General features: G+C 37.0%; 78 protein-coding genes. 42 read left to right on the forward strand and 36 right to left on the reverse strand.

The annotated features are described in order from the left end of the window. Positions 1 to 187 precede the first annotated feature (187 nt). The 8 genes from BGO84_RS09800 to BGO84_RS09835 all read right to left on the reverse strand — a co-directional run bounded on the left by BGO84_RS09800 (position 188) and on the right by BGO84_RS09835 (position 4,966). The gene (locus BGO84_RS09800) at positions 188 to 649 is read right to left on the reverse strand and encodes a DUF4252 domain-containing protein (protein ID WP_291028977.1); all 462 of its coding nucleotides are present in this window, start codon (positions 647 to 649) and stop codon (positions 188 to 190) included. Continuing rightward, complete coding sequence (locus BGO84_RS09805) at positions 646 to 1,206, reverse strand: hypothetical protein (protein ID WP_291028978.1); 561 nt, start codon at positions 1,204 to 1,206, stop codon at positions 646 to 648. Before BGO84_RS09805 ends, BGO84_RS09800 begins: the two co-directional genes overlap by 4 nt. Then, the gene (locus tag BGO84_RS09810) at positions 1,203 to 1,700 is read right to left on the reverse strand and encodes an RNA polymerase sigma factor (RefSeq protein ID WP_291028979.1); all 498 of its coding nucleotides are present in this window, start codon (positions 1,698 to 1,700) and stop codon (positions 1,203 to 1,205) included. The genes BGO84_RS09805 and BGO84_RS09810 overlap by 4 nt, the downstream gene beginning before the upstream one ends. Position 1,701: 1 nt before the next feature. Further along, the gene (locus BGO84_RS09815) at positions 1,702 to 2,205 is read right to left on the reverse strand and encodes a DUF4252 domain-containing protein (protein ID WP_291028980.1); all 504 of its coding nucleotides are present in this window, start codon (positions 2,203 to 2,205) and stop codon (positions 1,702 to 1,704) included. Positions 2,206 to 2,284: 79 nt separating this feature from the next. Continuing rightward, positions 2,285 to 2,725, reverse strand: coding sequence for a DUF4252 domain-containing protein (locus tag BGO84_RS09820; protein WP_291028981.1), 441 nt, complete (start codon positions 2,723 to 2,725; stop codon positions 2,285 to 2,287). Between the two features lie 181 nt (positions 2,726 to 2,906). Beyond that, positions 2,907 to 3,728, reverse strand: a complete 822-nt coding sequence (locus tag BGO84_RS09825) for an META domain-containing protein (RefSeq protein ID WP_291028982.1) — start codon at positions 3,726 to 3,728, stop codon at positions 2,907 to 2,909. 417 nt (positions 3,729 to 4,145) lie between these two features. Beyond that, positions 4,146 to 4,685, reverse strand: a complete 540-nt coding sequence (locus tag BGO84_RS09830; RefSeq protein ID WP_006842186.1) for a 1-acyl-sn-glycerol-3-phosphate acyltransferase — start codon at positions 4,683 to 4,685, stop codon at positions 4,146 to 4,148. Further along, entirely contained in the window at positions 4,685 to 4,966 is a 282-nt protein-coding gene (locus tag BGO84_RS09835) for a hypothetical protein (protein WP_252638233.1), read from the reverse strand. The genes BGO84_RS09830 and BGO84_RS09835 overlap by 1 nt, the downstream gene beginning before the upstream one ends. Positions 4,967 to 5,118: 152 nt before the next feature. Here BGO84_RS09835 and BGO84_RS09840 point away from each other — a divergent pair, with 152 nt between their 5' ends. Together BGO84_RS09840 and glgP are read left to right on the forward strand one after the other, a co-directional pair. Further along, positions 5,119 to 6,771 (forward strand): glycogen/starch synthase, encoded by a 1,653-nt coding sequence (locus BGO84_RS09840; RefSeq protein ID WP_291028983.1) that lies wholly within the window; start codon positions 5,119 to 5,121, stop codon positions 6,769 to 6,771. Positions 6,772 to 6,915: 144 nt separating this feature from the next. Beyond that, complete coding sequence (glgP, locus tag BGO84_RS09845; protein ID WP_291028984.1) at positions 6,916 to 9,501, forward strand: alpha-glucan family phosphorylase; 2,586 nt, start codon at positions 6,916 to 6,918, stop codon at positions 9,499 to 9,501. An 83-nt stretch (positions 9,502 to 9,584) separates the two neighbouring features. On the opposite strand, the gene BGO84_RS09850 is transcribed toward glgP, so the two are convergent. From BGO84_RS09850 to BGO84_RS09865, 4 genes are all read right to left on the reverse strand, one after another. Further along, on the reverse strand, positions 9,585 to 10,079 hold the full coding sequence (locus BGO84_RS09850; protein ID WP_291028985.1) for a hypothetical protein: 495 nt from the start codon (positions 10,077 to 10,079) through the stop codon (positions 9,585 to 9,587). 134 nt (positions 10,080 to 10,213) lie between these two features. Next, positions 10,214 to 11,218, reverse strand: a complete 1,005-nt coding sequence (gap, locus tag BGO84_RS09855; RefSeq protein WP_006842178.1) for a type I glyceraldehyde-3-phosphate dehydrogenase — start codon at positions 11,216 to 11,218, stop codon at positions 10,214 to 10,216. 266 nt (positions 11,219 to 11,484) lie between these two features. Then, positions 11,485 to 12,357 (reverse strand): 23S rRNA pseudouridine(2604) synthase RluF, encoded by an 873-nt coding sequence (rluF, locus tag BGO84_RS09860; RefSeq protein WP_283686864.1) that lies wholly within the window; start codon positions 12,355 to 12,357, stop codon positions 11,485 to 11,487. A 222-nt stretch (positions 12,358 to 12,579) separates the two neighbouring features. After that, a complete protein-coding gene (locus BGO84_RS09865) occupies positions 12,580 to 13,590 on the reverse strand; it encodes an NAD(P)-dependent oxidoreductase (protein ID WP_291028986.1) in 1,011 nt (336 codons plus the stop codon). A 183-nt stretch (positions 13,591 to 13,773) separates the two neighbouring features. Here BGO84_RS09865 and rpmB point away from each other — a divergent pair, with 183 nt between their 5' ends. The 7 genes from rpmB (at position 13,774) to BGO84_RS09900 (ending at position 18,432) form a co-directional block, all read left to right on the forward strand. Continuing rightward, positions 13,774 to 14,013, forward strand: coding sequence for a 50S ribosomal protein L28 (gene rpmB / locus BGO84_RS09870; RefSeq protein ID WP_006842175.1), 240 nt, complete (start codon positions 13,774 to 13,776; stop codon positions 14,011 to 14,013). Between the two features lie 17 nt (positions 14,014 to 14,030). Next, entirely contained in the window at positions 14,031 to 14,219 is a 189-nt protein-coding gene (rpmG, locus tag BGO84_RS09875) for a 50S ribosomal protein L33 (protein ID WP_006842174.1), read from the forward strand. Between the two features lie 14 nt (positions 14,220 to 14,233). Further along, positions 14,234 to 14,395: a DUF4295 domain-containing protein gene (locus BGO84_RS09880; protein ID WP_135103598.1), complete on the forward strand. Its 162-nt coding sequence runs from the start codon at positions 14,234 to 14,236 to the stop codon at positions 14,393 to 14,395. A 146-nt stretch (positions 14,396 to 14,541) separates the two neighbouring features. Next, positions 14,542 to 15,495: a signal recognition particle-docking protein FtsY gene (gene ftsY / locus BGO84_RS09885; RefSeq protein WP_291028987.1), complete on the forward strand. Its 954-nt coding sequence runs from the start codon at positions 14,542 to 14,544 to the stop codon at positions 15,493 to 15,495. 3 nt (positions 15,496 to 15,498) lie between these two features. After that, positions 15,499 to 16,794, forward strand: coding sequence for a 30S ribosomal protein S12 methylthiotransferase RimO (gene rimO / locus BGO84_RS09890; protein ID WP_291028988.1), 1,296 nt, complete (start codon positions 15,499 to 15,501; stop codon positions 16,792 to 16,794). A 17-nt stretch (positions 16,795 to 16,811) separates the two neighbouring features. After that, entirely contained in the window at positions 16,812 to 17,102 is a 291-nt protein-coding gene (locus tag BGO84_RS09895; protein ID WP_006842170.1) for an HU family DNA-binding protein, read from the forward strand. After that, positions 17,095 to 18,432 (forward strand): HU family DNA-binding protein, encoded by a 1,338-nt coding sequence (locus BGO84_RS09900; protein ID WP_291028989.1) that lies wholly within the window; start codon positions 17,095 to 17,097, stop codon positions 18,430 to 18,432. The genes BGO84_RS09895 and BGO84_RS09900 overlap by 8 nt, the downstream gene beginning before the upstream one ends. Here BGO84_RS09900 and BGO84_RS09905 read toward each other — a convergent pair. The 7 genes from BGO84_RS09905 to BGO84_RS09935 form a co-directional block, all read right to left on the reverse strand. Then, positions 18,427 to 19,233, reverse strand: a complete 807-nt coding sequence (locus tag BGO84_RS09905; RefSeq protein WP_291028990.1) for a LicD family protein — start codon at positions 19,231 to 19,233, stop codon at positions 18,427 to 18,429. The genes BGO84_RS09900 and BGO84_RS09905 overlap by 6 nt on opposite strands. Next, complete coding sequence (locus BGO84_RS09910; RefSeq protein WP_291028991.1) at positions 19,233 to 20,234, reverse strand: glycosyltransferase family 2 protein; 1,002 nt, start codon at positions 20,232 to 20,234, stop codon at positions 19,233 to 19,235. The genes BGO84_RS09905 and BGO84_RS09910 overlap by 1 nt, the downstream gene beginning before the upstream one ends. Positions 20,235 to 20,418: 184 nt before the next feature. Beyond that, entirely contained in the window at positions 20,419 to 21,294 is an 876-nt protein-coding gene (locus tag BGO84_RS09915; RefSeq protein WP_291028992.1) for an alpha-1,2-fucosyltransferase, read from the reverse strand. A gap of 323 nt (positions 21,295 to 21,617) precedes the next feature. Then, the gene (fucP, locus tag BGO84_RS09920) at positions 21,618 to 22,958 is read right to left on the reverse strand and encodes an L-fucose:H+ symporter permease (RefSeq protein WP_291028993.1); all 1,341 of its coding nucleotides are present in this window, start codon (positions 22,956 to 22,958) and stop codon (positions 21,618 to 21,620) included. 22 nt (positions 22,959 to 22,980) lie between these two features. Then, complete coding sequence (locus BGO84_RS09925) at positions 22,981 to 24,441, reverse strand: rhamnulokinase family protein (protein WP_291028994.1); 1,461 nt, start codon at positions 24,439 to 24,441, stop codon at positions 22,981 to 22,983. A gap of 4 nt (positions 24,442 to 24,445) precedes the next feature. After that, the gene (locus BGO84_RS09930; protein ID WP_291028995.1) at positions 24,446 to 25,090 is read right to left on the reverse strand and encodes a class II aldolase/adducin family protein; all 645 of its coding nucleotides are present in this window, start codon (positions 25,088 to 25,090) and stop codon (positions 24,446 to 24,448) included. Between the two features lie 29 nt (positions 25,091 to 25,119). Next, entirely contained in the window at positions 25,120 to 26,907 is a 1,788-nt protein-coding gene (locus BGO84_RS09935; RefSeq protein ID WP_291028996.1) for an L-fucose isomerase, read from the reverse strand. Positions 26,908 to 27,552: 645 nt separating this feature from the next. Here BGO84_RS09935 and BGO84_RS09940 point away from each other — a divergent pair. From BGO84_RS09940 to BGO84_RS09995, 12 genes are all read left to right on the forward strand, one after another. After that, positions 27,553 to 27,924, forward strand: a complete 372-nt coding sequence (locus BGO84_RS09940; protein WP_135103586.1) for a polymer-forming cytoskeletal protein — start codon at positions 27,553 to 27,555, stop codon at positions 27,922 to 27,924. A gap of 52 nt (positions 27,925 to 27,976) precedes the next feature. Beyond that, positions 27,977 to 28,999 (forward strand): ParM/StbA family protein, encoded by a 1,023-nt coding sequence (locus BGO84_RS09945; RefSeq protein ID WP_135103585.1) that lies wholly within the window; start codon positions 27,977 to 27,979, stop codon positions 28,997 to 28,999. Positions 29,000 to 29,035: 36 nt separating this feature from the next. Beyond that, on the forward strand, positions 29,036 to 29,602 hold the full coding sequence (locus BGO84_RS09950) for a polymer-forming cytoskeletal protein (RefSeq protein WP_291028997.1): 567 nt from the start codon (positions 29,036 to 29,038) through the stop codon (positions 29,600 to 29,602). A gap of 370 nt (positions 29,603 to 29,972) precedes the next feature. After that, entirely contained in the window at positions 29,973 to 30,608 is a 636-nt protein-coding gene (catB, locus tag BGO84_RS09955; protein WP_291029009.1) for a type B chloramphenicol O-acetyltransferase, read from the forward strand. A 779-nt stretch (positions 30,609 to 31,387) separates the two neighbouring features. Continuing rightward, a complete protein-coding gene (locus tag BGO84_RS09960) occupies positions 31,388 to 33,055 on the forward strand; it encodes a DUF6377 domain-containing protein (RefSeq protein ID WP_006842151.1) in 1,668 nt (555 codons plus the stop codon). 227 nt (positions 33,056 to 33,282) lie between these two features. Next, positions 33,283 to 36,288, forward strand: coding sequence for a TonB-dependent receptor (locus BGO84_RS09965; RefSeq protein WP_026177021.1), 3,006 nt, complete (start codon positions 33,283 to 33,285; stop codon positions 36,286 to 36,288). A 21-nt stretch (positions 36,289 to 36,309) separates the two neighbouring features. After that, the gene (locus BGO84_RS09970) at positions 36,310 to 37,797 is read left to right on the forward strand and encodes a RagB/SusD family nutrient uptake outer membrane protein (RefSeq protein ID WP_006842149.1); all 1,488 of its coding nucleotides are present in this window, start codon (positions 36,310 to 36,312) and stop codon (positions 37,795 to 37,797) included. Positions 37,798 to 37,816: 19 nt separating this feature from the next. Further along, positions 37,817 to 39,265 carry a SusF/SusE family outer membrane protein gene (locus tag BGO84_RS09975; protein ID WP_291028998.1) on the forward strand — a complete coding sequence of 483 codons (1,449 nt, stop codon included), beginning with the start codon at positions 37,817 to 37,819 and terminating at the stop codon, positions 39,263 to 39,265. Positions 39,266 to 39,318: 53 nt separating this feature from the next. After that, positions 39,319 to 41,073: a glycoside hydrolase family 66 protein gene (locus BGO84_RS09980; protein WP_018074749.1), complete on the forward strand. Its 1,755-nt coding sequence runs from the start codon at positions 39,319 to 39,321 to the stop codon at positions 41,071 to 41,073. 20 nt (positions 41,074 to 41,093) lie between these two features. Next, a complete protein-coding gene (locus BGO84_RS09985) occupies positions 41,094 to 43,577 on the forward strand; it encodes a TIM-barrel domain-containing protein (RefSeq protein WP_006842146.1) in 2,484 nt (827 codons plus the stop codon). 10 nt (positions 43,578 to 43,587) lie between these two features. Then, positions 43,588 to 45,732: a glycoside hydrolase family 97 protein gene (locus BGO84_RS09990; RefSeq protein WP_006842145.1), complete on the forward strand. Its 2,145-nt coding sequence runs from the start codon at positions 43,588 to 43,590 to the stop codon at positions 45,730 to 45,732. A gap of 181 nt (positions 45,733 to 45,913) precedes the next feature. Beyond that, on the forward strand, positions 45,914 to 47,878 hold the full coding sequence (locus BGO84_RS09995; RefSeq protein ID WP_291029010.1) for a glycoside hydrolase family 65 protein: 1,965 nt from the start codon (positions 45,914 to 45,916) through the stop codon (positions 47,876 to 47,878). A 614-nt stretch (positions 47,879 to 48,492) separates the two neighbouring features. Here the strand turns inward: BGO84_RS09995 and BGO84_RS10000 are convergent. From BGO84_RS10000 to BGO84_RS10015, 4 genes are read right to left on the reverse strand one after another with little or no spacing between them, the layout of a single operon-like run. Continuing rightward, the gene (locus BGO84_RS10000; protein WP_006842143.1) at positions 48,493 to 50,790 is read right to left on the reverse strand and encodes a DUF262 domain-containing HNH endonuclease family protein; all 2,298 of its coding nucleotides are present in this window, start codon (positions 50,788 to 50,790) and stop codon (positions 48,493 to 48,495) included. 14 nt (positions 50,791 to 50,804) lie between these two features. Beyond that, the gene (locus BGO84_RS10005) at positions 50,805 to 51,908 is read right to left on the reverse strand and encodes a phosphoadenosine phosphosulfate reductase family protein (protein ID WP_291028999.1); all 1,104 of its coding nucleotides are present in this window, start codon (positions 51,906 to 51,908) and stop codon (positions 50,805 to 50,807) included. After that, positions 51,901 to 55,110 carry a DNA/RNA helicase domain-containing protein gene (locus BGO84_RS10010; RefSeq protein ID WP_006842141.1) on the reverse strand — a complete coding sequence of 1,070 codons (3,210 nt, stop codon included), beginning with the start codon at positions 55,108 to 55,110 and terminating at the stop codon, positions 51,901 to 51,903. Before BGO84_RS10010 ends, BGO84_RS10005 begins: the two co-directional genes overlap by 8 nt. Continuing rightward, a complete protein-coding gene (locus BGO84_RS10015) occupies positions 55,111 to 55,968 on the reverse strand; it encodes a DUF4007 family protein (protein ID WP_006842140.1) in 858 nt (285 codons plus the stop codon). A gap of 280 nt (positions 55,969 to 56,248) precedes the next feature. Between BGO84_RS10015 and BGO84_RS10020 the strand changes: the two genes are divergently transcribed. The 9 genes from BGO84_RS10020 to BGO84_RS10060 all read left to right on the forward strand — a co-directional run bounded on the left by BGO84_RS10020 (position 56,249) and on the right by BGO84_RS10060 (position 73,795). Continuing rightward, positions 56,249 to 56,590 carry a helix-turn-helix domain-containing protein gene (locus tag BGO84_RS10020; protein ID WP_006842138.1) on the forward strand — a complete coding sequence of 114 codons (342 nt, stop codon included), beginning with the start codon at positions 56,249 to 56,251 and terminating at the stop codon, positions 56,588 to 56,590. Then, entirely contained in the window at positions 56,580 to 56,891 is a 312-nt protein-coding gene (locus BGO84_RS10025; RefSeq protein ID WP_006842137.1) for a helix-turn-helix domain-containing protein, read from the forward strand. Before BGO84_RS10020 ends, BGO84_RS10025 begins: the two co-directional genes overlap by 11 nt. Before the next feature lie 22 nt (positions 56,892 to 56,913). Beyond that, on the forward strand, positions 56,914 to 58,320 hold the full coding sequence (locus BGO84_RS10030) for a DUF4099 domain-containing protein (protein WP_006842136.1): 1,407 nt from the start codon (positions 56,914 to 56,916) through the stop codon (positions 58,318 to 58,320). Between the two features lie 131 nt (positions 58,321 to 58,451). Then, positions 58,452 to 60,587 carry a DNA topoisomerase III gene (gene topB / locus BGO84_RS10035; protein WP_291029000.1) on the forward strand — a complete coding sequence of 712 codons (2,136 nt, stop codon included), beginning with the start codon at positions 58,452 to 58,454 and terminating at the stop codon, positions 60,585 to 60,587. Between the two features lie 218 nt (positions 60,588 to 60,805). After that, positions 60,806 to 61,225, forward strand: a complete 420-nt coding sequence (locus tag BGO84_RS10040) for a DUF1896 family protein (RefSeq protein ID WP_006842134.1) — start codon at positions 60,806 to 60,808, stop codon at positions 61,223 to 61,225. Then, positions 61,215 to 66,812 carry a helicase-related protein gene (locus tag BGO84_RS10045; protein WP_291029001.1) on the forward strand — a complete coding sequence of 1,866 codons (5,598 nt, stop codon included), beginning with the start codon at positions 61,215 to 61,217 and terminating at the stop codon, positions 66,810 to 66,812. The genes BGO84_RS10040 and BGO84_RS10045 overlap by 11 nt, the downstream gene beginning before the upstream one ends. 107 nt (positions 66,813 to 66,919) lie before the next feature. Then, positions 66,920 to 68,809, forward strand: a complete 1,890-nt coding sequence (locus BGO84_RS10050) for a hypothetical protein (RefSeq protein WP_291029002.1) — start codon at positions 66,920 to 66,922, stop codon at positions 68,807 to 68,809. A gap of 158 nt (positions 68,810 to 68,967) precedes the next feature. Further along, positions 68,968 to 71,199, forward strand: a complete 2,232-nt coding sequence (gene bglX / locus BGO84_RS10055) for a beta-glucosidase BglX (RefSeq protein ID WP_006842131.1) — start codon at positions 68,968 to 68,970, stop codon at positions 71,197 to 71,199. Positions 71,200 to 71,209: 10 nt separating this feature from the next. After that, on the forward strand, positions 71,210 to 73,795 hold the full coding sequence (locus tag BGO84_RS10060) for a glycoside hydrolase family 2 protein (RefSeq protein ID WP_291029003.1): 2,586 nt from the start codon (positions 71,210 to 71,212) through the stop codon (positions 73,793 to 73,795). A 160-nt stretch (positions 73,796 to 73,955) separates the two neighbouring features. Here BGO84_RS10060 and BGO84_RS10065 read toward each other — a convergent pair whose 3' ends face one another. The 9 genes from BGO84_RS10065 to BGO84_RS10105 form a co-directional block, all read right to left on the reverse strand. Next, the gene (locus BGO84_RS10065) at positions 73,956 to 74,759 is read right to left on the reverse strand and encodes an alpha/beta hydrolase fold domain-containing protein (protein ID WP_006842129.1); all 804 of its coding nucleotides are present in this window, start codon (positions 74,757 to 74,759) and stop codon (positions 73,956 to 73,958) included. A gap of 91 nt (positions 74,760 to 74,850) precedes the next feature. Then, on the reverse strand, positions 74,851 to 76,035 hold the full coding sequence (locus tag BGO84_RS10070) for a glycosyl hydrolase (RefSeq protein ID WP_006842128.1): 1,185 nt from the start codon (positions 76,033 to 76,035) through the stop codon (positions 74,851 to 74,853). A gap of 11 nt (positions 76,036 to 76,046) precedes the next feature. Next, entirely contained in the window at positions 76,047 to 77,531 is a 1,485-nt protein-coding gene (locus BGO84_RS10075; RefSeq protein WP_006842127.1) for a hypothetical protein, read from the reverse strand. A gap of 12 nt (positions 77,532 to 77,543) precedes the next feature. Beyond that, on the reverse strand, positions 77,544 to 79,007 hold the full coding sequence (locus tag BGO84_RS10080; protein ID WP_006842126.1) for a hypothetical protein: 1,464 nt from the start codon (positions 79,005 to 79,007) through the stop codon (positions 77,544 to 77,546). A gap of 50 nt (positions 79,008 to 79,057) precedes the next feature. After that, entirely contained in the window at positions 79,058 to 80,020 is a 963-nt protein-coding gene (locus BGO84_RS10085; RefSeq protein ID WP_006842125.1) for a hypothetical protein, read from the reverse strand. 15 nt (positions 80,021 to 80,035) lie between these two features. After that, on the reverse strand, positions 80,036 to 81,574 hold the full coding sequence (locus BGO84_RS10090) for a RagB/SusD family nutrient uptake outer membrane protein (protein WP_026177019.1): 1,539 nt from the start codon (positions 81,572 to 81,574) through the stop codon (positions 80,036 to 80,038). An 11-nt stretch (positions 81,575 to 81,585) separates the two neighbouring features. Beyond that, the gene (locus tag BGO84_RS10095; RefSeq protein ID WP_006842123.1) at positions 81,586 to 84,726 is read right to left on the reverse strand and encodes a TonB-dependent receptor; all 3,141 of its coding nucleotides are present in this window, start codon (positions 84,724 to 84,726) and stop codon (positions 81,586 to 81,588) included. 93 nt (positions 84,727 to 84,819) lie between these two features. Beyond that, a complete protein-coding gene (locus BGO84_RS10100) occupies positions 84,820 to 85,836 on the reverse strand; it encodes a glycosidase (protein ID WP_006842122.1) in 1,017 nt (338 codons plus the stop codon). A gap of 38 nt (positions 85,837 to 85,874) precedes the next feature. Further along, positions 85,875 to 87,452: a sodium/solute symporter gene (locus tag BGO84_RS10105; protein ID WP_006842121.1), complete on the reverse strand. Its 1,578-nt coding sequence runs from the start codon at positions 87,450 to 87,452 to the stop codon at positions 85,875 to 85,877. 156 nt (positions 87,453 to 87,608) lie between these two features. Between BGO84_RS10105 and BGO84_RS10110 the strand changes: the two genes are divergently transcribed. From BGO84_RS10110 to BGO84_RS10135, 6 genes are all read left to right on the forward strand, one after another. Beyond that, a complete protein-coding gene (locus tag BGO84_RS10110) occupies positions 87,609 to 88,475 on the forward strand; it encodes an AraC family transcriptional regulator (RefSeq protein WP_006842120.1) in 867 nt (288 codons plus the stop codon). A 99-nt stretch (positions 88,476 to 88,574) separates the two neighbouring features. Then, on the forward strand, positions 88,575 to 90,053 hold the full coding sequence (locus tag BGO84_RS10115; RefSeq protein ID WP_006842119.1) for a glycoside hydrolase family 30 beta sandwich domain-containing protein: 1,479 nt from the start codon (positions 88,575 to 88,577) through the stop codon (positions 90,051 to 90,053). Positions 90,054 to 90,069: 16 nt separating this feature from the next. After that, positions 90,070 to 91,728: a carboxylesterase family protein gene (locus tag BGO84_RS10120; RefSeq protein ID WP_006842118.1), complete on the forward strand. Its 1,659-nt coding sequence runs from the start codon at positions 90,070 to 90,072 to the stop codon at positions 91,726 to 91,728. Between the two features lie 3 nt (positions 91,729 to 91,731). Further along, on the forward strand, positions 91,732 to 94,578 hold the full coding sequence (locus tag BGO84_RS10125) for a glycoside hydrolase family 2 TIM barrel-domain containing protein (protein WP_291029004.1): 2,847 nt from the start codon (positions 91,732 to 91,734) through the stop codon (positions 94,576 to 94,578). A 12-nt stretch (positions 94,579 to 94,590) separates the two neighbouring features. After that, positions 94,591 to 95,751 (forward strand): esterase, encoded by a 1,161-nt coding sequence (locus tag BGO84_RS10130; protein ID WP_006842116.1) that lies wholly within the window; start codon positions 94,591 to 94,593, stop codon positions 95,749 to 95,751. Between the two features lie 210 nt (positions 95,752 to 95,961). Then, positions 95,962 to 96,468 (forward strand): RteC domain-containing protein, encoded by a 507-nt coding sequence (locus BGO84_RS10135; protein WP_018074743.1) that lies wholly within the window; start codon positions 95,962 to 95,964, stop codon positions 96,466 to 96,468. Between the two features lie 166 nt (positions 96,469 to 96,634). On the opposite strand, the gene mobC is transcribed toward BGO84_RS10135, so the two are convergent. The 4 genes from mobC to mobA form a co-directional block, all read right to left on the reverse strand. After that, a complete protein-coding gene (gene mobC, locus BGO84_RS10140; RefSeq protein WP_291029005.1) occupies positions 96,635 to 98,638 on the reverse strand; it encodes a conjugal transfer protein MobC in 2,004 nt (667 codons plus the stop codon). A 157-nt stretch (positions 98,639 to 98,795) separates the two neighbouring features. Further along, positions 98,796 to 99,113 (reverse strand): DUF493 domain-containing protein, encoded by a 318-nt coding sequence (locus BGO84_RS10145; RefSeq protein WP_291029006.1) that lies wholly within the window; start codon positions 99,111 to 99,113, stop codon positions 98,796 to 98,798. Between the two features lie 58 nt (positions 99,114 to 99,171). Further along, positions 99,172 to 100,389, reverse strand: coding sequence for a conjugal transfer protein MobB (mobB, locus tag BGO84_RS10150; RefSeq protein WP_006842112.1), 1,218 nt, complete (start codon positions 100,387 to 100,389; stop codon positions 99,172 to 99,174). Next, positions 100,373 to 100,807: a conjugal transfer protein MobA gene (gene mobA / locus BGO84_RS10155; RefSeq protein ID WP_026177018.1), complete on the reverse strand. Its 435-nt coding sequence runs from the start codon at positions 100,805 to 100,807 to the stop codon at positions 100,373 to 100,375. The genes mobB and mobA overlap by 17 nt, the downstream gene beginning before the upstream one ends. 857 nt (positions 100,808 to 101,664) lie before the next feature. Here mobA and BGO84_RS10160 point away from each other — a divergent pair. From BGO84_RS10160 to BGO84_RS10185, 6 genes are all read left to right on the forward strand, one after another. Beyond that, complete coding sequence (locus BGO84_RS10160) at positions 101,665 to 102,426, forward strand: ParA family protein (RefSeq protein WP_006842109.1); 762 nt, start codon at positions 101,665 to 101,667, stop codon at positions 102,424 to 102,426. Positions 102,427 to 102,430: 4 nt separating this feature from the next. Next, a complete protein-coding gene (locus BGO84_RS10165) occupies positions 102,431 to 102,838 on the forward strand; it encodes a DUF3408 domain-containing protein (RefSeq protein ID WP_006842108.1) in 408 nt (135 codons plus the stop codon). 10 nt (positions 102,839 to 102,848) lie between these two features. After that, positions 102,849 to 103,529, forward strand: coding sequence for a hypothetical protein (locus BGO84_RS10170; RefSeq protein ID WP_291029007.1), 681 nt, complete (start codon positions 102,849 to 102,851; stop codon positions 103,527 to 103,529). Between the two features lie 131 nt (positions 103,530 to 103,660). Further along, positions 103,661 to 103,960, forward strand: a complete 300-nt coding sequence (locus BGO84_RS10175; protein WP_026177017.1) for a DUF4134 domain-containing protein — start codon at positions 103,661 to 103,663, stop codon at positions 103,958 to 103,960. Then, the gene (locus tag BGO84_RS10180; protein ID WP_006842105.1) at positions 103,960 to 104,295 is read left to right on the forward strand and encodes a DUF4133 domain-containing protein; all 336 of its coding nucleotides are present in this window, start codon (positions 103,960 to 103,962) and stop codon (positions 104,293 to 104,295) included. Before BGO84_RS10175 ends, BGO84_RS10180 begins: the two co-directional genes overlap by 1 nt. Next, the coding region (locus tag BGO84_RS10185) for a TraG family conjugative transposon ATPase (protein WP_291029008.1) at positions 104,292 to 106,220 on the forward strand (1,929 nt) is incomplete at its 3' end. The genes BGO84_RS10180 and BGO84_RS10185, both read left to right, overlap by 4 nt.

Here is a 106,220-nt window from a genome sequence, read left to right on the forward strand (position 1 = left end):
TTATCCTATTCCAAGAAATTATGTCTTAGAAAACCCAAATATACAGCCTTGAAAAATTTGCCCGACTGTCAGATCTAGTCTAAACTTTTACAAATAATCTCCATAAAAGGATTTAACTATCTGATATACTATCAAAAAAGACGCATTTCATAAAATGCGTCTTTTTTGATAGTATATCTTTATATTTTTATTTATCCATTACTTTTTTGATATCTTCCATCGTAAAACTACCTACGATACGAATAATAGTACATTCGGTATTTTGACTTATAACCATTACCAAGTCTTTGAATTTGTTGTTACCGTCTTTCTGTGCATAAAAATTGATTATCTGATCGCTCTCTCTCACAGACATCAGAGATTCGAATGCCTTATTCTTCTTCAAAGACTCAGCTTCAAGCATCATCTGTTTGACAGAGTTTTTGTTTTCGCTGGTGTATATTTCGAGTTGTTCCAGCTTATTTGCCAAACCTTTTACATTCATACCTCCGGTATCCATATTAGGAACCATAGACAGAAGGGCTTTAGAAATGTATACAGTTGTAATATCCTTGTTGTTAGAGAATCTTTCAAACATTTTATCTTGTGCCTGAACAGCTATAAGACTGAGCATAAACACAAATGCTGTTAGTAATCCTTTTAATTTCATGATTCTTTATCTTTTTTTCTGTTGAAAGTTTTATTTAATATTTCGTTTGTTTTATCCAGATTTGTTGATACTAAAGCCAGTTGATCCATCCCTTTATTGAACTTCGACGATAACAAGACTAGTGCTTCTTGAGCTTCCTTTATCTTTTGCTCATCTGCCTTATCGATAGTCTTATCAATGGTCTGAGCTATAGGTGTCGTTGTTGCCTTCTCCTGTTTGTTGAAATATATGCCTGCTGTAATTAATATCGCTATACCCGCGGCGATGCTTCCTGCCCACCTCAGTATATATTTCTTCTTTGATGCAGGTTTTAGTTCTACCTTTACTGTTTCTTTTCTTGCTAGTTCATCTATCAGAGTGTCTAGCTTCGCTTCTAAATGAAGAGGAACGTCAATAGGCTCAGATTTGTATAAGTCGAGAAATAAATCCCTTTCTTTTAGCAATTCTTCCGCAACATCTTCACCCTGAAAACAACTTAGCAATAGCTTTTCTTCTTCTATTGTAGTCTCTCCATTGTAAAAAGCTTCGACTAATTTTTTTATTTCGCTTGTCTTCATCTTTGTTCTATTTTAGAGTATTGCTCTCTTATCGTTTTCCTTGCTCTGGATAGTATAACCCGTATATTTCCGGGGCTTATTCCGGTAATGTTTTCTATTTCTTCATCGGTATATCCATCCCAGTGCTTCATCATTATCACCTGCCGTTGCTGATCGGGTAGCTTATTTATCAGATCTTTTACATATGCAGCGTCATCCTGTATTTCGAATTGCTTAGACAGAGATGAGCTCTCGGGTATTTCGGTATCATATGATGTATGATAGTCATTCTTTGCTTTTCTCAGATAATCGAGACAAGTGTTGCGAACGATGATAATGGCAAAGCCTTCTGTATTTTCGATCTGCTCCAATTCGTCTTTCTTGTTCCAGAGCTTGATGAACGTTTCTTGCACTATGTCTTCTGCATTGGCTGTATCCTGTACTATTCGGTATGCTATTCGGTATAACTTCTGATGATATGGTAGAAACACTTTTTTAAAAGTTTCTGCATCCATCTCATTTGTTTTTATTTTGTTCTTTAAGTATTTCCGTCAGATCCGATTCGGTAAGGTTGCCGGACATCTTTACAATCACAGCATCTTCATTATCTAATACCAGAATGTATACACCGGTAAATAAGTCACCTTCTTTGTGCGAGATAATTTTCACATTGTCGTCGGCTTCATTCACAGATAGTAGGGTTGCATATCCATTTCCATCTTTGAAACTTTGAATACCTTCCAGAAATTTAGTTTTTACCTCAGGACTATATTTTTCAATAGCAAGAACTTCTATAGAGTCTATCTTTTGCATGAATGACGGCATTTTGGAAACCATTTGCCCGGTTGAATCAGCAGACATGGCTGCCTTCATAGACATATCGAGCATAGAGCGATCTACTAATTGTCGTTGTACACCTTCTTGTTTCGAAAACTCAGACATAAAACTATTCAAATCTTGAGCATAAGTGAATTGTACTGCAACAAAGGTTAATACTAAAGAAAAAATATACTTTTTCATAATGTTCTGTTTTTTTATTTATAATTGTGTTTACGTAATTTTAATAGATGCTATTTGTCGTATTTCTGAACTAATTGGGTCAGATCCTCTTCTTTTTTTTACCCGAAAACTTCACTATAGTCGGGTCGTTTGCACTCATACAAAGTATAACCATGTCGCTTATTGTATTGTTTTTCTTTTTCATCATAATGCGTACATTATCATCTTTGTCTTTAGCCATGAGCAGCGTTTCGTAACCGTCCCCATCTTTTAATTTTTCCATTTGGTCGGTTAGATTTTGCTTTACAGCAGAGTTGCAGCTTGATAGGTCATATACTTCCATCGAATGTATTCCTCTGGCAACCGGCATATCACCCACTCCTCCAAATGCTTTTCCTAAAGTCATCATAAAAGGTCCGATTTTAACGGTTTCAATGTTTTCTACTTTAGATAAGTTATCCATCAACTTGTTTAAACTTTGGCCGTATGCTATCTGGCCCAACGCAATAGTTAATACCAGACAAATTAAATACTTTTTCATAAATGTTTTTATATTTGAGTCGTTATAAATTTGTTAGATGTGCGCTTTCATCCTCTTTCTATTACTAAGACGAAACAACCCAAAAATTTGTTACAGCGAAAATGCAAAAAAAGTATTGAATTAAAAAAAGAGCTGTATTCTAGTTAAATACAGCTCCATATTATCTTGTTTTTATCGTTATTTATTTATCGCCTGTGTCTTTTGTAAATTCCAGTACAACTTTGCCTTCGCTCAAAAAGGTGAGTTTATCTCCTGTTAAAGCTGCTTGTAGAGGTGTAGACAATTTAGAAAGAAATAGAGATTCACCTTTTAAGCTCGGACATGCCATTTTGGTAGACATGGCAGGACCGAATTTAATCGTATTTTCTTCTAAAGTGAAAGTACTGCGATAGGTATTACATCCTGCATTTCCAAAAACTTTACCGTCTGTTGTTATTTCCATCGAGGCTGGTTTGTCGGGGAATAATACTGCCATGTCTTCCCCTTCGATAGAACTCAAAGTCCATTTTCCTGATATATTATCAACATTAACAATGTTTGTTACTTCCGAAGTGGCTGTTTTTTGAGACTTTTCGAACTCTAATAATACATTTTTTCCTTCCGAAAATGTGAGTTGCCCTTCTTTTGATAGAGAAACCACAAGATTAGGAGTTGATAAAGCTGCTAAAAACTCAGATTCCTTATTCGCATGCATACATGCCATCATGGTAGATGCTAATTGAGGCGCAGAAAATATATTTTTTTCACTCAATGTAAAACCTCCTGTATAACGATTACAACCTCCACTACCAGATAGCAGGTTTTTCGAAAAATCAAAATTTATATTCGGAAGTTCTCCCGAGAATGCTGTTTGTGCAGGCTCTCCCTTGAGTGTTTTCAAAACCCAAGGACCACCTTCTAGTTGAGCTTTTTCGATAGGTTTTACAGAATTACAACTTTGAATAACGAAAGCTAAAGTAAGAATTGTAACAAAAAAGGTTGCTGATTTTAAAAAGTGTTTCATAATGTTTCTCTTTTAATTTTGTCAATATTTATGTAGTTTTTTCTTTACTATTAATATTCTATATTGAATTATCCTCCGGAATTATACATATAAATAAAGCAATGTATATACGTATATTCATTTCTATTGTAAATTATCTTTTAGACGGAAATAGAGTCGGTTCGTTGCATGCGCACCTGTTTTATAAATCACCAAGACTCCGTTTTTACAATATAAGTTTAAGGTCATGTATATAAATAAACAGATATTTAAGGTGTTATGTTCAACCGTTTATTGGGTCGTGATTTTTGATTATATTTCATTCAAGCCTAAATTAAAAATGAGATTAAGAAACAAGAACAAACAAAAAACTCTGACTTAAATGTTTAAGTCAGAGTTTTAAAAATAATAAATATTTTTGTTTTGTTATCCTTTTTCTTATATCGAGAAGTGTTCGGGACGACGAGCTACTACATCTTTGTAAAGAGCTTTTATTTTGGCAATATCTCCTTCTACATCACCTGTAGGCATTATTATCTGCTTGAAGTTTGCCTCCTTCTTACCATAGTCAAGAGCTGCAATTACAATAGGCACATCGGCTTCCATCGCTATAAAATAAAAGCCTTTTTTCCATTCGGAGTTGGCTTTTCTGGTGGCTTCAGGTGTTATGGCTAGTTGAAAATTTTCTCTTTTAGAATATATTTCTGCCATCTGCTCTGTTAGTGATGACTTTCTGGAACGGTCGACAGGAATTCCCCCCAACAATTTGAATAATAGATTCATGGGAAAGAAAAACCATTCTTTTTTAATCAGGAAGGATGCTTTTCGTCCCATCGCTTTATAAACAATCAGTCCTAATGGTAGATCCCAGTTACTGGTATGTGGGGCAACACATATAACACATTTGTCTGGTAAATTATTCAGACCTGTAATCTTCCAACCTATAAGGCGGAGGATAAAATTACATATACTTTTCATTAACCTAAAGATTCTATTTCTTTGGCAATAGAGTTGATCTGCTCTTTGAAATCAGCTTTAACCTTTTTGTAATAAGTTTTTACTCTGCCTTTAACTTCTTTTCCCTCGTTTACATTCACTCTCTTCAGAAATTCTTCCTGAGTTTCTACTATTCGAGTTATTACTTTATCTGCAGCTGCCTGGTCAGCATCTATTACAAATACTTTGTAAAATACACAGTCAGTATATAATAAATCTATTGATTCGTTTATACTTTTTTTAAGCTTTCTTCTACTACTCACAGTCAAAATATATTTATATGTTTATTATCTTTGTTACCTTTGCGGTTTCTAAAAGCGAGGGCAAAGTTACTAAAAAAAGAGAACGATAGCCCTTATTTGCTTTTATTTAATTCTATTTATTCATAAACGTAAGACACGAATTAGCATCATTTATGGCAAAGCGACTCAATAATCCTGATTATATTTTTGAAACAAGCTGGGAGGTATGTAACAAGGTTGGAGGTATTTATACCGTGTTGTCGACCAAAGCAAAAACAATGCAGGAAAAGTATAAAGACAGAACAATCTTCATCGGTCCTGATATTTGGAAAGAGACTACAAGCCCTTGGTTTCAAGAAGACAATAAGTTGTTTGCCGAATGGGTAAAGACAATTTCGATATACGATAGGTTGAAGGTAAGAGTCGGGAGATGGCTCGTTCCGGGTGAACCTATTGTGATACTTGTTGACTTTGAAAGCCTCTTTGCTCATAAAGATGATATATATAGCTACATGTGGCACAAATTTGGGGTAGACTCTCTGCATGCGTACGGCGATTACGACGAAGCGTGTATGTTTGCCTATGCTACAGGTGCGATAATCGAAAGTTTCTACAGATATTATAATCTTGACAAAAAGAAAGTCATAGCACACTTCAACGAGTGGATGCTCGGGATAGGTGCACTCTATGTAAAAGATCGTTTGCCAAAAGTTGGCACATTGTTTACTACCCATGCTACATCCATCGGTCGCTCTATAGCAGGTAATGGCAAACCATTATACAACTATTTGTTTGCATACGATAGCGATCAGATGGCTCGTGAATTAAATATGCAAGCGAAGCATTCTGTGGAGAAAACGGCAGCTCAGGAAGTAGATTGTTTTACTACGGTGAGCGATATAACCGCTAAAGAATGTAAGCAATTACTTCACCGTGAACCTTTGGTAACACCAAATGGTTTCGAGAAAGACTTTATACCTGTTGGCGAAGAACACGAAGCCAAGCGTCTTGCAGCAAGAAAAAAACTAATCAATGTTACCGAAAAGTTATTAGGGTATGATATACAAGAAGATGCCCTTCTGGTGGTAACAAGCGGACGTTATGAATACAGAAACAAGGGGCTTGATGTATTTATCGACGCTATGAATAGGTTGGAACACATTAAGCAACTCGAAAAAGATGTGATTGCATTCATTATGGTTCCGGCGTGGATAGACACTCCCCGTACAGACCTGCAAGAAAGATTGAGCAAAAAGGAAACCCCTGATACATCATTGACCTTTCCTCATATTACTCACTGGCTGAAAAACATGAATAATGACTCTATCCTCAATCAAATTTCGTATTTGCGACTACAGAACAGAAAGGAAGATAAAGTGAAAATTATCTTTGTTCCTTCATATCTGAATGGGAATGATGGTATTTTTAATATTCCTTACTATGACTTGTTGATAGGAATGGATGTATCTGTTTTCCCTTCATATTATGAGCCGTGGGGATATACGCCACACGAAAGTATCGCTTTTTCAGTTCCTACTATTACTACGTCTTTAGCCGGATTTGGCTTATGGATGCGTAAAGAAGGAGACGAAAAAGGAATGGATGACGGAGCAGAGGTCGTAACGAGAGACGATTATAATTTTATAGAAGTTTCGGAAGATATTTGTAACAGGGTGTTTGAAATGACGACCAAAAGTGCAGAACAAGAACGTATCCTGCGTAAGGCTGCGCTCGATAGAGCTGCATTGGCAGATTGGGCTCATTTTTTCAAATATTATGAAGAAGCCTATGATATAGCATTAGCTAAAGCTTCTGAAAGAAAGTAAATTAAACTTTGCAAACGTTTGCAGCTTTTATAAAAGTTATAATTAGGTAATATAACGATAAAGGTTGCTAAATATGTTATATTTGTATTTTTACAATTATACATAACAACATCAGATAATCACAAGTTTAAATATATAACATCTATGAGAATTAAAGCAAGTTATTCGAATAATCCTACATGGAGAAGTGCGCATACACAAGTGAACTTACCAAAAGAATTATTACCGCTTGAAAAAATTTCACGTAATTTATGGTGGGTATGGAACAATGAAGCTACTGATCTTTTCGCCGAATTTGATCCGGAACTTTGGAAAGATTCAGACAATAATCCGGTTCTATTGCTTCATAAATTATCTAATGAAAGAATAGAAGAGATTCTTAAAGACGCTACCTTAATGAATAAAGTAGATAACGTTATTAAGAAGTTCGATAAATATATGTCTCAAAAATTTGATACATCAAAACCGTCTGTTGCATATTTTAGTATGGAATATGGTTTTACTCATGTATTAAAGATATATTCGGGAGGCTTAGGTGTTTTGGCTGGAGACTATCTGAAAGAAGCAAGTGACAGTCATGTAGATCTTACAGGAGTGGGCTTCCTCTATCGTTACGGATATTTCTCCCAGTCTATTTCTCCTGACGGTCAGCAGGTAGCAAACTATGAGCCTCAAAATTTTGGAGACCTTCCTCTCGAGCCCGTGCTGAATGAGGATGGCAATCAGATGATTTTGGCTGTTCCGTATCCGGATAGAGATATATACGCAAATATATGGAAAGTGAATGTAGGACGTATAAGCCTATACTTACTGGATACGGATATCGACTTGAATAGCGAGTATGACAAACCTATTACTCACCAATTATATGGTGGAGATTGGGAAAATCGTCTGAAACAAGAATATTTACTTGGTATCGGAGGTATCTTATTGCTTAACAAATTAGGTATCAAAAAGGAAATCTACCATTGCAACGAAGGTCATGCTGCCCTTATTAATGTACAGCGTTTGCTCGATCTTATCGAAGGAGAAGGTCTTACATTTAATCAAGCGTTAGAGGTTGTACGTACTTCAGGTTTGTATACTGTGCATACTCCTGTTCCTGCAGGACACGACTATTTTGACGAAGGTCTTCTTGGTAAATATTTAGGGAACTATCCTGCACGGTTAGGTATCTCTTGGCAAGACTTTGTAGACATGGGACGTGAACATCCGGGAAGTGGTGAAAAATTCAGCATGAGTGTATTTGCACTGAATACTTGTCTTGAGGCTAATGGAGTTAGTTACCTACATGGTATTGTTTCCCGTCAGATGTTCCAGCCTGTTTGGCCGGCTTATTTCCCTGAAGAGTTACACGTAGGGCATGTAACAAACGGTGTTCATATGCCTACTTGGACAGCAAAAGAAATGAAGTTGTTGTATGAAAAAACATTTGACAAGAGTTTCTATGATGATCAGTCCAATCACGAAATCTGGGATAATATATATAGTGTAAAAGATGAAGAGCTATGGAATGTTCGTTCTATCTTGAAAAAACGTCTTATCAGCTATGTACAGGAACAAATGAAAGAAGGCTGGATAAAGAGCCAGAAGGCTCCTTCAGCGATTTTCAATATTGTAGATAAAATCAACCCCGACGCATTACTCGTTGGATTTGGTCGTCGTTTTGCTACTTACAAGCGTGCCCATTTGCTATTTACAGACCTTGACCGTTTGGCAAAGCTGGTAAATAATGAAAAATATCCAATCCAGTTTTTATACACAGGTAAGGCTCACCCTGCAGATGGAGCAGGACAAGGCTTGATCAAACAGATTGTAGAAATATCACGCCGTCCTGAATTCCTTGGTAAGATAATCTTCCTTGAAAATTATGATATGCGTTTAGCGAAACGTTTGATTTCAGGAGTAGATATCTGGTTGAATACACCGACTCGTCCGCTTGAGGCTTCAGGTACATCAGGCGAAAAGGCGGAAATGAACGGAGTTCTTAACTTCTCTGTACTTGACGGCTGGTGGTACGAGGGGTACAAAAAAGAAGCCGGCTGGTGTCTTACTGATAAACGTACTTATTCTAATCAGGCTTATCAGGATGAATTAGATGCAGCTGAGATCTATTCTACTTTCGAGAATGAGATATTACCTCTTTATTATGCACGTAACTCTAAAGGATATTCGCCTGAGTGGATACAGTTTATAAAGAACTCGATCGCTAATATTGCGCCAGAATATACAACGAAGCGAATGATTGATGATTACATCAAGAACTTTTATAAGCCTGAAAGAGAACGCATCAAATTGGTTACAGCGAATAACTATGCTAAGGCAAAAGAATTGGCAGCATGGAAAGAAGATACTGCTGCTAATTGGGACAAGCTTGTAGTAGAGAAGATTACTTTCAATGGTCAGAATATAAAAGACGGAACTCCGCTTGCATCAAACAATTTTACTGAAGGTGAAAAGATTAAAGTGGAAGTTGTTATTGACAAGAGAGATATGAAAGGCGATTTGGGCATAGACTGCGTGCTTACCGAATATGATGCGGATAAGAAAACAGACAAGTTTATCTCTTCTCAAGACTTTAAGCTTGTTAAGACAGAGGGTTCGAAATTATATTTTGAATTGGATTCAATAGCCAAGATTCCGGGACTATGCAACTTTGCTTACCGTGTATATCCGAAGCATGCGGATATGGCACATCGTCAGGATTTTGCTTTTGTTCGTTGGATCTAATATAAACAATATGAATATAAAGCCCACTCCAAATGGAGTGGGCTTTGTTCATCTATAAAGAATTCTTCAAAATCATTTACACATCATTGTTCTTTTATTGTATATTCCCACAATAAAGTTTTAAATGTAGCTACTTGCCAAAAATCAGAAAAACTTTCATAACCCGGCTGGGTAGCTATCGCATCCCCTCCAATAATAGAAACACACAGATTTCCAAGTGAATCATAGACATTGCTATTAAAATCAAACATAGAATCTTTTAACTTGGAAGAACTTCCTGTAATAAATTCTCCATATCTGATTTCATAGTAATCTTCTCCTTTGTAAGCAAGCTGTTCAATAAAGCCTCCAAGATTTTTAGCTGACCCACCATTACTGGCATAGCGCACATCAACTTCTTTTTTAACAGTTTCTTTCTTTTCTTTTAGCCAACTAAGCGTATTAACAGGATTATTCTCGCTTGGATTAGTATATTCAACCAAGGCCATTTCAGCATCATTATTATTATCACTACATCCGGTTACAGGCAAAAAAAGTATTATTGTAGCAAAAAACAGGAATAAGGTTATGTTTTTCATATTAAAGATATATTTAGTTTATATACTATTAGATGCAAAAACAAACAAAAAAGTTGCATTAAAGAATTGAAAGCAAACAAAAAGCCTCTCACTAATTAAAGTAAGAGGCTCTTTCTATATATAGATAACTTGTATTATCCGTTTACTTTAGCCATAGCTGCGATAAGATCAAGACATTTGTTAGAATATCCCCACTCATTGTCATACCAGCTAACTACTTTAACGAAAGTTGGGCTCAATTGGATACCAGCTTTTGCATCGAAGATTGAAGTACGAGCATCGCCAAGGAAGTCTGAAGAAACTACTTCTTCGTCTGTATATCCAAGAACACCTTTCAATTCGCCTTCTGATGCATCTTTCATAGCTTTGCAGATATCATCGTAAGATACTTCTTTAGAAAGACGAGCAGTAAGGTCAACTACAGAAACATCCAATGTAGGAACACGGAATGCCATACCTGTAAGTTTTCCGTTTAGTTCAGGAATAACTTTACCTACAGCTTTAGCAGCACCGGTAGAAGAAGGAATGATGTTACCGGCAGCAGCACGTCCACCTCTCCAGTCTTTAGCTGAAGGTCCGTCTACTGTTTTTTGAGTTGCAGTAGTAGCGTGTACTGTAGTCATCAAAGCTTCAACGATACCAAATTTGTCGTGCAATACTTTAGCGATAGGAGCAAGACAGTTTGTAGTACAAGAAGCGTTAGAAACGAATTGAGTTCCTTTTACATATTTATCTGTGTTGACTCCACAAACGAACATAGGGGTATCGTCTTTTGAAGGAGCTGACATTACTACATATTTTGCACCAGCGTCGATGTGACCTTGAGCTTTTGACTTTTCAAGGAAAAGACCAGTAGATTCAACAACATATTCAGCACCTACTTCGTTCCATTTCAAGTCTGCAGGATTCTTTTCAGCAGTTACACGGATAGCGTTTCCGTTAACAACCAATTTACCGTCTTTAACTTCAACTGTTCCGTCAAATCTACCGTGCATAGTATCGTAACGCAACATATAAGACATATATTCTACGTCGATAAGGTCGTTGATACCTACAATCTGAATGTCATTTCTTTTTTGTGCAGCACGGAAAACAAGACGTCCAATACGTCCAAAACCGTTAATACCTACTTTAATCATTTTGTTTTAATTTTTATAGTTAAAAAATCGAGTATATCCAACTTAAAAGCTTTTGAGAAGATGTGAAATTATGTTATAAAACATGCTTTCTAAAAAGCTGTACAAAGTTAATATTTTTTTCCTTATCAAATAATTTTGTTTATTATTTTTAAGGGCTATAAAGCTGTTTGTTGTGGTGACAATCACCTTTTTAGCCTTTTTGTAAAGTCGAGTTATCTTTTTTACACATTTCTTTTGACTAAAAAAAGACCCTCTGCCACCTCTTTTTATTTTCGGGTTTTCTTCCTTACACTTGATTTTCCATTTCTCATACCACTACCACCTTCTCTGTATCCTGCCTGCATCTTTTTCTCTTTGTATGATGAATTAGCAGACTTGCCTTTAGTTTGAGGAGTCTTTGTTTCTTGTGGTTTTGTTTTCTTTTTCGGCGCACTCTCAGTTTTTACAGAAGATACTGTTTTCTTACGCAGTATTTCCAATTCTTCTTTTGTAATATTACGCCATTGACCAACTTTTATGTTACCCAACTTTATATGCATTATTCGTATGCGCTCGAGCCTCACTACATTATATCCAAGATATTCGCACATGCGCCGTATTTGACGGTTCAGTCCCTGTCGCAATATAATATTAAACGAATGAGTCCCCGTTTTAACCACTTCACATTTACGAGTAACAACTCCTAGAATTGGCACTCCGCCTTGCATCTTTTTAACGAAATCCTCATTTATAAGCTTATCCACAGTTACATGGTATTCCTTTTCATGATTATTGTCGACGCGCAGCATCTTATTCACCATATCTCCTTCATTAGTCAGGATTATAAGACCTTGCGAATCTTTATCAAGCCTCCCTATCGGAAATATCCGTTCGTCATGTCCCACGGCATCAATAATATTATTGGGCTCATCCAAATCTGTCGTACTTACAATTCCGATCGGCTTATTGTAAGCAATAAAGACAGGCTCGGTATTACAGGTAACTGTCTCTCCATAGACTTTCACTTCTTGCCCGGCCAGCACCTGACTTCCGATAGAAGCTCTTTTCCCATTAATTGTAACACTCCCCTGTTCTATCAGTTTATCAGCCTCTCGTCGCGAACAATAACCGCTATCGCTGATATATTTATTTATACGCATTTACTTTATTTAAGATGTTTTTGTTAGAAACAATTTGAGATATTTCTTCGAAGTTATAAGACCGACGATAGAAGAATCAAAAAAATTAGTAGCACATATTTTACAGATATAGATAAACTAAGATGTGCCGGATGAAAAGTAGGCAACCCCACTTTACGCATTAAATATTTTCAGCACGAACCTCTATGTAAAGCTACACATTTTTAGCAATAAAAGCTAATTCTACAACCATCCATTTTCTTTATACCAACTTACAGATTCTTCAAGCCCATCCTTCAAGTTGTATTTAGCAGTAAAACCCAGATCGTTTACAAGAGGGGTTATATCACACTCCCAATTGCGCTGTTTCATTATTATATACTTATCCCTATTCAAGGTCGAAGGCTTCTTTGTTATCCTGGAAATACTTTCAGCCACAATAGAAACAGTCTTCAATATCCACAAAGGAACTTTAAGACTCAATACATGTTTCTTTTCTATAACTTGCTTTACCAACTGCGTATACTCCTTATCTGTATATACATCTCCGTCGGCTACAAAATAAGCTTTATTCTTGAGTTCACTCTTCAGCGCAAGAAATACGGCATCTACCAAATCCTTCACATATATGAAAGTCAGGTGTTGTGGCTTAAAACCTGCACCCACATCAAGTCCGGATTTGACAGTCTTTATCATCAGAAAGTAATCCTTTTCTCGAGGTCCATATACACCTGTAGGACGTAATATTATATAAGGGACGTCCATCGAGCGCAGATAACATTCTGCTTTCAGCTTACTCTTCCCGTATGCCGTATTAGGATTCGGCGTATCAGTTATCTTAATAGGAGTATAATTTTGTTCATCTCCTACACCAAAAGCACTGAGACTGCTCATCAATACAAATTTATCGGGAACAGCTTCTACTTCTCGCAATGCATCGATAAGGTTGGCTGTATATCGAAAATTTATTTTATCAAAATCTTCGGCATCTAAACATTTAGTGACCCCGGCATTGTGTACGACATAATCAAACTTGCCATATTTCTTTTTAAAGTCCGATAGCTGTTCTTTCAATTTATTTTTATCCCCAAAGTTCAGGTCCAAAAATTGAATACGATCATCCTTCAGATACTCACGACTGCTGCTTTTACGCACGCCTGCCCAAGTTTCACACCCTTCCTCCAAAGCCTTCTCGACAAGAAAACTCCCTATAAAGCCACTGGCTCCTGTAATCAAAATACGTTTGGTACTCATATCGAGAACAAATTTACAACAATCTGCGTATTCCTTACATTTTCAAAATCAATTAATTTATTTATTGCGTTTAGTGTAACTTTAACCTTTTAAATATTTGTAGGTTTGAAAAATATAACTAAATTTGCAACCCGATTTTGCACGATAAAACTAAAAAATAAACATATAATAAATACAATAGCAATGTCCAAGATTTGTCAAATTACAGGAAAGAAAGCTATGGTTGGCAATAATGTTTCTCACTCAAACAGAAAGACTAAGAGAAAATTTAATGTCAATCTTTTCAGAAAAAAATTCTACTGGGTAGAAGAAGATTGTTGGATCAGCCTGAATGTTTCTGCTGCCGGTCTTCGTACAATCAATAAAATTGGATTGGATGCTGCGCTTAAAAGAGCGGCTGAAGATGGTTTTTTGAACGCATAAAATAGGAGGATCAAGAAATGGCTAAGAAAGCAAAAGGAAATAGAATTCAAGTGATACTTGAGTGCACAGAGCACAAAGCAAGTGGTATGCCAGGCACATCACGTTACATCACTACAAAGAATAGAAAAAACACTACTGAAAGATTAGAATTGAAGAAATACAATCCTGTTCTTAAGAAAGTTACTGTACATAAAGAAATAAAGTAAAAACAATATAAACCATGGCAAAGAAAGCAGTAGCAGGTTACCGCGACGCTTCAACGAAAGACGGTCGTAACTATGCAAAAGTAATCAAAATGGTAAAATCTCCTAAAACAGGAGCTTACACATTTAAAGAAGAAATGGTTCCGAATGAATCAGTAAAAGACTATTTCACGAAATAATCTTGTTAAAAATATCTAAAAAACCTCCTTCATTTTCATGTGGGGAGGTTTTTTATTATCCATTTCGTAGCTTTGTATAGCAGGAAATAAGCCTGTTTTAACATTAAACAAGTATGCGATAATTACTTGATAATAAAGAGTAAACTATGGGACTATTCGATTTCTTTTCGAAGCAAAAAAAAGAAACTCTAGATAAAGGTTTAGAGAAAACCAAAGAATCTATGTTTTCTAAACTGTCACGTGTTGTAGCCGGCAAATCGAAGGTAGACGATGACGTATTAGATGATTTGGAAGAAGTACTCATTACTTCGGATGTAGGAGTGAATACTACATTAAAAATCATAGAAAGAATAGAGAAAAGAGTTGCAAAGGATAAATATATCAACACAGATGAACTAAATTCAATTCTTCGGGAGGAAATTGCTCATCTGCTGACAGAAAACAACACCACAGACACAGAAGGCTTCTCTACACCCGAAAAATACAAGCCTTATGTGATAATGGTTGTCGGAGTAAATGGTGTTGGGAAAACAACGACAATCGGGAAATTAGCAAATCAGTTTAAGAAAGCAGGCAAATCAGTTTATTTAGGAGCTGCGGATACATTCCGTGCTGCTGCTGTAGAACAATTGGTTATTTGGGGAGAAAGAGTTGGAGTACCTGTAATAAAACAGGCAATGGGCTCCGATCCAGCATCAGTTGCTTTCGACACGCTGAGCTCTGCTAAAGCAAACAATGCAGATGTTGTAATTATAGATACTGCCGGACGCTTGCACAACAAGGTTGGCCTGATGAACGAACTTACCAAAATCAAAAAGGTAATGGAAAAGATTGTTCCCGAGGCTCCCCATGAAGTTCTGCTTGTGCTTGACGGCTCAACAGGACAAAATGCTTTTGAACAAGCCACTCAATTTACAGCCGCTACCGATGTTACGGCTTTAGCTATCACAAAACTGGATGGCACGGCAAAAGGAGGTGTTGTTATAGGTATTTCCGATCAATTTAAAATTCCGGTAAAATATATTGGATTAGGAGAAGGAATCGACGACTTGCAAGTTTTCACTCGTAAGGAATTTGTCGACAGTCTTTTTGGAGCATAAAGAATGAAAAAAAATAGAATCGATGTTATAACACTGGGTTGTTCTAAAAACCTGGTGGATTCAGAGTTGTTGATGAAACAGCTTTTAGCAAATGGATATACAGTAAAGCACGACCCCGACAAACCGGAAGGAGAGATTGCTGTAATCAATACTTGCGGATTTATAGGGGATGCAAAAGAAGAATCCATAAATATGATTCTCGAATTTGCAGAAGCAAAGAAAGCAAGAAAGCTTAGTAAACTTTTTGTGATGGGATGCCTCACCGAAAGGTACATGGATGAACTGAAAGCCGAAATCCCGGAGGTAGATAATTTTTATGGTAAGTTTAACTGGAAAATGCTCATCTCTGATTTGGGTAAATCATTCAAACAAGATATAGCTTTGGAACGTAGCATAACAACTCCCAAGCATTATGCTTATTTGAAAATATCGGAAGGATGTAACAGAACTTGCTCTTACTGCTCAATTCCTATCATGACGGGCAAACATCAATCTCGTCCGATAGAAGAAATAGAAGAAGAAGTTAGGAATCTGGTAGTTACGGGTGTAAAAGAGTTTCAGGTGATAGCGCAAGACCTGTCATTCTATGGATACGACAATTATAAGCAAGCCAAACTCCCCGAATTGATCGAACGTATTGCAAAAATAGAAGGGGTGGAATGGATACGCCTCCACTATGCATATCCGGCAAACTTCCCTTACGATCTGCTAAGAGTGATGCGAGAAAACGATAATGTGTGCAAATATCTGGATATAGCTCTACAACATGTTAGCGATAATATGCTTACTAAAATGCGACGCAACATATCCAAGCAAGCAACATACGATCTGATGAAGCGTATCCGAGAAGAAGTACCGGGTATACATCTGCGTACAACATTAATGGTAGGTCATCCGGGCGAAACAAAGAAAGACTTTGAAGAACTATTGCAGTTTGTAAACGATATGCGCTTCGAGCGAATGGGAGCTTTCCCTTATTCGCATGAAGATGGCACATACGCATACGACAATTACAAGGACAGCATATCAGACGCTACAAAGCAAGAACGAATGGACTTGTTGATGTCGGCTCAAGAAAAAATAGCTTTCGAGACGAATGAGGAGAAAATAGGCAAAACACTGAAAGTGGTTGTAGATAAAGAGGAGAGTGACTATTACGTAGGTCGTACCGAGTACGATTCACCGGAAGTTGATCCCGAGGTCTTGATAAAGAAAAATAAAATGCTTAATATTGGGGAATTTTATAATGTTAAGATAACTGACGCCCAATCGTTTGATCTGTACGGAGAAGTTATTTAACCTTAATAGGAATATCTATGACGAACCAGGAATTAATAGCCGCACTGGCAAAACGTTTGAGCTGGACACAGCGTCAGACATCAGAAGTGTTGGAAGCCACAGTTTCTATCATCAATTCAAACCTAGAAGAAAACAACTCTGTTAATATTCAGGGATTTGGATTATTTGAAACAAAGAAGAAGGCTGAGCGTATTTCTGTTAATCCTGTTTCGAAACAGCGTTTTCTGGTTCCTCCTAAAATAACTTTATCTTTCCGCCCCGGACAAACTATAAAAGAGAACCTCAAAAAACTTGAAATAAATGAATGAACGTCTTAGTCTACAGGATTTGATTGATCTTCTGGCTAAGAAACAGGAGATTACAAAAAAAGAAGCCGAAGTATTTCTGCGTGAGTTAATAGCCGTTATATCAGAAACGATAGAAAGCAACGAGTCTGTAAAGATAAAAGACTTTGGGACTTTTAAACTGGTAAAAGTAAATGCACGTAAAAGCGTAGATGTAAATACCGGTGAAGCTATCGAAATAGCGGCTCATTACAAATTGAGCTTCACTCCTGACAAGTTACTAAAGGAAGCTATAAACCGTCCTTTCGCCCACTTCGAGAGCGTCGTTTTAGAAGAAGGTGTTTCTTTTGATAATATAGAAAAAGACGAAACAATAAATATAGAAGAGGCTGATGAGGAAGAAGATGTTTCTGTAGATGAAGAAACAAATGAGGTCTCACCTACCCCAACAGCAGATCCACAGCAAGTAGAGAATGAAGACTTCACGCCTGAATTAGTGAGTGAAGACACCACTATAATAGAGACAGAAAACACTGCCCCTAATACAGAGGAAGAGCAACTAGAGGAAATAAATAACCGGGAAGAAGAAGCACGACAATCTGATAATGAAGCAATAGCTCCAAGTGAAACTGAAAATATATCTGAACCACTAACCGATGAGGTCTCTGAAGAAAGAATAATAGAGTATAAGCAGAGGATTGAAGAGGCTAAATTAGCTGCTAAAGAAAAAGACCTGGAATACGAAAGGCTCGTGAAAGAGACGAGACAGGCTGCTAAGAGAAGAAAGAAATTCGTTTCCTTAGGATTCTTCATATTCCTTATTATTGCAGCATTCCTGATCGGGGGATTGTATTTCCAAGAAATTGCCAGATTCCTGACCGAAGGCCCCACAGGAAACGGTAATACAGCCATAGTTGCTGACAGCCACAATATTGACGAACAAAAAACAGATACTCTTGCCGTATCCTCCGACTCTATAGCTGAAGCGAAAGAACAAGATTCAATTGCCATTACAACGGAGAAAATCTTGCCGAGCGAAAACTCGATAAAGCCCCAAACTCAAAAGAAAGAGCAACCAACAGCCACGAAAGGAAATACACCTCTGGCAATCATAACGATAGAACCAGGTAATACCTTACGTAATATTTCACTAAAGTATTATGGACACAAATCGTTCTGCGTATATATCTACGAGGAAAATAAAGATAAGATAAAGAATATCAATAGTATACCTATAGGAACTAAACTAACCATCCCTCCTCCATCAAAGTATGGAATAAATCTTCAGGATCAAGCATCTCTAGACAAGGCAAAAGCGAAAGAGAGAGAGCTCTTCAAGACGATGGGACTATAAATATTCAACTTTAAGAAAGTGAGTTGCCCGCTTCTCTTTGGGAGGAATGGTAATGTAATCGCCATATTGCTTTTTCAGATATGTTTCAGGTACCTTAGGTGCTGAAAACTCTTTCCCTTCGAACATAACTTTTCCTACCGGAAACATATACCCTGCATTGTGATTCGTAGAGTTTCCTATTCCATAGCTATGTAGTATATTATCAGGTTTTGTAATAGAACAAATTCCTCTGGCTGTATATTTCAACAATACTCCTATAGGGTATAACAACAAAGATATTGTGTATTCATAAAAATATGCCAGTGAGAAGAATGGCCTCCCTCGCTTTAGACGTCTAAAAGCTCTTCCATAGAAAAAGTCAACAATATTCTTCATCCACCGATAGCTTCTTTCCTCAGGAAAGATATCGATAAATATACCTTTCTCCTTATAGCTTGCCATATCCTCCTCTTCGGAATAAACAATAGAATGTTTGTCTCTCACCTTAGAGAACAACAACCTATAACTTTTCTCTTTGGGAGTTTGCAGATACAGATTGTCCGGCAACTCATTAGGCAGTATTTTCAATAACTTCTGATAGTCGGGAAAAAGCAATTCGATATCAATATCATCATCCCAGGGAATAAACCCTCCATGCCGGATAGCGCCAAGCAAAGTACCGCCACTTATCCAATATGGGATATTATGCTTGTCACATATATTGGTTACAATAGATAATATATCCAACATCTTCAGTTGCAGCGTTCTTAATTCAGAACCATCAGGATTATATATTTCTCTAAGTTCCTCTGTATCTGTCATTATTTTTTTCTTAAGAAAAAGATCAATTTTATTAGTCGGCTCAATATAGCGGGATTATATTTGGCAAAAGGAGGGAATAAAACTTTACCATACTTCTTTTGCGAAATGCACAGCACTGCCCAGCGACACCAAAGAAAAGCAACCAGTGCCGGCTGTAAATAAATATGCTTTATTTCATTTTGTCGAATCAGCTTCGTAAACCAATTGGCTATATCGTCAAATCGGTCAACAGGAACATCCAACTTATTCCCCAAAGCATACAACTGGAAAGTTACTTTATGACAGTATAGCTCCAATTCGGTAGGGATTAAGTCGAGTCGGCTCAACTCTCTTTTGATAAGCACATCTTTCAGTTCGCGCTGTACTTCACTATTTAAAACCGAAACATTGCTGTCGTGCCATCTGTACTGGAGCAGTTCATCATCAATATTTGCAACCTTGCCGAGCTTGGCTATTCTGCACCACAAATCATAGTCTTCCACATGCTTATACGCCTCATCGTACTTATTATGTTTCAGCACTTCGGTGCGAATCATCATACTCGGATGAATAAAAGAAGGGGAAAACATCAGGTTGATCTGAAGATAATCATCACTAGTCAGATTATGAATATTTCCGGTCTTCTTTCCACTATTATCAATCACCGCAGCGGCGGTACCACACATCAGTACTTGAGGATGTGAATCGAGGAACTCAACTTGACGCTTCAATCTATCGGGGTGACAAATATCATCGGCATCCATGCGAGCTATATATTGTCCTCCGCAATAATCAATACCCTTATTCAGCGTTTTTATCAATTTCAGATTGACAGGATTCTTTATATAAAAGATCCGTTCGTCATCATAGTCCATAATAATAGACTCGCTGCGATCGGTAGACCCGTCATTTATAAGTATCAGCTCCCAATCTTCGAAGCTCTGCGATACAATACTGTCTAATGCCTGAGACAAATATTGCTCGGCATTATAAACTGGCATTAATATCGATACTTTTGGCATAATTGGCTATTTTAATAAAAACTGTCACTTTTTGTAAAACACTCATTCTAAACGGCATAATCTTACAATTATGTTAAAAGGTGACAAAAGTGACACTTTATTGTATGTTTTTATACTGTTACCTTTTTCCCTCCTGAAAGGCTAAACCGTATATAATAAGATAATCTTGACACTAAAATATATATCAAATCTTCATCCACCCTTGAGGATAAAAACAATCTAGCAATTCATTTTTTTGCTCATCCACAAACCATCGCTTGGGAGCAATTATATTTTTCTCTTCATTGTTGTTAAGCCACGCACTCCACCAACTAAAGCTGCTATTTGCTATAATATTATGTTTGCACAAGCTCATCAGCTGCATGTCTATATAGCTGTCTTTTCCTTTATTCCAATCTATAAAAGTAACAGGAAATTCTTTAAAGTTAAGATTATCCTTTATCCAATCAAAATCCTCTGAGAAAACATAAAATTCAGGATTCTTTACATGCGCAGATATATAGTTGATGGCATTCTCGTAATAGTCTTTTTCAAGGATAGCAAAATTCGATTGTGAATTCTTATTCAGATAATCCCCTCTGCGTATATGAACGGCAATAGACTGATTTTCTGAAACCTGCCCTGCGATATCTTTATTTTTTCCGGTTAATGGATATTTGAAGGAAAAATCCTTCCATAAAAGCTCAGATATATTATTGAAGTATGATTCATTCTGAAAATAGCCGGACATTATCACGTCGCCCGTCAAAGCTTCAAAAGCCGGTTGATATAAGATTGCATACGTATCGGTAAACACTCCAAATGTCTGAAAAAAAGATCTGTGCTTTTGAATAAAGGGTCTCGCTTTAGTTACAGCTTTTGCTTTCAAAGACGAGGTTTCTACTACATCTTCTATATTAAATATACCCAGTTCGTAGGGACGTACCGTAGCTTGTGTTTTTTTTAAAAATGTATATAGATCAACAGACAGAGTCGTATTTAAACGAATAGCCAACGACTTGGCAGCCGCATACTGAAACATCTGATTCCCCAATCCACCCGATAATAATACTGTAACCATTGAGTTTCCATTCGTTTTACAAGTATCTGCAAAGGTATTAAAATGCTACGACAATATGCCTGCATTCTTATTATTGTTAAATTATTTCGTGCTCTTTTCCGATAATTCTTTTTGCTTTACATATTCGCTCAGTAATATAGGGTGAGGCTGAAACTTGCTTTTTATAATATGATGGATAAAAATATATAGAGCAATAAAGTAAAAGATTGATTAAATCATCAAAAAAAACATATTAAACGAATGAGAAAGGGACTACTCCATAGAAGATAGTCCCTTATTTAATTAAAGTAATATATAAAAACGAAAAGAGTGTTTTATTCTATTTAAGCTTTTATCCGGCTACCTACATATCCAAAAAACGATATATATAAGAAGCAGATCAGCGGTATAATAAATCCGACATTCATACTTTCGACACCCAATATCCCCATCAACGATGGAGCGATGGCTCCACCCACAACTGTTAGAACCAAAATGGATGATGCTGTTTTTGTCTTATCACCCAAATCTCTTAAACCCAGCGCAAAAATAGAGGGGAACATGATAGACATAAATAAGTAACAGCTAATCAGAGCGATTATTCCAAACCGATTGTGATTCATGATAACAAAAAACATCAGTAATGTATTTATAGCAGCACACAAGCCAAGCAGAGATCCCGGCTTCATCTTCTGCATAATCATACTTCCCGAAAATCTTCCGACTGCAAATAACGACATTCCGCCTAAGCCAAGTAACAAACCGGCCTGTATTTCGGTCAGTTGCAACTCTTTTACTTCTATTGCGTAATTTATAAAAAAGCTACCAATACCCGTCTGCGCTGCTACATACAAAAATTGAGCAACGACCGCCAACACAAAATGTCTTTGTTTTATCAATGGCAGATCTCGCGTTACGGTATTATTATTTAGGATTGACGTATCTTTATGGTTATCCGATTTTATTTCAGGTAGTTTTGCAAACAAGAAAAACACCAACACCAGAACTACCACACAACCCAATCCTACGTATGGAAACATCAAAACAGAATTGCTCGTATGATCTCCAACCGATTCTACAATATTTGCAACCGCGTCATTAGCACCAAGAAAAACTTTTTTAATAGCATCAACAAATAATTCGATTGTCGACCGATCCGACTCATTTTTAAATATAAGAACAGAGCCTACAAGGGGTCCTAAAATCCAACCGATAGCATTAAAAGTTTGAGCCAGATTGATACGGCTTGCTGAAGTTTCGGGCGAACCTAAAACAATAGTATACGGATTGGCGACTGTCTCAAGGCAAGTAAGTCCGCAAAACAAGATTAAGAGTCCTAAAAGAAAAGCCCAAAAAGTATTTATCTCTACGGCAGGAACAAACCAGAAAGCCCCCAATGCAAAAAGAGCTAATCCGACAACGACTCCGCTTTTATAACCAAATTTACGAGCAATTAATCCCGCAGGAATAGCCATCAGAAAATATGCCCCATAAGCCGAAGCCTGAACAGCTCCCGACTGCGCCTTTGATAAATGTAGCGAGTCTTGAAAGTGCTTGTTTAACACATCCAGCAGACTATGGGCAAAGCCCCACAAAAAGAACAAAGAGGTTATCAGAATAAAAGGGAACAAATAGTTTTGTCCATCTTTTCCGATAAATAAAAGCTTTTCTGATTTGGTCTTCATATTGGTCTTAAATTTGTTGTTTTTACGTTATCAAATGCTCCATTCTAGTAGCAAACAACTCCCACTCTCTCGAATTCTGAGGATAATAGGTTTTAAAGTTAAAGCTGTTTTTTACAATCTGATGTCCCTCCCTTATATTTTTTATTTTTTTATCTGTTACTGCTTGCTGAATAATATTTCCGATTGCTGTAGCCTCTGTTAACCCGGTTACAACCTCTACATTCAGAGCATCTGCAATAAATTGATTTAACTGTTCATTGCGGCTTCCCCCTCCTACTACCGAAAGATATTTAATCTTTCTGCCGGAGCACTGTTCCAATTTCTTCATCACAAAATGATATTTCACTGCCAGTGATTCGAGAACACAGCGAACCAACTCGCCTTGGGTGTGAGGTATATATTGATCCGTCCGCTTGCAATACGATTGTATAGCATCTTTCATAGATGAGGGAATGGTAAAATCAGGATCGTCGCTATTGATAAGGCTTCCGAAAGGTTTACACTTTTCACATTCCGACAATAGGTATTGGTAAGAACATTCTTCATCACTCTTCTCCCATTCGGCTATTAATTGTTGAAGTATCCACAATCCCGAAATATTACGCATAAACAGAATCTTTCCAACCCCACCTTCGTTCGTAAATTCGTTATCCATAGCCTCTTGCGTCAAAATCGGGTTGTCCGTTTGTATCCCCAGCAGAGACCATGTTCCCGAACTAAGAAAAGCCCATTCTTCTCCATCGAACGGAATAGCAGCAATCGCACTCGCCGTATCATGCGCCCCTACGGCAAATACTTTAGTATTTGGGGCATTCGTTTCTTGTGCAACATCATCGGTAAGGTTTCCGACTAGAGAACAAGGCTCAATAATATTTTTGAAAAGATATAAAGGAAGATTCAACTTATCGAATAATGACTTTTCCCACGTTCTTGTTTTAGCATTTACCAGCTGCGAAGTGGAGGCTATTGTATATTCATTATACATATTACCTGTAAGATAAAAATTTATCAGATCAGGAATAAACAATAAACCGTCGCCAATAGCAAGTGTCTGAGCATTATGCTCTTTCATGCTCAGCAACTGGAAAACGGTATTGATCTCCATTTGCTGAATACCTGTGATAGCATACATGTCTCTTTTAGAAATGATAGCCTCCGCTTTTTGAGAAACACCTTGCGTACGGCTATCCCTATAACATACGGGATTGGACAATAATCTTCCCGCTCTGTCTATTAACCCAAAATCAACACCCCATGTATCAACAGCAAGACCTTGTAAATCATAACCCTTCTTTACGGCCAAATAAATGCTCTGTTTTACATTTTGGAATAACGACAAGAAGTCCCAGCACAATGTACTTCCCAATTTTACAGGAACATTTCCAAAGCGGTAGATCTCATCTAGGCAAATACGTCCGTCCACTATTGTTCCTACAATAGCCCGTCCACTTCCTGACCCTAAATCCAGAGCCAAATATGCCATGTTGTTATTTTTGTGTTTTTCCTAAAATATAAACTTCCAAATCGCGAATTTCATCATCGCTCAAGATATCATAATTTCCTTCACCTGCACGCACAATAATGCTGCATGCCAGCTCGAGGAAAACCGCTTTTTGAAAAGCATCATCAAAGTCTTTTCCACACACAGCCTGCCCATGTTTACTCATCAACACGCAATCATGATCAGTCAGGGCATGTGTTACAGCATCGGCCAGCTCCTTCGATCCGGGACGATAATATGGTATAACTGCAATTTCTTTGCCACAGTAGCAAGGAACTTCGGCAACTACATTAAAGCTTTTCGGCTTATTTTTCATACAGGATACAATTGTCGCAAACTCTGACTGAAAATGCAACACCACATTCATATCTTTACGCTGACGTAAAACCCCGAGGTGAAAAACACTTTCCATCGATGGCTTAGGACCATCGACACGCATACCGGTAGAGATATTACAAATAGCGACATTTTCTTTGGTAATGCGTGGCAACCACGAACCTGTACCCGAAACCAGAGCTAAATCTTTATTTACTCTCCACGACAAATTACCACTGCTACAAAGCTGTAGACGTTCTTGTCCTACACGATGAGCAGCTTCTATAAACCGTTCTATATATTCCGCGTTTATCATACTGTTTTTATTATCGAAGGTACAAAAAACTATTTATAAAGAGGACCATAAACCTGACAAGCTCGATAATCGGCTCCTTCTTTATCCATCCCGAAAGCAGACCATGCTGCAGGGCGATAAATATCATCCGAAGATACATTATGCATACAAACAGGGATACGAAGCATAGAAGCCAACGTTATCAAATCGGCTCCGATATGTCCACTGCTGATAGAACCATGATTGGCTCCCCAGTTGTTCATCACAGAATATACATCTTTAAAATTAGGATCATCGGTCAGGCGAGGAACAAACCATGTGGTAGGCCATCCTTTATCTGTACGTTCATCCAAAATTTTGTGTACATCCGGATCAAGGTCTACAGTCCACCCTTCGGCTATTTGCAACACCGGGCCCAATCCTTTTATGAGGTTTAGGCGAACCATCGTACATGGCATTCCACCACGAGTAAGAAATTTAGAAGAAAAACCTCCTCCACGGAAATACTCACGGTTAGCAGGCATCCATGTAGTAGCATCTAAACACAACTTGGCTTCGGCTTGTGAAATATCCCAAAAAGGTTTCATTACAGGTTTCCCTGCCTCATCGCTTTGGCGACCACTCCCATCCAGAGACGCAGCACCGGAATTGATTAGATGAATCATACCACCCGAAGCTAAACCTTCTAACTTTTTCCCTGTCACTCGTTCTACAGCCTCAGGACTCCAATAAGTACGCACATCCGCAAAGATCTGAGCGGTATTTGTCAAAAGATAACCAAACAACATTGCCGTACCATTCAGCGAATCATTTTCTGTAGCTAATATATATGGTGCGCGAATACCTGTCCAATCGAAAGAGGAATTGAGGATAGCCTCTGTAAAATCGCCGTTAGGATAGAAATCTGTCCATTGGCGTTGCCCCTGAAAGCCTGCGGCAAGAGCATTATGCCCTAAGGCCTCTTCTCCAAATCCCATTTCTTTCAGTTTAGGATTGCCTATCATCAGATCACGAACAATCAATGTCATTTTTACAATGAATTCCCAATCCTTATCATTTGCAGCACGATCTTTTTTCAAATCGTCCCGATTTATCGTATCTTGCCCTTCTTTACAGTGGGTCTTCGCCCAAGCTAAGGCTTTTTCATATTCTTCTTTATCGTATATCCCTTCTGTCATGCGGCGAATAATTTCTACCTCGTCTACACTCTCGCAACGCATACCTAAATAATCTTCAAAAAAATCGGTGTTAACTACCGAACCGGCAATACCCATACACACCGAACCGATGGAAAGATAAGATTTACCTCGCATAGTTGCTACAGCCAATGCAGCCTTAGCAAAACGCAACAACTTCTGTCTTACATCGCCAGGTATTTCGGTAGTACCTCCATCCTGAACATCATGTCCATAGATACCAAAGGCAGGTAATCCTTTCTGTGCATGTCCGGCAAGAACTGCAGCCAAATAGACTGCTCCAGGACGTTCCGTACCATTAAATCCCCAAACAGCTTTGATTGTATGCGGCTCCATATCCATCGTTTCGCTACCGTAACACCAGCACGGAGTAACAGAAATAGTTACCCCCACTCCCTCTCTACGAAACTTCTCGGCACAGGCTGCACTCTCTGCTACACGACCAATTGTGGAATCTGCAATAACACACTGAACAGGCGACCCGTCGGGATAGCGTAAAGTAGAGGTTAACAAGTCTACCACACTTTTTGCCATATTCATTGTTTGGTTCTCAAGAGACTCTCGCACCCCTCCCATGCGTCCATCGATAGTAGGACGAATTCCGATTTTAGGCCATTCACCTTGAAATCTTTTCCCAGCCATATATTTTAGATATTAATGGTTAATTACTATATTTTTGTTTTATATTCAATAAATAAACAGGAGATTGTGTTTTCTTTGATTGAATTAGATTTTTAATTGTTACAAGCTTACCACCGGTTTCCATATCCTTACTATTATAAATAGGGGTGGTGATAGTATAATTATATCTTAAGAAATTAAATTCAAAGACATTGAATCTAACATTAAAGAAATATCAGATAAAAAGTTAATTAGAATGAGCTTTTTTCTATTCGGTCAGCATCGACTCTATTACAACGACTTACAACTCCAAATATATATTTTAGATACTCAACAAGCTTTCATTTTTCCGATGAATGAATAGTACTATTTCGACATCAGGCAGTTTTTATTTCGTTTTTTAGACTCTATTTCCAGCCCTTATTATATTAATTGGCACAAATCAACAAGCATATACAGTTAATTATCAGATCATTTACCACAACAAAATCATATCCTTTATACATTTCAAAGAGAATTAATTGCATATGAAAATAAATTTTATATACAATTCTTAATGATTAATATTACTTTTCATATATATTTGTAAACAACAATTCGTTTTTAAGGAATTGCCCGGATTTCTGTACAAATGTGACTATATAAATATTGTTAACGTAATTGACTATGGCTAAAAAGGAGGATTTTAGGCAAGACTCGTTTGATCTTTCCTCTCAAACGCCTACAATAATCTGTAAAAGTTTTGTGCTCTATGGATCTGTAGAAGAAACGCATCACATACGCGTGGAAGGGACTATAGTAGGAGATATAAAACAGGCTCATACTGTTGTAATTGGCACAACAGGTATAGTTCGAGGAAATATTCATGCAAAAAATCTAGTTGTATTCGGTCGTATCGAAGGTAATATATGCGTAACCGAGTCTATCTCCATAAAAAGTACGGGTAGAATAGTGGGCAAACTTAATGCGCAAATATTCACATTAGAGCATGGCGCAACATACGAAGGACTCATCGCTATGAAACCTCTTCTTTCATAAAATAAAGTTTATTTATCCCCATAATTATTAACGAATCTAATATTTTATCGCTATGGTTTATGAAATCCAATCTTTTCCCAGCTTAGTTGAAAATAATAATACAAATCTGTCACAAACAGCGAAGGATTTGCTTCACGGCTTGAAAATTCAACATAATAATAAATGGTATATCTGTGGAGACCTTGCCCTGAATGAAGGTCAATCTCCTCATAAGTTAATAAACTCATCACCGGATGATATAGACTATCAGATATTAGCTAAAGCAGCTATGTTGTTAGTAGAAAATCAAGTGGAGCAACCGATAACAATCACCACAGGTTTTCCTTATTCTACTTATTATATTTATAAAGACAAAGCCATAGAATTTTTCCAACGCACTCATATGCTCGATTATGACATTTCAACACACAATGCGGGGAATAAGAAAAGAGTAATATTAGAAGTACAGAAGGTTGAAGTGATTCCTGAAATTGTAGGATGTACAATCGGAATACGTAAAGGAGAACCTCAGGTTTCGGGAAATTTCTTTGTATTCAGTTGTGGGTTTGGAACATTTGAATCTATCCTCAGTACAGATTCAGGTATTATTGAGCAAACAATGATCAGTACGCATGGAATTCGTTATGCTGTAAATCTGATGATAAATGAACTGAAGAGCAAATATTATTTGGAGCTTAGAAATACACATCAAATTGATGAAGCATTCAAACGTGGATATATTTTCTTGAATCGTCAAAATATTGATTTAAGAGAAATACGTAAAAGTGTTATTCAAACATATTATCAAGAAGTGATATCTCCAAACTTACGCAGTGTCATTAATGACTCCAACCTGGTTAAAGCCAACCGTATATATATGTGTGGAGGCGCTATGTATTATGAAGAGCTTATCGATTGCTTTAAGGAGGAATTCGGCAAATTCACAGAAATAACAGTTTTAGATAATCCGGAAACATTAGCAAGTAAAGGTTATGCAATTAACTCGTTACGCGTAGGACATGGCAAATTTAAATCATCTGTAGGTATAGATATAGGAAATGCCACTACTGTAGTAGCTAACTTTTCGGGAGAATAAATAATAGTATAGAATATTACATTATAAAGATCAGGAATGTTTCTCTTTAAGCGAAAAATTGATGAGATCGAACCTCAACCTGCCAGAATCGTAGAATTGGGACGAGACGTAATTGTATTAGGCTCACTATACCTAACCGAAGGACAAGAGAAAAATTTCTATGTAGAAGACACTCTGACTGTTGACATTAATGCTCACATTACCGGTAGTGTAACGGCCACAGGTTGCATCATTGACGGCAAAGTAACAGGTAATATCATTTGTGCAGAGAGTTTAGAACTTGGCCCGACAGCGGTTATAGAAGGTACAATCACAGCCAAGGCAGCTGTCATAAATGCGGGTTGCGTTGTGAATGGTGAAGTTGTATTAGATCCTCTACTGGAAGTTCCTATATTAAATATAAAGATTGCAGAAGCAAAAAACTATCTTGAAAAAGAAGGAACAACGATCTCTGTAGATTCTTTCTCCAAAATAGAAGAAGAAATTCCCCAAAAGGATTCAAGAGCTTTCAACAACCCACCAAATAAAGAGCAAAAAAGCCCGATAATCCAAGACAGAAAAATTGAAACAAAGCCCCTGGATGAAAGTGATAATTGGTGGTAACGCATATACTCATAAAAACAAAAGCTTGTAAAGAATTCTTTACAAGCTTTATTTTGTAATAAAATGTGCCCCCACCGCTCAGACTCTTTCTTGGAAGATTTGAGACAATTAAATCAATAAAAAAGCAGTCCGTATAAATCTGATAAATTCGTGGAAAAGGTTTATCAATCTAAACAGTCTAATAACTCAAAAAAGATAGAGAGGGCGTTCAATAAGTTATAAATACATCAAAACTTGGTATATCCAGGTACTTTTCATTATATTTGTCCAATGAAGAAATCTGATTAGCATACAGCAAATAAATGTTTCGTACATGGCACTCAGTGAATGCCATAGAATTTTATTTGTTAAATTTTTAAGATCTGCTAAAATGATTAATTTTTTTGAAAGTCCTTTTAAAGGCAAAATAATCAAAGACCACATTACCAACCCCAATATTATTGCGGGCAAATACTCCTACTATTCAGGTTACTATCATGGACACTCTTTTGATGACTGCGCTCGCTATTTAATGCCAGATAGAAATGATATCGATAAATTGATTATAGGTTCATTTTGTTCCATTGGAAGTGGCGTTAGTTTTATTATGGCGGGAAATCAAGGGCATCGACACAGTTGGATATCGAGTTTCCCATTTTTTTATATGCCGGAGGTGGAAATCTTCAATAAAGCAATTGATGGATTTGAAAACGCAGGAGATACCGTTGTCGGAAATGATGTTTGGATTGGAACCGAGGCAATAATCATGTCAGGAGTAAAAATCGGTGATGGTGCCGTAATTGGCAGTCGGTCGGTGGTCACTAAAGACGTTGCCCCTTATACGATTATTGGCGGAAATCCATCGAAAACTATCAAATCACGATTTTCTGAACAGCAGATCAAAATGCTCTTAGAAATCAAATGGTGGGATTGGGATGAAGAAAAATTGTCTGAAGCTATTCCTATAATTTGTTCTGATAATATAGAATTGCTATATGAATTTTATCACAAACATATAGTCCAATAAATCTTTAGGCTCTTCACATGAAGAGCCTAAAGATTTATTGTTATTTATAAAAACAGACATGAGAATCTATCTCCAAGTGGTCTATTTACTTTCTCGCTATCACATTTTACCCTCTTCCAAAATGACCAATAAAATTTCTCATGACTTCGACATCTGTCTTGTGGAAAACTCATTGTAAAAGATAATATTTGTATGTAGATAGTGGTAGTATGCCTATCAAAAACTTTTAAGAACAGTATCACTCTTGGTTCAACTTTGGATACGAAACCCCATCTTAAACTAGACAAAATTGTAATAAAAAACCACCTACGCTATGCATAAGTGGCCTATTATCAGTGACCCCGGAGGGGTCGTCTGTTTCTTATTCTAAATAGTATATAGTCAATTAATTATATGATAATATCCAATCTTTAGTAACGATTTAGGAACAATATCATTTGTCTCTCAAAATACCACTTTTGGCTTAGGGTTGACCGTATTCTTACATATAAATTACTGAGAATAAAGGTACGAAAATGAATTGAAAATCAAAGACCAACTTTATTTTTTAGGATCATTTATAGATATAAAAAGGTGTGTTTTCTCCTATTGCTTTGATAAAAGAGGTAATATCATTTTATTCTTCATAGAACTTATATATTAGAATTTTCAGTTAACTCTACTAATTGAAGCTTCTCCTTCTTTATTAAAATTTCTTTCTCTTTTAATTATTTAGAGTTTATAATAAGATAGTGTTATATTTCATTTTTATTAACTTTGTTTATATGTAATCGTAATGTATGAAAAAGTTATTCCTTCTCATTATTATATTATTTCCGACTTGCAATGTTTTCCCAAAAACATCACAAGATACTATATTCAACTCTCTATATGAATTGATTAAACATAAAGACCTCTATGTAACAGAGAAGGAGGAGAGAATATCCGAAATAAAAAAACTGCTTAAAACGCCTAATATTACTGACGATCAGCGTTATGATATAAATCTCAAACTATATAACGAATACAAAGTTTATTTGTCTGATTCTGCAATTTATTATGCCAGAGAGAATACAGCTATTGCAAAAAAGCAAAATCATAATACATGGATAAATGAATCTAAACTAGATTTAGTATCCTTATATATTGTATCTGGTATGTTTATTGAAGCTGTTGATATATTAGGATCAATAAAAACTAAAGACCTTCCCGATTGGCTACAGATTAAATACTATGATTGCTACAAACAGCTATACAACTACTATTCAAGTAATAATCCATATACTCAGATCTATTTAGAAAAAAGTAATCTATACAGAGATTCTTTACTGAATGTATTGGATAAAGAATCCAGCCATTATAAGATTGTATATGCAGAGAAACTATATGACGAATCTCGTCTAAATGATGCGAAACAAATATTGCAAAAGCTTTTAGACCAAACGAAATCAGACACTCACGAAAAAGCAGTTCTCGCTTATGCACTAGCCAATATTTACAAAAAAGAAGGAAATATAAACTTACAGAAACATTATTATGCCATATCTGCGATTTGCGATATAAAGAATGCTATCAAGGAAAATGCATCTATGCAGGCATTGGCCTCAATCCTATATGAAACAGGTGAAGTAGAAAAGGCCTACGATTGCATAAAATCGTCTATGGAAGATGCCATGTTTTGTAATGCGCGCTTAAGAACATACGAAGTTTCACAAATATTTCCAATTATAGACTCTGCGTATCAGGAAAATGTGAATAAACAAAAATCAGAATTACAGTTGTTTCTTATTCTTGTCAGTATATTATCTGTATTCCTTATTATAGCAGTAATATATGTGTATAGGCAGATGAAAAGAGTTTCTCGGATACGTAAAGAACTTTATCATACTAATGTAAAATTAAACGATCTTAATAAGGATTTACAATCTAGTATCAACCAACTTAACGATGTAAACAAAGAACTTTCGTATGTAAACAATCAATTATCGGATGCAAACCAAATAAAAGAAGCATATATTGGGCATTTCCTTGATCTATGTTCTACATATATAAATAAACTGGAAAATTTTCAAAACTCTCTCAATAAGAAAGCTGTCGAAAGGAAACTTGATGAATTATATAAAATGTTGAAATCAAGTAAAATGATCGATGACGAATTGAAAGAACTCTACGAGAACTTTGACAATATTTTCCTGCATCTGTATCCGAATTTTGTTGAGGAATTCAACTCTCTTTTAATAAAAGAAGAACAGTTCGTATTAAAACCTAATGAATTGCTTAATGTGGAACTTCGTATATTTGCATTGATTCGATTAGGTATAACAGATAGTTCCAAAATTGCTAACTTCTTGCACTATTCAGCAAATACAATTTATAGCTATCGTACCAGAGTACGAAATAAAGCTGCTGTCCCCCGCGAAGAATTTGAATCAATGGTTATGAAAATAGGTGTTATTAAGAAAAACTAACACATACGGCGTCTATATTTTTGGCTATATCAAAATCGGTTAATCAGCTATATATTAATAATATATAATATATTTGGCTCTATATTTTATCAATGTGAATTTTCTTTAAATACTTCCTCCTCATATTTTTGCATATGAGAGGTTATACTCTTTTTAGCTTCACAAATACAATAAGCTGAATAATGTTAACCATAAAAATGAATAAGAAAATTCTAATCACGCAGACCATGAAAAAAAATCAAAAAAAGAAATGGGCTTATTTAGGCAGAATATGTCTGCTTATGTTGTCTTTGACTTTCACGTTTACATTATCTGCTCAAAACCGGAAAACAATTTCGGGAGTAGTTTTGGATGAAAAAGGAGAAAGTATTATAGGTGCATCAGTTTCGGTAAAAGGGACTACTAATGGTACAATCACCGACATCGAAGGGGCATTTACCTTGGATGTTGAAGAAAATGCTACTTTAACAATCTCTTATCTTGGATTCTTGACTCAAGAAATCTCGGTAGCCGGAAGAACCGATTTTCGTATTATCTTAAAAGAAAAAGCAAAGATGCTCGATGAAGTCGTTGTAGTAGGCTATGGAGTGGTACGTAAAAGGGATCTCACAGGCTCGTTATCGTCTGTAGAAGCCAAAGTAATGCAGGATAAGCCAGTTTCCAATATCGGCGAAGCACTCCAAGGTCGTGCAGCTGGGGTACAAATTATTAACTCTGGCGTACCAGGTAGTAATGTAAGTATTCGGATTCGCGGATTAGGTTCTATCAATAATTCTGATCCTCTATTAGTTATTGATGGCGTACCAACTGATATGCCTTTAAATGCTCTCAATCAGAATGATGTTGAAACAATAGACATACTAAAAGATGCTTCGGCTACAGCCATCTATGGTTCACGCGGTGCGAATGGTGTGGTGTTAATAACGACTAAAAAAGGTAAATCTGGAGACGGCCTTATATCAGTAAGTGCCAACTGGGGAATACAAGATGCAACCAGTGTGCCTGAGATGTTGAATGCATCGCAGTTTGCATCATTACACAACGAGATGATGGCTAATAATGGCAGAGGACAGCGTCCTGACTTTGCAGACCCATTATCATGGGGAAAAGGGACAGACTGGATAGATGCGTTATTACGTACGGCTATGATGCAAAATTACTCAGCTTCATACTCCGGGGGTAATGATAAGAGTAATTACTATGTATCGGGAGGAGTCTTGGATCAGGAAGGCATTGTTATTAACACATCCTATCGCCGTTATACGTTCCAATTCAATGGTGAATCAAAAGTCCGTTCTTGGCTGAAATTCGGGAATAACGTTACACTAAGTCATGATGTAAAAAAGAATGGTTCTTATAGCGTACTTAACACAATGTCTTCTTTACCAACTCAGCCCATATTTAACGAAGACGGAACCTATTCGGGGCCGGGTACGGAAGCTGAATTCTACGGAGATGCTCGTAATCCGATAGGGACAGCACGTTTAGAGAAAAGTACAACGAAAGGTTATAACATATTAGGTAATATTTATGGAGAAGTTTCTCTTTTTGACAAAGTAACTTATAAAATGTTGGGAGGAATAGATTTCAAATTCTGGGATAATGTGAATTTTTCTCCAAAATATGATTGGAAGCCAATTCCTGTACCGAATTCTTACCGCGGTGAAAGTTCAAATAAAAGCCTTACTTACCTGTGGGATAATACAATTACATACATGGACACTTTCAATGAAAAACATAACCTGAATGTTATGTTGGGGTCAAGTGCACAAAACAATGTATACAATTATATGAATGCAAGCATTAAAGAATTTTTATCTGATGATTACAATCAATTGAATAACGGGTTATTAGACCCGACAGTGGGTGGTAGTAAAAACGAGTGGGCTTTGCTTTCTTTCTTTGGACGTGTAAATTATTCTTTCGATAATAAATATTTATTGACAGCTACCGTTCGCCACGATGGGACATCTCGCATAACGAAGTCCAACCGATGGGGTACTTTTCCTTCTTTCTCTGCTGCATGGCGTTTATCGGAAGAATCTTTCTATAAAAAGAATGATCTATTGAGTGATATAAAATTACGCTTGGGATACGGAGTAACAGGCAACCAGGCAGTGTTAGATAATTATGCTGCCGTTACCCGTCTGAAAACAGCACAATATGTATTCAACGGTACACCAGTTTCTACACTATATCCATTAGTAATGCCCAACCCTAATATTAAGTGGGAAACAGTAAAACAAGCAAATATTGGTTTCGATGCAACATTGCTGAAACAACGCATCAACCTCACATTCGATACTTATATAAAAACAACAACTGATATGTTGGTTGGTATGGTTGTTCCTATTACTACCGGATATTCGGATGAATATACACCAATGATTAATGCAGGAGAAGTAAAAAATACGGGATGGGAACTGACTGTCTCCTCGCAAAATATGAAAGGAGCATTCGAATGGAATACAGACTTCAATGTGTCATACAATAAAAATAAGGTGGTGAAGCTAAATAATAATACGCCGATCTATTTCGGCTACCAATCTCATATTGAAGGACGTCCTGTTGGTTCGTTTTATGGATGGGTAACAAACGGATTATTCCAGAATTGGGATGAGGTTAACAACTATGCATACCAGTATCAAGGAGCAGATGCGGCTAATGGAACAGCACCTGGTGATATTAAGTTTTTGGATATAGACAACAATGGTGTGGTAAACGATTATGACCGTACATACATTGGTAATCCTACTCCTACATGGAATTTCTCGATGAATAATAATTTTGCTTATCGCAATTTTGATTTACAGATATTCTTACAGGGAGTTGCCGGAAATAAAATTTATAATGCGAACAGGGTATCTCTTGAAGGAATGTACACCATTAGAAATCAGACTACAAAAGTTCTCGATCGCTGGACTGGTGAAGGTACAAGCAACTCTATACCTCGTGCTATTTATAGTGACCCTAATAAAAATACACGAAATTCAGATCGATTTATTGAAGATGGAAAATATTTGCGTTTGAAGAACCTAACATTAGGTTATAAATTGCCTACTCCTCTGGCAAAGAAAGCATATCTCAGTAGCTTAAGGATATACATGTCGGCTCAAAACTTATTAACCCTAACCAAATATTCGGGGTTCGATCCTGAAGTACAAGGAGGTGTTGATAATAGTAGCTATCCACTTACACGCACAATCAGTTTTGGTGTTGATATTAAATTCTAAATCTAAAAAGATAATACAATCATGAAAAAAATAATATATACTGGATTTTTTCTATTAGCTTGCATAATGAGCTCTTGTTCAGACTTTCTCGAAAAAGAGCCTTATGAAGATCCAAGTGCAGAAACAATCAAAGATGAAGCATCTGCAATAGCTATGACTAATGCGGCTTATCAGCCGATGCAACGCCCAAAATTGTATAATATGAGAATATGGGCACTCGATATTGTTGCAGGAAATAGTGAAGTTGGAGCCGGAGGGGGTGACGACGGAATAGAAACAATACAATTGGCAAACTTTGTTGCCGGGCCCGATAATTTTGCAGCTATCGACTTATGGCGTGGGCCTAACCCGGGTATACTCTACTGCAATACAGTATTGAAGAATGTACCAGAAATGAATATAAAAGAAGAGATTAAGAACCGATGTATGGGTGAAGCTAAATTTCTTCGGGCAAGTTATTACTTCACTCTTGTACAATTATTTGGGGATGTGCCTTTAAGTCTCACACCATCTAAGCCGGGAGACGATCTTTTCCCCGTTCGAGTAAGCAAGGATAAGATTTACAATGAAGTTATTATTCCGGATTTACTTGAAGCAATAGAGTTACTTCCTCGCCGTGAAAATTATAGCAGCAAAGACCTCGGACGTGCAAGTAAAGGTGCAGCCGCAGGTATATTAGCTAAAGTTTATCTCACATTAGGGCAATATCAGAAATGTATAGAAATGTGCAATATGGTTGAGAGTTTTGGTTATGTACTTAATCCCGACTATAGCGATTGTTTTGGTGGAGAAGATAAACATAAAAATACACCAGAATCATTATTTGAAATTCAATATTATGGATTGACAAAAGCTGGTTTTTGGAGTGATGAGAATCAGGCTTGTTGGTTAAGCACCTATATGGGACCTCGCAATTCTGGTTGGGTAGGCGGAGGATATGGATGGAACCAGCCAACTCAGGAATTCGTAGACCAATATGAACCGGGAGATTTGCGCAAAGACAAAACAATTCTTTATGAGGGAGGGCCATTATTTGATGGTAAGCCGTATAAGAGTTCAATGTCAACTACTGGATACAATGTGCGTAAATTTTTAGTACCGCTTTCTATTTCACCTGACTACAATACTAATTCGGCAAGTATTATTGTATTACGCTATGCTGATATACTACTTATGAAAGCTGAAGCTCTGAACGAATTAGGCAACACAACTGATGCCGAAGAGCCATTGTATAATGTACGTAAGCGCGCAGGATTAACAAACAGAAATGATGTGGAAAATTTGACGCAAGAACAAATGAGAGAGAAGATCCGTCATGAACGTCGCATAGAACTGGCATTCGAAGGCCATAGCTGGTTTGATCTGATACGATGGGATAATGGACAATATGCTCTTGATTTTCTTCATTCTATTGGAAAAGTAAATGCTCAGAAAAAACATTTATTATTGCCTATTCCGCAAAAGGAAATAGATTCGAATCCTAATCTTAAGCAAAATCCGGGTTATTAATTTGAAAATAGATATTAAAATGAAAAAACTATATAATATTTTATTACTAATATCACTGGTGCTACCGCTTATGCTTTCATCTTGCTCGGATGATTATGCGGAAACCAATTTAGAGTATCAGCCACTTATACTGACTGCCAGTGACGAAGTTATTGTTTTGGACATAACAGCACCCCAAAGTAACGCTGTGACTTTCGAATGGACTCCAGGGTCAAATTTCAATACAAATGCCGCCATAACTTATATATTTGAATTGGGTCTGAGTGGTTTTACAAAAAGTGTACAAGTTGAATTAAATCAGGGGAAAAATTCAGTTTCCTATAGAACTGAAGAATTAAACAAAATACTTCTTGAGAACTTTGATGTAAATCCCGGCGATGAAGTGGATTTGGAAGCTCGTGTAACAGCTACAGTGCATAGTGAAAATATCCAACCTCAAATTTCTGAAATAGTCAAGCTAAAAATTACAGGATACAAACCTGTTTCTTCGACTCTTTATCTGATAGGCGGTGCTGCGCCTAATGGTTGGAGTGCAGACGATGCAACTAAAATGAATACTGTGTCGGGGGCTGCCGGAGGTTTCGTATGGCAAGGGAAATTAAATGCCGGAGAATTGAAGTTTATAACCACATTAGGAGAGTTTCTCCCTTCATATGGCAAGGGTAGTGATGAAACTAAGTTGCTGTTAAGAGAATCGGATGATGATCCGGATGATAAATTTAATATTCCTGCGACAGGCATTTATAAGATTTCGGTAAATATTATTAATCTGACAATTCATATTGAGACACTCGATGCACCTGAATATAGTGAATTATGGTTTGTCGGTAATCCTACAGGTTGGAGTTTCAAACCAATGACGTCAGATATGTCAGATCCATTCATTTTCTATTTCAATGCTGATCTTTCTGCCGGAGGAGAATTTAAAATTGGAACAAAAGCAGATTTCGATGATAGTGTTGTCTTTCTTCGTCCCAAATCGGATGGACAAGGTGCAGGAACAGATTTGAATGTGGTTAAATGGTCTAAAAATGAAAATGCTGATGATTATAAATGGAATATAACAGGAGGAGTTTATAAGATAAAACTTGATACCCGTGATATGAAAATAGATATAATTCCATTTACTCCTTATGCAATGATTTATATGGTAGGTGATGCTACTCCAAGCGGATGGAGTATAGATAATGCTACTCCATTAACGGCTACAGCCGATCCTAATAAGTTTACATGGACAGGAACACTGAATGCCGGAGAATTGAAATTTACTTGTGATAAACAAAGCGATTGGAATGGCGATTGGTTTCTGGCTAATCAAAATGGTATAGAACCTTCGGGTGATATAGAGCAAATGCTATTTAGTGCGAAAGGTGCTAATCCCGATAATAAATGGAAAATAACCACTGCCGGAACATATACCATAGAACTGGATCAATTGCAACAAACTGTGAAAATCAAAAAACAATAATAAAACAACAGGTGGTGATGTTGGAAAGCATTGCCACCTTAGAAAGAAATATCATGAAAAAAATATATTTATCCATAGTATTGTGCCTGGCATTATTCAGTAGTTGTGAAGATTACTACGATACAGACAGCGATCCGGTTATATACGGTGAGACATATTTCAATGCTGATCTTAGTACGGATAAGGCATGTTATAAGCCGGGAGAAACAGTTCAATTCACACTGAAAGAAAAGCCTTCCAGTAACGTAAAAATTCGTTATTCCCATTTAAGTATGGTTATTTCAGAAGAAAGTTTATCATCTACTTCATGGAACTGGACAGCTCCATCAGAAGATTATAAAGGATATATGGTAGATATCTATGAAGTTGTAGACGGAAAAGAAAAAATACATCAAAGTATTGCAGTCGATGTATCTTCTGACTGGAAGAAATTTCCGCGTTACGGATTTCTTTCATCCTATGGTAAAATGTCGGAGGCAATTATAGATAATAACATAAATAACCTAAGTAGGTATCACATAAATGGAGTCCAGTTTTACGACTGGATGTATGACCACCATCGCCCGTTAGCAGGAACAGTAGCTGATCCGGCTACTACATGGCCCGATCTGATGGGAAGGACGAATTACCTATCCACTGTAAAAGGTTATATAAATGCGATACACAACAAAGGGATGAAAGCTATGTTTTATAATCTGGCCTTTGGAGCGTTAAGCAATGCTGCATCTGACGGAGTAAAAGAAGAATGGTATATTTTCAAAGATAAAAATCATTCAGAGAAAGATAATCATCATCTTGATCCACCTTTTCGCAGCAGCATTTATCTGACTAATCCCGCTAATATTGAATGGCAGAATTACATCGCTGGAAGGCATAAAGATGTTTATAATGTTTTTGATTTTGACGGATTTCATATCGACCAGCTAGGTAACAGAGGAGATGTATACGATTACAACGGAGATAAAGTAAATCTGGAAAACAGTTATTCTTCCTTTATTGCAGCCATGAAACAAGCTTCTCCCGAAAAAAGGTTGGTAATGAATGCTGTTTCTCAATACGGACAGCAAACTAGCATTGCAAAATCCGATGTGGACTTTCTATATACGGAAGTATGGGACGAAAGTAAAACATTCGAGGCCTTAGCAAAAGTAATTACCGACAACTATTCTTTCAGCAATAGTACCAAAAGTACAGTTCTTGCAGCCTATATGAATTATGCAAAGTCAAACAACAGAGGCTATATGAATATACCTGGAGTTTTGCTGACTAATGCTGTGATTTTCTCTTTTGGCGGAGCTCATCTCGAATTGGGAGAACACTATTTAGCGAATGAATATTTCCCGAATTCGAATTTGCAGATGAAGACAGAACTGAAAAAGTCGATGACGCATTACTATGATTTTCTTGTAGCATATCAGAATTTATTGCGTGATGGAGGAACCTTTTCTTCGGTAAATGTTCAATCTGTTGATGGAGGTTTGACTTTTGAAACATGGCCAGCATCGCAAGGGAGTGTAGCCGTACTTGGAAAAAAGTTTAATGACAGGGAAATCATTCATCTGATAAATTTCTCTCAGGCTAACTCTATGGAATGGCGCGATACGAATGGTACACAAGCAGAACCAACGTTAGTTGCAAACCCTGCAATAAAAATAACGGCAAGTAAGGCTGTCTCAAAAGTGTGGATAGCTTCACCGGATATAAATGGTGGAGTCGCTCAGAATATCGAGTTTTCTCAGTCGGGCAATGAGGTTACATTGACTTTACCATCTCTTAAATATTGGGATATGGTAGTATTCGAATATTAAAGGTTTAAGAATAGACTATTATGATAAAGAAAGTTTGGTTATTTATCATGGGATTGATATTTTCTTCGGCAACATTGATTGCCGGAGAATGTATCTCCTATACGAAGAATGGCAATCAGGTCATATTTAACTGTAAAGACGGTTCGAAATTATCATTGACAATCAATAGCAGTTCGGTAGTCAAAGTATGGTTCGATCAATCTGGAAAATTTATAAGAAGTAATGAATCATTTGCCATTGTTAATGAAAATCTGGAAGATATTGGAGAGGTGAATGTTAATGACGAGCCCTCCTGCTACGAGATATTCACATCTAAGCTACGCATCCGGATTAATAAGAATCCGATGCAGTTGCAAATATTCGATAAATGGCAGAAGTTGCTTTTTAGCGATTTTAAAGAGAAAGGACATATAGCCGATTCAAAAGCAGTAAAAGCTTATAAAATTTTGCGCAATGATGAGCAGTTTTTTGGCCTTGGAGAAAAGACAGGACCATTGAACCGTCGCGGACGTTCTTATAAAATGTGGAATAGCGACCGACCTTGTTACAGCGTAATGGAAGATCCGTTGGCTAAAAGTATTCCATTTTTTATGAGTAGTTACCGTTATGGAATATTTCTGGATAATACATATAAAACCGAATTTAAGTTCGGAACGGAATCTGATGAGTACTACTCATTTGAAGCACCGGATGGGGCTTTTATTTACTATTTCATATTTGGAAAAGATTATAAAGACATACAAGAGCAATACATCGACCTGACTGGTAAACCTATCATGCCTCCTAAATGGGCATTAGGTTTTGCACAGAGCCGTGGCTTATACACCAAAGAGGCTCAGGCATTGGAAGTAGCAGCCGAGTTTCGTAAGCGTCAGATTCCTTGCGATATAATCTATCAGGATATAGGATGGACTCAATATTTACAGGATTTCGAGTGGCGTAAGGGAAACTATACCGACCCGAAAGGAATGTTGAAAACATTGAAAGAGCAGGGCTTTAAGATGATTGTGTCGCAAGATCCTGTAGTGTCACAGGCGAATGATAAACAATGGAAAGAAGCCGATAAATCAGGTTATTTTGTAAAAGATATCCGTAACGGAAAATCCTACGATATGCCTTGGCCCTGGGGAGGAAACTGTGGTGTGGTAGATTTTACAATCCCTGAAGTAGCTGACTGGTGGGGTACCTACCAGCAAAAACCTATCGACGATGGGATAAGCGGTTTCTGGACAGATATGGGCGAACCAGCTTGGAGCAACGAAGAAGATATTGACCGCCTGAATATGAAACACCACATAGGTATGCATGATGAGATACATAATGTGTATGGCCTTACTTGGGATAAAGTAGTAAAAGAACAGTTTGAAAAACGAAATCCTAACAAGCGAATCTTTCAGATGACACGCTCTGCTTATGCAGGATTACAGCGTTATACTTTCGGATGGACGAACGACAGTGGTAACGGCAATGATGTATTGGAAGGTTGGGGGCAACTTGAAAATCAGGTAGCAGTAGGAGTTTCTGCCGGATTAGGCGGTATTCCTTTCTGGACAACAGATATCTCGGGATATTGTGGTGATATTACCGATTATAATGCTATGGGAGAGCTATATACCCGATGGATGCAATTCGGAGTATTTTGCCCGTTGAGCCGTGCACATCATGAGGGAGACAATGCTGTAGAACCTTGGATGTTCGGTGATGTAGTGGAAAAGAATACAAAAGCGGCTATAGAGTTGAAATATCAACTATTCCCCTATTTGTATACTTATTCACGCATAGCACACGATACTGGGTTGCCTATAACAAGAGGTTTGTTTATGGAGTATCCGAATGACGAGGAAGCAATAAAAATTGATAACCAATTTATTTTCGGACAGGAATTATTAGTCGCTCCTGTGCTGAAAAAGGGTGAACGTGTAAAACGTATATACCTTCCTGATGGAGAATGGATAGATTTTAATGATAAAAAAACAGCCTATCTGGGTGGGCAAACCATTACCTATCGTGCACCGTTGAATACAATTCCTATTTTCGTAAAAAAAGGTTCTATTATTCCCATGATGCCTGTTATGCAATATATACACGAGAAAAAAGATTACCCGTTATTTGTTCATATCTTCCCGAATTATGAAGATGAAAGTACTTCTTTCGAACTTTATGAAGACGAAGGTGAAAATCTGGATTACTTAAAAGATATATCTTCTAAAACACAATTTACCTCTACAACATTAACCAATAGCTATGAAACTGTAATTACTCCAAATGACAATGGATTTGTGCAATCGAACAAGCGGAATATCATTCTCACATACCATTTGGAATGTAAACCTAACAATGTAGTCATAGATGGTAAAACTGCTACGATAATAGAAGAAAATCAACTCACAAATAAGCTAGAGAAAGACTTTTCATCAATAGAGTGGTCGTGGAACGAAGATTCTAAAGAATGTTGGGTAAAAGTTCCGGATAAACGTAACAAAATTAAAATATCAATAAATTAATAAGTAAAGGATGAAAAAAATACTTTCACTATTAAGTTTTTACTTAATAGCTGTAACAGCTATAGCTCAGACATTCAAATCTCCTTCAGGAAATTTTGAGATGAAATTTTCTATCACAGAAAAAGGTGAGCCAACATATGAACTGAACTATAAAGGGAAAAAAGTAATAAACCCTAGTAAGTTAGGATTAGAATCTTTTGGGGATAAACCCTCTTTCTACGATAATTTTAGTGTTGTAAATGTGAATAACGCTTCATTTGACGAAACATGGCAACCGGTGTGGGGTGAATCAAAAGACATCCGTAACCATTATAACGAAATGATTGTTAGCCTGACACAAAAAGATACAGAGCGAATAATGATTCTTCGTTTCCGTTTATTTGATGATGGATTAGGATTCCGTTATGAATTTCCAGAACAAAAAAAGCTTACTTATTTTGCGGTGAAAGAGGAATTGACTCAATTTGCTATGACTGATGATCATACAGCATGGTGGATTCCGGGCGATTATGATACCCAAGAATATGATTATACAAAATCCCAGTTATCAGAAATTCGTCATCTTCAGGAATCTGCAAGAACGGATAATCTTTCACAAACAGGATTTTCCAATACAGGAGTGCAGACTTCTTTACAATTGAAAACATCTGATGGCATTTATATTAATTTACATGAAGCGGCATTGATCAATTATGCGTGTATGCACCTGAATCTGGATGATAAAAACTTCGTCTTCCAATCTTGGTTAACACCTGATGCAAATGGAACAAAAGGGCATTTACAAGCTCCTTGTTCTACACCTTGGCGTACAATTATTGTTAGTGACGATGCTCGCGATATTCTGGCTTCTAATATCACATTGAATCTGAATGAACCATGTAAAATAAAAGATACATCATGGATCAAACCCATGAAATACGTTGGGGTATGGTGGGAAATGATTACTGGTAAGAGCGATTGGTCGTATACCAACGATTTTCCTAGTATACAGATTGGCAAAACAGATTATAGCAAAGCTAAACCACACGGACGTCATGGAGCAACTACGAGCAACGTGAAGAAATATATTGATTTTGCTGCACAACATGGATTTGACGGGGTCTTGGTCGAAGGATGGAATATCGGATGGGAAGATTGGTTCGGACATTCCAAAGATTTTGTGTTTGACTTTCAAACTCCATATCCGGATTTTGATATTGAAGATATACACCGTTATGCGAAGAATAAAGGTGTCAAAATGATTATGCATCATGAAACATCTGCATCTATCCGCAACTATGAACGTTTTATGGATGATGCATATAAATTGATGAACAAATATGATTATCCTGCCGTAAAAAGTGGTTATGTAGGAGATATCATCCCTCGAGGAGAGAATCACTATAGTCAATGGATCAACAATCACTATCAGTATGCCATTGAGAAAGCTGCTGAATACAAGATCATGGTAAATGCGCATGAGGCTGTACGTCCAACAGGAGTTTGCCGTACATGGCCAAACTTAATAGGAAACGAATCGGCTCGTGGAACGGAATACCAAGCCTTTGGCGGAAGTAAACCAAACCATACAACTGTACTTCCTTTTACTCGTTTAATAGGTGGCCCGATGGATTATACTCCGGGGGCTTTTGAAAATGATATTAGTAAATATAACCCGAATAACAAATCATGGGTAAACACAACATTGGTAAACCAGCTGTCTTTATATGTAACTATGTCTAGTCCGCTTCAAATGGCTTGTGATTTCCCTGAAACCTATGAAAAGTATATGGATGCGTTTCAATTCATAAAAGATGTGGCTCTAGACTGGGATAAGTCGAAATACCTTGAAGCAGAACCGGGAGACTATGTGACCGTTGCCCGTAAAGCTAAAGGTACAGACAAATGGTTTGTAGGAAATACGAATGGCGAAACGGGAAGAAATAGTATTGTCAACTTTGATTTTCTGGAAAATGGCAAAACATATATTGCCACTATTTACGCTGATGACAAAGACGCGCATTACAAGACAAATCCACAAGCATATCATATCCGCAAAGTTGTAGTAAACAGTAATTCTAAATTATCACAATATTGTGCTCCGGGAGGAGGTATGGCGATAAGCATCTATCCTGTAACTGACAGGGCCCAGATAAAAGGATTAAAGAAACTTTAATGAATTAAGAAAGATTTAAGTATCTAAATTTTTATTGAAGATCGTTACTATTTGCTTAAATAGCAACGATCTTTTTCATAAATATATAAAACTAAGTAAAATGAAAATACATATATTTTATTTCGTCCTCTCTCTTTTGATGTTATCTATCAGTAATAATTTGTATAGCTAGAATCCATGGATACTTTCGGCAGATCAGCCCGATCCGAGCAATTATTATGGAGAAACTGTCGCTAATGGCGTTATCGGGATAATATCATCGCCCGAGCCATTGAGGGTAAAGGAGGTTGTATTAGCGGGTGTGTACGATGTATATAAACGCGGGAGGGTCAGCAATTTTATCCCAAATTACAATATGTTAAATATGAGACTTGCTTTCAATGGTGAGTCTGTAGCTTCTTATAACATCAACAATTTCAGGCAAGAGTTGAATATGCGCAATGGAGCATTTAGCGGATCATTTCAATATAAAGATTTTGTATTTGTAACCTATTCATACTATGCGTTGCGCCATCTTCCTCATTATGTAATGATGGTTGTAGAAATCGAGACACAGAAAGATGTGAACATCAATGTAGAAAATCTATTAGAAACACCGGCCTCACTCAATAATCAACAGCATTATTTCCAAAGTATAACAAACTCGCATGTTAATATACCTTTGTTGACATCGGTAGCCTATACTCCTACAAAAAAATCAAAGATCGCTGTTTCAAATACATTTCTTTTCGAAGAAGGCAAAAACGATCAGCCTCAACTCATGCACCGAATGAACGATACGGATATGCATGCCATGTCTTTCGAGAAAAACCTAAAAGCAGGCCAGAAATATTCTTTTGCATTAATTGGCAGCTTGATATCATCAGATCAGACAAAAGACCCTTACAACGAAGCGGAACGAATGACTATCTACGCTGCATTGGAAGGAAAGTCAAGGCTTTTAGACAGACATCTAAAAGAATGGGAGAAATTGTGGGAAAGTGATATTCAGATAGAAGGAGATGCTCAGGCACAACAAGATGTGAGAAGCATGCTTTATCATCTTTATTCATTTACTCGCAAAAATACTGCTTTATCTCCATCACCTATGGGATTGAGTGGATTGGGATATAACGGTCATGTATTCTGGGATACAGAAATATGGATGTATCCTCCGATGTTGCTCCTTCATCCCGAAATAGCAAAAAGCATGATTGAATACCGTTTTCAAAGGTTGGATGCCGCATGTAAAAAGGCGGCTTTGTATGGATACGATGGTGCAATGTATCCTTGGGAAAGTGCCGATTCGGGATTTGAAGAAACCCCTGTTAATGCCCTGACAGGAGCATTCGAACATCATATCACAGGAGATGTCGCTATTGCTGCGTGGCAATATTATCTTGTTACAGGAGACAAAGAATGGTTAAAAGAGAAAGGTTGGCCAATATTAAAAGCAACAGCTGAATTTTGGGTTAGCCGTGTGGAAAAAAATGATAAAGGGGAATACGAGATTAAGAATGTTGTTGCAGCAGATGAATGGGCTGAAAATATTAATAATAATGCTTATACCAATGGTACTGCTATCCGAAATTTGCAATATGCATCTAAAAGTGCATCTGTGCTTGGAATTGCCGCACCTGAGGAGTGGAATTTGATTGCGAGTAAAATCCCAATTTCAACAATGAATAATGGAGTAACAAGAGAACATGATAGCTATACAGATCAGAATATTAAACAAGCAGATGTGAATCTTTTGGCATATCCGCTGAAGATTATTACTGATAAAGAACAAATAACACGAGACTTGAACTTCTACCAAACCAAAGTACCTCATTCTGATACTCCGGCTATGACGCAAGCAATATTTTCATTGCTGTATAGTCGTCTGGGTGATAGTGATCAGGCTTATCACTGGTTCAAAGATGCTTATCAACCCAATCTCAATCCTCCTTTCAGAGTGATTGCTGAATGTAAAGGTGGTACAAATCCTTATTTTGCGACAGGTGCCGGAGGCGTCTTACAAGCTGTGATGATGGGGTTTGGAGGTTTGGATATTGACGAAGCAGGAAACATTAATCAAGTAAGATCTGTACTACCTAAGCATTGGAAAAAACTGACAATAACTGGAGTTGGTATAGATAAAAAGACCTTTGTCCGAACTCAGTAAATTTTAATCAAACACACAGTCCTATATTTATTTTCAATAGGAACATTAAAATAATACCCTTAGAATCGCCAAAGATGGTATTTATATATTCTGTAAAACCTCAATTAATGAAAATTATGAAATAGAAGTAAAACCCAAAATATTCCAAATAATAGTTTTTCACTTGACATTCGAAATCAAAAATATTACAGACAAACAGTAAAGTCTTCAGTAATGATTTAGTAACGGATTATAGATAGTTCAATCTACTTTAAAGAGAATAAAATAATTTATAGTATTGAATTGCAGTTATTTAACAAATATTCCCTGATAGGTTCTGTCCCTTGAAATGTAAACAACAAGCTCTTGTAAATGAAGCATTTACAAGAGCTTTATTGTTCTCGTGACTCCGGAGGGGTCGTTTATTTCTTACTCTAAACAGTATATTGTCAATTAATTATATGATAACATTTATTCTTTAGTAATGATTTAGGAATGTTATCATTTGTCTCTCAGCATACCACTTTTGGCTTGGAGTTGGCTATATTCTTTATATGTTCAAAAATAATAAATTCTTTTCATAAATTCAAGTTTTACTTCATCTTACAAAATGAATTTTTTGTAAAAAACTCTAATTAGTATAGCCAGTTAGAAATTCTTTGCCAGAATATTTCGATAATGCGTTGATTTCTTTTTTTAATTAGAGTTGCATTCCATCCAACATCCTCTTTAACCATAGTTAGAGGTTTCAAATGCTCATTGTATTCTGCATCTCTTATTATCTCAATAGAATTAGTAGATAATCCAGTTTCTTCGGCTAGAAGTTGGTCTAATTTATTTTGATCTTTTTGAACGATGGCTTCAAAATAAAGACGTTTGGTTTTCCAATTTTTGTTGCCTGCGGAAGAGTTTATTCTTTGGGGAAGTAATGTTAAATTTCCAATGGATTGATATAATAAAGAAGGTTCATCATATAATTCAGAATCCCATTCCTTGTCTGTATTTTTTTGTGGAGCTATATGTTCAACGGAGTCCAAACTATTCCATTTTTTGAGAGATAAAAAATCACTTGTATTTGCTCTTGCTATTTTCATCAATCCATGTTCATTTTCATCCTCAATAGTGTCATGTGCTGCAATTAGTATTGCTAATCGACACAAAACCTTACCGGCTTCATCATATCTAAAAAAATTAATAGCTCGATTACTCCATGTACTAAAATCTTCTATTCCTCGATTCTTTAAAGAATTAATGAAATGTTTTCTTAATTCTTGAGAGTATAATGTGTCATTATAATCCCAATTCTTATTTTTCTCTTTAAAAAACTCTCGATATGTTGAATCTAGACCTGAGTTAGGATAAGAAGACCTCCAAATACAATAGTATGCAGTGATTGCTTTTATTATGTTAACAAAATTGTTTACACTATCTACTGAGTAGTGATTTCTAATAACATCTTTGAAGGCACTCCCTAAAACAGTTATAGACATTTTGTGACCAGTTGTTCTTAAAAACAGTAATAAAACAGAAGCCAGTTCTCCTTCTTCATGGTTTTTCAAAAAATCTATAGAAACAGTTGAATCATTGCTATAGTCTATCCAAATATTTTTATAGAAATTAGCATAATCACCTAAGAAATGAATAAACGAGCTTCGTTTGTCGAAAATGTTACATTTCTTATAACTATCCATCAAAATTTTCCTTTGGTATGAGAAATGAGAAGATATGGATTGGCCTGAATAGGCAACAAAAAAAGAAGTCAAAAATTCATTAGTCCGTTTATTTTTTTGTTGGGCTGTATTATTATCCTTGAATAAATTATCAATTTCCCTGAAACTTAAATCATTAGAGGAGTCTTTAAAGTCTTTCTCGTTTTCAACAGTATCATTTACAACTAAAGGCTTAAATGTTTCTATTGCTGTTAATGGAGTTCCTGTTGCATTTAAAGACTGAAACATGTCAAAAGCCCAATCTTCATCAGTTGGTTGTATTATTGTAAAACAACAACGGTCTAAGAGATAATGGCACACAGTTAGAACTTGCACTAATTCACACAAAATATATGAATCAGATTTATTACTTGAAAAATCTTTTGTTTTTATTTTGTCTGCGAGATGTTCTCTTTCAAAACTCCATAAACTATCTTGTTTGAAGGAATCTAAGATATCCCATGCAACAGAAAAATCATCAGATTTTTGAAGATGGGCAGTTCTAACTACATTTTTTAGCCAACGATCAATCTGTATAATATTTTGGCTTAAGATCTTCCCAAATTGATTTCTTTTTATTGAACCAAAAATATTTCCAGTACTTTCAAATTTAGTATAATCTTCAATGAAATTACCAAGATAACTAGCTAAATCCGATTTATATGCTTTTTCTAAATTTCCTTCTCGAACCCAATAGTCCATTGCACCCCTAATAATCTTAGGTTTTATTTTAGGTTTGCCTCTTCCTAGATCAAAACTAAATGTATGCAATAGTTTTTGAGTTATCCAATATTCGCAAATTTCCTTCAGGTCTCCATATAATATATTTGATTCTTTCATCTTCGAAAGAATTTCCACCAAATGTTTCGTTAATAAAGTTCCAATAACAGAAATTGTAGATAATCTTTGCTGCCCATCTATTAATAAGTCAATCTTTGAAGGGACAGCTTGCTTATCAACGGGATATATTTTCTCTTTATTAGCCTCTTGAAGTATTATTATTGTACCAAGAAATCTTATCTCTTTGTTATTACTGCTTTTATCATCAATTACACGAAGAACTCCTTTTGAAATATCTTCTAGTAATTGTTCTATATTATCTTGATCCCAACTATATTCTCGTTGGTAAAATGGAATATATAATCCTTGACCTGTTTGATTAAAGAAGTCATCTACACTCCTATTTTCTGTATTAAAGGCACTTTCAATATTAATAACGGACATAATAACTTTAAGTATTAGATAAAACAATTAGCACAATTTATGTTGTCATCCTCGAACATATTTACAAGGCGTGAATCCTTTTTCTTTGAAGAAATTTGCTTCGAGCGTTTAATAAAGTCTAATTTTATTTGCCTTATTCTCTCTGGATGAATAAGATCACTTAAACGTTCCCCTTGTATCCAAGTATAACCACTTTTCTCATATTCCATTGCTTGTTCAAATAGTTTTGGATGTTGCTCATATAACCAAATCCATTCTATCTTTTGTTGGTAAAAACAAAAATAACATCCAGATCTGCTTCTATTATAATAGCCAACCTCTCCGTCAACTTCAAAGATTATAGGATCATAATATGCTGGCATTCCAATACCACTATCAATTAATATTTTTTTTATGTCATCAACATTTAAATTATCAGTATTTTCTACCAAAGGAAAAGAATCTAATTTACCTACAGGATAATCAGTAGTTTTTAACCATTCAAAAACAGCTTTATTAAAATATACAATATTTGTGTCCAGTAAATAATTAAGTTTTTTGGAATAAAAGAAAGATTTCGTTAGAGGCTGCAATAATATATTTCTTACCTCATCAAAAGTTTTCTTATTAGCAATCTCTTTATAGTATTTGCTAAATTGGTCGATATTATCATCATTTAAAACCTTTGTAATGACATCTAAACTCCAAATATTCTTCCTAAAAGGAAAGATTGATTGAATATTAGACTTTGTAGACACATATCCCTCTCTTTGTTCATCTCCTCGAATACCAACATAGGAAATTGCATAATCATCCTTAACAAAATCCTCAAATTCTGCTAATTTCATTTTCTGAGTGCACCATCTTGCTTGGGGAGAAGGAAGATATCCTCCATTAGCTTTAAGAAAATGATCAAAAGGAGTAGGCTCAGGACTATCTTTTGCTGCAACAAGCATTTCAATATGCCCTAAAAAACCTTTTAATTGTTTAACAAATTCGATTGTTTCTTCTAGTTCACAACCAGTATCTGAATTATAATATTCAATTGGAATATCAGAGTGTTTATTCTTCATATATATAGCCAGGGCAGCACTATCCTTCCCCCCTGATATACCTAATACATGTCTAACTTTACTCATTCTTTAATTTATTGTTTAGTATCTGACAAAGTGTATATATATTTACATTGTCATCATCAGATAAATATTTCTTTAATAATTCTTCTAATTCTTGACTTTCTTCTTTTTTATTATCAGGTAAAATTATTTGTTTGGTACTTTTTCCTTTATTTAAGGTTGTAATATCGACTTTGAGTGCTAAGCTGTCTACAGTATTTGCGTTTTTATGTAAGTCGACAAAGTCTGATAATTCTGAAAAAGAATATGTAAGCCTTTCTAATAAATACTCTTCCTCATTATCAAGTAAATTTTCTAATGATTTATTTATTATTACATATGATATAGAATTAAGCCATGCTGAACGATCCTTTAAAGGAGCCATTACCCTGGAATAAAATGCTTTTTGTCTTGTAGGTAAAAGATATTCTTTTACGTTTTGATATCTCTTTTCGATATTTTTTTTGTATAGCTCAAAATCCTTCTCTTTTATGCCTAAGGATTTCAACAAGTATGATTCTATTCTGTTTAATAATTCTGAATAACATGTTCTTAATTCTCTAATAGAATTTTGAAGAGAGTCTACAAAGTTATGTAAATAATCAGGGTTGTCTATTAGATCTATGTCTTTATAGCCAAGTACTCTTGGAAGATCTTCAAAAAATGTTTTTTCGGGATCGGTAGCATTAGCTAAAACATCTCTAAAGTCTATAGATTGCTTTTGCAACTTATGCGTATTCCTTGCATATTCATTTAGAGAACGGTTATAGAATGTAAGAAATGGCTTGATTGTTTCAATAAAAGAAGAACCTTCTATTTTATCTTCCCTTTTTAAATTAATCGCTTCTCTATATTTATTAAACAAATCTAGTCTAATTCCTTCAACAGCGAATGTCCTAATCTGAAAATCAGATGGATTCCTTTGTAGCAGATCCAATACTTCTTTATTAAGATTAGGAATATAAGTCTCGTTACTATATAAAGCATAATCTTCCTTTTTGATTATTAAGAAAATTGGGATCCAAAAATCAATTAACCCTTGTTTTAATTTAAACGGTTTATCCTGAAGTAGATTGATCAAATCTTTTAAATTACGTTTTTTTTCTATCGCACTTTCTAAAAAAGATTCACATAGTTGCCATAATCGGATAAACGAAGGTTCTATAGGAGCTGCTAAATAGAAATATTCGTTTTCATTACGGTGTATTCCAATATTCTTTATTAACGAAAGATAAATAGATTTTTCAGGAGGAAATTTATTATCAGGAAAATCTAGATCTTTGAGGCCACTATTTTCTAACAAAGCAATTAGTAAATTATTTCTTGCTAGAGAAATGGCGCCACTAACCTTATGTTTATTTACTAATTCATTTTTAAATACAGGTGTGGCATCATAGATAATATTGCATATTTCTGATATTTTCTTATTGAAAACTGTCTTATTTGAAATATCAAGTTTCTCTCCACTAAAATACCAATCTACAGTTCCATCATTAGAGAATAAATCATTTAGAACTATTTGATTCAATAAAGATTCTTCATGTTGTAATCCTTTCTCAAATTCTCTAAAAGCAACCTTATCCTCTCTATCAATAAGTACTCTCTCTAAAACATATAGATATTTATCAATTTCAAATATTTGATTTAGTATCGCGTCTGTGTTATTGAAATAAGCATAAATTATAGCAGAATTAATATCTTGAGATTTATTTTGAACATCATTGGTATTTAAATCTTTGGAAAAAATTAAATTTATATAACCATCAATATCTCCTTTTGGCTCTTTTTCATATGGAATATCGCTAATGATAAATTGAAAGTATCGAGGAGCTCCAGTCTCATATTGGTAAGACTTAGCTGGAATAATATTAAAATCAAAATGCTTATTTAATTTTGTAACAAAGTCTTCAGACTTAGGAATAATAGACCCTGCTTTGATAAGTTCAGCTTCAATATCAATGTCAGTACCTTCAAAAAGAATATATTGTGATTTATATTTTGCATATCTTATGATCTTCGTTTTTTCTAGCCTTTCTATTAATTTCCTTGCATTTGATATACCTAATGATAATTTTGCATATTGAGATAGAAAATTTATATCGAAAGAGCTTCCTTTTGGAGCAAAAATATTTAAAAGACCTATTGTTTTGATTAGTTGGCTTACAGTTTGAATCTCATTCTCAAAGAAAGCTTCAATTCTTTCTAATGCAACTTGTATTGCAGTCCAATTTGCAGACCCACTATGTGTTTCGTAGATATGACTATGGAAATTATTAACAATATAGTCATAAGTTTTAGGTAAACTATATAGTTGCCCCCTAGTATTAAAGTCTTTAAAATCAGAAGAAACTAAAAATGAAAATAAGGACCTCTCATTTTGTCCATATTTTTGTATCGCTAATGTAAGAGTCTTTGCGGCAAAAATGTCAAGAGGATAAAGTTGAGTAGCAAGTTCTTTTGAAAATATTCTGCCATCAATAAATTTCGCTTTAAGAGCTTCTTCATATAAAGCACCAATATGATTCTCATTTAATTTTGAAACATCTGCTCCGTTTATATCTGAGGCGGCCAAAAACAATAATTGTTCAATAGGTTCATTAAATACAACTTCTTTAAATCGCCCTTTCACTTTTTCCCATTCATTTCTCTGTATTTGACTTAACCTATTAGAATATGCATTAAATGATTGATGCAATGTTGTCAATAAAACGATATTCTTTTTGGGATTATTTATATATTCTGCAAACTCTTGCAAGAAATATAATTCAGATTCAGGATTATTTTTTGCTGCATGTTCTAATATTTTGCCAAATTCATCAATTAGAATAAAAAGAAATTTATCCTCTTTCAGAATATCTTGATAAAAGCATTCAAAAGCCTCAAAGAAGTTTTTTTTGTTATATTTCTCAAGTCCTAATTTTGAATTAAGACACTCTTTTAATTGTTGATACTCCCCAACAATATTAACAAATTCAAATAATTTGTATCCATTAAACTGCCCATTGTTTTTAATAAGAAAGTTAGTCTTAGCATTTAAGTCATGTTGTAGAGCTAGCAAAAGGCTAGATTTACCAGTTCCAAAAGAACCAATAATATTAAAAGAATGGATACCTGAATTAAAGTCATTGACTATTTGCCTAACAACATTTTCTCCATTACTTGTTGGTATATAGTGAAATACACTTTCTTTATCTCTCTCAATATTTATAGATGTTGTGAATTTCATTTAATTATTTGTTAAATTGTAATAATCATGAAGAAGTTCCCATTTATCAAATGCAGCTCGAAGTTGAATTTGCTTTATGCCAGAATCATCAGAAAATATAACTTCTGGATATTTTTCTTTGATATCCTCTAGTATTTGCATCAATTCATCAGATGTAATGCAGAGTGAAAAAAATAAATTTGATAGAGAATGGAAATCAATTATTTTATCTTCTTCAAACATATCTAAAATAATAAATAATGCGATTTCAGGAGCAAGATAACTTTTAGTATTATAACCAAACCTAAATCGTCGGTTTTCCGTACTAGATGCATATATCAAATTTAAATCAATTAATAGAGAAGAAAAATCTTCGATAGATTTTCCATCATTCATTGGTCTTACATAATTATGTAAGAAAACATTAATATCTCTTTTTACTGTATTTTCATTAAATGGATATAGTAAGTCTGTTTCCGAACAATTTCTTTTAATAAAGCCTAACAATTGCTCTGATGTGAATTCTCTGTATTCTTTTTGAAAATCGAAAAATGTCAAATGATAAATTGATGCTAATCTTGTTTTTAATAGTTTATAGTGTAAAATCCATAAAGTACCAATGTTTTCAATATAAGGATCATAACCATTATTTGCAAAAATTCTATCAGCCCATTCAGTAATTTTCATACTATCATCAACTACGTCAAAGGCTTTTATCCAATATCTTATTGCAGTTACCATGTTTTTTCCGACTCCCAAATCAACCACAGCATCGTCGTCATTGAAGTTTTTTTCTGCATTTACGAAATCATAGCCTTTTTTCAGCCATAGATCTTTGCAATGGAAGCTATCGTGTCCTGAAAAAGTGTATTTAATCATTTTATTACTAATGTCTTTTTGCGCAATCCTTGCTTAATATACTGTAAGCAAGATTGTTAAATGAGATTATTTTATTATTATTTTTTCTATAAACAAACACAAATGTAATGAAAAATTGAGAGACTAGAGCGTAATTTTTTAGATATAAAATCTTAATGAACAATTCCATTCTAAACAATCTGTTTTAAATATGAATTTCTTTATCCACCCCGTATAAGACTGGTATATTCTTCGAATTAACATATCTGAAATTTGTCCCCGAACCAATAAAAAATCAGATATGGAAGTAATAACATTCGAGAGTGATGCCTTTAAACAACTGGAAAAGAAGATTGACCGCATTGCCGGGTTTGTAACAAACATTGAAGCTACGCCCAACAACAAAGACCCCGATTGGAGCGCTATCCGGTTGGAATCAGAAGAAATTTGCGATATTCTGGATGTCAGTTCCCGCACCCTCCAGCGCATCCGTAAAGAAGGAAGGCTTTTCTATTACATCGAAAAAGGGAAGTGCATCTACAAATTCGAAGATGTAGAACAACTTGTAAAAGAAAAAATATTCCCTACACATATCAAGTCCTATCAAGAATTCCGAAAAGCCTATCTGGAATATGTCAGATGAAGAGTTTGAACAATGGATGAACAGGCTGTGGGCGAAGATTGAAAGTTTGGAAAAGCGGATAGATCAGATGCTCAATCGTCAGAATGTTTTGAGCGGAGAAATACTGCTTGATAACCAAGACCTCTGTTTTCAACTCAAAGTAAGCAAACGAAGCCTCCAACGCTACCGTAGTGAAGGTAAGCTCAAATACAAACAGATTGAACAGAAAACCTATTACTATAAGTCAGATATCGAAGAATTCCTTCGAAAATATATGCAGGAAATAGATAAAGACAGGGAAGAAAACACCTCAGAAGAATAATCACTAATTATCCACAATTATTATGAACGAAAAGCTAAAAAGCCAGGATGTCCTGCTGGTAAAAGAAAAGGACAGCAATAAACTGAATGTTGTTTCAGGTATAAATGAAGACGGCACACCGAAAACCGTTAAGCCTGAGCAAAAGAATGAACCTGAATTCCTGAAGATCAATAAGCACGGCGATGCTTTGGAAAACTTTATGTCCAATTTCTTACGTCAATGTAAGGAACCGACACATTTCCATTTCTTCAAAGTGCCACTCAATGCACTTGAAAATGTTGTAAACGTATTAGAAACAATGCTCAAAGACCCAGAGAACCCTTCTAATAAAAAGTTCCTAAATGAACACAGGGTATTACCCGAAGAATTTGCCAAGAAACAATATCAGGCAATCGATGAATCCCGTATTGACTGGTCCCAATTTGAAAAACTGGGTGTAACCAAAGAAATGTTGGAGCAGACCAAGAGCATGGATAAAATGCTCAACTGGCAAAAATCTCCCGGACTCATACCTATTAAAGTTGAAATCGACGGGATGACTATCCGAACCGATGCTCGCCTCTCACTTCGGGAAACAGCAGAAGGTAATTTAACTGTGGCCATTCATGCCCTGCGGAAAGAACCCGAACTGGACAGGCCGTTTTACGGAACACGCCTGAATGAAGATGACAAACAAAATCTTCGCCAGACAGGGCATGCAGGACGGTTAGTTGAGATAGAACCCGCCAAAGGCGAGAAGATGAAAGCCTTTGTGTCTATCGACAAAATGACTAATGAACTGGTTGCTGTCCGTGCCGACAGAATAAAAATACCCAATGAAATCAAAGGAGTTGCTTTGAACGAACAGCAAAAAAAAGATTTAGCCGAAGGAAAAGGAGTCTATATCGGAGGAATGACAGGTAAAAACGGAAAAGAATTCAATGCCACCGTACAGATTAATGCCGACCGCAGAGGTCTGGAGTTCAAATTCGACAATGCCAATAAACTCTCCCAAGACCAACAGCAATCGAATGCGAATAAACAGGACCAGTCCCAGCCGCAGGAAAAAAAGTTCCGTATTCCGACCAAATTGTTGGGTGTCGAATTATCTCAGGAACAACAGGATAAACTGAAAGAGAACAAAACTATCTATGTAACAGGCATGCTCGATAAAAAAGGTGAAACTTTCAATGCCTATATCAAAGTGAATACAGAGAAAGAAAAACTGGATTTTTTCAAATGGAATCCCGATAAAGCACAAAAAGTTACTCCCGACAACAATAGTAAGACTCAAGTTGCTGTCAACTCCGAAGGCAAAACCAATGAAGCAACCAAGAAGAATGAAGAACCTCTCAAACAGGGACAAACTCAGCCTTCTGAAAAACAACAGGAGAAGCAGGAAGAGAAAAAAGAGCAACAACAGACCAAATCACGAGGAGTAAAAATGTAGTTCCCTCTATTTCAGGCTAATTATCCAATATTTAGAGCAGCGAGAGCAGAGTCAAACCCTGTTTGAACTATGCCGAGTCGCGATAAATATCTTATCCAATAAAATTTATCCATTCTAACAAAAAAACAAATATGAAAACAGCTATAATAGCCGAAAAACCCAGCGTAGCCCGTGAAATAGCGGCTATTGTCGGAGCAAATGATAAAAAAGACGGTTACCTGTATGGCAACGGTTATCTTGTAACATGGGCATTGGGACACCTCGTTGGACTATCCATGCCCGAAGGTTACGGATTCAAAGGATTCAAAAGGGAGAATCTTCCGATTATTCCCGAAACATTTACCCTCCAACCCCGTCAGGTAAAAGGAGAAAAAGGCTATAAAGCCGATCCCGGTGCATTAAAGCAACTTAAAATTGTAAAGAATGTCTTTGATGAATGCGATAAGATAATCGTCGCCACTGACGCCGGACGTGAAGGGGAGCTTATCTTTAGGCTCATCTATTCTTACTTAGGATCAACCAAACCTTTTGACCGTTTATGGATAAGTTCTTTGACTGAAGAGGCTATTCGTGAAGGATTAAAGAATCTGAAAACCGGAACTGATTATGATAATTTGTACAAAGCAGCCAAATCTCGGAGTGAAGCCGATTGGCTTGTTGGCATCAATGCCAGCCAGGCATTAAGTATTACTGTCGGAGAAGGTATCTATTCACTGGGGCGGGTACAGGCACCAACATTAGCCATGATATGTTCCCGCTATAAGGAAAACAAACAATTCGTGCCTCAGACCTACTGGCAACTGGCATTAGGAATAGAGAAAGACAATATCACATTTAAAGCCTATTCCAAAGATAAATTTGACAAGAAAAAAGATGCCGACCAGCTCTATGAATTATTGAAGAGTAATCCACAGGCTGAGGTAAAATCGGTTGAACGAAAGAATGTAACAGAAGAAGCTCCCCTGTTCTTCGACCTGACAGGCTTACAAAAGAAAGCCAACCAATTATATGGTTTCTCGGCAGACAAAACACTAAGTCTGGCTCAGACTCTTTATGAAAAGAAACTGATTACTTATCCCCGAACAGGAAGCCGTTATATCTCTGAAGATGTATTTGAGCAAATACCCGAGTTACTTCGATGCCTGAAAATACATCCTTTATTTGTAACCTATGCAACAGAACTGCAAAAAGGCAACCTGAATAAACAGGGAGTCAATGATAAGAAAGTAACAGATCATCATGCCCTGCTTATCACAGAAACCTATGCCCATGATATAGTAAAGGATGAACGTAAAATATATGACCTGATTGCAGGACGTATGCTGGAAGCCATTTCTCCAAAATGCAGTAAGGAACAGGTAAGAATTATATTCACATCAAACAACTTGGATTTCGAAGCCAAAGGCTCGGTGATTATTAAAGCCGGATGGCGTGCTATTCTTTCCGAACAACCGGCAAAGGATAACGGAGAAAAGCAAACAGATTCAGAAGAAAACACTTCTGTCCGTTTACCTGCATTTAATGAAGGAGATAACATACTGGCTACGTCAAGTGTATTGATTGAGAAACAAACCAAGCCGAAACAGCTATATACCGAAAGTTCCTTATTGACGGCAATGGAAAATGCAGGAAAAGAGCTGGATGATGAGGCACAACGAAAATCCATGAAGGATTGTGGTTTGGGAACACCTGCTACCCGTGCATCTATCATCGAAACACTGATAACAAGAGGATATATCTTCCGAAAAGAAAAATCCCTTATGCCGACAGAGAAAGGACTGGCTATCTATGGGATTGTCAAATCGATGAAAATAGCCGATGTAGAAATGACAGGGATGTGGGAGGAAACACTGGCTAAAATAGAAAGAGGCGAGTTTGATGCAGATACTTTTATGAAGAGCATTGGTGTCTATACCTCGCAGGTAACGGGAGAATTGTTATCCTCCAATATTGTATTCCGGGAAAAGCAATCGGAAATATCCTGCCCGAAATGTAAAGAAGGAAATATCCGAATCTATCCGATGGTTGCCCGATGCAAGAATGAAAACTGCGATTTTGTACTTTTCAGGAACAAATCGGGGAAAACACTGAATGATACTCAGGTTACCGAATTATGTAAAGGTCAAAAGATTGGACCGATAAAAGGGTTCAAAAGCAAGGCGGGGAAAGACTTCGATGCTTCTTTGGTATTAGATGAAGAGTATAATGTAAAATTCATCTTTGCTGACAATAAGCAAAGAAGTAATAAATCGAAGAAAAAGCAGTAACAAAGGGCCTGTGACTCCCTCCAAACAAACGGCACTTGGGTATCCATCCCAAGTGCCTAGCTAATTATCCAAGCTATCCGGTCTAACCCGATATGCCTCCCGACATATATCCGAAAACGGAGTAAATAACCTGAATAAAACAAAGGTAGGCATAATTCCAATTCTCCAACAATCAAAAAAATATAATTATGATACAGAATAAGAATCAGAATAACACCATGGAGTTATCCTATTACAGATTAACTCTTCTTTCCTATCTCAAAGAATGTCATCCGCATCTGGCATCCGATACAGAATTTATCAAAACCAGAGCTGATGAAGCATCCGAAGCCTATTCCAATGCGATAAAAGAAAGACTATCGCAGGCCGAAGCTGAAGAACTGGCAAATCTGACATTGTTCAAAGGACTACTATTCTCCAAGCATGATACTATTGTCAATGTATTGTGGAATGAGTTCTCCGATATTGTTCCGCAAAGCGAGGCAAAAGATTATGCCATATGTATTCTATCACAATGTGAGTTCCTGTTCCTACAATATCCTATCTCCGATGAGTTCGCTTATTCTCCCGAATATGATGAACTCTATACTGAATTAACAGGATTTATTGACTTATGGCTGGAAGAAAATGAGTTATAATAAGAAGACTCACCTTCGTGCCAATATCGAAGCCATCCGTACTGTCTTTGCTCTCGAAAGAGAGCATAGGACAGCTACCGATGAGGAAAGAGCAATAATGCAGGGCTATTCGGGATTCGGAGGACTTAAATGTGTCCTCAATCCTGCAAACTCTCTAGCTGATACTTCTGCATGGGCAAAATCAGAACTGGAACTGTTCCCAATGGTTGCTGAACTACACCGGGTTATCAGGGATAACGCCTCATCAGAAAAGGAATATAAGCAATACTTCAATAGCATCAAGAATTCGGTGCTTACTGCATTCTATACACCTCCCGAAGTAGTACAAACAATAGCCGGTACACTAAAAGATGCAGGGATAGAAGTAAACCGTTTTCTTGATCCTTCTGCCGGAATGGGCGAGTTTCCAAAAGCATTTTCTAATGATGATACGGAGAAATTCTGTTTTGAAAAAGACCTGCTGACCGGAAAACTTCTATCGCATCTCCAACCGGAAGACAAAGTAAAGATTGAAGGCTTTGAAACTATCGAGAGCAGATACAATAACTACTTCGATGTAGTTTCCTCCAATATTCCATTCGGAGATATGAGTGTTTTTGATGCCAGCTTTATGAAACAGGATGCACTGCATCGTGATTCTACCAGAGCTATACACAATTATTTCTTTGTAAAAGGAGTGGAATCGTTGCGGGAAGGTGGTATTATGGCATTTATCACCTCTCAGGGAGTAATGAATTCTCCCAATAACGAGCCAGTACGCAAGTGGTTGATGGAAAATACAAACCTTGTATCAGCTATACGTCTGCCCAATAACCTCTTTACCGATTATGCGGGAACAGAAGTTGGAAGTGACCTGATTTTATTGCAAAAGAATACAGCTAAAGAAGAATTGAATTTCGGAGAAAAATTATTTGTCCGAAGTACACCATTACCAATAACCGGTATATACAACAACGATTACTTCTATAATCATGTTCGGGTAGTACAAACAAAAGCATTTATAGATACCGACCCATATGGGAAACCGGCACAGGTATTTATCCATGAAGGAGGAATGGACGGTATAGCCGAAACTATGCAAAAAATGCTGAATGCCGATTTGAGAGATAACCTCAATCTTGATTTATACAATACTCATGCAGTTAAGAATAACCTGCCCAATGCAGAAGATATAAGGGAGTTCGGAGCATATACCGCAGAAAAAGAACGGCAATTATGGGATGAGCAACCCAGCCCTGAAGATTTAGGTATCGAAACAGATGTAAAAAAAGAGAAAACGAGCTATCAGGCATTGGAAGTCAATGTTTCCGATCCGGTTATTTCCTTATATGATTTATTCGGTTTTACACAGGAAGAACGGACACAGGTAAAACCTGTCAGAAACAGAAAGAAACCTGTATCGAAAGGAAAACCTGTACAGCTTAGTATGTTTTCCAAAGAAAATTCCCAGAATCCACCAAAGGGAAATTCTGCTCCTCCCCCTCGGGGAGGTCAGGAGGGGCTTTATCCCATAGCCGATGCACGAATAGCCGAACAGCAGGAAAGGCTTCGACAAGAACAAAAACGGCAGGAAGAACGCAAACGCTCTTTTGAACCTCGTCCTTATTCGGGCGAACTTTTTGAGTTCCACAAAAGAGGCTCTCTGGTTGAAGATAATGGACAAGTAGGCTTCTTAAAAGAACGCTACCGGGACGATGCCGAGTTTCAGGCACTGGATGTTGCATTTGACCAACGAACTAAGATTAGTCGCTATATAGAGATACGCGATACTTATCATAAACTATACAATCATGAAGCCGAGCATCTGACCGAACACGCTTCTCTGCGTGGCAACCTGAACCTGTACTATGATTCTTTTGTACGCCGTTATGGGCATCTCAATGATAAGAAGAACCTCGATGTTATCAAGATGGATGCCGGAGGCAGGGAGATACTATCATTAGAAAGACGCGCCCCCCTTAATCCCCCCGAAGTGGGGAAACAGAGCCTCCCCTTTGGGGAGGTTGGAGGGGCTTTCATTAAAGCCGATATCTTTTCTATGCCTGTGGCCTTCAATCCCAATGAAATTACTGTTGCCGACACTTCAGATGAAGCCCTGATAGCTTCTTTGAATAAGTATGGGGAAGTGGATATCGATTATATGCTATCCCTGATGGATGGAAAACAACAGGAAGAAATCGTTTCAGACTTGCAAGGACGTATCTATTTTAATCCCTTAGTTCAAAATTATGAAGTCAGCGACAGGTTTATTGCAGGCAATGTTATAGAAAAATCAGAAGCCATTGAACACTATCTGCAAAATCATCCCGATGATATTCCTTCACAAACATCACTAAAAGCATTACAGGAAGCTATACCGCAACCGATACGTTTTGAAGAACTGGACTTCAATTTCGGGGAGCGTTGGATTGATACGGGAGTCTATGAAGACTATATGGGTAAACTCTTTGAAACGGATGTCAATATATCCTATTATGCTTCCCGTGATGACTTTACTGTCAAAGCGGACAGGAGTAATATGATTATCAATGAAAAGTTTGCCGTACAGAGTGAGAACAGGTTATATACAGGTATTCATCTCTTAACGCACGCCCTGCTCAATACAACACCTAATATTACTAAAACAATCAAAGTTACGGACCCCGATACGGGAGAAGATAAAGATGTAAAAGTGCCGGACGGGCAAGCCATACAGATGGCCAATACCAAGATCGATGAAATCCGCAACGGCTTCACCGACTGGCTAGACCAGCAATCACCCGAATTTAAAAATAAACTGGCTGATTCCTATAACCGCAAGTTCAACTGCTTTGTACGTCCCCAATATGAAGGTTCACACCAAACCTTTCCCGGGCTGGATTTGAAGGGCTTGGGTATTCCTGACCTATACCAGTCCCAAAAGGATTGTGTATGGATGCTCAAGCAAAACGGAGGAGGAATCTGTGACCACGAGGTTGGTGCAGGAAAAACACTCATCATGTGTACAGCTGCTTATGAGATGAAGCGATTAGGACAGGCTAATAAACCCATGATTATAGGATTGAAAGCCAATGTACATGAAATAGCTTCTACCTTCCGCACAGCATATCCCAATGCTAAGATACTCTATCCCGGGAAAGAAGACTTTACTCCACAGAAAAGGGTAAAGATATTCAATGATATAAAGAATAACTCTTGGGATGCAGTTATCCTTACCCATGACCAGTTCGGAAAGATACCCCAATCACCGGAAATGCAGCAGGAGATATTTCAGGCAGAGCTGGATTCGGTAGAAGAAAACCTGAATGTATTACGTAGTCAGGGAAAAGATATATCCAAAATGATGCTCCGGGGATTGGAAAAACGAAAGGCCAATCTGGAAGTAAAGCTAAGCAACCTGGCCGAACAGATTAAAGACAGGACCGATGATGTCGTAGACTTTAAGATGATGGGTATAGACCATCTCTTTATAGATGAAAGCCACCAGTTCAAGAACCTCACCTTTACCACAAGGCATGACCGTGTAGCAGGATTAGGCAATCCCGAAGGAAGCCAGCGGGCCATGAATATGCTCTTTGCTATCCGTACCATACAGGAAAGAAGGGATAAAGATTTAGGAGCAACATTTTTATCGGGAACAACAATATCAAACTCCTTAACGGAATTATATCTTCTTTTCAAATACCTGCGTCCAAAGGAACTGGAAAAGCAGGGCATCAATTCCTTTGATGCATGGGCAGCTGTCTTTGCCAAGAAAACAACGGACTATGAGTTTTCTGTTACCAACCAGATAGTACAGAAAGAACGATTCCGGTATTTTATTAAAGTGCCTGAACTGGCATCCTTCTATTCGGAGATAACAGACTTCCGTACAGCAAGGGATATAGGGATAGACAGACCCGAAAAGAATGAAGTATTGTATAATATTCCTCCTACACCACAACAGGAAATCTTTATAGAGAAACTGATGCGCTTTGCTGAAACAGGAGACGCTACGATACTAGGTAGGCAACCTCTATCTGAAAAAGAAGAAAAGGCAAAAATGTTGATAGCAACAGATTATGCCCGAAAGATGTCGTTAGATATGCGTATGATAGATATGTCTTATGGGGACCATGTCGATAATAAAGCATCCCATTGTGCAGCTAAGATAGCGGAGTATTATAATAAATACGCAAAAGAAAAAGGGACACAGTTTGTATTCTCTGATTTAGGGACCTATAAGCCCAATGAATGGAATCCATATTCAGAGATAAAACGCAAGCTCATTGAGGATCACAAAATTCCTGCCCATGAGATACGCTTTATACAGGAAGCTAAGACAGATAATGCCAGAAAAACGATGATAGAAGCGATGAACGCAGGACGTATCAGGGTATTGTTTGGCTCTACCTCTATGCTGGGAACGGGAGTGAATGCACAAAGGCGGGCTGTCGCAATCCATCATTTAGATACGCCGTGGAGACCGTCTGACCTCAATCAACGGGATGGACGGGCTATTCGTAAAGGTAATGAGATAGCCAAGCTGTATGCAGATAATAAAGTGGATGTATTGATTTATGCGGTTGAAAAAAGCCTCGATTCATATAAGTTCAATCTATTACAAAACAAACAGTTGTTTATCAATCAGCTAAAGACAAACAATATGGCTACCCGTACCATTGACGAAGGTAGTTTGGACGAAGGTTCGGGTATGAACTTTTCGGAGTATGTGGCTGTATTATCAGGTAATACTGACCTGTTGGAAAAAGCCAAGTTGGAAAAGAAAATTGCATCGTTGGAAAGCGAACGGCAGGCATTTAACCGCAGCAAGTCTTCGGCTATTTATAAGTTTGAGGATATTACCCGTACAGTAGACAGTAACTCTGAAATGGTAGCAAGGATGACAAAAGACCTGAAACAATTCAATGAAAAGGTACAGATGGACAAGGAGGGCAATAAACTCAATCCGATAAAATTGGATAATCTGAACACTACTGATCTGAATGCTATCGGAGATAAACTCAATCAACTGGCCAATAATGCCCGAACCAATGGCGAATACTTTAAAATCGGAGAATTGTATGACTTTAAAATACTTGTCAAAACGGAGGATAGCCAGAAGGAAGGCTCGATGTTTAAGGATAACCGCTTCTTTATCGAGGGAGAGGGAAATATCAAGTATTCGTACAACAATGGGCATATTGCTACTGATCCGATATTGGCTTCAACCAACTTCCTGAAAGCTTTGGATCGAATACCTGCTTTGATTGAGAAATACCAATCGGACAATCAAAAATTGGAAAAGGATTTACCTGTATTGAAAGAGGTGATGATGGCAACTTGGAAGAAAGAGCCAGAATTGAAGGACTTGAAATCGCAACTTGATTCATTGAGCAGGCAGATTAATTTAAGCTTGGAGAATAGGAATCAGGAATTAATAACCAATACAACAATCCCTGAAAGGAAACCAGAATTGTCTGCTTTAAAAATGAATAGTGAAGAACCTGATAGACATTCAGGAAAAATATTATCTATCAAAGATATAATAGATGCTAATCCTGATAGGATAATTATGGCAAAGCCTGATACTGGGAATCAAAATAAATCAAGAGGTATAAAAATATAATTATAAAATTAATTTTCAGAAAAGTATTAACATTTAGTTATATAGTATAATTGTTTGTCAATTAGTGTGTTTAGGTTTGCATTATACTAATTTTAACCATTATCATCATGAGAAAACTAATATTTAATTTAATTTTACTGCTAATTGCAATTACTAGTAGCTCTCAAAACAAAATTGTATCTAACTTTAATTATCTTTCGTCTAATTTTGATACGTGGGGAAATGTGTCAATCAATGTCCTAACATCTACGGACGGCAGTCTTGGTAAAGCAGGTCTTGTTTCTGTTCCTGCAAATAATGAAGGAGACGGAATTTATTTTAACCTGAATAACACATTTACAAAATCTAATTATTCGGGAATTAAAATACGGGTAAAGTCTGCTAATATAGGAACCTTCTCATTTGTGTATAAACTCGAAAATACTTCCACCGGAACTTCCGTGTCGGATTGGGAAACCTATCCAAAATACAATGCAAACGGGCAATGGCAGGATGTGATATTACCTTTAGACAGGCTTTCGGACGGGCAATTCAACAGGATTAGTTTAGTTCCGGGAGCCTATGAATCCAAACCGGCCTTTTCATTCTATATCGACGAAATTGCTCTTGTTAATAAAAACGTGAATTCTAGCAGTCCTACTGTAACCATCAGCGGTAATAAGTTCTATGCCTATGGTAAGCAAATTTTCTTCAACGGTATAAATACTGCATGGCAATGGAACAATGATTATCGTCTCGATTTTTTAGGAAGGAATTATAACCACCAATGGTGGCAGGAAGAATTCAGCCGTTACGAACAAAACAATATCAATCTGGCTCGGATATGGGTACATGGAGGAGGTAACACAAGCCCATCGTTGAATGGGGATGGACTGGTTACAGGCGCTACCTCACAGTTCTGGACCGATATGGACAAGCTTGTGGCATTGTCCAGAGAAAGACAAATATATATTATGCCCACTTTCTGGTCTTTCGATATGGTAATTAACAATTACAATGCAACCCGCTGGAGCCAGTTCCGGCAAATAATCAATGATGAAAACAAAACAAAATGGTATTGTGAATATTTTCTTGTTCCGTTTGTAAAACGATATAATGACGAACCATATGTGATGGGCTATGATATATGTAATGAAATAGAACATATGTGGAGGGATGCCAGTTGTGGTAATTTATCCCGTGATAATGTTATACGATTTATAGCTATCTGTGCTTCCTACATACATAAACATACCAATAAACCTGTTACATCAGGTTCTATGTGGATTATATGCAATAGCAACAAATACAATAGTTGGACATGGGCAGATACCTATGCAGGCAATAATTATAGTGAAGCATCTTTGAGAGCACGATACAATGACCTTGATGCATTTCTTGACTTCTATTCTCCGCACTGGTATCAGTGGCAATCGTCAGGAGCTTTCTTTAATAAAACTATCGGAGAATGGATGGATGACGGATACAAAGCCGTAGTTATCGGTGAAACACCCGGATATAATGTAAATGAATCGGGCTGGAATATGACTTTGGCTAATGCTTACCTGAATGCATATTGGAATGGTTACAGCGGAGTATGTGCATGGAAAAGCCCTTGGGAAAATGACGGATACGGCACTTTTGCAGGAATAACACCGGCAACAAATAATTTTTATCAGAATTATCCACAATTAGTTTATCCTAATGGAAAACGACAGACATTTATGGCATCTGATTATTCCCTAACCGATAATCACCTTGTAGAAAGTAAAAAAATAGTAGATGATATTGAAATAACTGTTGTTAGCGGAGGTATACTGAAAGTTAACATAAAAAATGAATACAAAAATGCAACTATGCAAATAGTTGATGTATCGACAAGTCGTATATTATCCAATCAGAAAATAAAAAATCAAAACACAGAATTTAACCTCGACCATCTTGGTAGTAATAAAATAATAGGAGTTCAGGTCGTACGAGGCAACGATATAGTTTCAAAAAAGTTTTTCATAAAGTAATTACATCCTAATTGCAAAAATATAAGAGCAAAGCCGAAATATCAGCTTTGCTCTTTATGTTAAAGAAGAGTTATTTCAAAATAGTATAATCCTTCAATTATATTGTATAATTCTTAAATCTAAGTTATTAATAGATTTGTACTATTTATATAAGTATTATGAAAAAGAAACTTTTTACCATTATTGCTACTTATTTCTTATTCGGTAACTTATTTGCTCAAGTTAATATAGAATACAGAATAGAGGCTTTATTAAAACAAATGACCTTGGAAGAAAAAATAGGTCAGATGAACCAGTTGCATTGTGAAGACTGGAATAAGCTAAAAGAAGAAACTGAAAAAGGTCATGTCGGATCAGTAATGAGTATAACTGATCCCAATCTTTTTAACGAAATACAAAAAATAGCTGTTGAAGAATCACGTCTCGGCATCCCATTAATTAATGCACGAGATGTAATACATGGATTTAAAACTATATTTCCTATACCATTAGGTCAAGCTGCTACATTCAATCCGGAAATTGTTGAGAAAAGTTCGCAGATAGCTGCGACAGAAGCTTCTGCAGCAGGAATAAGATGGACATTTGCCCCAATGATTGATATTACTCACGATCCACGTTGGGGAAGAATAGCTGAAGGTTTTGGAGAAGATCCTTATTTAGTCTCAGAAATGGGTAAAGCATCTATCAGAGGATTTCAGGGTCGCAGTCTTCATAATCCTCGTAGTATTTTGGCATGTGCAAAACATTTTGTCGCTTATGGTGCTGCTGAAGGAGGAAGAGACTATAATTCAACTTTTGTGTCGGAAAGAAGATTGCGAAATCTATATCTGCGTCCTTTCGAAGAAGCAGTCCAATCCGGAGTGGCCACAATAATGACTTCATTCAATGATAATGATGGGATTCCGGCATCGGGCAGTAAGTTCTTATTAACTGATATTTTAAGGAATGAATGGGAATTCAATGGTTTTGTTATATCTGATTGGGCATCAGTCATTGAAATGGCAAAGCATGGTTATTGCAAAAACGGGAAAGAAGCCGCAATGAAAGCCGTTAATGCGGGATTAGATATGGAAATGGTCAGTGAAACATATATCAATCATCTACCTCAATTATTAAAAGAGGGAGAAGTATCCCTTTCAGACATAGATAATGCTGTAAGAAATATACTAAGGATAAAATTTGAATTAGGTATTTTTGAACAGCCGTACATACAAGATGAAAGAGAAGAAATATACTATGCTGAATCTCATTTAGAAGCTGCACAGGAGGCAGTCGAGCAAAGTACAATTTTACTGAAGAATGAAAATAATGTTTTGCCATTGAATATGAATAATATTAAGAGGATTCTTGTTACAGGTCCAATGGCAAATGCACCACATGATCAATTGGGAACATGGGTATTCGACGGAGACAAAAAATATACAAGAACTCCATTAATATCGTTACAAGAACAGTCCGGACATATAATAGAAATAATATACGAACCTGCGCTGTCTATCTCCCGCGATACAAGTAAATACAATTTTAGTAAAGTCGTTGAATTAGCCAAAAAGGTTGATGTAATATTAGCTTTTGTAGGTGAAGAAGCTATACTTTCCGGCGAAGCTCATTCGTTGACAACTTTAAATTTACTAGGAGCCCAATCAGCACTCATTGAAGAACTGGCGAATACAGGAAAACCTCTTGTAACGACTTTTATGGCGGGGCGTCCTTTATCAATAGGAAAAGAAGTTGCTCTATCTGATGCTGTATTATACTCTTTCCATCCGGGAACGATGGGAGGACCGGCATTAGTTAGTCTATTGACAGGAAAAGTTATTCCATCAGGAAAATTACCTGTAACATTTCCTAAAAATGTGGGGCAGATACCAATATATTATAATCATAACAATACCGGAAGACCTGCCGATGGCAATGAAACAACATTATACCAAATACCTATAGAAGCTGAACAAACCTCATTGGGTAACAAATCTTACTATCTGGATGCAGGAAAAGACCCTTTATATCCATTCGGATATGGATTGTCTTATACTACATTTATTTATTCCAACCTCCAATTGTCACACAATAAGATCAAAAAAGATGATACTCTGGAAGTTTCTTTTGATTTATCCAATACGGGGAAATATGATGCTACTGAAGTTATACAGATTTATTTCCGTGATATAGTAGCAAATATTATAAGACCAGTAAAAGAACTAGTACATTTTGACCGTATAAATCTTCAAGCTGGAAAAACAATGAAAGTTAAAGTTGAAATCCCTGTATCCAAACTTGCTTTTTGGAATATAGATATGCAAAAGGTTGTTGAATCTGGACAATTCGAATTATTTGTAGGGGGAAGCAGTGAAAATGTTATCAATACTAAATTTGAAATAATCAACTAAATATATACATATGAAAAGAATAACAACAATACTACTTATGATTATGTCAACGATATTAATTTTAAATAATCTGCAAGCTTCTCCGATTTTAACGGAGATAAAATCGGAATGGAAATTTAAACAGGCAAGATTAAACAACTGGTATCCTGCTACTGTTCCCGGTGTTGTGCATACCGACCTGATGGATAACGGTATCCTGGAAGACCCTTTTTTTCGCTTGAATGAGAGAGGAGCACAATGGGTGGATAAGGAAGACTGGATTTATGAAACCACCTTCCATATAGATGATGAGACTTTCCGAAAAGAGAATATTGATTTGTACTTTAAAGGATTGGATACTTATGCCGATGTTTATCTCAACGAAACCAAGATACTCGAAGCAAATAATATGTTTCGGGAATGGCGTGTGGATGTGAAAAATATAATCCACCAAAAAGATAATAAGCTTAAGATATACTTTCATTCACCTATAAAGGTCGATATGCCAAAATGGGAAGCTTTGCCTTTTCAGTATGAAGCTATAAACGACCAATCAGAGAACGGCGGACTTTTCGACCGGAGATTAAGCGTATTTGCCCGCAAAGCAGGATATCATTATGGATGGGACTGGGGGCCCCGTCTTGTTACTTCCGGCATCTGGCGTCCTGTATTTGTGGAGGCATGGGACGGACTTCGTATTGATAACGTTCATTATATCCAGAAAAATGTTTCTGCTAAGAATGCGGATATCGAAACCGTATTGGAAATAGTAGGAGACAAAGACATAGCTTCCGCAAAAGTGGAAATAACAGATGAGCAGTCGGGAAAAGTATTGTCTTCTGAAGTCGTAAATATCCAAAAAGGGATAAATAAAGTGAAGTTGAACTTCACTATGAAAAACCCTGAATTATGGTGGTCGAACGGATTAGGCAAACCTCATCTCTACACTTTCAATGTAAAGGTATCGATAGACAACAGGACGATTGACAATAAAAGTGAAAAAATAGGAATACGTTCTGTTATGCTTGTTAGACAGCCGGATAAATTCGGTAAAAGCTTTTATTTCGAATTGAATGGTGTCCCTGTTTTCTCGAAAGGAGCGAACTATATACCCTGTGATATTTTCCTTCCGCGGGTTACAAAAGATATATACCAGAAGACTATTCTGGATGCAGTAGATGCCAATATGAATATGCTCCGCGTATGGGGAGGCGGTATTTATGAAGACGATTACTTCTATGAACTTTGCGATGAATACGGTATCATGGTCTGGCAGGACTTTATGTTTGCTTGCAGTCTTTACCCTGCTGAGGGCGAATTATTGGAAAATATCCGGCAGGAAGCGATAGACAACGTAAAGAGATTACGTAACCATCCTTCCATAGCCATCTGGTGCGGGAACAACGAATGTCTCGATGCATGGAAAATTTGGGGGTGGGAAAGGAATTATACAGCAAAAGACCCAAAAATTGCGGAAACTATATGGAAGCAGTTTTATGACCAGTATTTTGTCGTTCTGCCCGATGTCGTAAAAGAATACGACCCGATGTCAAGCTATACGCCTTCTTCTCCGTTTACCGATATAGACGGAAGAAGGGACAAGACCGATGGCGATATGCATTATTGGGATACATGGCAGAAAGGGCTTCCTATAAGCACTTATAATGACGAAAAGAGCCGTTATTTCAGCGAATATGGTTTTCAGTCGTTCCCCGAATGGGCTACTGTAAAACTGTATGCTCCCGAAGAAAAGGATTGGAATATCACTTCTGAAGTGATGATGTCGCATCAAAGGGGCGGGGCACATGCCAATCAGACCATTGAAAAATGCCTGATAAATGAATATGGACAACCAAAGGATTTTCAGTCTTTCCTTTATATGAGTCAGGTTTTGCAGGGAGATGCCATGAAAATAGCCATGGAAGCGCACCGCCGTGATATGGGATATTGCATGGGCTCATTGTTCTGGCAACATAACGATTGCTGGCCTGTGGCTTCATGGGCAAGCCGGGATTATTATGGCCGTTGGAAAGCCCAGCATTATTTTACCCGTGAAGCGTTTAAAGATATACTTGTTTCGCCTATTTTAAAAGACGATAATCTGGATATATACATTGTTTCAGACAGGCTGAAAAATACCAAAGGTAAATTGCATATTTCCGTGATGACATTGGATGGTCGTGTAATTTCAGAAGAGATTAAATCCATCAATATACCTGCAAATGCAAGTACTAAGGTTTATTCGGAAACAATAGTTAAACTGATGAAAGGTAAAGCTAAAAATGAAATTGTCGTAGTAGCGGATTTCATCGATGATAACAATAAGCAATACAGCAATAATTATTTTCTTCTCAATCAGAAAGAGATAAACCTGCCTGAAGCAAATATCACATACAAAATACAAGCCATAGACAATGGGTATGAAATAACCTTGAATAGTGATAAGTTCGCAAGAGCAGTATATTTATCAGTGGATGGAATCGACAATTTCTTTGAAGACAACTATTTTGATTTGTTGCCGAATAAGGAAAAACCAATTAGTGTAAAAACAGAATTATCAATGGAAGATTTTAAGAACCAAATAAAAGTCATTTCTCTGAAAGATTGCCTACATTAACTTTTCATAAATGTAAAAGAGGCTGTCCCAAAAGTCAGAACATCCTCTTTTTTATACGTTTTTCTTCGGGTCTGTATCTGAGACTGTTTTCAAATACTCAAATCTCAGAGAGATAAAAATGCTTTTGGGACAGCCTCTTTTCGTTTTTTTATAACTTGTCTTAATTCATTTTATTTATCCAGTTCAGCATTAGCAGACAACCCGGGGCATACACATTTCCATGGTCAAAACCCTGTAATTCGTAAAGTTTTACATCTTTGTTTCCTACTGACCTTAATATAGCATCTAAGTGTGCATTCTCTTCATAACGAGCAGGAAGTTCCATGTTTCTATCCCCTGTGATTAACAGTATGGGTGGAGCATCTTTCCGCGCATGTGTAATGGGTGCATATTCGTCCATATAAGGAATATCGAACGAAAGTCCCCTTTCTTTCTTGATTGTATAGTGCGTATTTGTTTGTCCGCTTATCGGAATCACCCCTTTAATTTTATCCGCATCGATACCTAATTTTTGCAGATAAGATTTATCCAGCGCAACCATTAGTGCTAGATAACCTCCGGCAGAATGTCCCGATACAAATATCTTGTCCGTGTTTCCGCCATAGGACGCAATATGATTAAAAACCCATGCGACAGACTCCGAAGCATCTTCTGTGTAAGCCGGATTTTTAGTTTTCGGACTGAGACGGTAGTTTACTGCAACCACGGCTACACCCGTTTCTTTCAATTCGAGGGGAATACCTTTTTCGCCACCTTCCAATCCACCGCCGTGAAACCATATTATAGTCGGATAATCTGTCTCTCCCTCAGGATAATATACATCCAGTTTACAACGTTCTCTCCGATATTCATCCTTCTCGTCCGATGAGATATAGGAAATATTTTCTTTCAGTATGTAATTTTGGCTGTATACATCAGCTAAAAACAAGCCCAGAAAAGCAATAATGATAATGGTTTTTCTCATTGTGATTTATTATGATGTATGAAAAAAGTTTGCATAACAAAAAATGTTGTGCAAACTTAAGAATATTTTCAAGAATCTGTAATAATGGGAATTAATTCACTGTCAACCCCTCTGCCATCTGATACATATTGGGTAAATCTCCTGAAAAGAACGAAACCGGGCTATCATACATTTTTATAAAGTTCTTCTCTGAAGCATGCCCTTTAAACGCTGAATAGAAATGTTTTCCACTCTCACCCGGATCATAAGCGTTACGCCACATAACAATCAAGCTGATAAATTGTCCTGATGCTGGAGTAAGTATCTGTTGTGTCCAATAATTCTTTTCAGGTACACCTCCGCGTTGTATTCCTTCAACTCCTGTTTCAGTAACTCCGCAAGGTTTTTTCAATTCTTTCGAAAGGCGTGACAAAGTAAACAGATTTGAGGTGAATGTATTTGGATTGAGTCCATGATAGGCATCCATTCCCAAAAAGTCCACATAATCATTGCCCGGCCATCTGAATAGGAAGTTATCACGTCCCTGAACAGAATCTATCTGAGGAGAAATTGCGTAGATGAAATTATGTACGCCTTTCGTGTCGCGAAGATAGTTTACGGTAAATTTCCATAAGGCGATAAATTCCTCCTGTGTAGTGCAGGAACTTCCCCACCATGACCAGCCTTGTGTGTGTTCGTGGAACGGACGGAAAATAACGGGAATATTCTTACCGTCGGAACCTTTCAGGTTTAAAGCAAAATCAGCCAAGCGGTCAAGCCACAGTTTGAATTTCACATTTGTTTCACTACCTTCTGTAAGTATCTCTTTAGCTACATTTTTATTAGAATTGTCCCATGAATCACCTCCTGTCAATGGATTATTTAGGTGCATAGATGCTGTCAATACTTCACCTCTATTATATGCTTCGATAGCAACTTTTCTGCGGATAGCGTTTGCTGCGTTCTGATAGCGGTCATCCATTATTTCCGAAACATCGAAACTGAAAACTGCCGGATAATCACCACACACATCTTTAGTATCCGAACGACCTTCTTCATTATACCATTTGCGACCATACCACAGGTCATCATGATGACCGAACATAAAACCTTTGGACTGTATAGCCCATAAATTAGAATATAAAGCTTTAGTTTCGGTTGTGGCATTTTTGTCAACTATTGAAAGCTCTTTTACTTCTTCATATTCCGGATACAGAGCCGGAACATCATCCACATCTGTACAATTTGTAAACAGAATCGCAACCAGTGCAAATAATAAACTATATTTTTGTTTCATAATATTCATTTTTAGTCCATATTCGTTAATAAAATAAAGCTTTGTGCTTTAAGAATTGTTTTGTATTCTTTACCAATATTTAAACGAGTTTCACTCGGAACCGGATGTCCATCTTCATTCTTCTTCATATTGTTTTCTTCGTATAAATATTTTGAAACATCTTGGAGTTCCACCGGTAAAGATATACTCAGATTCTTATCAGTTTCTCCAATATTTACAGCAGCCAAGACATGCTTTCCATTATGTTCGCCAGCAACCATATAGATTCCTTGAGTGCGGTCTATTGTTGTTTTCAGAATATTAGTTCCGGAAGGGAAATAGCGGCACATAAGCGACCATGTATAATACCACGGACGGATTTCTTCTTGAGATGGATCGTTGAATACCTCTTCTCCCAGAATATTCCACATTCCCCACAATTTGATATCTTCCGTTTTGCCTGAATCGCCACTGCTGTGCATAGCATCATCCAGCATCCATGCTGCAATACCCGAATAACCGCCGTTCATTACCTCCATACAGAGAAGAGGCATATCCAGCCCATAGAAGTAATCGTAGACCAGCATGTTAGAATCGCTTCCTTTCGTAAACGGGTGCCCTTCTGTTCGGCGGTTATATTCTTTCATCAGTAAAGAGTCTGCCTCACGCCAGTATTTATATCCCGCTTCACCTAAAACGATTTTTTTATCCTTCGGAACAAATTCTTTGTGCCGTGCCAGAATATCGACATATTTACCCGAACGCACTTCGTATTGCCCCGGATAAGCATGTAAGTCATACAAACCGACAATAGAGTCTACATCGTTAGCTGTTTGCTTTACCCAGCCTATAGCGTCATAAGCAGATGCCGGATTTTTAAAATCCATGACAGCGTCTGGTGCTGCAAATTTCACTTTCTCACTCAATCCGGGGAATTCTTTCATCTTAGTATGAAAACGGAGCAACATAGATTTCCATAATTCATAATCGCCGTTCGTAGAGGCCCAGTCACCATCGGGTTCGTTGAAAATCACGAAATATTTGATACATGAAAATCCAAGGTCATTGACCAGATAATTGAGGTAATCGACAGACATATCCACCCATTTTTGGTCGACTTTCATATCCCATGTCGGAGGATTGTATTCTCCATACATAACGGTAATGTTATTATCGGTACAATATTTCAATACGCGCGAAAGCGATTCTATATTCCGTGTTTTATCATATTTGCCTGTTTCTGCATCATAATAACGGAAAGGGCTGTTTATCATACACCGCACATATCCCATCCGCATGAAATCTAGCCGTTTGAAAAGCTTTTGCCAATCTGCTTCGGATATGGATGAACCCCATGCTTCAGCTTCATCATACGGGTCCCATTCGACTCCGTTTCCGATATAGTCAGCATTGATAATATCGGAACTAACCGTAATCTGTAATTCCTCTTTGGGTGCGGAGCAGGACAAAACAACCATACTTAATGCAATAGCCTTTATTATATTTTTTATTTTCATATCGGTCATCTATTAATAATCAAAATTTGTATAAACAATGAGTGATTCAGCAGGCATTGTGAACTGTTCTCCTTTTGAGAGATTCAATTTCAGATTCTCTTCATTCGGTAAAAGTAAATAGTCACCTTCTGTTTTCAATGTACCATCAGCATAAACGAACTTCTTGCAACCCGTTAATTCAGGCATATTCGAACTTTCCAGCTTTATCTCTTTCTTTTCTTTTGAAACATTTACTATGGCGAGCATATATTTACCGTCTTTTCCCGATATTACCGATTTTACGTTGTTATCACCCATAATATCACTCATATAGATTTTAGATTTAGCAGGAATATATTTGCTCAACAACGACCAAGCATAATACCATGGACGTACATTCTCTTCCTCAGCTCCAAACTGTTCTTCTCCAAATATATTCCAGAATCCCCATATTTTCAATTTATCGGGAGCTTCATTGGAGTGCATGGCATCGTCGAGCATCCATACCACTGAACCCGAATATCCGCTGTTGATAGTCTGGAATAAGGCATCTGCCATATCCGTTCCGTACATATAATCGTAAACGAACATCTGTGAATCTTCAAGTGAAGCATGTTTTTTGGCTTTTGCACGGCGGATATTATCCTGATTGTAAAGTGAATCGGCTTCTTCGACAAATTTGAAGCCGATTTCTCCCATTACTATCTTTTTCCCCTCCGGTACACTGTTTTTATAAGCTTTGATAATATCCGTATATTCTCCTGAATTAACGGTTATCTTAGATGGGTAAGTATGAATATCATACAGTCCGACCATATCGCCTAGCTGTACGGCTGTGCTGTCTATCCACCATGCTTCGTCCTTACCCCATATAGCGACATCGGGTCCTACAATGTCAACTTTGTCATTCAACTTTAAAGTTTCCATATTCTTATGAAGTTGCTTTATAGCTGAAGCCCATAAGGAATAGCTTGTATTTGTTGATGACCAGTCGCCGTTTGGTTCGTTTATCAGATTGTAGTATTTGATGCATGTATAACCCTTTTCATTGATAAGGTAGTCGACTAGTTCGGCCGCATGTTTCATGTTCTTATCGTTAATCTTTGCTTCACGGGTATTGATTACACTCCATCCCCAATCCCCGAACATTACTGTTACATTTCGACTCTGGCAGTAATCCAGCATTTTCGATAATGTTTCCATACCTTTTCCGGGAGTAAATTCTCCGTCATCCAGAAATGAAGAGGTATTTACCATAATGCGGATAAACTGCGGACGCATAAAGTCGAGCCTGTCATACAGCTTTTTCCAGTCGGCTTCGGATATTTCCAGCCTGCCGTTACCGTAATCCAGTTGGTATGGGTCCCATTGTGCTCCATTCCCTATATAAGAATCGTTTATGAGGGTATTTATATCAATGGAAATTACTGCATCCGGCTCTTTCTGGGAACAAGATAGAACGAGAACTGAGAGAAATAAAAACAAACCTTTTTTCATTGTTTATAAAATATGGACAGATAAACCCGAAGGCTTATCTGCCCGTATGATTATTGTTTAGTTATCATTATGTAATATTTACGTGCTTTCTTGGCAAATTTATCAAAATCGCTGTAAATATTATCCCAGTCATCCGTACCATTCAGGTTAAATGAAAAAGCATTATTATTAACAGTTACAGATTTTCCATTTCCTAAATCATATGTTCCCGCGTTTTCCAATACTCCGGTGGTTACTGTTCCATCTTCAGCAGTAAATGAAATAGTTCCAAGTGCATAGTTGCGTGTCCAACGACTCTCGCCTTCCGGTATTTGACGATAAAAATGTTTCAGGTCTAAATCAACACCGGGATTATCTTTGTTCTGGGAACCTTGGAAAATAAAGTCTGCATATTTTCCATCCGATCCTGCATTATTGATACAAATCCCCGAAGTATTACCCTCATCTGTAATTTGATCCATTGTGAAAGTCAGGATATTGTCGCATTCTGTTTTAGGTGCATAATTATCAGACCAGCACCACGATTTACTTTGTAGTTGGAGAACTGCTCCTCCTCCATATTCCGGACCTGTTCCTCCGTAAACAATTAGATCGTTGATAGCCCAGGTGCCTATTACAGTTTCCCTGAATTCAGTTGCATATATTTTATACTCACGTACTAGCCCTGTAGCAGAAGTTATTGTAAGAATTGTACTTCTTTCAGCATTGCTAAAATCTAATGAGCCACCAATATTTATTGATGCTTTGGCATCATACGATAGTTGTAATTTTTCTAGCTCTACTTTAGAAAGATCTTCAATTGCATCTATATTTAACGACAATCCTATTTCGCCCGAAGCATCGTCTATTCTGGCTATCTCGGCTTTTCCAACTTGATTTTTTAATTTTATATCCAAAACCATTCGGTCATTGCTCCAGCCACCCTCATTCAAGTCGTCCTGCATATCCTTTACACAAGATTGGGTAAGGATAGCAAAAATTACAAATAAACTATATTTTAATACTTTGTTCATGATCTCTAAATTTAATTAAGGTCTTAAACTTGGATTCAAATTAATCTCAGATTGAGGAATAGGGTAAAAAGTATATTGGCTTTCATTCAATCCCATATTCTTCACTTCCTGAATATCTTTTATACGGTTAAGGCGCCTTAAGTCGTATAAATATGCACCTTCGAAAGCCAACTCATATTTACGTTCTTTGTACACAGCCTCTCTGAAATCACTAGTGTTAAGTCCAGAAATTAAGTTTCCAAGTCCGGCGCGATTACGTATAAAATTAACAGCGCTATAAGCCTCCGATGTTGGCCCGGCAGCTTCTGCATAGGCTAACGCTATCTCAGAATAACGAATTAGATAGGGACGTGTGCTCGTTTTATCTCCGTCAAATTTGGGGTCGATAAATTTACGGCAGAAAGGATATGGAATTTTTCCACCTGTCGGAGTCCACTCCGCTTTCAGTGTTCCATCTTCACTATAAATCTTATTAACGATAAGGTCTGTCTTACGCTTGTCATCATTATCATAACTATTGTAAAATCCTATTTCGGTACGATATTCGCCCCATCCGTCATGCGATTTAATATATTCATTTGAATCACCCTGTTTCAGCCAGATCGTTGCGCCATCAATATAAGGAATATACATTTTCGATATTTTGGAATATTGTCCTTCACTTTCTCCCGTCCGATCCATTGACATTAGGAAAATGTTTTCTTTACCGTTAAAATTATCTATATCATAAATTTTCAGTAAATCATTTTCGAATCCATAAGTGTGTTGAGGATAAGCCGGATCAAATCCCATGACGCGTCCTGCATACTTTTTGGCTTCTTCGTACATAGAGTTTACATCCTTGTTCATGTCTTTAAAAAGCAATACACCATTTTCTTTGCCCGAAGCAATAGTAAGATATGTCTTTGCTAATAAAGCCTGTGCTGCAACCTTATCTACACGTCCCATAGTTGGAGTAGAATACACAGGCATCAACTCTTCTGCCAACTTTAAATCTTCTATTATGAAATCATATAATTCATCCATACTAGCAGCTAGTGGAGCTGAAGTCTGGTCCAAAGTCTCTACTACTCCTTTGTGAATAGGAACTAACCCAAAGTTGCATGACAAATAATAGTAATTATAAGCTCTTAAAAAGTAAGCCTCTCCCATATATTGGTTTCTTAAATCATCCGGCATATCAGTACCAGGAAGCTTTTTTATAACCGCATTCGCACGGTTGATAGCAATATATGAATATTTGAAGAAATTCATCAAAGTGCCATTAGTATTGAAATTGTCTGTTTTCCACAAATTCAAGGATTGATTGTCTGTTGCAGCATCGGATTTTGTCGTCATAATTTCGGTAGGCATATCCCCGAGAAAAACTAGTGCTCGAGAATATTCCAAATATGTAAGTGTTGCATATGCATAATTGATAGCAGCTTTTGCATCTTCTGAACTTTTGTAGAAGTTATCTTCAGAATAGAATCCGTAAGGATCTTCATCCAGATTACAGGCTGTAAAGCCCATAATGAAGCAGAACATTAATAAAAATTTTATTTTTGTTTTCATGATTATTAGTTTTAGAATGTTATATCAATACCAACAGTCCATTTTCTCAGACGAGGATAACCACCTGCGTATATACCGGTTTGATCTACTTCCGGATCATATCCGTCGAATTTGCTAAATGTATATAAATTGGAAGCATTCATATATAGACGAGCTCTTTCAGCAAAAACTTTTTGTTTTGGTAATTTAAATGTATACCCTACTGTGAGATTTTGTATTCTTACAAAAGAACCATCTTCTATCCAATAATCTGATAACATTGTTTGACGGTTACTTCTTAGTCTTGGGTATTTATTGGTCGGATTATCAAGTGTCCAACGGAAGGCTGCATTATGCGGATCTCCAAACATTTTTGTATTCAATACATCGTTGCCAAAAACACCATTCAGAAATATACTGGCATCAAAATTTTTCCAGCGGAAAGCAAGGTTTAGGCTGGCCGTAAAATCAGGATTAGGATCTCCAATAATACATTTATCATTCTCATTTATAACACCTTTTGTGCCATCCCCGTCATAGATGTTAAGATATTTGAATTCTCCAGGTTGTGCATAATCTCCTGTAAGTCCTGCATCAAGCCCTTCTTGTAAGGTTTGTATAATGCCATTTGTTTTGTATCCGTAGAAAACATTGATAGGTTGCCCGATAGCCAGGATATTGGTATACGCACGATATTGTTCACGGAGGTTTCCAATCACCTCATATTGCATTCCTGTACGAGGATCGGTTATCAATCCAGATTCGAGGCTACTACCCAAATCCAAAACTTTATTGCGATTCATTGAGAAGATAAATGTCGCATCGAATCCCCAATCCTTTGTATCCACTATGATACCATTGAATGTTGCTTCAAACCCACGGTTGCGTATTTTGCCATCATTTACCCACATACGGTCATATCCTGAAGATAATGCAAGGTTTCTTTCTCGTAGTAAGTCTGATGTTTCTTTATTATAAATATCAAAGGTAGCCGTTAATCTTCTATTGAAGAAAGCCATATCGATACCAAGATCCCACTGGGATGTTGTTTCCCATTTCAGATCAGGATTGGGAATACCGCTCCAGACTTTATAAATACCATCTTGTCCTGCACTTCCCGATACATAACCAGGACCGATAGCTGTCAGCCATTCTCCTTCATTGTAATATTTGGTTGTTCCATAACGGCTTAATGTTTGGTAAGGGCTGATACCCTGATTACCCGATATACCATAACTTAGACGGAATTTCAATTCATCGAATAGTTTCCAGTTCTTCACAAAATCTTCTTCGTGTGCTTTCCAGCTTAATGCTCCTGATGGGAAATAAGCCCATTTATTATTTTTACCGAATTTGGACGAGCCATCGGCACGGAAAGTTAGAGTGGCCAAGTATTTATTGTCAAGAGTATAGTTAAGGCGTCCCATATAAGAAAGGAGCTTACTCTTAGAATATCCATTTGATAATAAGTTTTTAGCTTGTTCACCTGCTCCCATGTTTTCATTTCCTAAAGACTCGTTGACAAAACCACTGGCTGTCAGATAGGAATCTCTATATTGATACCATTCGAAAGAATGACCTGCCATAACGTCAAATTCATGTTTATCATTGAATATTTTGGAATAGTTGGCAAATGTCTCAGAAACAAAATTCTGTCCTTCTGTATTCCCTATAATTCCTCTTCCTTTATTTTCATTTCCGGCCTGTGTGTATTTTTTTGGTAAATATTGGTCGTTAGTAGACTTTCCATATTTATAGTTTATCTGGCTGGTTAATTTAAGTTCGGGAAGAATCTGCCACTCTAATGCTGCCGATGAAATAACATCTAACATCTTTGTTTTATTTTTTCTAAGTTCACGCAGGGCAATAGGATGATCGTAGTCCGTAGCTGTAGTTTGGTAGTATGTTCCATCTTCGTTATAAACAGGATAGATCGGATTTCTCCAATAGGCAAGCCCACCATGATTGTCTCTATTTCCCGAGTATAGGATATTAGAAGCACGTATTTTAAAATTACTGTAAATATAATGTTCGACATTCAGATTATATCCGCCCTTCGAATAGTCATCTTTTTTATACATACCCTGATCAGTATAGTAATTAGCACTCAAGTTGAAACTTGTCTTTTCGTTCGAACTGGCTACAGAAATTGTAGTATTATTTGACACTGGATTTCTGAATACAAGATCATCCCAACGCGTATTGGTAGTCCATGTAGTTTGCAACTCTTCTATTGAAGGATAATAAACCCCGGCCGAATTCACTGCGCCGATATAAAGAGGTTGTTCACCGCCATTAATACGGCTCTCGTTATTCAACATCGCCATTAGTACGGGATCTCTCCATAAATCTAGTTTTGAAGAAAACTCAGAAAAAGTTAGCTGCTGTTTTACTGAAACCGCTGTGGTTCCTTTTTTTGCTCTTCTTGTAGTAACTATAATTACACCGTTTGCTCCTCGAGATCCATATATAGCTGATGCAGAAGCATCTTTTAATACTTCCATTGAAACGATATCATCTGTATTGATCTGTTTTAGGTCTCCGGCATCACCCAATGGGAAGCCGTCAACAACAATCAGAGGAGAATTAGATCCGCGTAATGAGCTATTTCCTCGGATGCGCACAGTCGATCCCGAACCCGGATCTTGAGAAGAGTTGATTACCTGTACACCGGCAGCACGCCCTTGTAAAAGACCCTCCACAGAATTAGCTGGAATATCACTTATAACATTGGTTTTAATACTAGCTACAGATCCGGTCAAATCGCTTTTCTTTACCGAACCATAACCGATTACCACTGTTTCTCCGAGCAAAATAGCATCATCTTGCATAGTTACATCAATCGTTGTTCGGTTATTAATAGCGATTTCCTGCTTCGTCATTCCAATACTGGAGAACTCCAATGTTCCATTTGACAGAATATTGGGTAAAGAATACTTACCATCTATATCTGTAATAGTCCCAGTATGTGCAGCAGCATTCTTCAGTACGACAGACACCCCGATAAGAGGCTCTCCTTTAGTATCTATAACAGTACCGGAGACTGTTATTTTTCCAGGATCTTGATTTACGGCACTCTGTACCGTACAAAAACTACCCAACAAAAAACATATAAAAAACATTTTAAGGGATAGAAGACCCATAGACATTTTTTGGGCTTTAGGTTTCTTCATGTGATTAGTTTTATTAAATATTATTTATAACTAGTTAACAAAACAAAAGTATAGGGAAACAATGAATAAAAATTTACCAATCCTGCTGATTTGTTATACTTTTTTGAATGTTTTGATAAAATCATGGATATTGCATGTTGCAACACCTACATATTTATCTGCACCTCCGTAATACACATATAATGTGTCATCTACAATTACATTTCCTGTCGGAAATACGCACCCTCTGTAATACCCTTCAATCTCGTAGTCGTATTCCGGCTCAAGGATGAAATCCGAAGCTTTTGAAATTATCTTCAATGGATTTTCTAAATCTAAAAGGATAGCACCCGCCCTATAGTAACCCAAACCTCCGTTTTCAACACCATGGTAAATAACCAACCAACCATATTCTGTTTTCAAAGGCGGGGTACTTCCTCCTATTTTTTCTTCCCATGAGCCTTCAATACCGGTTAAGAGCAAATGGCTTTCTTTGTCCTCCCAGTCTAATAAGTCATCAGAAAATTTGAGCCAGATAGAAGGGTATTTTACGCCATATTTTTCTCCTATATATTGCTTTGGCCGATGCATCAATACATATTGCCCATTTATCTTTTCAGGGAAGATTATTACATCCCTGTCATCCAAAACCGGGGAGGTCAAACGTCCTAAGCGACGAAAACTTTTAAAATCAGTAGTAACAGCAAGTCCCGTATTTCCCAAATTTTTAGCAATTGCTGCAGGTGCATTAGCACCCACTTTAGGCACTTTTACCACATCATGAGCAAATTTCCAATATTGCCCTGGAGGAAAGGGGCGGTATGCATATGTTACATAATATTCAGTATCGAGTTTAACTATACGCGGATCTTCCACACAACCTGAGTCGAAATTGTTTGCTCCAGGTCCGAAGACTGGTTCATCCGAAGCTCTTTCGAAATGAAAGCCATCTTTACTCGTCGCCAATCCTAATCGGATTACATGTTCTTCATCATTACCTGCAGCACGATAGAGCATGTAAAAAGTTCCGTTGTCATAGTATACTCCCGGATTGCATGTCACTAATGATTCCCAGTCATTTTTCTCGTTGGGAGACACAATAGGGTTTCCCTGAAATTTTTTCAATTTCATAAATTAAAGTTTTATTATATTGATTTTTAATTAATTGACTAACAAAATACGACCCAAAGAATAGCACTCAGCCCTAACAAAAGTATTGTCCATCCTAAATAACTTTTATACCACGCATTCCCTCTAAGATCTCTGAACTCCGCAACTAGATCATTTTTCCGAAAAGTAGTATCAACCAACTTTCCATAGGCAGGCGCCGGACTCATCAGGCTTGTAAAATACATAATTAACATACTCGCGCTGAGCAGAAACGGAACCACAAGCAAGAAGTGCATGTTACCGAAAATTTCCTGCCGGAAGAACAGCATCAGTACCGCTATCGCCAACCCGCTTATCAGCCCAATGAAAGTACCATTTCCGTTTACCCTTTTACTGAATATACCCAGAAGGAACGCTGCCACAATTGGAGGTGAAATGTATGATAGCATCTCCTGGTAGTATTTTAATAATGAGCCGAATTTACCGATCTGTGGAGCCCATATTGCAGCCAAGACAATGATAACTAATGAAGCTATTTTTCCCACTTTTACCAGTTTTTTGGAATCGGCATTCTTGTTGAAGTGAGAATAAAAGTCCATTGTAAATAAGGTAGATGTCGAATTTAAAATGGCGCTTAGAGCAGATGTCAATGCGGATAACAAAGCAGCTAAAATAATAGCCAACAAACCGATCGGCATTAAGTTAATTACCATGGTCGGATATACCATATCCGGACGGTCGAGTCCCGGGAACAATCCTCTGGCAATAAGTCCGGGTATAGCTATTATAAATAGAGTTGCCATCGTAAGAAATCCGTTCAGCATAACACCTTTACGACCTTCGTCAACCGTTTTGGCACTCAATACGCGTTGTACCATTGTCTGGTTGTTCGCCCAGAAATATATACCCAGGATAGGCATACCGACTATTAGTCCCAGCCATGGAGTGGCAGGATCATCCATCGGACGAATAAGTTTTGCCAGAATATCTCCATTCTTATACAGGTCGATAAAATAATCGCCTCCCTGTTGGAAACAGAAGAATGTTAGTATTATTGAACCTATAATCAATATAATCGCCTGTATTAGTTCCGTTTTTATTACCGAAGACAACCCTCCCGGAATAGTATAAGAGGCTGCTATGGCTGCAAAAATAATTATGATAAGCTGCAAATCAGCAGCTGGATATATTAATTTGATAATTAAGGCCGCAGCATATAGCGCGCCTGCTGCATCTAAAAAGATATTACCAATAATGCATATTGCTGAAAAATAGAATCGGGAACGTTTATCAAAGCGTTTTTCTAAAAACTCAGGAATTGTGAAAACTTTAGACCTTATATATAAAGGCAATAAAAATACTGCAAAGAATACCATTACGACTATCCCTGTCAGATTGTAATTGAAAACAGCAAGCCCTGTATCATAAGCATCCCCCGACTGACCAATTAATGTCGTACTGGATATACTTGCAGCGAATAATGACAAGCCAACAATCCACCAGGGCATCGACCGCCCGGCAAGAAAATAGGATTGGGAATCCGAACTTTTCCCATTTTTAAGCCCCCACCATATTATAAATATAATGTATAAGACTACTATAATTAAATCTACTGTACTGATTGAAAAATTTTCCATGGGTATTGATTTATATTCATGTTACAAAAGTATATGTTAAGTTGTATTAATGATTATACAATCTTATTGAAATGTTGTACTTTTTTGAATTAACTATTGCTTTTTTTATTTTATTTCTACATTTGTATATGATATCACATTATAATAACTTTCTTTATGCGAGAGATTCAAAAAGAGATTACACCATTGTCTGATAACGATTTGTTCATTGTTCTGAATCATCCGTCCGCCAAATTCGATTATCCGGTGCACCATCATTCCGATTATGAAATTAATTTGGTAATTGATACATATGGGAAGCGTATAGTTGGAGATTCCGAGGAAGAATTCTCTACTCTGGATTTGGTAATGATAGGACCGAATATCCCCCACGCATGGCAAGGGGAAATTGTAGAGGGCAATCATGTGGTGACTATCCAGTTTTCCGAAAAACTACTGAATTTTCCGATGCTAGAAAAAAGACTATTCTCGCAGATTAAAGCCTTACTTTATGAAGCTCAACGAGGTATCTGTTTTTCAGAAAAAACACAGTTGGAGATGAAAGACCGTATATTAAAATTAACCAAGATGCAGGGTTTCCAGACAGTATTGGAGTTCTTTTCTATTCTTCATGATCTCTCTATTTCCGACAGGAGTGTATTAATGGATAATATATATGACTCTCAATCCATCGTAAGAGTATCTAAAAGCCGTCGTATCGCTAAAGTATGTGATTATATTGAAAAGAATTATGAGAATCAGATTAAGTTAAGTGAGGTAGCTGAAATGGTAAATATGTCTGAATCTGCATTCAGCCATTTTTTCAAAAAGAAGACCCGTTGTACATTTATTGATTATGTTATCAATCTGAGAATAGCAAAAGCTTGCCAAATGCTATCGGAAACAACGCACTCCATAGCAGAAATATGTTTCCTTTGCGGTTTTAATAATTTATCCAATTTCATTCGTATTTTCAAAAAAAAGAAAGGATCTACTCCGAGCGAGTACCGTACATTAATTGAACAAATGCTCATTAAATATTAGCATATTCATAATAGTATAACAAATCAGCGACATTGTATAACCATAAGTTTGCCTACCAAAGTAAATTTGTTGTATGTAAACTTTTAATAAATAAATACAATGTTAAATCTAATATCGTTAAAAAAATTGTTTTTACTGGCATTAGCCCTACATGCAATTTACATACAAGCACAACAAATAGAATCGTGGATAACTACACCTGACCGGAATACTCTTTTTCAGCAGCAATCCGAAAAGATAACTTTCGGAGATGAGCAGGGAAAAGGCTTGCCTATCATAATTGATGACCGTCAGGAATATCAAATAATGGATGGCTTTGGTTTCGCTTTGACCGAAGGAAGTGCGTTTCATCTGAATCGCATGAGCGCAAATGCTCGTGAAAATATTCTCAAAGAAATGTTCAGGAATGATGTGAACAATGTCGGATTCAGTTATATCCGGTTAACCTTAGGAGCATCCGACCTGAATAATTTAGTCTATTCATACAACGACCTTCCCGATGGAGAAAAAGATACCAGATTAAAGAAATTCAATCTTGGACATGATTACGATGATGTAATTCCTGTAATGAAAGAAATATTGAAAATCGTACCTGATATAAAAATAATGGCATCACCCTGGTCTGCGCCTGTATGGATGAAGACGAATAATAATGTACAGGGAGGAGCTTTAAAGAAAGAATATTACAATGTATATGCACAATATTTTGTGAAATACATTCAACAAATGGCAAAAGAAGGAATAAATATTGATGCTGTTACTATACAAAATGAACCGTTAAACTCGCGTAATACTCCCAGTATGCCGTGGTATTGGCAGGAGCATAATGAATTTGTAAGGGACCATCTCGGACCTGCATTTAAAGAAGCAGGCATAGAGACCAAGATTGTTATTTTCGACCATAATTGCGACCGCCCCGATTATCCTTTAGCTATTTTAAGTGATGCAATCACAGCGCAATATGTCGATGGTTCTGCGTTTCATCATTATCGGGGATATCTCAGCGGTATGAGTATCGTACACTGGGCAAGACCAGATAAAAATATTTATTTTACAGAGCAGATGCTTACCGAAAGACCAGATAGCCGAACAATAAATATTGCATTATCGGTGAAAAGGCTTCTTATTGATGTGACTCGGAATTGGAGTAAGAATGTTGTTCTCTGGAATTATGGAGCCAACCCGCTAAACGACCCGCATACCGATAACGGAGGCTGTTCGATGTGTCAGGGTGCAATAACTATCGATGGAGACCATGTGACTCGAAATATAGCCTATTATACAATAGCGCATGCGTCCAAATTCGTTCGCCCGGGTTCTGTACGCATTTCATCAACTCATCCTTTCGACTCTGGTGTGGATATTACTGAGGATGAAGAACGGGCGGAAGTGCGTCGTACAACGGTTGTGGAGCATAGTGATGTATTACCGAATGTAGCTTTTAAAACTGCCGAAGGCAAGATTGTTTTGATTGTCGCTAATGACAGTTGGTCTCGTAACCAAGTTAAGGTACAATATAACGGACGTTTCGCTAATCTACCACTCGCTCCCGGTTCTGTGGGAACCTTCATCTGGTAAATAAACAAATAGAATTATGAATAAAACAAGTGAAGTATTTATTAAGGCTGTTACGATAGCATCAGCATTATTTATCACCGTTACGTCTCCATTACCGGCACAGAATCATACTAACATTCCCGAAGATGAACCGCAAATTCAAATCGGAGAAAATATCGCTATAGCCGATACAGAATACGGCAAAGTGAAAGGATATATTTCTCGCGGGGTATATACATTTCTGGGTATACCGTATGCTTCTGAAACATCTGGAAAGAACCGTTTTATGCCTCCGCAGAAACATGAAAAGTGGGATGGCATCCGCCCGGCTGTATTTTACGGCAACAGTGCACCGCAAGATGTGTACAGCCGTGCGTCTACTTCGTACGATATGTTTGTAGACCATTGGAATTACGATGAAATCAGCGAGAATTGCCTCGCTCTGAATATCTGGACAAATGCAATTGCCGACGGCAAAAAACGTCCGGTGATTGTCTGGTTGCACGGTGGCGGATATACAAGGGGTAACGGCTTCGAACAGGATGGTTACCATGGTGAAAATATCGTTCGCTATGGTAACATTGTTTTCTGCTCCATAAACCATCGGTTGGGTGTTTTTGGTTTTACCGACTTGTCTGCTTTCGGAGAAAAATATAAAAATTCGGGAAACGCCGGATTATTGGACATGGTTTTCGCTTTGCAATGGATACATGACAATATTGAAAATTTTGGAGGAGATCCCAACAATGTCACCATTATCGGTCAATCTGGTGGAGGAGCTAAGGTTTGCTTGCTGGCAACGATGCCCGAAACAAAAGGTCTTATCCATAAAGGTGTTTCGCTCAGTGGTTCGGCTATACGTGCTAATAATAAAGATTATTCGAAACGCTTAGGAGAATATATTGTAAAAGAAGCAGGACTATCTGAATCGGAAGTAGATAAATTACAGGATATGTCGTGGAAAGATTATATGGAGCTTGCTTACCAGGGAGCATCACGTATGGAAAAAGAGAGCGGAGGAGCGGGAATGGCAAGAGGAAGTTTCGGTCCCGTAGGAGATGGAATTCATTTGCCCGAAGATGAATTTTTCAGCAATCCGGACTCTCCCGATATACCCATGATTTTCTGTACTACTTTTCACGAGTGGGGAGTGGAGAGAAATAATCCTGCTCAGGAAAAAATAACCAGAACAGAAGCGATTCAAAAACTTTCGGAACGATATGGAGAGAATGCACAAGCTATATATGATGCATATTCACGTAATTTTCCTTCAGCAAAACCGTTTGACGTTCTTGTATTGATTTATTCGAATCGTATGTCGGTAGTGGAATCGGCAATTGCTAAGAAAAAGCAGGATTCACCTGTATATATGGCATGGTTTGGATTCGAACCCTTTTTATTTGACGGGCGTATACGCGCTTTTCATTGTCTTGATATTTCTTTCTGGTTTTTGAATACTGACCTGATGCTGACACATTCGGGAGGAGGGACCAGACCTCGGAAACTATCGTATAAAATGGCGGATTCACTCCTTAACTTTGCACGTACAGGTAATCCGAATTGTGCATCTTTACCTCACTGGCCGGAGTTTTCCTTGGAGAATGGAGAAACAATGATATTGAATGATAATTGTGAAGTAAAAAACGACCCGGATAAAGAGGGACGTGCAGTATTAACAGAGAGTCTAAAAAAATAAGTAATGAAATATTTCATACTCTTGTTCAGTATATTTATTCTAATTTCCCATACCGGATTGTCAGCACAAAATAATGTTGTAACCAATGATAATATAAAGAAAACAGATACATTTCCTATCGGGAAAAATTATGGACTATCTGTCCCTCAGGATTCTGCAACATTACCCTATTCCAGATTCGATTCTTTATATACTATAATTGATAATCAATCCTACCACAAACCAATAAGATTATCAGAAAAGGAATACTGCCTTAATCAAGGATGGGTATTAACAGCCGACGAAATATATGCAAAAAGATATAAAGCCACGGTTCCGGGTACAGTTTTAACAACATTGGTAAATCAAGGTGAATATGAAGATCCTTATTTTGGACTCAATATGATGAAAATCCCGGATGATCTATGCCGTAAAAACTGGATTTATACATTGAAATTCAAATCACCAGAAAAGAGCAGTAAAAATGTGTTCCTCAATTTTCAAGGTATTAATTACATGGCCGATGTGTTCCTAAATAATATTTCTATCGGTAGAATAGAAGGAGCATTTAAAAAAGGTATTTTTAATATTTCTTCTCACATCAGGGATGAAAATGAACTTAAGGTTATAATTTACCCTCCCAATAATCCGGGTATACCGCACGAACAATCTGCCCGCACCTCTTATGGACCAAATGGGGGTGTTCTGTGTCTTGACGGACCAACGTTTATATCCTCCGAAGGCTGGGATTGGATGCCTGGTATCCGAGACCGCAATATTGGAATCTGGCAGGATGTATCTTTATCTTACACGGACGATATTAGGTTATCAGACATGCAGATAATTACTGACCTGAATCTACCTGATACCACTCAAGCTTTGGTAACAGTAAACGTAGACGTCAGTAATTTATCGTCAAAAAGACAGAAAACAACCTTATTACTACATATAGCTGGAATGCAGATATCCAAACAAGTAGAAATGTCCCCACAATCTAAACAAACCATTTCATTCACCCCCTCCACTTATTCAGAATTATGTCTAAATAATCCGAAGCTATGGTGGCCTAATGGATATGGTGAACCTCATCTGTATGAGGCAACTGTGAGTGCCTCAGTTAATAAAGTACAGAGCGATAAGGTAAAAGAGCGTTTTGGAATACGTGAGGTTTCATTTGAAATGCTGATTGCAGAAACCCCTGATTCAGACAAACATGTAAGGGTAGATTATAATCCTTTGCAATGGCTGCAAAATAATCCTTATCCATGGAACAATGGCATTCGGGTTAATTTATCTGATGGCATAAGTATTCCGACATTTACAGATAAGTCTTTCTGTTCAAAAATGCCTGTTATAAAAGATAATACTAATCCTTATCTGGTTGTAAAAGTCAATGGTGTCCCTATCTTTTGCAGAGGTGGAAATTGGGGCATGGATGATGCTATGAAAAAGGTATCCCGTTTGAAAATGGAACCATATATTAAATTACACAAAGAAGCTGGATTCAATATGATTCGTAACTGGGCTGGAGAATCAACAGAGAAGGTATTTTTTGATTTGTGTGATGAATATGGAATTTTGGTATGGAATGACTTCTGGTATTCAACACTTGGATTTAATCTGGAACCCGAGGACAAAGATTTATTTATGGACAATGTAAAAGATGTGATTGTACGGTATCGCAATCATCCTTCTTTGATTATCTGGTGTCCTCGCAATGAAGGATATGCACGCCCTGAGCTAGAAACTGAATTGGTAGAAGCAACATCTAAAATAGATGGAACAAGATTATATATCGGAAGTTCCCGTTATTTAAATCTGCGTTCGAGTGGTCCGTGGGATTATAAACCAAATGAATCGGTATACTTTACTCAGATAGCGGAGGGATTCTCTACCGAATTGGGAACAATGGCTGTACCACTAGCTTCTTCTATGAAAAAGATGATGAGTGAAGCTGACCTATGGCCTATTGGTGATGTTTGGTATTACCACGACTTTTATTTTGGTAAATGGGGATATAGTGCTACAATAGATAGCCTTTATGGTGAAGCTGTTTCCATGCCGGATTTTTGTAAAAAAGCACAACTAATAAATTACAATAGCCACCGTGCCATGTTTGAAGCATGGAATAAGAAACTGTGGAAGAATACATCAGGACTACTGCTATGGATGTCGCATCCGGCCTGGCCAAGTACAGTTTGGCAAACTTATTCATGGGATTATGAAACTACAGGAGCATATTATGGTGCTAAGAAGGCTTGTGAGCCTTTTCATATTCAAATGAATGCACATGATTACACTATTGCTGTTGTAAATACGACAAATCATAACAGAAAAAATATTTTGATAGAAATGAAAGCATATTCATTATCCAATGAAGTGCTTTATTCGGAAAGAACAAATATTGATTTGAATGCAAATTCACGTGACAGTGTTCATTTATCGTTTATTGAAAAATTAAGGAATACAAATGTACCTTATCTTTTACGCCTTAAATTGATAGATGAGGAAGAAATACTTTCTTTGAATGAATACTGGCTTACAGGTAAAAGCGGAACTTACAGATCATTCAACGATTTGCCGTATACAGGATTGGAAGCAAAGATTATATATCAAAACGATAACCTAATTTATTTTAAACTTTATAATCCTACCTCGACTCCTGCCATAGGAATAAAAATTAAAGTTGTAGATATAGAAACAGAAAAAGAGATTCTCCCTGTTTCAGTTTCTGACGGTTATTTTACACTGATGCCACAGGAGGAGCGAATACTTATCATTGATCAAACACTTTCTCCGAAAGCAAATTTGTATGGTATATATACAGAAGGTTATAACATTCAAACAGGAATTATTCAAACATATAAATAAAAACATCATAAAATGAAAAAATATATATTATTAATATTAGCTTTTTTTATAATCGGGGCATTAATTACACCAACAAATGCACAAGAAAAGAAAAATAAGTTTAGTACAGATGGATGGTGGAAACCTGCCGAGCCTCCTTTTTCTCCTGTAGTAAACGAGGATAATAGTATCACATTCCGGATAAAGGCTCCCAGTGCAAAGAATGTCATTTTGCATTTTGATGAATGGGATGTCTTATCACAGCCGATGGTAAAAGATGAGCAGGATGTATGGTCTGTTACAATCCATCCTGTGAAGCCACGTTTGTACCAGTATGTATTCGAGATTGATGGTATCCTTACAATAGATTTTGCCAATCCGGTTGTAAAAGCCGGAACGTCAGTGTATGGAAGTGTCGTTGAAGTACATGGCGGTTCCATTCCACGTTATGATGAACTGCAGAATGTACCTCATGGGGAAATTCATATCTTGAAGTATATCTCTACTCAACTTCATAAACCGCGGGAAATGTATGTATACTTACCAACTGAATATCATAAAAATAATTTGGAAGAATTTCCTGTCTTATACTTGCGACATGGAGGCGGGGACAGCGAGAGCAGTTGGACAAAAGATGGCCGTTCTAGTATCATATTGGATAACCTGATTGCTTCGGGAAAAGCTAAACCGATGTTAATCGTTATGTCTAACGGATTGACGGACGGTTCATGGGCAGGAGGAAGTACTGTGGAAGGAATGGATATATTGGAAGAGGAACTCCTAAATGATATTATTCCGTATATCGAACAACGTTATCGTGTAAAAAGAGATAAAAGAAACAGGGCTATTGCCGGGCTTTCTATGGGAGGAGGTCAAGCTTATGTTATTGGATTAAGAAATTTGGATAAATTTTCATATATAGGTCAATTTAGTGCTGGGATTATAGGAGATGGCAATTTCAACCATGACAAATACATTCCGGGCGTTATATCTGATGTTGGAAGAGTCAATCGCGAACTAAAGCTGCTCTGGATTAGTTGCGGAACAAAAGATCCTCGCTATGACGGGCACGTCGAATTTGTGGAAAATCTTAAAGAGATGGGAGTTAAATACGAATTCTATGATAGTAATTATGGTCATGAATGGGAATTCTGGAGGCAACAATTACGGGATTTTGTACAGAGATTATTTTAAAGAATTAATTAAAAGATTAGAATAAAGTAGACTCTACGTATTGAGTCTTTGTATCACTAATTAATAATTATAATTTTTTTAAAATGAAAAATTTAATGAATTTGAAATTATTTTCTATCTTATCTAAACAAGATGAAAGTAACAATTTTCTAACAAAACTTGAAGAAGCCTATGACGAATTTGCACTAAAGTTATTAGACAGACTACAAATTGAATCAAACATCACAAAACTCTATTACCATCTTGGTTTTGTACGTTTGGAACTTGTCGGAATACGAGACGGCTTATCCGATAAGGAGGAAAAAAAATGCCTTAAAATATACAATCAAGGCAATCTCTCTTATTGATATAGAACTTAAAATCTTACAATGGCAATTACAGAATAATAGTAATAAAGGAAATCAAAAAGAAAAGAAATCAGAACAAGACCTTCATTGGACCGGAACAGCAGCCGATTTAGTAGAATTTGCATATGGAGCCTTGGAAACTAAGAAATTTGAGAATGGCGATATTGACATTAATTTATTGGTTGAAATCCTCTGTCAGCTATTCTCCTTTGAAGTAAAAGATTGTTATGATACATTCAGGGCCATCCGTCGACGTGTCGGAAGCCGCACCCTCTTTCTTGACGAAATGATTGAAAAGTTAAACGAACGAATGGATAATATGGATAATGGAATTTTTAAAAAGAAAAAAATAAGAAGGAAAGATAAATAATAGATCATTGTATTTCATTTTCTTTAGCGAATAGAAAACTGGTAATTTAAAATTCACGAACAAAAGAAAAGGAAATAATGTTCATGCACATAAAGCATGGAGCATTACTCCTGTTCGTAAGGTATACCAGTACCCCTATAGCTGGAGATAATGCATCCATGCTTTTTTATCCTTTAATCAGGTGCTTTAGATTCTCATCACTACTTATCCGTTCCAATTCCTCCTTTACAATCTGCCCGATATCCGCTTTAATCTGAGAGTAATTCTTTTGAATCTCTTCTTCCATTAAATCAACACCTTCCGTATTAATAAAGTTGGTCAAGATAGGAATTTTTCGATAGTTTTTCATCTCTGCTGAAACTTTAACATTATCCACCACAATTTCAGCATGAAATATCTTTTGCTCGATTCGTTCATCAAAGTTGTCCGATACAGCACCTACAAACATACCCTGAGTAAGATTCGATATTTTGCTGGCAGGAATAAGACTATCCATCTGTGTACTGATAGAAGTCGATTTATCCTGTCTGTTGATGGTCATTGATTGACGTTTTTGTAACACTTTACCAAAACGATCTGATAATGTCTTTGCCGATTCTCCCACGACCTGCCCCGAAAAGATATTACCAACTGTATTTTGCACCACTTTCGATTCCTTATCTCCATAATCACGATTTAACTGGCTATAATCCTGAAAACCAAGACAAACAGCTACTTTATTACTACGGGCAGTGGCTATCAGGTTGTCCAAACCTCGGAAATAAATAGTAGGCAACTCATCGATAATAACAGACGATTTAAGCTGTCCCTTTTTGTTTATTAATTTCACTATACGGCTATTATATAAACCAAGTGCTGCTGAATATATGTTTTGCCTGTCAGGATTATTCCCGACACAAAGGATTTTAGGTTCTTTCGGATTATTAATATCCAATGTAAAATCATTACCTGTCATTACCCAATACAGTTGAGGACTAATCATCCTGGACAAAGGTATTTTTGCTGAAGCTATCTGTCCCTGGAGCTGATCTTGCGCCCCACCTTCCCATGCATCCATAAAAGGAGAAAGATAGTTTTCCAATTGAGAGTACGATGTCAGTATTGGAAATATATCTGCATATTTCTTATTAAGGAATTCGATTGCATGGGGGAAAGTACAATATTTTCCATCCTTATATATTTTGAGATACCAAATTATAGCAGCTAACAGGATAATTGGCGATTCCACGAAAAAATCCCCTTGCTTCTGAATCCATGTTTTATTCAGATTTAGCATTATTGTATAAGCTGATTCGTATGCATCGCTGATATTCGTCATAAACTCGGGAGCAATCGGGTTGCATCGGTGGCTCTTTGCCGGATTATCGAAATTGATTACATAGAATTTCGGAGCAACATCATATTTGTCAAGATTTTTGAGCAATTCATTATAAGCAATAGTAGATAAATCATCAAACTTATAGTCGTATATATACATTGAAAAACCTTTTGCGATCTGCTGTTTAATGTAGTTGTTTACTATTGCATAAGATTTACCACTCCCCGGAGTACCTAACACAATAGATGCACGGAATGGATTGACAATGTTTATCCAACCTTTATTCCATTTTTTCTTATAATAGAAGCGGGTCGGCAGATTTATCGAATATTCGTTCTCAATGAGGCGAGTTTCCTGCATAAAGGATTCGTTCTCCAGATTGAATACATCCTCCATTAGGTTGTTCTTCAGTAACCGACTCATCCACAACCCTGCCATTAGTAATAGAATATAACCTATAGTCATTGTAAAAACATAAATTGTTGTATTGGCGACCAACGGTAGAGGTAAAGCCAGTATCCACCAATTGAGAAAAAAGAAGATAAAACCAAAGAAGAGGAATACACATATCTTGTTCCATGTGATTTTCTCTTCTTTTACCCCTTTTGTCCCTAAACAGGATAAGCCAAGAAACACAACGGCAAACAACTTAGTCCAAAGTATATTAGAAAACAATCCCGCTGTATTTTGAAAATTCAGCAGGATTTTATCTACAACTCCGATATTTATACCTGTTTCCCGTATAGATTGATAGCAGAACCAATAAATATGGATTACTACAAATAATATACTGATAGCCCTCATGAATTCCATCACTTTGGCTAACCCTCTTAAGTCGTCTTCTTGTTGCATAATACTATTAATTTTGAATTTGAGTCCAAAACTAATATCTATACAGTTCTAAAAATGAGACAATTTACCGCCAACATTCGGACATAAGATAATTCTATATAAATGAAAATCCCCAAACAACTATCTGTTTGAGGATTCTTATTTTAGGTAGTTCGAGTTAAAGCATCATCACACCATCAATGGCTGCTACCTGCCTGTAATAAATTACAACATCATCAGCATCACTGACAGGAGCTTTAACCGTAATACTTGAATATTTACCGTTTTTACTATCTCTCATAGAGAAGCTTGCATTTGCATTTTCAAAGATTGAATGCACTTTTGCTATATTACTCTGTTCAGAAGATACAATAAACTTAAAGACATAATCAGAAGGAAATGTGTGTATTTCCTCCAGTTTCTTTTTAAAAGTCAGATAAAAATCATCTATACGTTGATTCTTATCATTTTCCAAGATTTCTATTTTTCCATTCATGGTAAATCTATATCAAACATCGAACCAAGAATAACGTTAAGTCAATCTGTCATGGATTTTATAACTTGGGATTTCTGCGCTTCTTTTTCCGTTTCATCCGATTCGTAAAGGCAATTTCTTCATAGTTATCACCATGTTGTACCATATCCAGTAATCCACCCAAAGATTCCATCTCGCTGTTTTGTTCCTGGGCGTAATTATTATCATGCAATAGATAATTGGCTTCCGCTTTATGATTTTCATTAAACAAGCTATGAAACACATTCGCTGAAAACTCTTTACCTAAACGGGAACCATTAAAAACAGCCTTTTCTTGATGGTCGATAAACGTTGCTCCGTAGATACGACCTTCATCATTCTCGCGGAATATTACAGAGATACCATTCTTAGCCAGCTCTTTCTCAAAAGCCTTTCGGTTGGGCTTATTCGCTAGAAGTGGAGATATAATATCCCGACTCCTATTATATATAATCTTGTCCTTCATCGATTGTTTGGAAAAAGTAATCCGTTTTTGCAGGGCATCATAACCGACTGCTTTCCCAATCAATGATGCTTTAAACGGATTACCAACATTTTCTCCTTTCTTATTTAGTACAGAATACACTAATCCATTATAGGTTTTGCCTCTGACTTCGCCTTTGACTTCTTCTACTGTCACTCCATAGATTGAAAGTACAGCTTTATATTCATTGAAGCTTTGGAAACGATAATCTTTCATCACAGCTTTCGCCACATTTGAAAGCTGTTTTTTGACATCGCCTGCTTTATAATTTACTCGTTTGAGAGGTAGATTATCCGATTGCTTTTGCTTCTCGGCAGGGAATAGATTATACTCTTTTTCTAATGCTCTAGTAATCTTCTTCGACTTATAGAAATCATTGGAGTTACTGATTTTCTTACCTGTTTCATCCACATTAATGCTCACAATATGTAGGTGGTGCCTGTCCAGATCTTCATGCTTAAATATGAGGTAAGGCTGGTCGCCATACCCCATCTGATTCATATACTTTTGTCCGATTTCCAACAGTTGCGCATCTGTCAGTTTATCATCGGGATGAGGATTGATTGATATATGAAGTATAGGTTTTTCAGTTCTATTGTTAGCATCCAGATAAGGTTTGAAAGATTCTATCATATTTTGCATTGTATATCCGGAATCCATATTTTCAACAATACGGTTGCCGAAAAGGACCTTTGCTTCTCTCTGTTCAACCTTTTCCTGATTATAGGATAATGCCCCGAACAATGAACTTCCTGCGCTAATTTTGGCTACCATCGTTACTGATTTTTTGTTTTAAATCGTTGGTTAGAGTCACAATCTTTTTCTGTAAATCCACCAAATCAATGGTCGCTTTTTCCAGTTTATAGAGAAATGCGAGTGCCTTTTTCTCCGAAAAATTGGAATTAAGAGCTTTCACAACCTGATTATAATTGACTCCGATTGCCCGGAATTGTCCGAAAAAAGTAGTCAGGCGCATATAATAATCATGTAGTCCTTTGTCTATTTTGACCACCTTTACAGGATTATTGAAGATGCAGGATGTAATAAAATGAGCCTTGTTCTTTGCTCCCGACAGCTCAAACAATGACAAGAACTTAGCTTCTTTTTCATCATTCAGATAGAAAACATGGCGATTCTTCGCTGGATCTCTTTTGGGGATTCGCCCTCCTTTTCTTGATTCATTTCTTTTCATATTCATATGACATTTGGATAATTAGCCTTGTCGTTAAAAAACGACCATTCATTAATACTGTTTCTTCAAAATCTTACGACTTCGGAGTAAGATTACCCCCCTACTTTCAAAGGAGCGGGCAAGGTGTTTTAAGGCACTTAAAACGGTTTTGAGTGTACTCAAAACATACCTTGCTATTGTCTGACGACAATAAAAATCCACCTTGAAAGGGTGCATTAACGTTAGCTTCGAAAATGACTGATGCTATCAAATGGAAAATGAGAATAACTATCCCGAATATTACCATTGTTATGCACATCTATTATCCTTAAAAAGCCAGCTTCTTTTCAATAAGCAATTTCAAGATTAGAGCATCTTTATACTCCGACTGTGCAAAGTTAGAGTCTCCCGTTAGGTTGAAATAATACTTTACCTATGCCAACAACTGCCAACGGCTACCACCCCTTATGAAAATGAATGATTAAAGAAGGATGCTATTCTACTTTTGTTCTATCGAATGATAGATAGTAAAGAAAATGTATCTGTTTATCAATCGACAGATATAAAAACAGATGGATAGATTCGGGTATATATGATTCTTTCTTTTGATAGAATTTTCTAACAATCGAACTATAGATATATCGAAAAGTCGAACGAAGAATATATCTATCCATATAACTAAAGAATGATAGGACTATACATAGATATCCAGAAAGAAATATCTCTCTATAGATTCATACACCTATATATTTATCGACTGATATACAGATCAATAGATAGAATAAAAGATATAATGAGCTATAAATATTCAAGACGATAGAAGAATCCATAGCTCTATCGAAAGAAATATAGATTTATCAAACTAAAAGAAAAACGACATGAAAAAAGAACCCTTATTTATCAGTTTCAGCAACCAGAAAGGTGGTGTTGGCAAAAGTGCATTTACCGTATTAATGGCGAGTTATTTTAATTATGTATTGGGAAAGAATGTTGCGATTATTGATTGCGATAGCCCGCAGCACAGTATCAATGAAGAACGGGAGCGGGAAAGCAAACTTGTGATGAATGATTCTTATTACAAGAAATTAGCTCTTAACCAGTTTAAATCTGACAGCAGAGGAGTTTATCCAGTGATTCCCAGCAATACGATGGATGCCATAACTACAGCACGGCAATTAATCGATTCTTCCGACAGAGAATTTGATGTAATATTCTTCGATTTACCTGGGACACTCAACACAAAAGGAGTGTTGACCCTTATCGCCAATATGGATTATATTTTTCCTCCGATGATTGCGGACAGGCTGGCTGTTGAAAGTACCCTGCAATTTGCTGTCGCTATGAATGAAGGCTACCTATCAATCGGGAAAGGCAATATTAAAGGGATGCACCTCTTCTGGAATATGGTAGACGGACGGGAAAAGACAGATATCTACAATGTTTATGAAAAAGTAACTGGAGAACTGGGGCTTCAACTACTTAAAAGCTTTGTGCCAGATACCAAGAAATTCAGAAAGGATTTACTATCCTCCCAAAAGACCATATTCCGCTCTACCTTGTTTCCTGCCGATAAGATGATGATACGACAGGCGAGGCTGAACCAGCTCGCTGAAGAAATCCTACAAATTATAAATCAATAATCGTATGGGCAAAAAGATAATTACACAAGACGAGTCGGATGAAGATTTGATCCTAAGGTCCTTAATGAAAGGAAAGAAACCCGAAATAGAACAACCTGTTCCAAGTGAAAAAAAGCAATCCGAAGTACAAGAACAAACATTTGAGGAACCGGTACAGGCAAAAGAAGAATCAAAAAAGCGAAGAGCTAAAGCTCCTAACTTTGTTTCGACCTTTCTGAAGGAAAACAGGACATCTTCCCGAAATGGTAAGAATATAAATATACGTCAGGAATTTCATAATAAAATCAGGAAAATTATCAGCATAATCCCGGATAATGAGCTGTCCTACTTCGGCTATGTTGATAATATATTGGAAAATCACTTCAATATGTATGAAGATGAGATAAATGAACTTTTACGGAAGAATATATAAACCGGAGGATATGTTACCACTAATAATAACCATTTCAGCAACACTATTACTACTTTGGATTCTGCTGTATCCAACGATAATGCGGTTATATCACATTTTCCATTTAGGCAAAAAACAGATGGAGAAGGAGAAGACGAAGGCTTCAGATAAACCGATAACTTCAGAAAAAGAAGCCTCGATAGTCGGCAAAAGTACCTTTACCCTAAGCCAACCTGTGCCAACCACTACCACCCCTGTAGCAAAAGAGCCGGTAATAGAAAACGATGCGCATACCTTTGCAACGGAAAGCGATCCGGCTCCGATGGATATCGATTATTCTTTGGACAGTGAACCAGATGATGAGGACAATCTTAATGAAGATGAAGAAGCTATTGAGCTAAAGGAGATGTTCGGAAAAGATGTGTGTTATGCTTCGGGAGTGGAAATTGATGAGTTGCATAAGATAAAACACGTTATAGAATCTCCGGGAGTAACTCCAGACGAACGGCAGGAAGCAGGAAGGATATTGTATGAAAACAAAGAAACCGAGATAGTAGAACAACTTTCTTCAGGGAAAACAGCAAATATAATATCCGGACTAATTGACCTGCATATAACGCTTCATCAACAAGAACAAGGTAAGCCGAAAGAGATTAAAGAATCCGAGGAGCTGGAAAGCTTTGATGTAAATAAGTTTTTAAATCCTAAATGAATCAGCCTATGTAGAACAAACTAAAAACGGTCTCAGACCAAGCTAATTATCCAATTAAAATAAAATTATTCAAGTCTAACCCGCTGTGGGGACTATCCACCCTCACGGCAATTAAAACAAATCAAGATTTTATGAGAAAGAAAATCCTTCTTTCTATGGCTATGTTTTTAGCGATAGGTTCAACTCTTTTTGCTCAAGGAAATGGTTTGCAAGGTATCAACGATGCCACCAATATGGTGACCAGCTATTTCGATCCCGGCACAAAACTTATCTATGCTATCGGGGCTGTAGTCGGCCTTATCGGTGGTGTAAAAGTATATGGTAAGTTTTCGAGTGGTGACCCTGATACTTCTAAGACGGCTGCTTCGTGGTTCGGAGCCTGTATCTTCCTGATTGTAGCAGCAACTATACTTCGCTCATTTTTCCTCTAATGGCAGAGTTCTCAATCAACAAAGGGATAGGAAAGCCCGCCGAGTTTCGGGGACTCAAATCTCAGTACCTATTCATCTTCGCAGGTGGCTTGCTGTCAGTATTCATAGTTTTTGTGATTATGTACATGATAGGTATTGATCAGGTTATCTGCATTGGTTTTGGAGGAACTGCCGCCGGCATACTGGTCTGGGGAACTTTCCACCTGAATGATAAATACGGAGAATTCGGATTGATGAAAGTGCAAGCAATCGCTAACCTTCCCAAGTACATCATCAACCGGTTGCAGATACCTAGATTATTTATGCGGATAAAACAGAAAGGAGGAAACGAATGAGAAATATAATGAAAGCCGCTACATTGGAAAGCAAGTTCCCTTTACTGGCTGTAGAGCATGATTGTATCCTCAGTAAAGATGCGGATATAACAGTAGCTTATAAAGTAGAATTACCCGAACTCTTTACTGTTACTTCTTCCGAATATGAAGCAATACACGCTACATGGCTCAAAGCCATCAAAGTGTTGCCCAATTATTCGATTGTATGTAAACAGGATTGGTTCATCGAAGAAAACTACAAGCCCGAATTGAATAAAGAGGATATCAGTTTTCTGTCACGGAGTTTCGAGCGACATTTTAATGAACGGCCATATCTGAACCATACCAGTTATCTGTATTTGACAAAGACTACTAAAGAACGGTCACGACAACAAAGTAACTTCAATGCACTGACCAGAAGTTTCATTATTCCCAAAGAAATGCAGGATAAAGAAACGGCATTGAAATTTCTGGAATCGGTCGGACAGTTTGAGCGGATAGTCAATGACTCGGGATTTATCAAACTAACCCGATTGACAACCGATGAGATCGTAGGGACAGAAAATCAAGCGGGTCTGGTTGAAAAGTATTTTTCCTTATCGCAAGAGAATACAACTTGTTTACAGGATATTGCTCTTGCTTCAGGTGAAATGAAAATCGGAGACAAATATTTGTGTTTACATACGTTGTCCGATACTGAAGATTTGCCGAATCAAGTGCAAACCGATACTCGTTACGAACGTCTGTCAACAGATAGAAGTGATTGTCGCTTGTCCTTTGCTGCTCCGATAGGTGTATTGCTATCCTGTAACCATATCGTCAATCAGCTTATTTTTATTGATGACCATACGGAAAACCTCAAACACTTTGAGAAGCAGGCACGAAATATGCACTCTTTATCCAAGTATAGTCGTTCCAATCAAATTAACAAAGAGTGGATCGAAGATTACCTGAACGAAGCCCATAGCTATGGGCTGACATCAGTGCGTTGTCATGTCAATGTGATGGCTTGGAGCGATGATAAGGAAGAACTTAAACGGGTAAAGAACGATGTCGGTAGCCAGTTGGCATTGATGGAATGTAAACCCCGTCACAATACGGTAGATACCCCGACCTTGTTCTGGGCAGGTATTCCAGGTAATGCGGGGGATTTTCCTGCGGAGGAATCATTTTATACTTTCATAGAGCAGGCATTGTGCTTCTTTATCGAGGAAACGAATTATCAAAGCTCTCCATCTCCGTTCGGTATCAAAATGGTTGACAGGCTGACAGGTAAACCGCTGCATCTGGATATTTCCGATTTACCTATGAAGCGGGGAATTATTACCAATCGTAATAAGTTTATCCTCGGTCCATCAGGTAGTGGAAAATCTTTCTTTACCAATCACATGGTCAGGCAATACTTCGAGCAGGGCACGCATGTTTTGTTGGTAGATACGGGTAATTCTTATCAGGGACTATGTGAGATGATAAACCGCAAGACAAATGGTGAAGATGGTGTATATTTCACATATACCGAACAGAACCCGATAGCTTTCAACCCATTTTTCACCGAAGACAATGTATTTGATATAGAGAAGCGGGAATCTATCAAAACGCTTATCCTTACCCTATGGAAGCGGGATGATGAGCCACCCACTCGCTCAGAAGAGGTTGCCTTATCAAATGCTGTCAGCCAGTATATAGATCTTATCAAATCAAATGATACTATCAAACCGTCTTTTAATACGTTCTATGAATTTGTAAAAACAGATTACCGACAAATATTGGATGATAAGAAAGTCAGGGAAAAGGATTTTGACATTGATAATTTTCTGAATGTACTGGAGCCATATTATGCCGGAGGAGAATATGACTTCCTGCTGAACTCGGACAAGGAACTGGATTTATTGAACAAACGCTTTATCGTATTCGAAATAGATGCGATAAAGGGTGCGCCCGTCAAG

It is taken from the genome of Dysgonomonas sp. 37-18, from assembly GCF_001899125.1.
Classification (GTDB): domain Bacteria; phylum Bacteroidota; class Bacteroidia; order Bacteroidales; family Dysgonomonadaceae; genus Dysgonomonas.

What these genes read in the sequence shown, in the direction of transcription:
- BGO84_RS10110 (WP_006842120.1), top strand. Translation starts at nt 87,609, where the DNA reads ATGCGAGAGATTCAAAAAGAGATTACACCATTGTCTGATAACGATTTG.
- BGO84_RS09820 (WP_291028981.1), bottom strand. Translation starts at nt 2,725, where the DNA reads ATGAAAAAGTATTTAATTTGTCTGGTATTAACTATTGCGTTGGGCCAG.
- BGO84_RS10145 (WP_291029006.1), bottom strand. Translation starts at nt 99,113, where the DNA reads ATGAATGGAAAAATAGAAATCTTGGAAAATGATAAGAATCAACGTATA.
- fucP (WP_291028993.1), bottom strand. Translation starts at nt 22,958, where the DNA reads ATGAAGACCAAATCAGAAAAGCTTTTATTTATCGGAAAAGATGGACAA.
- ftsY (WP_291028987.1), top strand. Translation starts at nt 14,542, where the DNA reads ATGGGACTATTCGATTTCTTTTCGAAGCAAAAAAAAGAAACTCTAGAT.
- BGO84_RS09805 (WP_291028978.1), bottom strand. Translation starts at nt 1,206, where the DNA reads ATGAAGACAAGCGAAATAAAAAAATTAGTCGAAGCTTTTTACAATGGA.
- mobC (WP_291029005.1), bottom strand. Translation starts at nt 98,638, where the DNA reads ATGCAACAAGAAGACGACTTAAGAGGGTTAGCCAAAGTGATGGAATTC.
- BGO84_RS10005 (WP_291028999.1), bottom strand. Translation starts at nt 51,908, where the DNA reads ATGAGTAAAGTTAGACATGTATTAGGTATATCAGGGGGGAAGGATAGT.
- BGO84_RS10125 (WP_291029004.1), top strand. Translation starts at nt 91,732, where the DNA reads ATGAAATATTTCATACTCTTGTTCAGTATATTTATTCTAATTTCCCAT.
- BGO84_RS09915 (WP_291028992.1), bottom strand. Translation starts at nt 21,294, where the DNA reads ATGGTTACAGTATTATTATCGGGTGGATTGGGGAATCAGATGTTTCAG.
- catB (WP_291029009.1), top strand. Translation starts at nt 29,973, where the DNA reads ATGATTAATTTTTTTGAAAGTCCTTTTAAAGGCAAAATAATCAAAGAC.
- BGO84_RS10180 (WP_006842105.1), top strand. Translation starts at nt 103,960, where the DNA reads ATGGCAGAGTTCTCAATCAACAAAGGGATAGGAAAGCCCGCCGAGTTT.
- BGO84_RS10100 (WP_006842122.1), bottom strand. Translation starts at nt 85,836, where the DNA reads ATGAAATTGAAAAAATTTCAGGGAAACCCTATTGTGTCTCCCAACGAG.
- BGO84_RS09825 (WP_291028982.1), bottom strand. Translation starts at nt 3,728, where the DNA reads ATGAAACACTTTTTAAAATCAGCAACCTTTTTTGTTACAATTCTTACT.
- rluF (WP_283686864.1), bottom strand. Translation starts at nt 12,357, where the DNA reads ATGCGTATAAATAAATATATCAGCGATAGCGGTTATTGTTCGCGACGA.
- BGO84_RS10020 (WP_006842138.1), top strand. Translation starts at nt 56,249, where the DNA reads ATGGAAGTAATAACATTCGAGAGTGATGCCTTTAAACAACTGGAAAAG.
- BGO84_RS09895 (WP_006842170.1), top strand. Translation starts at nt 16,812, where the DNA reads ATGACGAACCAGGAATTAATAGCCGCACTGGCAAAACGTTTGAGCTGG.
- BGO84_RS09960 (WP_006842151.1), top strand. Translation starts at nt 31,388, where the DNA reads ATGAAAAAGTTATTCCTTCTCATTATTATATTATTTCCGACTTGCAAT.
- BGO84_RS09980 (WP_018074749.1), top strand. Translation starts at nt 39,319, where the DNA reads ATGAAAAAAATATATTTATCCATAGTATTGTGCCTGGCATTATTCAGT.
- BGO84_RS09965 (WP_026177021.1), top strand. Translation starts at nt 33,283, where the DNA reads ATGAAAAAAAATCAAAAAAAGAAATGGGCTTATTTAGGCAGAATATGT.
- glgP (WP_291028984.1), top strand. Translation starts at nt 6,916, where the DNA reads ATGAGAATTAAAGCAAGTTATTCGAATAATCCTACATGGAGAAGTGCG.
- mobB (WP_006842112.1), bottom strand. Translation starts at nt 100,389, where the DNA reads ATGGTAGCCAAAATTAGCGCAGGAAGTTCATTGTTCGGGGCATTATCC.
- BGO84_RS09880 (WP_135103598.1), top strand. Translation starts at nt 14,234, where the DNA reads ATGGCAAAGAAAGCAGTAGCAGGTTACCGCGACGCTTCAACGAAAGAC.
- rpmG (WP_006842174.1), top strand. Translation starts at nt 14,031, where the DNA reads ATGGCTAAGAAAGCAAAAGGAAATAGAATTCAAGTGATACTTGAGTGC.
- BGO84_RS10115 (WP_006842119.1), top strand. Translation starts at nt 88,575, where the DNA reads ATGTTAAATCTAATATCGTTAAAAAAATTGTTTTTACTGGCATTAGCC.
- BGO84_RS09810 (WP_291028979.1), bottom strand. Translation starts at nt 1,700, where the DNA reads ATGGATGCAGAAACTTTTAAAAAAGTGTTTCTACCATATCATCAGAAG.
- bglX (WP_006842131.1), top strand. Translation starts at nt 68,968, where the DNA reads ATGAAAAAGAAACTTTTTACCATTATTGCTACTTATTTCTTATTCGGT.
- BGO84_RS10105 (WP_006842121.1), bottom strand. Translation starts at nt 87,452, where the DNA reads ATGGAAAATTTTTCAATCAGTACAGTAGATTTAATTATAGTAGTCTTA.
- BGO84_RS10050 (WP_291029002.1), top strand. Translation starts at nt 66,920, where the DNA reads ATGAGAAAACTAATATTTAATTTAATTTTACTGCTAATTGCAATTACT.
- BGO84_RS10075 (WP_006842127.1), bottom strand. Translation starts at nt 77,531, where the DNA reads ATGAAAATAAAAAATATAATAAAGGCTATTGCATTAAGTATGGTTGTT.
- BGO84_RS10060 (WP_291029003.1), top strand. Translation starts at nt 71,210, where the DNA reads ATGAAAAGAATAACAACAATACTACTTATGATTATGTCAACGATATTA.
- BGO84_RS09925 (WP_291028994.1), bottom strand. Translation starts at nt 24,441, where the DNA reads ATGGCATATTTGGCTCTGGATTTAGGGTCAGGAAGTGGACGGGCTATT.
- BGO84_RS09990 (WP_006842145.1), top strand. Translation starts at nt 43,588, where the DNA reads ATGAAAAAAATACTTTCACTATTAAGTTTTTACTTAATAGCTGTAACA.
- BGO84_RS09985 (WP_006842146.1), top strand. Translation starts at nt 41,094, where the DNA reads ATGATAAAGAAAGTTTGGTTATTTATCATGGGATTGATATTTTCTTCG.
- BGO84_RS10170 (WP_291029007.1), top strand. Translation starts at nt 102,849, where the DNA reads ATGTTACCACTAATAATAACCATTTCAGCAACACTATTACTACTTTGG.
- BGO84_RS09940 (WP_135103586.1), top strand. Translation starts at nt 27,553, where the DNA reads ATGGCTAAAAAGGAGGATTTTAGGCAAGACTCGTTTGATCTTTCCTCT.
- BGO84_RS10085 (WP_006842125.1), bottom strand. Translation starts at nt 80,020, where the DNA reads ATGAACAAAGTATTAAAATATAGTTTATTTGTAATTTTTGCTATCCTT.
- BGO84_RS10090 (WP_026177019.1), bottom strand. Translation starts at nt 81,574, where the DNA reads ATGAAAACAAAAATAAAATTTTTATTAATGTTCTGCTTCATTATGGGC.
- rimO (WP_291028988.1), top strand. Translation starts at nt 15,499, where the DNA reads ATGAAAAAAAATAGAATCGATGTTATAACACTGGGTTGTTCTAAAAAC.
- BGO84_RS10000 (WP_006842143.1), bottom strand. Translation starts at nt 50,790, where the DNA reads ATGTCCGTTATTAATATTGAAAGTGCCTTTAATACAGAAAATAGGAGT.
- BGO84_RS10040 (WP_006842134.1), top strand. Translation starts at nt 60,806, where the DNA reads ATGGAGTTATCCTATTACAGATTAACTCTTCTTTCCTATCTCAAAGAA.
- BGO84_RS09945 (WP_135103585.1), top strand. Translation starts at nt 27,977, where the DNA reads ATGGTTTATGAAATCCAATCTTTTCCCAGCTTAGTTGAAAATAATAAT.
- BGO84_RS10030 (WP_006842136.1), top strand. Translation starts at nt 56,914, where the DNA reads ATGAACGAAAAGCTAAAAAGCCAGGATGTCCTGCTGGTAAAAGAAAAG.
- BGO84_RS09935 (WP_291028996.1), bottom strand. Translation starts at nt 26,907, where the DNA reads ATGGCTGGGAAAAGATTTCAAGGTGAATGGCCTAAAATCGGAATTCGT.
- BGO84_RS10095 (WP_006842123.1), bottom strand. Translation starts at nt 84,726, where the DNA reads ATGAAGAAACCTAAAGCCCAAAAAATGTCTATGGGTCTTCTATCCCTT.
- rpmB (WP_006842175.1), top strand. Translation starts at nt 13,774, where the DNA reads ATGTCCAAGATTTGTCAAATTACAGGAAAGAAAGCTATGGTTGGCAAT.
- BGO84_RS09970 (WP_006842149.1), top strand. Translation starts at nt 36,310, where the DNA reads ATGAAAAAAATAATATATACTGGATTTTTTCTATTAGCTTGCATAATG.
- BGO84_RS09950 (WP_291028997.1), top strand. Translation starts at nt 29,036, where the DNA reads ATGTTTCTCTTTAAGCGAAAAATTGATGAGATCGAACCTCAACCTGCC.
- gap (WP_006842178.1), bottom strand. Translation starts at nt 11,218, where the DNA reads ATGATTAAAGTAGGTATTAACGGTTTTGGACGTATTGGACGTCTTGTT.
- BGO84_RS09850 (WP_291028985.1), bottom strand. Translation starts at nt 10,079, where the DNA reads ATGAAAAACATAACCTTATTCCTGTTTTTTGCTACAATAATACTTTTT.
- BGO84_RS09930 (WP_291028995.1), bottom strand. Translation starts at nt 25,090, where the DNA reads ATGATAAACGCGGAATATATAGAACGGTTTATAGAAGCTGCTCATCGT.
- BGO84_RS10065 (WP_006842129.1), bottom strand. Translation starts at nt 74,759, where the DNA reads ATGAGAAAAACCATTATCATTATTGCTTTTCTGGGCTTGTTTTTAGCT.
- BGO84_RS10010 (WP_006842141.1), bottom strand. Translation starts at nt 55,110, where the DNA reads ATGAAATTCACAACATCTATAAATATTGAGAGAGATAAAGAAAGTGTA.
- BGO84_RS10070 (WP_006842128.1), bottom strand. Translation starts at nt 76,035, where the DNA reads ATGAAACAAAAATATAGTTTATTATTTGCACTGGTTGCGATTCTGTTT.
- BGO84_RS10080 (WP_006842126.1), bottom strand. Translation starts at nt 79,007, where the DNA reads ATGAAAAAAGGTTTGTTTTTATTTCTCTCAGTTCTCGTTCTATCTTGT.
- BGO84_RS10130 (WP_006842116.1), top strand. Translation starts at nt 94,591, where the DNA reads ATGAAAAAATATATATTATTAATATTAGCTTTTTTTATAATCGGGGCA.
- BGO84_RS09840 (WP_291028983.1), top strand. Translation starts at nt 5,119, where the DNA reads ATGGCAAAGCGACTCAATAATCCTGATTATATTTTTGAAACAAGCTGG.
- BGO84_RS10025 (WP_006842137.1), top strand. Translation starts at nt 56,580, where the DNA reads ATGTCAGATGAAGAGTTTGAACAATGGATGAACAGGCTGTGGGCGAAG.
- BGO84_RS09830 (WP_006842186.1), bottom strand. Translation starts at nt 4,685, where the DNA reads ATGAAAAGTATATGTAATTTTATCCTCCGCCTTATAGGTTGGAAGATT.
- BGO84_RS09975 (WP_291028998.1), top strand. Translation starts at nt 37,817, where the DNA reads ATGAAAAAACTATATAATATTTTATTACTAATATCACTGGTGCTACCG.
- BGO84_RS09905 (WP_291028990.1), bottom strand. Translation starts at nt 19,233, where the DNA reads ATGACAGATACAGAGGAACTTAGAGAAATATATAATCCTGATGGTTCT.
- BGO84_RS10120 (WP_006842118.1), top strand. Translation starts at nt 90,070, where the DNA reads ATGAATAAAACAAGTGAAGTATTTATTAAGGCTGTTACGATAGCATCA.
- BGO84_RS09800 (WP_291028977.1), bottom strand. Translation starts at nt 649, where the DNA reads ATGAAATTAAAAGGATTACTAACAGCATTTGTGTTTATGCTCAGTCTT.
- BGO84_RS09865 (WP_291028986.1), bottom strand. Translation starts at nt 13,590, where the DNA reads ATGAGTACCAAACGTATTTTGATTACAGGAGCCAGTGGCTTTATAGGG.
- BGO84_RS09815 (WP_291028980.1), bottom strand. Translation starts at nt 2,205, where the DNA reads ATGAAAAAGTATATTTTTTCTTTAGTATTAACCTTTGTTGCAGTACAA.
- BGO84_RS10165 (WP_006842108.1), top strand. Translation starts at nt 102,431, where the DNA reads ATGGGCAAAAAGATAATTACACAAGACGAGTCGGATGAAGATTTGATC.
- BGO84_RS10045 (WP_291029001.1), top strand. Translation starts at nt 61,215, where the DNA reads ATGAGTTATAATAAGAAGACTCACCTTCGTGCCAATATCGAAGCCATC.
- BGO84_RS09910 (WP_291028991.1), bottom strand. Translation starts at nt 20,234, where the DNA reads ATGCCAAAAGTATCGATATTAATGCCAGTTTATAATGCCGAGCAATAT.
- BGO84_RS10015 (WP_006842140.1), bottom strand. Translation starts at nt 55,968, where the DNA reads ATGATTAAATACACTTTTTCAGGACACGATAGCTTCCATTGCAAAGAT.
- BGO84_RS10160 (WP_006842109.1), top strand. Translation starts at nt 101,665, where the DNA reads ATGAAAAAAGAACCCTTATTTATCAGTTTCAGCAACCAGAAAGGTGGT.
- topB (WP_291029000.1), top strand. Translation starts at nt 58,452, where the DNA reads ATGAAAACAGCTATAATAGCCGAAAAACCCAGCGTAGCCCGTGAAATA.
- mobA (WP_026177018.1), bottom strand. Translation starts at nt 100,807, where the DNA reads ATGAAAAGAAATGAATCAAGAAAAGGAGGGCGAATCCCCAAAAGAGAT.
- BGO84_RS10175 (WP_026177017.1), top strand. Translation starts at nt 103,661, where the DNA reads ATGAGAAAGAAAATCCTTCTTTCTATGGCTATGTTTTTAGCGATAGGT.
- BGO84_RS09900 (WP_291028989.1), top strand. Translation starts at nt 17,095, where the DNA reads ATGAATGAACGTCTTAGTCTACAGGATTTGATTGATCTTCTGGCTAAG.